Consider the following 107,164-nt stretch of genomic DNA (forward strand, 5'->3'; position numbering starts at 1 on the left):
AGCTTTGCTCCAGCTGCTTGCGCTGGGCGTTGTTGATCATCGAGAAGATCAAGCGGTTGCAGAGGTCCTCGCTGAGGCGCTCCTCGCGCATCGGTTTGAGCGCGCCGCTGAAGCGCCCGTAGGGCGGCTGGCCCGCGGCCAGGTGCAGATCACTGCCACCGGCCTCGACCAGTTCCTCCATCAACTGTTCGATCTGGAGCTCCATGCCGCTGTCGGCGCCGGTGGCTGTCCTCAGTGTGGGAAGCCCGCCAGGGCCTGGCAATGCCGCTGGTTAATGCAGTTGCCGGGGGGTCAGGCAGTAGGGGCACTCCAGCCATTCATCCCGCATTCCTCCTCCGCAGCTGCGGCAGGTGATGGTGTGGAGAGCCTTGGCCCGGCGCTCGGTTTCCAGGCTCGAGTCGGTCAGGATCATCCGCTCGATTTCCTCAAGGGTCGTCTCCCCCTGCCGCACCAGGTCGAGGCCGTAGCCCGGCAGGGTTTTCATGCCGCTCTCGATGGCCAGCTTGCGCAGCCGATCGGTGCTGGCCTCCTGGGCAATGGCACTGGCGAGGGTGTCGTTGACCCGAAGCACCTCGTAGACGCCGACCCGGCCCTTGTCGCCGAGGCCTTGGCAGCTGGGACAGGGGTCGCTGTCGCCCGCCTGCAGGCGCTTGGCCTTGAAAAAGGTGATCGCTTGCTCGTTGCTGGCAAATAGGCCAAAGCGGCCCAGGTCCTGTTCGCTGGGGTGGTACGGCTGGCGGCAGTCCGGACAGACCCGACGCACCAACCGCTGAGAGACGATTCCAATCAGGGAGGCGCTCACCATGAAGGGTTCCACCCCCATTTCCGAGAGGCGGGCGATGGCGCTGGGGGCGTCGTTGCAATGGAGCGTGGTCAACACTAGGTGCCCGGTCAGGGCCGCTTCGATGGCGGTTTTGGCCGTCTCCCGGTCCCGGGTCTCACCCACCAGCAGGACATCGGGGTCTTGCCGCATGAAGGCCCGCAGGGCCATGGCGAAGTCGTAGCCCTTCTCCCGGTTGACCTGGGTCTGGGAAATGCCCTTGAGGGTGTATTAGATCGGGTCCTCAACCGTGGAGATGTTGACCCCCGGGTCGTTGCGTTCCGCCAGGAGGGAATAGAGCGTGGTGCTCTTGCCTGAGCCCGTGGGTCCCGTGACCAGCAGCATTCCAAAGGGTTTGCTGCCCATTTCCCGGACGCTGGCGAGGGCCGTGGGTTCGCTGATCAGCCGATCGAGCCCCAGGTGGGTGGCGCCGCTGTCCAGCAGGCGCATGCAGACCTTCTCGCCGTAGCGGGTGGGCAGGGTGCTGACCCGCAGGTCAAAGAGGCGCCCCTGATAGCGCCGTCTGATCCGGCCGTCCTGGGGGAGCCGGCGCTCGGCGATGTCCAAGTCCGCCATGATTTTCAGGCGGGAAGTCACCGCGGGGGTGAGCGTTTTCGGCAGCTTGTCCAGCTGCTCGAGAACCCCGTCCTGGCGCAGGCGAATCAGCAGGCCATCCTCCTGGGGTTCGAGGTGGATGTCGCTGGCACTGCGCTCCAGCGCTTGCACCAGGATGCGATCCACCAGGCTCACCACCGGTGAGGCGTTGGAGGCCTCCAGGCTGGCCTCGACATCCAGTTCAATCAGGTTGTCGTCAGCGGCCTCCTCGAGCCTCCCCTCAAGGTTCAGCTCATCGACCAAGGACACCCGACTCACCGGCGGGCTTGGTTGAGTTGGCTTGGGCTTACTGGCTGGTGTTGGGGCCGGATCCGCACTCGGGCTTTGCTCTAGCACCGCTTGCAGGTCTCCCTGGAGGGCTAGCCGAAGTTCCAGGGGCGGTCCTTCAGCAGCGGCGTTACAGAGGTTCTCGCGTTGTTCGGCGCTCCAGTGGGTGGGGACGGCTACCACGAGGTGGTTGGGGTTCAGCTGGACGGGAAGACAGCCCAGGGTTTGGCAGTTGGCTTGGCTGAGTTGGGGATGCCAGCTCCAACGTTCCCCTCCTGCGGCTCGCAAATCCGCGCTGCTGAGGACGGCTTCCTTGAGTAGTAATTCGACCTCGAGCCGCTGCTGCTCAGGGGTTTGGGCCTCCGCCACCGGTCGCTTGGGGATGGTGCTGGCGCTTGCTGTCATGAGCCGCTCCGCCGAGGAGGTGCGGGCTTCCGCCGCTTGTGGGGTGGCGCCCCTTCACATCAACATGTCTAGATCAGATCTTCGGTTCGGTCAGCATGAGCGGCGACGCGACTCCGTTTCCCCAGGACTCCGCCCCGGCCCCAGCTGAGGCCGCGGCAGCCCCAGAAGCCAGTGCGGCGGTGGATTCGGCGCCGGCTGAGGTGGCCGCTGAAGCCAGTGCAGACCCCGAGCAGCGCGTCCGGGAGCTCGAGGCCGAACTGACGGCCCTCAAGGCTGAGCACGAGAGCGTCCGCAGTCAGTACATGCGGATTGCGGCGGATTTCGACAACTTCCGCAAGCGCCAGAGCCGGGATCAGGAGGATCAGCGCACCCAGATCGCATGCTCCACCCTGAGCGAAATCCTGCCCGTGGTGGACAACTTCGAGCGGGCCCGTCAGCAGCTGGATCCTCAGGCTGAAGAAGCCCAGGCCATCCACCGCAGCTACCAGGGGCTCTACAAGCAGCTGGTGGACGTGTTCAAGCAGCTCGGCGTTTCACCGATGCGGGTCGAGGGCGAGCCCTTTGATCCCACCCTCCATGAGGCGGTGCTGCGGGAGCCCAGCGACGAGCACGCGGAAGACCTCGTGATCGCTGAATTGCAGCGGGGTTATCACCTCAACGATCGCGTTCTGCGTCACGCCCTGGTGAAGGTTTCGATGGGTCCTGGTCCCAGCGGCGGTGCTGCACCGGCCAGCTCTAGCGACGACGCTGCACCCGCTGAAGAGGCCTGAGCATGGCCGACTTCTACGACCTCCTAGGGGTGAGCCGTGATGCTGACGCGGACACGCTGAAGCGCTCCTATCGCCGTCTGGCGCGTCAGTACCACCCGGATATCAACAAGGACCCCGGGGCCGAAGACAAGTTCAAGGAGATCGGCCGTGCCTATGAGGTGCTGAGCGATCCCCAGACCCGGGCGCGCTACGACCAGTTCGGTGAAGCCGGCCTGGGCGGAGCCGCCGGGATGCCCGACATGGGCGACATGGGCGGCTTCGCTGACCTGTTTGAGACCTTCTTCAGCGGATTCGGTGGCGGCATGGGTGGCCCCTCCGCAGGGGGCGCACGCCGGCGCGGTCCCCGCCAGGGCGATGACCTGCGCTTTGACCTGACCATCAGCTTCAGCGAAGCGGTCTTTGGTCAAGAGAAGGAGATCCAGATTCGGCACCTGGAGACCTGCAATAGCTGCAGCGGCTCAGGCGCCAAGAGCGGCAGTGGCCCCACCAGCTGCGGCACCTGCGGCGGTGCTGGTCAGGTCCGCCGTGCCACCCGCACCCCCTTTGGCAGCTTCACCCAGGTGGCGGCTTGTCCCACCTGCGAAGGCACCGGTCAGGTCATTGCCGATCCCTGCTGCTCCTGCGGTGGCCAGGGCCTGCAGCAGGTGCGCAAGAAGCTGCGCATCAACATCCCCGCGGGTGTCGACACCGGCACGCGGCTGCGGGTCGCGGATGAGGGCAACGCTGGACAACGGGGTGGTCCCGCCGGCGACCTCTACGTCTTCCTGACGGTTCAGTCCCATCCGAACCTGCGCCGCGATGGGATCAACATCCACTCGGAGGTGACGGTCAATTACCTCCAGGCGATTCTCGGCGACATGATTGAGGTGGAGACCGTGGATGGACCGGAACAACTGGAGATTCCCGCCGGCACCCAGCCCGGAGCGCTCCTGACCCTGACCGGTAAGGGCGTGCCGAAATTGGGCAATCCCGTGGCGCGGGGCAACCACCTGATCCAGATCAAGGTGCAGCTTCCGACGAAGGTCAACCGTGAGGAGCGCGAGCTGCTCGAGCAACTCGCGGGTCACCACACGGCCAAGGGACAGAAGCATCCCCACAAGAGCGGTCTCTTCGGCGGTTTGTTTGGCTAGGTCAGTGATGACCCAGCTCGATCTCCGCGGGACCCCCTGCCCGCTCAATTTCATCCGCACCATGCTCGCCCTGGAGAAGCTCTCCGCCGGCGAGTGGCTGCAGGTGGATCTCGATGCGGGCGAGCCCGAGGAGATGGTCGCCAGCGGCTTGCGGGAGGCTGGACATCGCGTTGAGCTGGAGTCCTTGGAGGCTGGGGCGGTGCGCCTGTTGATCTGTCGCTGTGGCTGACGCCCTGGTGATGGCCCTCGAGGCCAACTTTTGCCGGGTGCAACTGGATCGGCCGGGCCCTGGAGGGGTGCAAGAGCTTCTCTGCGTGCGCCGGACGCGGCTGGGCAAGACCGGCCAACAGATTTGTGTGGGTGATCGCGTTGAGGTGGAGGGCATCGACTGGCCCGAAGCCCGCGCCGCGATCGCGGCTGTGGCACCCCGCAGCAGCCTGCTGGAGCGTCCCGCGGTTGCCAACTGCAGCCGCGTCGTGGTGGTGGCGGCCCTGGATCAGCCGGAATTGGACCCGCTGCAACTCACCCGTTTTTTGCTGACCGCTGAGCGCACGGGGGTCGCCGTGGAGCTGGTCCTCACCAAGGCCGATCTGCTGAGCGAGGCCGAGCAGCAGCGCTGGCGTGAGCGACTCATAGCTTGGGGTTACTCCCCTCTCCTCGTCTCCTCCAAGTGCGGCGATGGCCTGGCCGTCCTCGGTGATCGCTTGGCGGCACCAGGGATTTCGGTGCTTTGCGGCCCTTCCGGGGTGGGTAAGAGCAGCCTGATTAATGCCCTGCTGCCGCAGCTGAGCTTGCGGGTGAGTGAGGTTTCCGGTCGTCTACAGCGGGGGCGCCACACCACGCGCCACGTGGAGCTCTTCCCGCTGGCGTCGGGGGCGCTCTTGGCGGATTCTCCCGGCTTTAATCGGCCCTCCTTGCCCGCGGATCCTGCGGAGCTTGGGATGCTCTTCCCCGAGATCCGGCAGCGGCTTGAGGCTGGGGTTTGTCAGTTCAAGAATTGCCTGCACCAGGGCGATCCCGGCTGCGCCGTCGGCAGCGATTGGGATCGCCATGGCTTGTATCTCACATGCCTGGAGTCGGTCCAGCAGCAGGTGGCGCGGCAACCCCGGCTACGCACGGCCGGGTTGAAGCAGCGGGGAGGCAAAGAGGAGCCCTTGCTTGATCAGCGCCTGCGCCAAAGCTCGAGGCGCAGGCTGCGGCAGGTGGAGCCGGATGAGGAGGCCTAGCCCATGCCGGGCAGGTTCAGGTTCAGGCCGCCGGTGAGGTCTTCCATCCGCTCCTTCATCGTCCCGGTGGAGTTGTCGTAGGCCGATTTCAGGGCCTCGAGGGTTGCGTTCTCGGTGCTGGAGGCACCCTCGGCGAGCAGGGCGGGGTCCAGGCGCACCTTTAGGGGCTGCTGGTTGCCTGAGAGCCAAACACTGGCGCGGCCGCAGCTGCTTTGGCCTTCGATTTCCATCGCATCCAGCTCCTCCTGGAGCTTGGCGGCGTCCTGTTGGATTTGTTGGGCCTTTTTGAAGGCCTCGGTGAGCTGGCCGAAATTGGGGAGACCGAAACCGGCCATGCCTTAACTGCTGAGGTTGAGGCAGGCTACGCCGCTAAGGCGATGTCCTCGAAGGGACCGAGCCGTTTTACCTCGGTGCGCAGGGCGATGGCGTGGCGCTGCATCACGCGTTCCTGGACCAGGGCGATCAGCTGGTCAATCTCCCCCGCGCTTGCGGCGCCGGTGTTGACGATGAAGTTGGCGTGGATCGGGGAGACCTGGGCGCCCCCAATAGCGAAGCCCTTGAGGCCGAGTCCTTCGATGAGTTGCCCTGCTTTCTGTGGTTCGGGGTTGCGAAAGACACTGCCGCAGCTGGGTTGCTGGTAGGGCTGGCTGCTGGTTCGGCTGTGGAGATTGGCGCTGGTGCGTTGGCTCACGGTTTTCGGGTCGTGGCCCGGCGAGAGCCGAAAGCGCGCCGAGAGGACCACCAGGGCCTCGTCTTGGAGGCGGCTGTGGCGATAGGCAAAGTCCAGCTCCCGGCCAGGAATGGTGTGGGTTTGGCCGGGCTGGTTGGGGTCCACCACGGTGACGCTTTCGAGGACCTCGGCCGTGCAGCCCCCCTGGGCCCCAGCGTTCATGACGGCCGCTCCACCGACGGTGCCTGGAATGCCGACGGCCCACTCCAGGCCCGCCAGGCCGGCACGCGCCGCCCGCCTCGCCAAGGTGGGGATGGGCTCGCCTGCTTTGGCCTCAATCAGGCCGCTTGCGCTCTCCAGTTCAGCTCCTTGGATGTGGCGGGTGCAGAGGGTGAGCCCCTCGAGGCCTTGATCGCTAATCAGCAGGTTGGAGCCTGCTCCGATGACCCGCTGCCCGCAGCCCTCGGTCTGGGCCCAGCGCAAGAGGGCCAGTAGCTCTTCGGTGGATTCAGGTTCCGCCAAGAACGCCGCGGGCCCTCCCACTTTCCAGGTGGTGTAGTCAGCGAGGGTGACCGAGCGGCGTAGGCCGTCGGGAAGAGATGGGGCCATCGCTAGGCCACAAGGGGAAGGTCGGCAGCGGGGGCACTGCGCCCTTCCAGGCGGCTCCAAAGGCTGTTCACGTCTCCAGCTCCCATGGCGAGGACCAGGTCGCCGCTGTGGCTGCTGTTGCCGATGGCATCGGCCAGGGCGTCCAGCGTGTCAAAGGCGCACACGGGCAGATCGGGGGCCAGTCGCTCGATTTCAGCAGCGAGGGCCGCACTGGAGATCCCCGGTAGCGGCGCTTCACCGGCGGCATAGAGCGGGGCCAGCAGTACGGCGTCGGCCTGGCTCAGGGCCTCGGCAAAGTCCGCTAGGAATTCAGCGGTTCGGCTGTAGCGGTGCGGTTGAAAGACAGCCACCAACCGTTGGGGGGGCTCCGGCAAGGGGCTGCGGCCGCTGCTGACCATCAGCCGCGCCATCGCCAGGGTCGCCTTCACTTCGCTGGGGTGGTGGGCGTAGTCGTCCACCACTTGGCGGCCAAACCACGTGCCGCGGTAGTCGAAGCGGCGTCCAGGGGCTTGCAGTCCCTCCACGGCCCGTTGCAGTTCGTCGAAGGACACGCCGTGGAGGCGGCAGGCCGCCATCGCTGCTGTGGCATTGCTCAGGTTGTGCAGCCCCGGCAGGGGAAGCCGGAATTGCCCCAGGGCCTCGCCGTGTTCATAGAAGGTGGCGACGGTGCTGTCCCCATGCAGCGCATCGGCGATGGCGGCGTAATCCACGCCTTCGCTGGTGCTGATGGACCACCAATGGCTGGCGTCAAAGTGCTCGTGCAGCACGGGACAGTCCCGGTTGGCCAGCAGGTTCTCGCTGCCTTTGGCAAAGCGCTGCAGGGTCGTGATCAGCGAGGCGAGATCGCTGTAGTGGTCGGTGTGATCCAGCTCCAGGTTGGTGATCACCCCCAGCCAGGACTGGAATTTCACCAGGGAGCCATCGGATTCATCGGCCTCGGCCACCAGCAGGGGACCCTTCCCGTTGCGGCCGTTGCTTGCGAAGGCAGGTACGACGCCACCGATGACGGCCGTGGGGTCGTGATTGGTGGCGTGCAGCAGGCTGGCCACCAGGGTGCTGGTTGTGGTTTTGCCGTGGCTGCCGGCCACGGAGATGGAGGGTTGGGCGGCAATCAAGGCCGCGAGGACATCCGAGCGGTGCCAGGTTTGAAGGCCGGCACGTTCGGCTTCCACCAGTTCCGGGTTGCTGGCCGGGACCGCAGAGCTGACGACGACAGCAGGCGGGCAGGAGGTTCCGCTACGAATCGCGTCGATGGTGGCGGCGCTTTGTTCGCGAAAGACCCGGACCCCGCGGCTGCGCAGGTCCTGCAGCACGGCGTTGTCCCGCGGATCGGAGCCGCTGATGCTGTAGCCACGGTCCGCCAGGATCCCGGCGATGGCAGACATGCCGATGCCGCCAACTCCAATGAAATGGAGCGGTTGGTGGCGATCAAGCGTCAGGACCAATGGCGTACCCAAGCCTGGCCAGAAACTAAGCCCGAACGGGTCGCTTGTCCCCTCCTAGCGGCGCATTTGAGCGCTTTCGACAGGTGGGGCAACGATGTCCCCAGATGGGGAGGGGCAGGGAATTTCTGTATGATCGGCGGCCAAATACCCCTTGTAGCGGGCCTGCCCGCGATACGCCATGACGCTGAAGGTTGCGATCAACGGATTCGGCCGCATCGGTCGCAACTTCATGCGTTGCTGGCTGAGCCGCGGAAGCAATACCGGCATCGAGATCGTCGGCATCAACGGTTCCGGTGACACCAACACCAACGCCCACCTGCTGAAGTACGACTCGATGCTTGGCCCCCTGCGTAATGCAGAGGTGACCACCACCGAGAACACGATCGTCATCAACGGCAAGACGATCAAGACCTTCTATGACCGCAACCCCGCCAACCTCCCCTGGAAGGAGTGGGGCGTGGATCTGGTCATCGAATCCACCGGTGTCTTCAACGACGACGTCGGTGCCAGCAAGCACTTCGAGGCCGGCGCCAAAAAAGTGATCCTGACCGCCCCTGGTAAGGGCGACAAAGTCGGCACCTTCGTGGTGGGCGTGAACGCCGATCAGTACCGCCACGAGGACTACGACATCCTCAGCAACGCCAGCTGCACCACCAACTGCATGGCGCCTGTGGTCAAGGTCCTGGATCAGGCCTTCGGCATCGTCAAAGGCACGATGACCACTACCCACAGCTACACCGGTGACCAGCGCATCCTCGATGCCTCCCACCGTGACCTGCGCCGTGCCCGTGCCGCTGCGGTGAACATCGTTCCCACCAGCACCGGTGCTGCCAAGGCTGTCGCCCTGGTCTACCCCGAAGTGAAGGGCAAGCTGAGCGGCATCGCTCTGCGCGTCCCCACCCCCAACGTCTCGGTGGTGGACATGGTTCTGGAGATGAGCCGCGAGACCACCAAGGAAGAGGTCAACGCTGTCCTCAAGGCCGCGTCTGAGAACGGCATGAAGGGCATCATCAAGTACACCGATCTTCCCCTGGTCTCCAGCGACCACGCCGGTACCGACGAGAGCACCATCGTTGACTCTGACCTCACCCTGGTGATGGGCGGCAACATGGTCAAAGTCATCTGCTGGTACGACAACGAGTGGGGCTACAGCCAGCGCGTTGTCGATCTGGCCGAGATCGTCGCCAAGAACTGGAAGTGATCTGAGTCCTGCTCAGCCTTTCCCTTCAGCCGCCCCGAGGGGCGGCTTTTTTGTGCCTGATCCGGCTTGCCTGGATCTAGCTGAAGTGCCGGTAACCCGGGTCGTTGTCGCTTAGGGGCAGACCACTCTCGCTCCAGCTCAGCGCTGGAGAGGCGGCCGCGACTAGCTCGCCGATCACCTGGCATCCCGGCAGCGCGGCGCCGAGGCGTTGGGCCCAGGCCGGCTCCAGCGCCAGCACCAGTTCAAAGTCTTCCCCTCCGTTGAGGCACCAGCGCTCCCCTGAGCTCAGGGCGGCCATCGCTGGGTCGCAGGGCAAGGCGGTGCGCTGGAGCTGGGCCGCGCAGCCACTGGCGTGCGCCAGGTTCAGGACCGCGCGCTGCAGCCCGTCACTGCTGTCCGTGCCGCACACTCGCCATGGAGAGCCCTGGGGCTGGCTCGCTTCAAGGGCGCCGATGGCATCCAGCCGAGGCCTGGGCCGTTGATGGGCCTGGATGGCGCGCTGCCTGAGGTCCGCTGGAACGGGCTCCTCCAGTTGGTTTTGCAGTAGCGCCAGCCCGAGGCGGCTCAGGCCGTGGGGGCCGGTGCTCACCAGCCAATCGCCCGGTTGCCCATCCCCGCGGCGGATCGGGCCAGGTCCAAGGCTCCCCAGGGCTGTGATGGCCAGCAGGCGTTGTTGGCCGCTGCTGCAGTCCCCGCCCAGTAGCCTGCCGCCATAGCGCTGCAGGGCCTCAGAGAGGCCCTGGTAGACGCCCTCCACCCAGTCCCAGGCGGTGTCGCCTGGGGCGACGAGGCCAACGGTGAGCCCAAGGACGTCGCTGCACCCCATCGCCGCCAGGTCGGAGAGGTTGGCGGCCGCCGCGCGCCAGCCCAAGTCCTGGGGGGACATGGTCGCGTCGCTGAAATGCACGGTGTCAACGAGGACATCGGTGTTGACCACCACCGCTCCAGACCGCGACGGGCTCAGGATCGCGGCGTCATCCGCCAGCTGGCCCTCGGGCGCATAGGCCGAGAGCCGTTCAATCAGCTCCCATTCCCCGAGCTGATCAAGCCGCATTTAGGCGTGGGCTTTGAGGTTCTCGCCCCCGTCAATCAGGCGAGCGCGGACGATGCTGTCGTCGATCCCCAGTTCTTCGAGCACGTCAAAGCCGTCGACCACGTAGCCGAAGGCGCTGTAGCGACCATCGACGAGGTTCAGGCCTGCTGGGGTCAGTTCGGCCTCGTAGAGGAAGAAGAAGAACTGGGAGGAGCCATCGGCGAGGGATTCGTCGGAGTGGGCCCAGCCCATGGTGCCCAGGGTCGCGAACGGCAGCACCGGAGTGGCCTCAAAGCGGCCTAGGTCTTCGAAGGTGGCGTTGTAAAAGGGCTCGGCTTCCCCGGGAACCATGATTTCCAGCGGAACCTGGCGCTCAGCCTTCGTTTTCGGGTCGATGTAGCCGGTCTCAGGGCCTTTGGGGTCGCCGGTCTGAAGGACGTAGAAGTCTTCGGCGCGGGTGAAGGGGAGGCCGTCGTAGAAGCCCTGTTTCACCAGGTCCACGAACGCACCCGCGGTGATGGGTGCGTTGTAGCCGTCCACCACAGCCGTGACGGAGCCTTTGGTGGTCTCGATTTCAACGGTTGCGCGCCCCAGCAGCCGGGGCAGCGCATCAAAGTCGCTGGGGATGGCGAACGGGAAATCACCCACCAGCAGGGCCTCCAGGTCCCCGACGGTGCTTAGGGCAGCGCGGCGGTCGTCCAGGAAGCGATCACGGTCTGAACTCTCGCTGCTGGCCACCAGGGTGTCCATCTGGGCCTGCAGGGTGGTGATCAGGCTTTGACCCTCAGATTGTTTGGCCTCAGGCAGGCTCGCCACGATGGCGTCAGCCCGGGTGCTGAGTAGGGCCTGACTGCGTTTGACCGTATTCACCAGAGCGCTCCAGCGCTTGGCCCTGAGGTCGTCGCTGGTGCTCTCCAGCCTGTGCTGCAGCGTTTGCAGATCCGACTGTTCGATCGGCAGAGCGTTGCGAAGGATTGCGGCGGGATCCTTCACGGCATTCCCCGGCGGCAGGGCCGCTTGGACCGGTGTCGCCAGTGGGAAGGCGGCAAAAGCGATTGCGATCAGCAGGGCGGGCACCCAGCGATCCAGCCAGCGCTTCAGATCCATGCTGCAGCCTTGTCTCTGCCGGGACTCTGCCACAGCCGTACAATCCCGCCTGAACCGTGATGCCGGAATGATCTCGAGCAACGACTTTCGTACCGGCACGACGATCGAGATCGACGGACAGGTCTGGCGCGTCGTCGAGTTCCTGCACGTCAAGCCCGGCAAAGGTTCTGCCTTCGTGCGCACCAAGCTCAAGGCCGTCCAGTCCGGCAACGTTGTTGAGAAGACCTTCCGGGCCGGTGAGACCGTGCCCCAGGCGGTTCTCGAGAAAGCGGTGCTTCAGCACACCTACATGGAGGCCGACGACTTCGTCTTCATGGACATGTCCACCTATGAGGAGACGCGCCTGACCGCCAAGCAGATCGGCGACCAGCGCAAGTACCTCAAGGAAGGCATGGAGGTGAACGTCGTCTATTGGAACGGGAAGCCTTTGGAAGTGGAACTCCCGAACTCCGTTGTTCTGGAAATCACCCAAACTGATCCCGGTGTGAAGGGTGATACCGCGACCGGCGGCACCAAGCCCGCCATCGTCGAGACCGGCGCTCAGGTGATGGTTCCGTTGTTCCTCTCGATCGGCGAAAAGATCAAGATCGACACCCGCACCGACAGCTACCTGGGCCGCGAGAACTGATTCCATGCAACTCGATCACAACCAGCTGCGTGAGCTGATCGCCCTGCTTGGTGACAGCGATATCCAAGAGCTCAAGCTCGAAGGGGATGACTTCCGCCTGGAGCTGCGTCGCAACCTGCCCGGCGTCCAGCCCCAGGTGGTGATGCAAGCCGCCGCCCCCGTGGCGGCCCCGGCAGCCCCCGCCCCTGCGGCAGCGGCTCCCTCCGCGGCTCCTCCGGCAGCCCCCGCAGTGCGGAGCGATCTGATTGAGATCACCGCTCCGATGGTGGCCACCTTCTATCGCTCCCCTGCCCCCGGTGAGGCGGCCTTTGTTGAGCTCGGCGCCAAGATCAACGTGGGCCAGACCGTCTGCATCCTCGAGGCGATGAAGCTCATGAATGAGCTCGAGTCCGAGGTGAGCGGCGAAGTCGTTGAGATCCTTGTCGAGAACGGCACCCCCGTTGAGTTCGGTCAAGTGCTGATGCGGGTGAAGCCCGCCTAGCCCAGTTCCTGAGCTGCTTCGAGGGCCGCGATCATGCTTTCGGAGCGCGCCAGGCCTCTCCCGGCAATGTCGAATCCGGTTCCGTGATCCGGTGAGGTCCTGAGGAAGGGCAGCCCCAGGCTGGTGTTCACCGCCTGGTCAAAGGCCAAGAGCTTCACGGGGATGAGCCCTTGGTCGTGATACAGCGCCAAGAAGCCGTCGGGGGCGTCCCCGCCCTGCCGCCAGGCCAGGCCCGCACTGAGCCAGCAGGTGTCAGGGGGCAGTGGCCCCAGGAGTCGCACATCCGGGTTGCGCGCCGCCCAGTCTTGGAGAGCCGCTTCAAGCCAGCTCGCCTCCTCATGGCCCAGGCGCCCGGCTTCCCCCGCATGGGGATTGAGCCCCGCCACCGCCAGGGTTGGATTCGGGCGGAATCGGCGGCAGAAGCCCAACAGGACATCGAGCTTGGCCTGCACCCGTTCCCGGTTGAGGGCCTTGGGCACCTGCTGGAGGGGAATGTGGGTGGTCGCCAGCAGGGTGTTCAGTCTCCAGCCGCTTTGGGGCGAGCGGGCGGTGAACAGCATGGAGGCGTTCTGGACACCCGCCAGTTCAGCCAAGCGTTCCGTTTGCCCGGGGTAGTGGTGGCCAGCGGCGTGCCAGTACTGCTTGGCGATCGGGGCGGTCACCAGGGCCGCGCCCTTGCTCCGCTTGACGAGCGCGACGGCTTCGCTGAGCCAAAGGAAGCTGGCATCACCGCTCCGGGCATTTGGAGCCCCGGCTTGGACGGGGTGCTCGAGCGGGCAATCCAACAGCTCGAGCCCGGCGGGGTCGGCCAGGGGGGCGTCGCTGCAGCGTTTGAGCTGCTGGTAGTTCTCCTCGAGCCAGCGGCGGCAACCGACCAGCAGCGGTGGCTCCGCTTCACTGCTCCAACGCGCCAGGGCCTTGAGCACGACCTCTCCACCGATGCCCGCGGGATCGCCCAGCGAGACGATCAGGCGAGGGCGCTTAGCGTTGCTGTCGCTTGGCGGATCACCCATGTTGCGTTGGCTGTTGCTGATCGGGATGGGCTTTGCCCTGGTGAAAGGGGTGCAGAACGGCTGGGTGGAGTTGCACTGGAACCGTCTCTTCCACGATGCCGGGGTGCCCTTTGTGCCGGACCCAGATCAAGGCCCGGCGGGCTCGGACGCGACGCGCCTCTAGCGTTATTCCATCACTTGGGACGGATCCGCTCCTCATCCCAGCTGGCGGCAAACCCCTCGCGGTAGGTCGGGTAGCGCAGGCGATAGCCCAGCTTCTGGCAGAGCAATGCATTGCTGACCCGTCGGTTGTCCGCCCAGAAACTGAGGGCCATTGGACTCATCGCAGGCTGGGCCTCCTGGAAGGTCCGGACGGCGGGCAATTTGCAACCCAAGAGGTGGGCGGCATAGCCCAGGGTTTCGCTGGAGGGGCAGGGCAGATCGTCGCTGACGTTCAGCACCGTTGGCCTGGCCTCAGCGGGCAAGTCACAGCAGTGCAGCAAGGCGCCAACGATGTCATCGACATGGATCCGGCAGAAGACCTGCTTGGGTTTGTGGATCAGCCGTGCCGTGCCCTGTTCCAGTTGCTGGAAAGGGCAACGGCCCGGGCCGTAGATCGCGGGGAGCCGAAAGCTTTGGAGCGGCAGAGCGCTGTCTAGCCAGCGTTGCTCGCAAGAGAGCCGGGATTGGCTGCGGCGTAGCCCGGGTTGGGTGGGGCTCCCTTCATCGGCCCATTGGCCTTGGGTGTCGCCGTAGACCCCGGTGGTCGAGAGGTAGCCCACCCAATCGAGCGGTTGTTGCTCAAGGGATGCCAGGAGCAGGCTGTAGGCGTCGTCCTCACCGTCCCCATTCGGAGGCAGCGTGATCAGGACATGGCTCAAGGCCTCAGGCAGTTCGGGGATGGCCGCCTCGCCCGCATTGAACCGGAGCCAGTGCGGCTCCTCCTGGGCCGACCGTGAGGTCAGCCAGACCTGGGCTCCCCGTGCCCTTGCCGCGGCAGCAAAGCGCTGACCGGTGTATCCCCCGCCGATGACCAGCACGCGGGAGGAGGGGTTGACACCACGACTCGTCATGAGTACACCTGTATTACTCGCTGGCTGATCGGTGACCGCATCCTGCTTCCCCGCCCCCCTCGCGTCTTCCTTCGTCGCTCAGGCTCCCGTGCGCGTGCGCCCCAAGCGACGTCCGCGGGTGGGCGTGGAGCGCCGTCTGGTCGGCTTTTCGGCTTTGGCGCTGATGCTGGTTTCGGCGCTGTTGCTCGCTCCGGATCAGCCCGAGGCCCAGGCGGAGATCTGTCAGCGCCACAACGGCGCGGCGGCTTGTCGGATTTGGTGACCTAGGCCGCCTGCAGGTACGGCTGCATGGGGTTGAAGCCGGAGTCCGTCGCGGCTGGCTTGGGAATGGCTCCGGGGCTCGCCCACTGCAGCAGGCGCAAGGCCAGGCGCAGATCGCCATCGGTCCAGGCGCGAATGGCCATGGCTCGGCGAGGGTCATAAAACCGCTGCTGCCGGTACCACTCGAAGGCATCGGCGTCACTCTTGCGCCCATTGCAGGCCAGGCAGGCGGGGACGCAGTTCTCGGTCACGCTCAGTCCGCCGCGACTTTGCGGAAAGACGTGATCTATGGATTCAGAAGGTTTGCCGCAGTAAATGCATGTTTTCCCCGTGTAAGTGTGGAGGGATTGTCTCCATCGACGAACGCGAAGTTTGGGGCACAAGTCTTCAAGGAAAACGGCATCCCTACTGTGCATCCGAATAATTCGGTTGCTGCGAGTCTGGCCTGAGTGGCTTGGATGTCAATGTGTCGAACGATGCATTTTGCAAGGCTTATTGCAAGTGTTGCGCCGGCTCTGCGCTTCGCTAAATTATGAGTTGCTGCCCCAGCTGCGACGGCCCAGCAACGCACCGCGCGCTGTCTGATGAGGCTAGGAGCATCGGGCTCCATTGAGTTGATGCTGCCGTTTGATGCGGTGACCCAGGCCCAGCTGCGGGCGGTTCGTCCGCGCGGGTACTGGCGCTCAAGACAAGGCTGTTGGGAATTTCCCCTGGAAGCGGCTCTGGTGTTGCGTCAGCACTTCGGCCAGCGGTTTGCGATGGAGGAGCCGCTGCCCCAGTGGTGCCGCTGGCTGGAGCAGCCGCTGCCCCCGTTGCCCCCCCACCGTGAGCTGATTGCGATCGCTGGACTGGGGGATCCCCTGCCGGATGGACGCGCGCTCTTCGCGCATCAGCGCGCCGCGGTGCGTTGGCTGTTGGCCCGGCGCGGAGCCGTGCTGGCGGATGCCATGGGGCTCGGGAAAACCTTGACCGCCTTGGTTGCCGCACGCGCGATGGTTCGGGCGGCGGATTGCCATGTCGTGGTCATTGCCCCAACGGGCCTGCATCGCCATTGGCGGCAGGAGGCGGCGGCCTTGCAGCTGCAGATCACCTTGCTCAGTTGGGCGGCGTTGCCAGACGATTTGCCTGAGGCGGGCACGGTCTTGATTGCTGATGAGGCCCACTACGCCCAGAACCTGAACGCTGCGCGAACCCAGGCCTTTCTGCGCTTGGCACGCCATCCGCGGCTACGGGTCGCCTGGCTCTTGAGTGGGACGCCGATGAAGAACGGCCGACCGGCCCAGTTGTTTCCTCTGCTGGCCGCCATTGGGCATCCGCTGGCGAAGGATCAACGGGCCTTTGAGGAGCGCTACTGCCTCGGCCATTGGCATGAACGCTCAGGGACACGGCAGTGGAGTGCCACCGGGGCGACCCATCTGCCCGAGCTGCAGCGCTTGGTGCGGCCCCTGCTGTTGCATCGGCGCAAGCAGGATTGCCTCGATCTCCCCCCCAAACGGCGGCAGATGCTGCCCGTCACCCTGAGCGAAGCGGAGGGACAAGGCTTCCAGCACCGCCTGCAGCTCAAGGTCGAGGACTATCGCCGTCGTGCGGCGGCGGGTCTGGTGCGCCGTGATGCGGAGGCCTTGGCCGTGCTGACCGCCCTGCGGCAGATCGGCGCGGAATACAAGCTCCCTGCTGCTGCAGACCTTGTGGCGCAGTTGCAGGCCGAGGGGCAAGCAGTTGTGGTCTTCACCGCCTTTGTGGCGGCGGCCCAATTGCTGCAGCAGCGCCTAGGCGGTGCCCTGCTGACCGGACGTCTGGCGGCGGCCGAGCGGCAAAGCGTGGTGGATCGGTTTCAGGCGGGGGAGGAGCAGCTCTTGATCAGCACCTACGGCGTGGGGGGCCTCGGTTTCACCTTGCATCGCGCCAGGCATGTGGTCCTTCTGGAGCGGCCATGGACCCCCGGGGATGCCGAGCAGGCGGAGGACCGCTGTCACCGCATCGGCATGCAGGGCACCCTTGAGTGCCATTGGCTGCAACTCGGGGTGGCTGATCAGTTGGTGGACTGCCTGATCGCCGACAAGGAGGAGCGGATTGCCCTGTTGCTTAGTCGCGGTCAGGCCCAGTTGGATCGCCAGCCGTTGCCGCGGATGGTGCAGCAGCTGCTCGATCAGTGGTGAGGCGGAGGCAGTTGCGTCTGCGCAGGTCGATTTCATCGCGCATCAGCGCGTCGACCGGGTGCCTACCTTGCTTGACCAGGGCGGCGGCCTTCAGGCTGTCCCGGCAGGCCTCCAGAGGCTTTCCGGCCAACTTAAGCAGCAGGGCCCGTTCGTTGCGCGGTTGCGGATGCTCGGGAAAAGCCTCGACCACGGCGTCGCAGTGCTTCAGCAGGGCGGGCAGACGATCGAGATTGACGCCGCGCAGGCAGTCGTCGACCCGGGTCTGGCTTTCGCCAGGTTCCGGTGGAGCACTGCAGCTGCTAAGGGCGATCCAAAGCAAACCCGCCCCAAGGGATGGCGGTAGCCAAGGGCGGGTGCGGGTTGCCATCGGCCTCAGTAGGCGTAGCGGTTCACGTTGCCGCCACCGGTGTTGCTGGTGCCACTGGTGATCCCCGTGCTGGTGCCGGTGCGGTTGGTGCTGTCGGGATGGGTGGACTGGCTCTTCTCCTCAGTCGTATCGACAGCTTTCACGTAGAGGTCGCCGAGGTAGCGGCCGCAGTCGTTGTACTTGCCAGGATCGGCCACGACGGCTTCCGTGATCATCACGGCCGCGTGCTCAGGGGAGGTCTTGAACACGGACGCGCTCTGCCGCTTGATCACGGCGTAGGCAGCTTTCCAGCTCACCTCATGGTTGTTGCCGCTGCTGCGCATGAAGCAATAAATCTGGGCGCCCTTAGCGCCGGTTTCGTTGCCAGCCAGGGCAGCGCTCGGCAGTGCGGACCAGCCCAGGGCAGCAAGCGGAAGGGCTGCAGCCAGCCGAAGCAGCCGGCCGTTGCGGGACAGGGGGAAGCGCATGCCGAAGCAGGAGAAAGGCATTGGGTGTCCCACCGTATCGATCGTTGCCCTCAGGATCCAGGGGTCGATCAATCAGCTGGCAGGGGGTGGAATGTCCCCGTGGCCCAGCAGCAGCCGCACCGCTAGAGGAAGCACCAACAGCACGGTGATCAGACGGACGGCGTGGAGGGCGGCGACGGCGGCGCCAACGCCAAATTCCGCACCCACCAGGCTCATCCCACTGATGCCCCCTGGTGCTGCCCCGAGGAGGGCGATCAAGGGGTCCATCCCCAGCAGCCGGCTGCACCAGAGCCCCACCACCAGGCCCGTCATGACCAGGGTGAGGGTGATCAAGAGGGCGGGCCGCCAGAGCTGTCTCAACTCGCTGAAGGCCGTCGCGGTCAAGCTGGTGCCGATCACCGTGCCGATGCCGATTTCGAGGGCTGTTCGCGTCCCCAGGGGCCAATCGGCGGCTTCGAGCTTGCCGCTCATGCTGACGAGCCCCGCTCCAAGGAGCGCGCCAGCGAGGGGTGCCGCAGGGATCCCCGTGCGCAGGGCGAGCAAGCCGCCACCGATGCCCGCGAGGAGGTAGGCCAGCAGGTGGAGGCTGGACGGCATGGCTGGGCTGCCAGGGGGTGACCTCAGTCTGCTTGCCGGCTTGGGCTTGAGAACTGCCCACAGCTGTGGTGTCATCGGGCCAGTTGAACCGTGGGCATGGCTGGCGAATCGGTCTCGTTTCGCATCACTCGCACCACCGAGGACCTGGCTCAAACCGTTGCCGCCCTCTCGCAGCGATTGGTGAAGCTCGAACAGCGCCTCAATGCGATGGAGCTACAGCTCGATCAGGTCTCCGTTGGTGAGACGCCCGATCCCGAGGAGCTGAGCCGTCTCGACCATGTGGAGACGCTGTTGGCGGACTGCCGCAGCCTGCTGGAGGACGGTGCAACCGAGGAGGAGGTCCCCGCGTCGCTGAATCCTCACGAGGATGACCTCATGGCTGCATGACCCCTTGCGCTGGGGCCACAATGGAAAGAAAGCGAACCATGGCCTTCTCCAATAGCCATCGCTCTGTTCCCGTTGCCCCTGCCGCTTCGGGTACGCCTGCCTGCAGCAGCCGGTCGTTCGCCGAGGGCGGCCACCAACTTGAGAAACTCGAGTTTGCCCTCGCCGTGGCCATTACCCGCGGGGATGCCTCAAGGGTGATGCAACTGCGTGATCAAATCGCAGCCCTGGGGGGCAATCGCGAGGAGCCCGGTACCTAGTCGACGCTCGCTCTCGAGCGTTCGTTGTGTCAGAGCTGCCCCATTCTTTGGGGCTTGCTCAACGTGGCGACTAATATTTATCCAAGTAAGAGCAAATAAATGCAAGCGAGCCAGCAGGCGCCCGTAGCTGAGCGACGAGACGATTTGATGCGTGAGGCTGCGGCGTTTTCTGCTGCGGCTGAGCAGGCCGCTTCGAGCGGCGAGATTGAACAGTCGGCCCGTGAGATTCTGCGCTCCCTGGATTGTGAGCGTCGGGCCGGAAGTGTTGGCCCCCAAGTGATGCAGTTGATCAAGCCTCGAAGCTGAAGCCTCGGCTGGCGTAGCGATCAGAAAAGAAGCGGATGACCGGGCTCGAACCGGCGACGTTCAGCTTGGGAAGCTGACATTCTACCACTGAATTACATCCGCAAGTTGATAGATAGCGTCCCAAATCAGGGCGGTTTTCTATCTGAAAGAAGCGTAGCAAGGGAGCCCCGTTCACGGAGATCCCTTGTGGTCGGCTGCTTCAGCTGGCCAGGGCGGCGGCGCAAGCGGCGACACCGGCACCTGGGGTGCCTTTGTGCAGGCCAAGCTCCTGGAGGGTGGCTTCGATGGCGGCGACGGCGGTCAGCACGTCGCGATCACAGACGAAGCCCAGGTGGCCGATGCGGAAGACCTTGCCCTTGAGGTGGTCTTGGCCGCCGGCCAGGAGGATGTCAAAGCGATCCTTGACCTTCTTGCGCAGGCTCTCAGCATCGATCCCGTCGGGAGCCACGGCGGTGATGGCCGGGCTGCCGCAGCCTTCGGCCGCATAGAGGGGCAGGCCAATGGCCTTCATGCCCGCTTGGGCGGCGGCCCGATGGCGGGCGTGGCGGGAAAAGATCCCCTCGAGGCCCTCGGCCTGCATCATCTCCAGCGCTGATTCGAGTGCGAAGTAGAGATTGATGGCGGGGGTGAAGGGGTTGCTGTTGGCCTGGGCCGATTTCCGGTACTTGCCGAGATCCAGGTAAAACTTCGGCAGATCCGAGCGGCCGTAGGCCTCCCAGGCCTTGTCGCTCATGGCCACGAAGGCCAGGCCCGGGGGCATCATGTAGCCCTTCTGGGAGCCGGATCCGATGATGTCGATTCCCCAGGCATCCATCGGTACATTGCAGGCCCCGAGGCTGGTGACGCAGTCGGCGATGGTCAGGGCCGTGCCGTGGGCCTTCACGTGCTTGGCGATGGTCTCCAGGTCGTTGATGACCCCGGTGGAGGTTTCCGAGTGGGTCAAGATCACGGCCTTGATGGCCTTGCTGGAGTCCGCCTCCAGGGCGGTGCGGAACGCTTCTGGATCCAGGGGGGAGCCCCACTCGGCCTTAATCACCTCCACCTCCAGGCCATAGGCCTGGGCCACCTTCACCCAGCGCTCGCCAAACTTGCCGTTATCGCCGCAGAGGACCTTGTCCCCTTTGCTCAGCACGTTGATGATTCCGGCTTCCATGGCGGCGGTGCCGCTGCCGGTGATCACCAGCACGTCATTGGTGGTCTGATGCAGCCACTTCAGTTGGGCGGTGGTGCGCTCGACGATCTTTTGGAAGTCCGCGCTGCGGTGGCCAATGGGGTGACGCCCCATCGACTGCAGGACGCTTTCCGGCACCGGTGTGGGGCCGGGGATCATCAGAGTCAGCTTGTCCTGCATGGTGGTTGCCGAGGCGTGGGCGGAAGGCGATCGCTGCCCGTTGGATCGACAGCGCAATCGACCAACATAAAAAACGGACCTCACCCTTCCTTGCTCCATGGCTGAGTGCGGCTACACCCTGCCGGTGTGGGTGGCGGCCGCAGCCGTGGCGGCCGTTCGGGAGCTGCGGGGGCTGCCGTTCGAAGACCAGGTTCAACTGCTCCTCGAGCCCGCTGCGGGCCGTTCAGCGACGGCGATTCCGGTCCAGGCGGCTGCGCGCTTGAGCCCAGAGCGGGCCTTGGCCACCAGTTGCTGTGACCCTGGGGAGGTGTTGGATCTCACCCGAGGTCTGCAGGTTTGGGTGGAAGCCAGCTGGACTAAGCCGGACCCCCAGGGGGATTGGTTGCAGGTGCTGCCCGGGGCTGGTGTGGGGGTCCATGCGGCTTCCGGGGAGGCGTGCCTCTCGGCCTATGCCCGGCAGCTGCTGGAGACCAACCTGCTGCCATTGCTGCTGGGCGGGCGGGGTCTGCGGCTGACGATCACCCTGCCGGAGGGGCGCCAACGGGCAGAGCGCACCAGCAACGCCGCCTTTGGCGTGGTGGATGGCTTGGCCCTCATTGGCACGCAGGCCTTGGTGCAGCGCAGTGCCGCCCCCGATCAACTGGCCCAGGCCCGTGAGGAGTTGGAGCGCCGCAGCCAGGAGCCGCGTTGGCGCGGCGATCTGGTGTTGGTCTTGGGGGAAAACGGTCTGGATCTCGCTCCGCAGCAGGGGCTCCCGCCGGCGCTGTTGTTGAAGGCGGGCAACTGGATTGGACCGTTGCTGGTGGCCGCGGCTGAGCTGGGGGTGAAGCGTCTGCTCTTGTTCGGCTACCAGGGCAAGTTGATCAAGCTGGCTGGAGGCATCTTTCACACCCACCACCATCTGGCGGATGGCCGCCTGGAGATCCTTGCGGCCCAGGCCGTTCACCACGGATGTTCGCTGGAGCAGATCCGATTGTTGCTAGAAGCCGCCAGCGTGGACCAGGCCTTGTCGGCCCTGGCGGCGGACGACGCCGGCCTGGCGACGGGCCTGCAGCAGCGCTTGGCTGCCGTAATTGAGCAGCGCGCCCGCGATTACCTGGCGAAGCATCACCACAACCCTGCGCTGCAGCTGGGTGCGGTGCTGTTTGACCGCAGCCGGAGCATCTGCGCCAGTGGCCCTGTCGGGGCCGAGCTTTTGGAGGGCTTTCGGGCCTGAGATCTAGGGTGATCTGAATGCCTGGGCCACAGCTGCTGGTCGCTCCATGTCAGACGTGACTCCAACCTCGATCGGTGAAACCAATCGCCATCCGGCGATTGTGATTCTTGATTTTGGTTCTCAATATTCCGAGCTGATCGCCCGTCGGGTGAGGGAAACCGAGGTGTATTCCCTGGTGATGGGGTACTCCACCAGCGCGGCTGAATTAAAGGCGCTGAATCCCAAGGGAATCATCCTCAGTGGGGGGCCCAGTTCGGTCTATGCGGACCATGCCCCGAAGTGCGATCCCGAGATTTGGGATCTGGGGATTCCGGTGCTGGGTGTCTGCTACGGCATGCAGCTGATGGTTCAACAGCTGGGTGGCTCTGTGGTGGCCGCGGGCCGCGCTGAGTACGGCAAGGCGCCCCTCTTTGTCGACGACCCCACCGACCTGCTCACGAACGTCGACGAGGGCTCGACGATGTGGATGAGCCATGGCGACTCAGTCGAGCGACTGCCCGAGGGTTTTGTCCGCTTGGCCCACACCGACAACACGCCTGAGGCGGCGGTTGCCGACCACCAGCGCCGTCTGTATGGCGTTCAGTTCCACCCGGAGGTGGTGCATTCCGAGTGCGGAATGGCCCTGATCCGCAACTTCGTCTATCACGTCTCCGGTTGTCTTCCGGATTGGACCACGGCGGCCTTTATCGATGAGGCGGTTGCCGATGTACGCCGTCAGGTCGGGGATAAGCGCGTCCTGCTCGCCCTCTCCGGTGGTGTCGACTCCTCCACCCTCGCCTTCCTGTTGCACAAGGCGATCGGTGATCAGTTGACCTGCATGTTCATCGACCAGGGCTTCATGCGGAAGGGTGAGCCCGAGTTCCTGATGGACTTCTTCGACAAGAAGTTCCACATCCGGGTCGAATACATCAATGCCCGGGAGCGCTTCATCAACAAACTCGCGGGCGTCACCGACCCCGAGGAAAAGCGCAAACTGATTGGCACCGAATTCATTCGGGTCTTCGAAGAAGAGAGCAAGCGCCTTGGCCCCTTCGATTACCTGGCCCAGGGCACGCTCTATCCGGATGTGATCGAGAGCGCTGGCACCAACGTCGATCCCAAGACGGGTGAACGGGTGGCCGTGAAGATCAAGAGCCACCACAACGTGGGCGGCTTGCCCAAGGACCTCCAGTTCAAGTTGGTGGAGCCCCTGCGGCGTCTGTTTAAGGACGAGGTCCGCAAGGTGGGCCGCACCCTGGGACTTCCCGAGGAGATCGTCGGCCGCCATCCCTTCCCCGGTCCTGGCCTGGCGATTCGCATCCTGGGTGAGGTGACCGACGACAGGCTCGACATTCTTAGGGATGCCGATCTGGTGGTGCGCGAGGAAATCAAGGCCGCGGGTCTGTATCACGACATCTGGCAGGCTTTCGCGGTGCTGCTACCGGTCCGCAGTGTTGGCGTGATGGGTGATAACCGCACCTATGCCTTCCCCATTGTTCTGCGCTGTGTCTCCTCGGAAGACGGCATGACGGCCGATTGGTCCCGTCTCCCCTACGACCTGCTGGAGAAGATCTCCAACCGGATCGTCAATGAGGTCAAAGGCGTTAACCGGGTCGTGCTCGACATCACCAGCAAGCCCCCCGGCACGATCGAGTGGGAATAATTCCCGCGCTCTGAACCATGGCCTTGGCCGGGTGACTCCGTTACCCTCGGGACCCCCGGCCCAGGAGCCTTGACCGCCGCCCCTCAGCAGGACATCCAGCTGCAGCGCCGCCTTCAGCAGGACAGCATTCAGCTGGCAGGGAAGGTGGTGTACCTCAATCCCTTCCTCTATTGGCGTCGTTTTGACGCCAATACCGACCGTTGGTTGAGGGAGCCTGGCCAACTGGCGGAAGATCAGATCACGACCAACCGGGTGCGCTTCTATCCCGAGTTGGATTGGGAGCTCCTCAGCGAGAACGACCGAGCCGTCAAGGACGGTGCCGTTGAGATGTTCCTGAAGAGCCTCGAGCTGATCAGCACCTTTAACCCTGAGCTCACCCCCGGCCAGCTGCTGGAGGTCGAGCGGAAGATGGCCGTCACCAAGAAAAAAGCCTTTGAGCGCTGGGTCTCCAAGTCCCTGAAGCGTCGCTTTCAGCAGCAGGCCAGCGAGCGTCGCCGCTTCGATCGGGAACGCTTGGTCCGTGATTGGAGCGAGTGGATGGTGCTGCCGGTCACCCGCCAGGCCCTACTGCCCCTCTCCGCCCTGATGGTGATCGCGGTGGGCACGGGTTGGTGGCTGGGGTCCCAGCAGTTCTGCCGTCAGCAGATCGTCCAGCCCGCCATTTCGCGCAGCGCGCTCTAGGTCAGCCAGATCGCTGATCAGGCGCCAGACTGAGCGCACTCATTGCCTCGCTTCATGGGCTCCGACCCCCTCGACAGCCTGCGCTTGACCCTGATGCAGGACGTCCTTCCCGTGGGGATGGCGGTCGTGGAGCGGGCAAAACGCGGCGGGGCCCGCGATGTGGCGGACGCCTTCTCGAAAGGTCCCGATGGCCTGAGCGCGCTTCGGGAGGAAGGGGAGGACGCCGCCCGTCAGGTCCGTGAGCGGCTCGATCAGATTCAGCCTGGCCTGGGCAACCCGGTGATGAAGGTGCAGGTGAGCGATGTGCCGGTTGAACCGGCCCTGGATGCCGGGGAAGAGGAGTTGCAGCTGGCCTTAGCCCGGATCTCTGAGCGGTTGATGTTGCTCGAGCAACGGCTCACAGAAGGGAGCTGAACCCTTGGCCATCGCCTCCAATCCCCATCGCAGTGCCGGTCTCCAGCGGCAGCCGGCGATCCTCTTGGGGTTGGTGCTCCTCTTCGCGTCGGCGATGGTGCTGCGCCTCGGTTGGTTGCAGCTTCTGCACGGCAGTGAGAACCGTGAGCGGGCCGACGAGAACCGCATCCGTTTGCTGGCCCGGAATCCCGTGCGCGGGCGGATCCTGGATCGCCATGGCCAGGTCCTGGTCTCCAGTCGTCTGATCTACAGCCTCTATCTGCAACCCAAGGATCTTCCGCAGGGGACCTGGCCCGCCTTGCGGGATCGGCTCAGCGGCCTGTTGAACATCCCCCAGAAACAACTGGAGCAGCGCAAGCGTCGGGGGCCCGGCAAGCAGGAATACCGGATTGAGCTGGCCAGTGAACTGACGCCAGAGCAGGTGCTGCGCTTCCGCGAGCAGGCCGGCGACCTCAGGGGGGCACAGGTTGATCTGGACGTGGTGCGCAGCTATCCCCATGGCTCGCTTGGGGCCCACACCTTGGGCTACACCCAGCCGATCACCGAGCAGGAATACAAGGTTCTGGCGAAGCGGGGCTACAAGATTCGCGACCGCATCGGCCGCATCGGAGTGGAGGCCGCCTACGAGAAACACCTGCGCGGCACCTGGGGCGGCCAGATGGTCGAGGTCAACGCCATGGGTGAGATTCAGCGCGTCCTCGGCGATCGACCGTCCAAGGCCGGCAAAGATCTGGTGGTCACCTTGGACCTGCCGCTGCAGCGGGCAGCTGAGGCCGCCCTCAAGGGCAAGCCGGGGGGCGCCATCGTCGCCCTCAATCCCAGAACGGGGGCGATCCTGGCGCTCGCCAGTCGCCCCACGTTCGATCCCAACTTCTTCTCGAAGACCGTCACCACCCAGCGGGAGTACGACGCCCTATTTGCGTCGCCCTCGAAACCGCTCTTCAGCCGGGCCATGAATGCCTACGACCCCGGCAGCACCTGGAAGCCGGTGACCGCCTTCGCTGGGATGGCCTCCGGCAAGTTCCCGCCCAGCACCAAGTTGATGACCCGCGCTTGCATCACCTATGGCGGGCATTGCTTCCCGGACCACAACGGCGCCGGGTTTGGCTTGATCGGCTACGAGGACGCCCTTCGCTTTTCGAGCAACACCTTCTATTACCAAATTGGCGTTGGGGTGGGCTCGATGCCGCTCTATGACGCCGCCGTGAAGTTGGGCTTCACGAAGCCCACCGGTATCGAGATCGGCTACGAGGAAAGCACCGGTCTGGTGGGCAACGAACAGTGGGCCGCGAAGGGGCGGACCTGGGGAAAGCCCGGCACCACCCCCTGGATCCCCGAGGACATGGCGAGCATGTCCATCGGTCAGTCCGTGGTTCAGGTCACCCCCCTGCAGCTGGCTCGGGCCTATGCCGTCTTTGCCAATGGCGGCTATCTGATCACCCCGCATCTTGTTGATCGCGGTCTGGACTGGACGGCGCCTCCGCGGCGCACCAAGGTGGACATCAAGCCTTCCACGCTGGCCACAATCAACCTTGGTTTGCGCAAGGTGGTCCAAGAGGGCACCGGCTATGCCATGAACCAAGCGGCGGAGTTGCCTCCCGTCGCGGGCAAAACGGGCACGGCCGAGGACAGCACGGGAGGACCGGACCACGCCTGGTTTGCCTGCTTTGCCCCCTATCCGAATGGGGAGATCGTCGTGGTTGCCTTCGCCCAGAACACCCCGGGGGGTGGTTCAGTGCACGCGCTGCCGATGGCCCGTCAGGTGCTGCAGGTTTGGGCTCAACAACGCAGCCGCTAGACCAGGCTCTGGGCTGGGGCTTGCAGCACTTGCCGGTAGAAGCCGCGCAGTTGCTCGGTCGCTCCTGCCCAGCCCCAACGCTCGGCTTCCTCTCGGGCATTCCGGCGCAGTTGCTCGCGCTCTCCGGGATCGCCGAGTAGCCGTTGGGTAGCCGCGGTCAGGCTTCCGGCACCGCCATCGGCTCCATCGGGTTCATAGAGACAGCCGTTGACCCCATCGCTGACGATGTCGGGGATGCCGCCCCGGTTGGCGCCCACCACCGGGCAGCCCGCCGCCATGGCCTCGAGCAGGACCAAGCCCAGGGTCTCGGTGCTGCTGGGGAAGAGGAAGGCATCGGCGCTGGCATAGGCACTGGCGAGCTCCTCGCCGGCCAGGTACCCCACGAAATTCGTCGCACTGCCGGCGAACAGGGTCTCGAGCTGTTGGCGGTAGGGGCCATCGCCCACCAGCGCCAAGCGGGCATCGGGCATGGCGTCCAGCACCGGGCGGATGCGCTCGATCTGTTTTTCGGCGGAGAGGCGACCGATGTAGAGCAGCAGCTTGCCGGTGTCGCTCTGACCCGCCAACAGCCGCTCGCGCATGGCCTGGCTGCGGAGCTCCGGGCGGAACAGGTCCGTGTCGACGCCCCGCTGCCAAAGATCGGTGTGTTGGATTCCCTTCTCGCTCAGCTCGGCCACCATCGCCGTGGAGGTGCAGAGGTTCAGCTGCGCCTGGTTGTGGGCCATCTTCAGCAGTTCCCACAGCACCGGCTCAAGCATCCCGAGGCCGTAGTGCTCCAAGTACTTGGGCAGGTGGGTGTGATAGCTGGCTACCAGGGGATAGCCCTTGGTCTTCGCCAACCAGATCCCCCCCAAGCCCAGGACGGCGGGGTTGACCACGTGCACCAAGTCAGGGCCAAAGACCTCGAGTGCGTCGGAGACCGACGGGCGCGGGAGCGCCAGCTTGAGTTCCGGATAGAGGGGCAGGGGCATGGCCGGAACGCCCACCACCTGTGCGCCCATGTAGCTCTCGGGTGCCCCCTCGGGGCAGAAAATCATCACCTCATCACCGGCCGCCACCAGGTGCTGCACCGTTTTGGTGAGTCGGGTGACGATCCCATCAACCTTCGGCAGGAAGGTCTCGGTGAAGAGGGCGATTTTCAAGGCAATCAGGCCGCCTTAATGGCTTGCTCCTGGGTTTTGGTCCAGGCCGAGGTGCAGAGGATGCGGTTGCGGTCGCAGCGGTCCGCGTAGCGGGTGGCGATCTCCACCACTTCCTTCAGCAGACCGTCATCGAGGGTGGTGGGGTTGAGGCCCAGCTCGATGAAGCAGCGGTTGTCGACGATCAGATCGTTCTCCACCGCCTCGTTGCGAGGGTTGGGGAGGTTGTTGACCTGGGCACCGGTCAGGGCGGCGACCTTCTTGGCCAGTTCTCCCACCTGATGGCTCTCGGTCATCTGGTTGAAGATCTTGACCCGCTCGCCCTTGGTGGGGGGGTTCTCCAGGGCCAGCTGGACGCACTTCACCGAGTCACGGATGTGGATGAAGGCGCGGGTTTGGCCGCCCGTGCCGTGCACGGTCAGGGGGTAGCCGATGGCCGCTTGCATCAGGAAGCGGTTCAGAACCGTGCCGTAGTCGCCGTCGTAGTCGAAGCGGTTCGTCAGGCGAGGGTCACGGTCGGTGGCATCGGTGTTGGTGCCCCAGACGATGCCCTGATGCAGGTCGGTGATGCGGACCTGGTCGTTCTTGTTGTAGTAGAGGAAGAGGAGCTGATCCAGCGTCTTGGTCATGTGATAGACGCTGCCCGGGCTCGCCGGGTGGAGGATCTCCTCTTCGAAACGGCTGCCGTCGGGCTGGGGAACCTCAACCTTGAGGTAACCCTCGGGGATCGTGGCGCCTCGGTGGGAGCCATAGCCGTACACGCCCATGGTGCCAAGGTGCACCACGTGGCAATCCAGGCCGCTCTCGACGATGGCCGCCAACAGGTTGTGGGTGCCGTTGACGTTGTTGTCGACGGTGTAGCGCTTGGTGGCGCTGCTCTTCATCGAGTAGGGGGCGGCCCGCTGCTCGGCAAAGTGCACGACCGAGTCAGGGCGCTCAGCGACCAGCAGGTCAACTAACCGCTGATATTCGTGGGCGATGTCCATGTGCACGAAGCGCATGGGCTTGCCGCCGATTTCTTCCCAGGCCTTCAGGCGCTCGCCAATGCTGGAGATGGGAGTCAGGGACTCCACCTCTAAATCAATATCAATCTTGCGGCGGCTCAGGTTGTCGACGATGACCACCTCGTGGCCCTGGTCGGCCAGGTTCACGGCACACGGCCAGCCACAGAAGCCGTCACCGCCGAGAACGAAAACCTTCACCGCTGGACTCCTGCTGAACGAGCACTTGCTCCGTCAGGGCAAGCTACTACAGGGATTCAGCTGATTCCTACCGTAACGGCCATCATCAGGACCACCAGCAGCGCGCCGCCGATTAGGAGCACTTTGCTGTTGGCGCCACGGGCTTCTCCGGCCTCGATCACCTCCATCCGGGGTTCTTTGGCAAAGGCATTCAGCCGGCCGCCGTCCTCTTCTGTGACCTGCATCGCCGTGGCACGTGGTTCAGGCGACAGTAAGGACGAAGTGGCGGATTGAATCGTCGCTGTGCGGAAGCTTTATGTGCCGACGCGTCCGCCCGTCGGGGAACTGGGGCTGGCTTCGCCACGCACGGGGAGACGGCCGGCGTGGAAGGCGGTGCGTCCGGCTTCACAGGCCATGGCCATCGCCCGCGCCATGGCCGCTGGATTCCCTGCCAGGGCGATGGCGCTGTTGATGAGCAGTGCATCGGCACCCATCTCCATGGCCTGGGCGGCTTCGCTGGGGACCCCCAAGCCCGCATCCACAACCACGGGAACGGAGGCGTTCTCAATGATTAGAGCGATGTTGGCCGCATTGCGGATCCCTTGCCCAGAGCCGATGGGGGAGCCCAGGGGCATCACGGTGGCGCAGCCGGCTTCCTCAAGGCGCTTGGCCAGAAGAGGATCGGCATTGATGTAAGGCAGCACGGTGAAGCCTTCTTTCACCAGCTGTTCTGCCGCTTCCAAGGTTCCGATCGGATCGGGCAGGAGGTGCTTCGAATCCGGGATCACCTCGAGTTTCACGAAGGTGTTGTCCTCCTGACCCGCCAATTTCGCCAGTTCGCGCCCCAGCCGGGCGACACGGATGGCTTCTTCTGCTGTGGCGCAGCCAGCGGTGTTGGGCAGCATCCAGATGCGGCTCCAATCCACGGCTTCCATCAGGCCTTCATGGCCTGCGGCCTGGGACTGCACCCGCCGAACCGCCACGGTCACGATCTCGCAGGCACTGGATTCCAGGCTGGCCTGCATCGCTTCCAGGCTGGGATATTTGCCCGTGCCCGTCATCAAGCGGCTGCGGAAGCGTCGACCGCCGATGATCAGGTCGTCAGCGTGCAGCGGCTCTGCAGACAAGGGGATCCGATCAGCTGTGCTGAGACCGTACTGCGCAGCCCTGTCGTTTTCAGCCTTGATCTTTAACGTGGGGCCACTTGATGGCGCCACCGTGATTCCGTTGCTGTTGGCTGCGCTTCCGCTGTCCACCGAGCCTGTCGCTCCCAGCCAGAGCACCCCGCTGCAGGAAAACTTCGGCATGGCGGCCACCGTGCGCCAATTCGATCCCTTGGCGCGTGCGCAGCAACTGGTGCAGGACCTGCCTCGGTCTTGGTCCGGGAGCTACACCCCCTTTGGTCCCGGTGAAGCGGCCAATGTCCGACTGACCCTCTCGTCTCTCAAGGCCCTTGGCCAGATGGTGGATGTACGGGGGGAGATCACCCTCGGATCCACCACGATTCCCGTGCAGGGCAACTTGAACGCCGCCTCCGACCAACTGGATTTGCTGCTGCTGGGCGATTACCCCGGCTCTGATCTTCAGAGCGGCGGCTACTTCAATGGCCTTCAGGGTTTCACGCTGGTTGGCTGGTCGGCTCCTCGACTGACCAACCCCGGTGGACAGCTGGTGATGACTCCCGACACCACCGCAGCTCCGGCGATTCGCGGTTTTTGGTGACCTAGGCGGCGGTGCGTTCCAGACGCTTGAGCCGTCGCTTGGCCGTCTTGTTGGAAGCATCGAGTTCCAGGACCTTCGCGTAGGTCTCCATGGCTTCGTCGCTTTTCTGCTGTTTCTCCAGCGCAAACGCCAGGTTGTTGAGGGCGACGGGGTAGTCCGACTTCGCCCGCAGGGCAGCGCGGTAGTGCTTGATGGCGCCGTTGTAGTTGCTTTGGGCCGCAAGGGCGAAGCCCAGGGCGTTCTCGATTAAGGCCTGGGCCTCGCTTGGCTCACCGCTGGCGCGTTTGGCGGCCAACTTCAAATTTTCAGTGGCCTGGCCATAGAGGCGCTTCCGCAGCTGGACGGAGGCCAGTTCGTAGAGATCGCCGGCACTCTTCTCGCTTCCCTTCGCTTGGGCTTCGAGTCGCGCGAGGGCGGATTCGTCGCGGCGGACCCGCAGGATCTGACGGGCAACCAGGACCGAGGCGGTGCCTAGCAACAACAAAAGCCCGACTAGGTAGGCCTGTGGGAGTGAAACATCCATGGACCGACCGGGTTGGGCTTAGTTGTGATTGAAGGGGCGATCAGCTCTTGGCGGCGCCCACGACAGTGGCGAAGCTGGTGGGATCCAGCACAGCCAGCTGGGCCAGCATCTTGCGGTTCAGCTGCACGTCAGCCTTCTTGAGGCCACCGATCAGACGGCTGTAGCTCACGCCGTTCAGGCGAGCAGCGGCGTTGATACGGGCGATCCAGAGACGACGGAAGTCGCGCTTACGGCGGCGACGGTCGCGGTAGGCGTTGCAGAGCGCCTTCATCACCCGCTGATTGGCGGTCCGGAACAGGGTGCCGTTGCCACCGCGGAAGCCACGCGCCAGGCGAAGGATCTTGTTGCGGCGTTTGCGGGCGACGTTGCCCCTCTTAACGCGGGCCATGAATGGTTCTCAGTAAGTGTTGAAACAGCTAGGGAAGTGAAGCGATCAGCTGTAGGGGAGCATCGCCTTCACATTGTCCGCGTCGCGCTCGTCGACCACGGCCATGGTGCCGAGGAAGCGCTTGCGCTTAGGGCTCTTGTGATCGAGCAGGTGGTTGCGGAAAGCGTGGCGGCGCATGAACTTCCCGCTGCCGGTCGCTTTGAACCGCTTGGCGGCTGCTTTGCGGGTCTTGAGCTTCGGCATTGTCTACGCGCTCGTGCACAAACGATGAGAGTAAGACTTCAGAGTGCCTTCCGCCAACTCCCCCTAGGGTTTGTCCTGGATCAAGCCCGGTCATGCTGCGTTCCCTTACGGCGGCACTCGCCGCGTCCTGTCTGCTGGCCGGATGCCAAGGAACGGATGCCCAGGCCCTGACCCACCGGCCCGTGCCGGCACCGCCGGCCGTTGACGGAGCCCAGCCCGTGCTCTGGGTGGCCCTTGAGGACCATTTGGGGAAAGCACCGCTGCAATTGGTGGCCGCCGGCTCGGCGCTGGAGCTCAGCGATGCGACCGGGACGTTGGGCCGTGCTCAGCGGTTCTCCTTCCGTTGGAGAGCTCAGCCCTTGCCTGAGCCGATGACCGTTCGCCGTCGGGTCTTGGGGCCGTTCTCCAGTTTTGAGACAGCGGAGCAGGCCGCTTTGGCCTGGCGGCGTCTGGGGGCGAATGCTGTCGTGGCTCACCCCGGTGAGTGGGAGGTCTGGGCCGCTCCTGAGAAGCCTGCGCCAGCGGAGTACAGCTCGAAGCTGGAAGAACAGGTCATCAGCGAGGTCTTGTCCTTGCAGGTGCAACGGCCGGAGGGTTGGAGGACGCTCCAGGCACCGGTCCGGATTGAGGCCCCCGGCGGTCTGCGCTGGGAGGGCGGGGTGTTTCAGGGCCCGTTCCGGCTGCAGCCGGATGCCTACGGGAGCTGGACGCTGGTGGAGCAGGTGCCACTCGAGCGCTATCTCCAGGGCGTCGTTCCCCATGAGATTGGGGCGGGCGCGCCGGCGGCGGCCCTGGCGGCCCAAGCGGTCTTGGCCCGCACCTGGGCCCTGGGCAACCAGCACCGCTTTGCCCTGGATGGGTACCACCTCTGCTCTGACACCCAATGTCAGGTCTACAGCGATCCACGCCTGGCTCGCTCAGGGGTCAAAGCGGCGATTCGAGCGACGCAGGGGCAGGTGTTGGCCTGGCAGGGGGAGCCGATCCATGCCGTCTATCACGCCAGCAACGGTGGGGTGAGTGCCAACGAGGACGAAGCCTGGTCCCTGCCAGATCTGCCCTATTTGGAGCCCGCCTTTGACCGGGCGGGGGGAGCGCCGCAGGGGTTGGCCCTACCGCTGAGCCAGCGCCAGCAGGTGCGCGCGGTGTTGGCCGCGACCGCTGGGGTCTATGGCCAGAACCACCCCTACTTCCGTTGGCGGCGGGTCTTGGGGCAAGAGACCTTTGCCCGTGCCCTGGGTTCCGGCGCCGCGGCCGTTGGATCGCCGGTGCAACCGGTTGTGCTGGAACGGGGCCCCAGTGGCCGCGTGGTCCGCTTGGCCCTGCGCGGTCCCTTGGGGGAGCGGGTGCTCGTCCGTGATGCCATTCGCCGCACCCTGCGGCGCTTACCGAGCACCTTGTTTGTGATCGAACCGGCCGGCTCCGGCCTGTGGCGCTTTGAAGGGGGCGGATTTGGCCATGGCGCTGGCCTGTCCCAGGCCGGCGCCATCGATCTCGGGGGGCGCGGTTGGACCGTGCAGCAGATCCTGCGGCACTACTACCCCGGAACGGAGTTGGTTCCGCTGCCGTCCTTAGGGACAACGAAGGGGGGCTCTTAGAGTCCAGTCATCCTTGGGATCGCCATGGCCGCTGGGGGCACAGCCACAGGAGCGCGCCGACTGCAGGCCTCCCTGTTTCTGATCGGTTGCTGTGGGGCTGCAGCAGCACCCCATCGGCTGCCTGCGGCCCAGGCCCTTTGGCCGGCCGCGGCCCTGACGGTCCTGTTGGGGTTGTACGTCCTGCGGGCCGTTTTTCTTCCCGCGTTCCGCGGGGCCCAGGCGGAGAGCGCGACGGAGCTCGAGAGTTGGCCCGCCGTTGACCTGGTGGTGGCGGCCCGTGACGAGGAGGCCGTGATTGGTCGCTTGGTCGAGCGTTTGGCCGCCCTGCGCTATCCGGCGGACCGTTTGACCATCTGGATCGTTGACGACGGCAGTGAGGACCGGACCCCCGAGGTCCTGACGGCTTATCAGGCCCGCTTCCCGCAACTGCAGGTGTTGCGCCGGCCCCGCGATGCCGGCGGCGGAAAGTCCGGGGCCCTCAATGCGGTGCTCCCCAACCTCCAAGGGCGTTGGTTGCTGGTGCTGGATGCCGATGCCCAGCTGCAGCCCGACGTTCTCGAGCGACTGGTGCGTTATGCGGAACAGGGGGGCTGGTCAGCGGTTCAGCTACGCAAGTCCGTGGTGAATCCGGACCTCAACTGGTTGACCCGGGCCCAGGCCATGGAAATGGCCCTGGATGCCGTCATTCAGCAGGGGCGCCTGGCTTCGGGTGGGGTCGTTGAGTTGCGCGGCAACGGTCAGTTGCTCCAGCGCGAGGCCGTGCTCAGTTGCGAGGGCTTCAACGAAGCCACCGTGACTGATGACCTCGATTTGAGTTTCCGCCTGCTGGTCCAGAAGCAACCGGTTGCGTTGCTCTGGGACCCGCCCGTGCAGGAGGAGGCCGTGACCGCTTGGAGTGCCCTCTGGCGCCAGCGTCAGCGCTGGGCCGAGGGAGGCCTCCAACGGTTCTTTGACTATTGGCCCCAGCTCACGGGACCGGAGCTGCCTGCGGCCCGCAAGCTCGATCTCAGCTGCTTTTTCCTGCTCCAATACGCCTTGCCGGTGATGGCGGCTGCCGATGCCTTGACGGCGCTGATCACGCGTACGGCTCCCCTGAGTTGGCCGCTGTCCTTTGTCGCGTTTGGCCTCTCTGGAGGAGCGATCTTGGTGGGTTGCACCCGTCGCTCAGAGGGCCCAGACCTGCCGGCGATGGGGCCGATCAACCTCGCCTGGGGCATCGCCTATCTGGCCCATTGGTTTGTGGTGATCCCGTACACCACCTTGCGCATGGCCCTGCTGCCCAAACGTCTGGTTTGGGCCAAGACGCTGCACGTGGGTGCCGAGCCTGAGCCGGATCAAGCGACGGCTTGATCGTCTCCTAATTCCGGCAGGGGATCCTGCACGTCGACAACTTCACCGTTGAAGAAATCAGCCAGTCGCTTCGCTTGGTCGTCGATCAGGCCATGGGGTTGCCGTACGGGGGCTGGGGCCTCGGCCGCGGGTTTGGGTTCCGGCTCGGGCGCCTGCTGCGGCTGGGGACTGGGCACTGCTGGCGCGGTCTGCGCCGGAACCGGGGGTGATGGGAGCGCGGGTGCAGCGGCAGGCGGCGCGCTCACGGCCGTTGGCGCTGGAGCCTGAACGGGAGTGGGGGCTGGCGTACTGGCTGCCGGCGGCTCAGCAGGTGCTGGTGTTGCGGCCGGGGCGGCGATGGGTGCAGCAGGGGCGGGAGCGTTGCCGGCTTCGAGGACGACCTGGCGAGGGCTGCCCAGGGCGGAGGCGACGGCTTTCTCCAGCAGGGGCAGACGGCTTTGAACCATGGCGGTCCAGTTGCCGGCGACTTGAACCACCGCGCGCTGACTGTCCAGGCGGGCGAGGGAGGCCTGCTGCGAGAGGAGCATCCGGGTGGAGGGCAGCTCCAAGCCCGCCAGGATTTGCTGCCAGAGGGCGGCCAGGTCCGGGGACTCCCCACTGGGCGCGGGCGCAGTAGGGGCAGCAGGCTCGGGTGCCGGGTCTGGTGAAGGAACAGGCGTGACCGGTGCTGCCGCAGTGGGCGGTGCTGCACTGACGGCCGCGGCCGCTCGTTGGGGCGCGGCTGGGGCGGGCGCGCTGGCCTGGATGGCCGGTTCAGCCAGCAGGCCGAGCAGGAGCACTTCGAGCCAGAGGCGGGGTTGAACGCTCTGGCGCAGTTGCTGCTCGCTTCCCTTGAGTTGGGCTTGCCAGCGCAGCAACTTCGCTTTGCCGATGCTGCGGGCTAGGGTCGGCAGCTCGCCGCGGATCTGCGGCGAGAAGCTGGTGAGCTCCAGGCGGTCCGGGGCGACGCCGGCGAGGACGAGGTCCCGCAGCAGGCCCGCCATCCCCTGGAGGACCGCACCCGGCTCACGGCCGCGCTCCAGCAGGTTGCGGATCGCTTCGATGACCCCGAGCGGCTCGCTCCCGGCCAGGGCCTGGGCGAGTTGCAGCAGTTCTTGCTCGGGCACGGCCCCCAGCAGTTCCCAGACCGCCATGGGTTCGACGGGCCCCGGCAGCAAGCTGAGTTGATCGAGGAGGCTCTCGGCATCCCGCAGGCCCCCCTGGGCCCGCTGGGCGACCACATGCAGGGCTTCGGGGGTGATCTGGATCGCCTCTTGCTCAGCGATCCAGCCCAGGTGCCGCTCGAGGGCATCCAGGGGAATGCGCCGGTAGTCAAAGCGCTGACAACGGCTCAGGATCGTGGGCAGAACCCGTTGCGGGTCGGTGGTGGCCAGCACAAAGACCACCCGCGGCGGCGGCTCCTCCAGGGTTTTGAGCAGGGCGTTGAAGGCCGCGGTCGAGAGCATGTGGCACTCGTCCACCACGTAGACCTTCCAGCGGGCCTGAACCGGGGCGAAGCGTGAGCGTTCAATCAGCTCGCGGATGTTGTCGACGCCGGTGTTGGAGGCGGCGTCGATCTCGATGACATCGAGGGCGTTGCCGTTGGCAATCGAGGTGCAGAGCTCGCAGGTGCTGCAGGGCTCAGGCGTCGGGCCCTCTGAGCTCAGGCAATTGAGGGAGCGCGCCAGGATGCGCGCACTGGAGGTTTTCCCGGTGCCGCGGGGGCCGCTGAAGAGATAGGCGGGAGCAATCCGGCCGGAGCGCAGGGCGTTGCCCAGGGTCGCGGCGATCGCCTCTTGCCCCACAAGCTGATCGAACCGCTGCGGGCGGTACTTGTGGTGGAGCGGTTGGTAGGCGGCCGGCATGGCTGGAGGCTACTGGCCCTCGACGCCTCTGTTCGGCTTTGAATCCTGCTGACGATCTGTCAGGAGTTGCTCGAGCTTGGCTTCCATCTCCTCCACTTCACTGAGTTGATCCGCCAGGGCTTGGGCGGCCAGGCGCAGACGTTGGAATTGGGGTTGCGGCTCTCCTTGGCCCCAACGCTCCTCGGCCCGCGCCAGTTCGGTTTCCAATTTGGTTTGCAGCTTGAGGCGTAGGGCATCGAGTTGCTCGAGGCTGCGGCGGATGAGGTCCCGGCCCTGCTCCAGTTGGCTCGGCTCCAGGCGCAGGCCCTGCCGCAGCAGCGCCTTGGTGCCGGTCAGGACGGCCGCCGGCATGAATTGCCCGAGCGCTAACGCCCCCCAGCTACCGGCCTGGAGCACGTCCTCGACTTGGGCGCTGCGGTGGCGCCCGGTCTTGCACCAATGGGCGAAGTGCTCGCAGTTGTTGAAGAGCAGGTTGTAGTTCTGCTCACCTAGGCGCCCCATGGCCCGGCGCAGGGTTTGGCCTGCCGGTAAGCAGTCGCCCGCTGGATAGGCGATCACCGAGAGGGGCTGGCCGCGGCTGAACTCCTCCAGGGGGCTGCGCAGAATCTCCCGGCCCTCGAGGTAGTGGGCGACGCTCCCATCCCCGAGATCGATTCCGTGGTGGTTGAAGAGGCCGTGCTGCCGCGGCACCTGAAGGTGATCGGCAGCAGCCATGGGGCCCTAGGCCGATTCCTGTTGCGCGGGCTCGCTGCCGGGCAGGGGCAGCACTTTGGCTTGGGTGCGCTCTTCCACCAGGGCTCGGGTCAGGGTGAAGGCCTTCGTGGTTTTGTCCGAGGGCAGGTCGTACATCAGGTCGAGCATCAGTTCCTCGACGATCCCGCGCAACGCCCGGGCACCGGTCTTGCGGCGGTGGGCTTCGGCGGCAATGGCTTCCACGGCCCCGGGTTCAAACTCCAGCCGCACGTCATCCATGCTCAGCAGCGTCTGGAACTGCTTGACCAGCGCATCGCGGGGCTCGGTGAGGATGGCCTCGAGGGCATGGCTGTCGAGGGGCTCAAGCAGGGCGTTCACCGGCATGCGGCCAATGAACTCGGGGATGAGGCCGTACTTGACCAGGTCATCGGGCTCCAGGTGGCGGAGCACCTGAGCGGCCTGCTGGTCCTTGCTTTGCCGGCCGCGGCGGCCCCCTTCGGGTACGAAGCCGATGGCATTGCGCCCCATGCGGCGCTGGACGACATCGTCGAGGCCCACGAAGGCACCACCGCAGATGAACAGGATCTGGCTGGTGTCGATCTGGATGCAGTCCTGGTAGGGATGCTTGCGGCCCCCTTGGGGGGGGACGTTGGCCACGGTGCCTTCGAGCAGCTTCAGCAGGGCTTGCTGAACGCCTTCCCCGGAGACATCACGGGTGATGGAGGGGTTTTCGCTCTTGCGCGCGATCTTGTCGATCTCGTCGATGTAGATGATTCCGCGCTGGGCTTGATCGACGTCCAGGTCAGCCTTTTGCAGCAGACGCAGCAGGATGTTTTCGACGTCTTCTCCGACGTAGCCGGCCTCGGTGAGGGTCGTGGCATCGGCCACCGCGAAAGGAACATCGAGCAGCTCGGCCAAGGTCTGAGCGAGCAGGGTTTTGCCGCTTCCGGTGGGGCCGATCAGAAGGATGTTGCTCTTGTGGAGCTTGGTCGCGGTTTCATTGCTCTCGCCCTTGCCGTCCCCTTGCCAGGCCAGGCGTTTGTAGTGGTTGTAGACCGCGACGGAGAGGACCTTCTTGGCCTCTTCTTGACCCACGACCTGGCCATCGAGGTGGGCCTTGATCTCTTGGGGCTTGGGAATTTCGGCCAGCGTTGGGGCTGGCTTGCTGGCTTTTTTGGCGGGTGCTTTGCCCTTGGCTTCTTGGGCTTGGCGGCCAGCACCGGCACCGTCATGGCCTTCCACCAGCTCCTCGTCGAGGATCTCGTTGCAGAGATCGATGCACTCGTCGCAGATGTAGACGCCTGGGCCGGCGATCAATTTGCGCACCTGATCCTGCGACTTCCCGCAGAACGAGCACTTCAGGTGGGCGTCGAACTTGGCCATCGGGCAGGGGCTGTGGCGGCGTTGAGCGGGAGGGCTTCGTGGCGGTGTCCCGAAACTTCAGGATCGGTGCGATCCAGCGCTTCGTCAGCCGTCCTTAAGGATCAAACCGGGGTCGTATCGGTGACGACACGATCGATCAGGCCGTATTGAACCGCTTCTGCCGGGGAAAGGAAGTAGTCGCGGTCGGTGTCTTCCGCGATTTTGTCCAAGGGCTGGCCGGTGTGTTCCGCCATCAGGCCGTTCAAGGTCTCCTTGAGATACAGGATCTCCTTGGCCTGGATCTCGATGTCCACGGCTTGGCCTTGGGCCCCGCCCAGGGGCTGGTGGATCATGATCCGCGCGTTGGGCAGGGCGAGCCGCTTGCCCTTGGTGCCGCCGGAGAGGAGGAAGGCGCCCATGGAGGCAGCCAGGCCGTAGCAGATGGTCACGACGTCAGGTGCGACCTGCTGCATGGTGTCGTAGATCGCCAGACCAGCGGTGACCGAGCCCCCGGGGGAGTTGACGTAGATCTGGATGTCCTTCTCGGGGTCTTCGGCTTCCAGGAAGAGCAGCTGGGCGACCATCGCGTCCGCCACTTGGTCGTCGATGCCGCTGCCCAAGAAGATGATGCGCTCGCGGAGCAGGCGGGAATAAATGTCAAAGGCCCGCTCGCCGCGGCCGGATTGCTCCACCACCGTGGGGAGCACTCCGGGAGCGGCGGACGGGCCAGTCGAAATCGAGGATTGGGGCCCTTGGCCCAGCCAGCGGTTCTGAATTGGATGGGGGGTGCTGGCGTTGATCACGCGGCCGGACTGGGGTCAGTCCGGCCAATCTATGGGGATCAGGCCTCGGTGGTGGCTGCCTCGGCGTCGTCAGCCTTGGCTTTCTTCTTGGCAGCGCTCTTGGCCTTGGCCTTGGGCTTCTCCTCGCCGGCCTCTGCAGCTTTCTCGGTGATGGTGGAGTTGCTCTCCAGCCAGCCCAGGAGCTTCTCGCGCATCAGGTCTTCCTGAACGGCCTGGCGCAGGCGCTCGGGGTCGATGCGGGAGCTGTCGCTAAAGCCGCGGCTGAGTTCCTTGATCTTGGCGTCAATTTCGCTGGCTTCCAATTCCAGCTTCTCGGCGGCGGCCAGGGCCTTGAGGGCCAGGCTGCGCTTCAGGCGCTCCTCGGCTTCGGGGCGAGAGGTCTCGCGCAGGCTTTGGATCAGCTGAGGAGTGAACAGCTTTTTGACGTCCATCCCCTGTTGGGCCAGTTGGCCAGCGGTTTGCTCGAGCAGGGTCACGATCTCCTCTTGAACGAGGGTCTCGGGCAGTTCAACCTCCAGTTGCTCCACCAGGGCCGCCAGCAGGGCGTCATGGCGGTTGGACTGGTGGCGACGCTCGGCGTCCTCCTTGAGGCGGGTCTCCAGATCGCTGCGCAGCTCGGCGAGGGTTTGCTTGTCGCTGGCTTGTTGGGCGAACGCGTCATCCAGGGCGGGCAGTTCACGACCCTTGAGCTCGCTCAGGGTGATGTCGAAGCTGGCTTTCCGGCCGGCAGCGTCTTCCTGGGCGTAGTCCTCGGGGAACTGGCAAGCGATGGTCTTGCTCTCGCCGGCCTTCATGCCGATGACCCCTTCCACAAAGCCGGGGATCATGCGGCCGTCTTCCAGTTCCACTTCCATGGCATCACCGCTGCCGCCTTCGATGGCTTCGCCGGTGTCGCTGTAGGTGCCCTTGAAGCTGAGAACAGCCACATCGCCGGAGGCCGCGGCACGGCCTTCAACCGGTACGAGGGTGGCCATCTGACGGCGGGATTGCTCGATCAGTTCGTCGATGCGGGCGGGATCAAAGCTGACGGACTCGGCTTCGGCCTTGAGGCCTTTGGTGCTCTTGAGCTTCGGAGTGGGCTCCACATCCATCTCCAGGGTCAAGGTCAGCTCTTGACCGGGCTCAAAGCGCTCGAGCAGGGATTCGAAGCCGCCGTCGAGGGCCGGTTGGCCGATGGCGGGGATGTCGGCTTGTTTGAGGGCGTCCTTGAAGACGCTGTCCACCAGGGACTCCAGGGCGGTTGCCCGAATCTGCAGGGGACCGATTTGCTGCATCAGCACCGCGCGGGGCACCTTGCCCTTGCGGAAGCCGGGGAGTTTCACGCTGCGGCTCAGCTTCTCGACGGCCGCGTTGTGGCTCCCTTGGGTGCGCTCCCCAGGAACGGCAATTTCGATCGCCATCCGGCTGCCGGGACGGGCGCTGGTGCTCAGCTTGAGATCTGCCTGTTTGGCAGTGGCTTTGCTGGCGGTGCTAGCGGCAGGGCTCATGGATGCGATCGAGACGTCGGGCCGAACAGTCGGCTAGGGCAGCCCACGATCCTAAGTAGTCACCTGTGACGAGCTCCAACAGGCCTGTTCGTGGTCGGCCTTGGCCACGTATTGTCTTGGGCAAGAACCAGTGACCTGAAGAGCTTTTTGGCGGCGTCCACAAGGACATCGCTCAGTTGTGGTAGGTCGTGCATCCGTCTTTCCCGGGATGCTCCACCGCTCGCTTTCCTCGGTATTGGGTTCGTTGATCGCGCTCTCCGTTGATTTCTCGCTCCATCCCTTCTCTCCTCTGATCTCACTTCCTTAATCGGCGCCCACGGCTCCCGCGTCCGTTTTCTCCCTGTTCTTGCTTGAGCGAATCGGCCTCCAGATGAGGTCCCGCTCGGATTCCCAGTCTTTCCGCCCCACTTCTTCCCTGCACCTCCGTTGACTTCCACTGACGTTCGTTCGCTGCCCAACCGTCCGCTGCATGTCGCCGTCCTGGGAGCGACCGGAGCGGTTGGCCAAGAGCTGCTGACCTTGCTGAAGGAGCGGGCTTTCCCGGTGGGTCAGCTCACCCTGTTGGCCTCACCGCGCTCGGCCGGTCAAACCCTGGAGTGGAACGGTCAGGAGCTGACCATTCAGCCCGTCACGGCTGAGGCCTTTGCCGGCGTGGACGTGGTGCTCGCCTCGGCGGGTGGCTCCGTCTCGAAGCAATGGGCTCCCATCGCTGCCGCCGCTGGGGCGGTCGTGATCGATAACTCCAGTGCGTTTCGGATGGAAGCCGGGGTTCCCCTGGTGGTTCCCGAGGTCAATCCCCACGAGGCTTTCCGCCATCAGGGGGTGATCGCTAACCCCAACTGCACCACGATTTTGATGACCTTGGCTTTGGCGCCCTTGGCGGCTCGCCGTGCCCTGCGTCGGGTGGTGGTCAGCACCTACCAATCAGCGAGTGGTGCGGGTGCCCGTGCGATGGAAGAGTTGAGCGAACTCAGCCGCACGGTCCTCGACGGCGGGACGCCGATGAGCAGTGTTCTGCCGTATTCCCTGGCCTTCAACCTCTTCCTGCACAACTCCCCGTTGCAGGACAACGGCTACTGCGAAGAGGAGCTGAAGATGGTCAATGAAACCCGGAAGATCATGGGTTTGCCCGACCTCCGGGTTTCGGCCACCTGCGTTCGCGTTCCTGTTCTGCGCGCCCACTCCGAGGCGATCAACATCGAGTTCTGCGAACCCTTCCCCGTCGAGGAAGCCCGTGCGCTGCTGCAGGACGCACCCGGCGTTGAACTGATCGAAGACTTCAGCTCTAACCGCTTCCCGATGCCGACGGATGTCACCGGCCGGGATCCCGTGGCCGTCGGCCGCATTCGCCAGGACCTCAGCGAACCCAACGCCCTTGAGCTCTGGCTGTGCGGCGACCAGATCCGTAAGGGGGCAGCCCTGAATGCGATCCAGATCGCTGAGTTGCTGCTCGATCCCGTGGCTGCTGCCGCCGCGGCTCAGGCCCCAGTGGGAGTCTCGGCATGAGTACGGCCTTGACCCCAGGCGCGCCCTCCCCGGCCCCCTTTGGCCGGGTGATCACCGCGATGATCACCCCGTTTTCGGCTGATGGTTCGGTGGATCTCCCGATGGCGGCCAAGTTGGCCAGCCATTTGGTGGATCACGGTTCCGATGGCCTTGTGATTTGCGGCACCACCGGCGAATCGCCCACCCTTAGCTGGGATGAGCAGCACCAACTCTTTTCCGCGGTCAAAGCTGCCGTGGGGGACCGCGCCAAGGTTTTGGCCGGCACCGGCAGCAACTGCACCGCCGAGGCTGTCGAGGCCATTGGTGAGGCGGCCGCGCTCGGCGCTGACGGCGCCTTGGTGGTTGTGCCCTACTACAACAAGCCTCCCCAGGAGGGGCTGGAGGCCCATTTCCGGGCCGTGGCCCAGGCGGCCCCCCAGACGCTGCTGATGCTCTACAACATCCCCGGCCGGACCGGCTGCAGCCTGAATCCAGAGACCGCCGCTCGGTTGATGGACCTCCCGAATGTGGTCAGCTTCAAGGCGGCGAGTGGCACGACCGAAGAGGTGAGCGCGCTGCGCGCGGTCTGCGGTGAACGCCTGGCGATTTATAGCGGTGATGACGCCTTGACCCTGCCGATGATGGCCGTCGGTGCCGTCGGCGTCGTCAGCGTCGCCAGCCATGTCGCTGGCGATCAGATTCAGCGCATGGTGCAGGCCTTCCTCGCCGGTGACTTCAGGGCGGCGTTGGCCGAGCACGAGCAACTGCTTCCCCTCTGCAAAGCCCTGTTCTGCACCACCAATCCCATCCCCGTGAAGGCGGCCTTGGAACTGAGCGGCTGGTCCGTTGGTGCCCCCCGGCTTCCGTTGGTTTCTGCATCAAGCGATGTGCGCGATCGACTCACCTCCGTCCTGGCAGCCCTGCGTCCCACTTGACGCCAAGGCCGACCTGACCTGTTGCTGAGCAACCCCTCTTTCAACGTTTTTCCCCATGCGGCTCTGCCGCGTTCCCCTCTCTGAATGACTTCTCAAACCCCCGGCCGTAACGGCGCCGCCAAGCAGCCCCACCTGCGGGTGATTCCCCTGGGTGGCCTACACGAGATCGGCAAGAACACCTGCGTGTTCGAGTACGGCGACGACATCATGCTCGTGGATGCGGGCCTCGCCTTCCCCAGCGATGGGATGCACGGCGTGAACGTCGTGATGCCCGACACCAGCTACCTCAAGGAGAACCAGAAGCGCATCCGCGGAATGATCGTGACCCACGGTCACGAGGACCACATCGGTGGCATTTCGCACCACCTCAAGAACTTCAATATCCCGGTGATCTATGGCCCCCGGCTGGCCATGTCGATGCTCCAGGGAAAGATGGAGGAGGCCGGTGTCACCGATCGCACCACCATCCAGACCGTGGGTCCGCGGGATGTGGTGAAGGTCGGCCAGCACTTCTCGGTGGAGTTCATTCGGAACACCCACTCGATGGCAGACAGCTTCTCGCTGGCCATCACCACCCCTGTGGGGACGATCATCTTCACGGGTGACTTCAAGTTCGACCACACCCCGGTCGACGGCGAATACTTCGATATGGCCCGCCTCGCCCATTACGGCGAGCAGGGCGTTCTTTGCCTCTTCAGCGATTCCACCAACGCCGAAGTCCCCGGCTTCTGCCCCCCCGAACGTTCGGTCTTCCCGGCCCTGGATCGCCACATCGCCCAGGCCGAAGGCCGGGTGATCGTGACGACCTTTGCGAGCTCGATCCATCGCGTCGCGATGATCCTGGAGCTGGCCATGAAGAACGGCCGCAAAGTCGGCCTCCTCGGCCGCTCGATGCTCAACGTGATCGCCAAGGCCCGTGAGTTGGGCTACATGCGCGCTCCGGATGATCTGTTCGTTCCGATCAAGCAGATTCGCGACCTCCCCGATCGCGAGACCCTGCTGCTCATGACCGGTAGTCAGGGTGAGCCTTTGGCTGCCTTGAGCCGCATCTCTCGCGGTGAGCACCCCCAGGTGCAGGTCAAGTCGAGCGACACGATCATCTTCTCCGCGAGCCCGATCCCCGGGAACACCATCTCGGTGGTGAACACCATTGACCGGCTGATGATGCTGGGCGCCAAGGTGGTCTACGGCAAGGGCGAGGGCATCCACGTCTCTGGCCACGGCTTCCAGGAGGACCAGAAGCTGATGCTGGCCCTCACCCGTCCCAAGTTCTTCGTGCCGGTGCACGGCGAGCACCGCATGCTCGTCTGCCACAGCAAGACCGCCCAGTCCATGGGCGTTCCGGCCGACAACATGTTGATCATCGACAACGGTGACGTCGTCGAGCTGACGGCCGACTCGCTCAAGAAGGGCGAACCCGTGAAGGCGGGCATCGAACTCCTGGATGCGTCCCGCAACGGCATCGTCGATGCCCGCGTGCTCAAAGAGCGTCAGCAGCTCGCCGATGACGGTGTGATCACGATGCTCGCCGTGATCAGCACCGACGGTGTGATGGCGGCTCCTCCGCGGGTCAACCTGCGTGGTGTGGTCACCGCGGCTGATCCCCGCAAGCTCAGCCTCTGGACCGAACGGGAAATTACCTGGGTGCTCGAGAACCGCTGGCAGCAGCTCTCCCGCAACACCGGTGGCAAGGCCCCTGAGGTCGACTGGATGGGCGTGCAGCGGGAAATCGAGGTGGGTCTGCAGCGCCGCCTGCGCCGTGAACTCCAAGTGGAGCCCTTGATCATCTGTTTGGTTCAGCCCGCCCCTGGCGGCACCCCGGCCTACAAGGGCCGTGCTGACGCCGAGCCCGACACCCGTCCGGCCCCCCGTGGCCGCCGTGACGGCAACCGCGATGGCAACCGTGACCGGGATCGCGACCGGGACCGCACCCCTCGCCGTGAGTTGGCTCCCGTGGGCGCGGCACCCTCCTCGGCTCCCGCACCGGTGGCTGCAGCCAAGGCTGCGCCTGTGGCCGCTGCGCCGAAGGCTGAGGAACCTGAAATCGCTGGCCGGACCCGCCGCCGCCGCTCCACCGCGAGTTGAGTCCTGGGGCTGCTTTAGGGCCGCTTCAGCTTGAACAACCGTCTCCAGCTTTGGCCCCGCTCCTGGGGCTGCTGGGGGCGGTTTTCGCTTGGCGGCTTGTCAGGGCTTGGGGCCAGTTCCACCACGAGGTTGCCCAGGCTGTAGTCGGGACCGGGGCTGCTGGAGTCCTGCTCGTCGACCAGCTCCACCTCAGCGGGGAGTGCTGGCTCCTGTTTCGTTTCTGAGGTGTCCTCGTCAGGCCCTTCGGTAATGGAATGGTCTGCAGGTGTCTCCGCTTCTGAGGCGCTGCTGGCCTCGTCTGCTGCTGTGACTGTCCCCCAGGGGGTGGCCGGCGTGCCTTCACCAGGGAGCGGCGTGGCCGCTGGCGGGCTGGCGGGCACCTCGCGCCAAGCTGCCTGAAGAGCGGTGAGAGCCTCCTGGGGTTCGCTGAGCTGGCTCAGCCAAGGGGTGGCGGGCAGGTCGAGCCCCTCGGGCCTGACAGGGCTGGAGTCCTCGCTGTTGGCGGCTGGGGCGGCGCTCGCGGCTGGTTGCTCCTCACACCGCTTCAGACCGGCTTGGGCCAGATCCACCAGGGTTGTGGGCGCGGCGCTGCGGGCCACGGCTTGGTAGTAGGCCAGGGCCTCGTCGGGTTGTCCCAGTCCATAGAGATGGATGTGGCCGGTGAGCAGTTGCAGTCGGCCCAGGACGGCCTGGGTTTCTGCTGTGGCCTCCGGCCCTTGGAGTTCCGTCAGCAGCGCCTCGGTCTGTTCGAGCGCGTCGCTGAACCGCCCTTCTCCGTAGGCCCGTTCGATGGCTCCGTAGCGACCTTCGCTGGCGCTGCTCATGGCATTGCGCTGCTCCTGCCCAGGTTTAGGTCGCTTTGCGCGAACTGGCCGCACTTCCCTCGGGCTCCAGCCAGATCAGCTCGCGGTCCCAGCGCAGGCAGCGCCCGCGGCTGAGGTCCCATTGGCCTGGTCCACATTCGGGCTTGAGGCGATGCAGCAGCTGCTCCAACTGCTCCGCGTTGCCCAGGCTGATGCCCTGAACGTCCAGCCAGCGATGCAGGAGCCGCCGTTGGTTGCTGTGGGCGAGCCCTGTGAAGGACCGGCGGTGCAAGGCCCGCTTCGCTTGGGGGGCGGAACGCTCGAGGCTGGCTAAGGCGAGTTCCTCCAACTGGGCTTGCCCCTCCGCTTCTTGGCTCAGCCGTTCGCTGAGTTGGCTGATGCGCGTGCTCGCGCCGGGGTGCAGCGCCTCCAGCACCGGCAGGACCTCATGGCGCACCCGATTGCGGCTGAAGCGCGGATCGCTGTTGCTGGGGTCCAGCCAAATCGGTAAGCCGAGCTCCTGGCACAGCTGGGCGGTGTCGCTGCGGCAGAACGCCAGCAGGGGACGCACCAGCTCGATCGTGCCGCTGAGGGTGCGCCTCGGCCTGAGGCTGGTGAGGCCGCGGCGATGGCTGCCCCGGGCGAGTTGGAGCAGGACAGTCTCGCTGCGGTCGCTTGCGGTGTGGCCGGTCACCACCCTGCGGCATCCCAGCCGTTGGGCCAGGGCCTCGAGCTGCCCGTAGCGCCAGGCGCGGGCCGAGGCTTCATCTGCCTGGGGGGTGCTCCAGTGGTCGATTGCGATCGGTAGATCCTGCTCCTGGGCCCAGGCCTGGAGTTCGCGGGCCTGCTGCTCGGCTTCGGGGCGCCAGCCGTGGTTGCCATGCCAGAGCTGCAGCGGCCAGTGGTGGAGCCGCCTGAGGTCGCTCAAGAGTCCCACCAGGGCCATGGAGTCCTGGCCGCCGGAGACCGCCAGCAGCAGGGGCTCCCCATCGGGCAGCAGATCGCTCTGCTGCAGCAACTGCTGGTGCAGCCGCCGATGCAGGTCGCTCCAGCGTTCAGCCATCACCCCAGCCTGAATCGCCCTGGCCCAGCGTGTGAGAATCGCAAAACTCCATCTGTACTGGCATGTCCCGCCTCGATCGGCTGCCCGCTTCCCTTCGCACGGCCCTGGCCGAGAAGCGTGCTCTCAAGGTGATTGCTGGCCTCACCAACTTTGACGCCGCCAGCGTTGAGCGCATCAGCCGCGCAGCCGGCCTCGGTGGTGCTGATCTGATCGACTTGGCTTGCGACGCCGAGCTGGTGCAGCTGGCCGCTTCCGTCTCGGGTCTGCCCATCTGCGTGAGCGCCGTCGATCCTGAGCTGTTCCCCGCCGCGGTGGCCGCCGGTGCCGCCATGGTCGAGATCGGTAACTACGACGCCTTCTACCCCCTGGGCCGCATCTTTGATGCCGCTGAGGTGCTCTCCATCACCCGCCGCACCCGCGAACTGCTGCCTGAGGTGGTCCTGAGCGCGACCGTCCCCCACGTGCTGCCCCTGGACCAGCAGGAGCAGCTTGCCGCTGATCTCGTGGCCGCTGGCGCCGACATCATCCAGACCGAGGGTGGCACCAGTGCCAAGCCCTTCAGCGCCGGCAGCCTCGGCCTGATCGAGAAGGCCGCCCCCACCCTGGCCGCTGCCCACAGCATCAGCCGCGCCGTGGCTGTGCCCGTGCTCTGCGCGTCGGGCCTCTCCTCCGTCACCGTGCCGATGGCGATCGCCTCCGGTGCCGCTGGCGTGGGGGTGGGCTCCGCCGTCAACAAGCTCAACGATGAGCTGGCCATGGTCGCCGTGGTTCGCGGCCTGCGCGAAGCCCTGGGGTCCGCCGTTCAGGCCGCCGTCTGAGATTCAGCGCTGCATCGCGTTTGATCTGACCCATGCCCTGCGGGGCATGGGTTTTTTGTCGTCGGGGCATCCACGCCGCCTGGGCGGTTGTCCGAGAATGGCCCGATGCCTAACCCGTTTGAAATCCACGCTCCCTACGAGCCCAAAGGGGATCAGCCCGAGGCGATCAAGGCGCTCGTGGCTGGCGTGGAATCGGGTGAGCGCTATCAGACCCTGCTGGGTGCGACGGGAACCGGTAAGACCTTCACCATCGCCAACGTCATTGCCAAGACCGGCCGGCCGGCTTTGGTCTTGGCTCACAACAAAACCCTGGCGGCCCAGCTCTGTAATGAGCTCCGGGAGTTCTTTCCGAAGAACGCCGTTGAGTACTTCATCTCGTACTACGACTACTACCAACCGGAGGCGTATGTGCCCGTCTCCGATACCTACATCGCCAAGACGGCGTCGATCAACGAAGAGATCGACATGTTGCGGCACTCCGCGACCCGCTCACTCTTTGAGCGCCGCGATGTGATCGTCGTCGCCTCCATCAGTTGTATTTACGGCCTGGGGATTCCGAGTGAATACCTCAAGGCCGCCGTCAAATTTGAGGTGGGAGAAACCCTCAACCTGCGCGGCTCCCTGCGGGAGTTGGTCAACAACCAGTACTCCCGCAACGACCTCGAGATCTCCCGCGGACGCTTCCGGGTGCGGGGTGATGTGCTCGAGATCGGGCCCGCCTATGAAGACCGTCTGGTGCGGATCGAGCTCTTCGGCGATGAGGTCGAGGCCATCCGCTACGTGGACCCCACCACCGGTGAAATCCTCCAGAGCCTGGAGTCCATCAGCATCTATCCGGCCAAGCACTTCGTGACCCCCAAGGAGCGCCTGGAGGACGCGATCAAGGCCATTCGCTCGGAACTGCGGGAGCGCCTCGATGTCCTCAATGAGCAGGGCAAGTTGCTTGAGGCGCAACGTCTGGAGCAGCGCACCACCTACGACCTCGAGATGCTCGAGCAGGTCGGTTACTGCAACGGCGTTGAGAACTATGCGCGCCATCTCGCCGGCCGGGAGGCGGGGACCCCGCCGGAATGTCTGATCGACTATTTCCCCGAGGACTGGTTGCTGGTGGTGGACGAGTCCCACGTCACCTGCTCCCAGCTGCAGGCGATGTACAACGGCGACCAAGCCCGCAAGGGCGTGCTGATTGAGCACGGCTTCCGGCTGCCCAGCGCCGCGGACAACCGCCCGCTCAAGGGCGACGAGTTCTGGGAGAAGGCTCGCCAGAGCATCTTCGTGAGCGCCACCCCGGGGCACTGGGAGCTCAAGCAGAGCGACTCCGAAGTGGTCGAGCAGGTCATCCGTCCCACCGGAGTCCTCGATCCCATCGTCGAGGTGCGGCCGACCGATGGCCAGGTCGATGACCTGCTTGGTGAAATTCGCCTTCGGGCGGAGAAGAAGGAGCGGGTCCTGGTCACGACCCTGACCAAGCGGATGGCGGAAGACCTGACCGACTACCTCGCTGAGAACGGCGTCCGGGTTCGCTATCTCCACTCGGAGATCCACTCGATCGAGCGGATCGAGATCATCCAGGACCTGCGCAACGGCGAGTACGACGTCCTGGTGGGTGTGAACCTGCTGCGGGAGGGCCTGGACCTGCCTGAGGTTTCCTTAGTGGCGATCCTGGATGCGGACAAGGAGGGCTTCCTGCGGGCTGAGCGTTCCTTGATTCAGACCATCGGCCGGGCGGCGCGGCACGTGGAAGGGGTGGCGCTGCTCTACGCCGACAACCTGACCGATTCCATGGCCAAGGCCATCTCGGAAACCGAGCGCCGGCGGGCCATTCAGCAGACCTACAACGAGAAGCACGGCATCACGCCGAGCCCGGCCGGCAAGCGGGGAAGCAATTCGATCCTGGCCTTCTTGGAGATGTCGCGGCGCCTCAATGACGAGCAGTTGGAGCAGGCCACGGAGCAGGCCGAGCACAACGATGTGCCGTTGGATTCCCTGCCGGAGTTGATTCAACAACTCGAGGACAAGATGAAATCAGCGGCCAAAAATCTTGACTTTGAAGAGGCCGCCAACCTGCGCGATCGCATCAAAGGTCTGCGCCAAAAGCTAGTGGGGAAGCACTAAGTCAGCAAAAATGCTGCCGCAGGTTCGATCTGATCTTTCCCTTCTCTTTCGATTTCAGCTCTGGAACCACGGCTAAAGGTGAGCTAATCGCCGAGGAGGCGAATGGGCTACTACCTGCTGCATCTCCATCTGCATGGCCTGTTTCGCGGCCATGGCTTGGAGCTTGGGCGCGATGCGGATACCGGTGGACAGACCACCTACGTGCTGGAGCTGGCGAAGGGACTCGCGGCTCGCCCCGAGGTGGATCGCGTCGACGTCGTCACCCGGTTGATTCAGGACAAGCGGGTCTCCCCCGACTACGCCCAGGCCCATGAGCCGCTGGGCGGCGGGGCCAACATCGTGCGTCTGCCCTGCGGTCCGCGGCGCTATCTGCGCAAGGAATTGCTCTGGCCCTATCTCGATGAGATGGCTGATGCCGTCACGGCGCACATTGCGGCCCAGCCGCAGCGACCGAATTGGATCCATGCCCACTACGCCGATGCCGGCTATGTGGGGGCGCTGGTCTCCCAACGGCTTGGGATCCCCTTGGTGTTCACCGGCCATTCCCTGGGCCGCGAGAAACAGCGGCGCCTGCTCGAGGGTGGGTTGACCCATGAGCAGATTGAGCAGACCTACGCCATCGGCCGCCGCATCGATGCCGAGGAGCGGGCCTTGGCCCAATCGGCCCTGGTGATCACGAGCACGCAACAGGAGGCCCAGCAGCAGTACGCCCGCTACAACCGCTTTGAGGCGGAGCAGGCCGCGGTGGTGCCCCCGGGCGTGGACGCCCAGCGGTTCCATCCCGTGGCGATGCCCGGTGAGGCCTCGGATGTGGAGGCTCTGATGGAGCCCTTCCTGCGGGAACCGAACAAATCACCGCTGCTCACGATCTGCCGGGCGGTGCGGCGCAAGAACGTCCCCGCCCTAGTCGAGGCCTACGGGCGCTCGGCTCTCTTGCAGGAGCGCCACAACCTGGTGCTGGTGCTCGGCTGCCGGGAGGATCCCCGCTCCATGGAGAAGCAGCAGCGGGACCAGTTCCAGCAGATCTTTGAACTCGTCGATCGCTTCGATCTCTACGGCAAGGTCGCCTATCCCAAGCAGCATCGGGGCGAGCAGATTCCGGCCATCTACCGCTGGGCAGCCCAGCGTTGCGGGATTTTCGTCAATCCGGCCCTGACCGAGCCCTTTGGCTTGACCCTGTTGGAGGCGGCCGCCTGTGGCTTGCCCTTGGTGAGCACCGACGACGGTGGACCGCGGGACATCCTTCAGCGTTGCTCCAACGGCCAGTTGGCCGACGTCACCGATTTGGATGTGCTTCAGCAGGCCCTGGAGGAGGCCGGTGCGGATCTGGAGCGTTGGCGCCGCTGGCGCGACAACGGCATCGAGGCGATCAGCCGGAATTACAGCTGGGACGCCCACGTCTGCAGCTACCTCGGGGAAGCGGAGCGCCGTTGCAGCGCCTGGCGTCGTCCTGAGCGGACGGCCGTGGCCCCCGTGCAAGCCCCGCCGGTGCAACGGCTGCTCTTGCTCGACCTCGATGTCTGCCTGCAATCGGCGCAGCCAGCGGGTCTGGAGGATCTCCGCCGCCGCCTCGCTGCCGATCCCAACTGCGGCATTGGCATGTTGAGCGGCCGCAACTTCGCCTCTGCCCGGCTGCGCTTTGCTGAGCTGCATCTGCCCGAGCCCCAGGTTTGGATCTTGGAGGCCGGGGCGGACCTGCGTTTCGGTCCCGAGGGCCGGCCGGATCCCAGTTGGCAGCAACACATTGCCCAGGGATGGCAGCGGCAGAAGGTGGAGCAGGTGCTCGAGGGCCTCAGCCCCCGCCTGACCCTGCAGCCGGCCATGAACCAGGGCAGTTGCAAAGTCAGCTACACCCTGGAGGCGCCCACCGCTGGTGTCCTGGAAATGGTGCGGCAACGGCTGCGCCAGCATCGCTTGGAGGCCCGGGCCCACCTCTTCCATCACTGGTTCTTGGACGTGCTGCCGATGCGGGCGTCCAAGGCTGATGCCATTCGCCACCTCTGCTTGAACTGGGGCTTACCCCTGGATCAAGTCCTGGTGGTGGCCGCCCAGCAGGGGGATGCGGAACTGTTGAACGGCAGCTCCCTCGGTCTGGTGGCAGCGGAGCACGACCACTCCCTTGACCAGCTGCGCCGGCGTCCGAAGGTCTTCTTCGCCTCCAGGCCCCAAGCCTGGGGCGTGTTGGAGGGCTTGGATCACTACCGCTTCCTGACGCGCTAGGGCTGCAGCGCGTCGGGGTCTTGGCTCAGGTAGCTCTGGCGATTGGGGTTGCTGTCGGGCATCCAGTAGCTGATGTCCTGGTGCCAGAAGGGAACCCCTTCGACGCGGCTGGAGGCGAGTTTGGTGGTGGCCATCGCCGTGATCAGCTTGCCCATGTCGATGGGGGAGAGATCCGTGCGCATGTCCTTGCCGGCGATCTCCATCAACTCGGGTAGTCGCGTCGCCATGACCGGGTTGGCCAGTTTGCGGAAGACCTCAGCCAAGACGAGTTTCTGCCGTTCCATGCGGCCGATGTCCCCCAGCTGGTCGTGGCGGAAGCGCAGGAACCCTTCGAGGGCCTCCCCTTTGAGCAGTTGCCGTCCGGGGTAGAGGTCGATGTAGAGCCTTTGGCTGTTGTCGACGTAGGCCATGCGTTTGGGGACGTCGACCTCGACGCCGCCGATGGCGTCGGCGAGACGCTGCACGGCGTTGAGGTTCAGGACGAGATAGCGGTCGACCTTGGCCGAGAGCAGCTTGCTGAGCTCCGCCTTGACCATCTCGGGACCGCCGCTGCTGTAGAGGGCGTTGGCCTTCATCACGCCGTAGCGCTCGGAGTCGATGAAGGTGTCCCTGGGGACCTGGGTGAGCTTGGTGCGGCCCTCGTCGAGGTGCATCGTCAGCATCACGTCGGTGTTCGTGCTGACGTCGTCGGTCCCCAGCACGACGATGCGGCGCTCGCCGGAGGCCACCGGGGCCACCAGCGCGCCGATCAGTTGCTTGGGTTGATCAAAGGCCCCCATCACCAGGGCCGGCAGGCCGTGGAGTGCGTAGCCGAGGCCCAAGCCAGCCACGAAGAGGGGCAGGCGGGGCAGCCCCTGGCGGCGCTTGACGGGTTGGGCCGTTGGCTTGGCCGGTGTCGCGGTTGGGCGCCGACGATCCAGCGGCGTCACGTTGTCGCGGCGGCCGCGGCGTTCAGCAGGTTGGAGATCCGCTTTCCCCCGCCTGGGGTCCCGTTGCGGATTGCGCGGCTGGCGCTTGGGTTGGGCGGGGGACATAACGCTCTCAGATGAGCGCAAGCTACCGCCCGTTATCCCTTGGGGCTAGAGGGGTTTGGGTCTCTAGATCACCTGGATCTTGCCGGCGGCCTGATCCGCTTTTTGGCGGGCGTCGTCCAGGTCGGCGCCGCGGGCCAGGGCGACCCCCAGCCGCCGGTAGGGGCGGGCGTCGGGTTTGCCGAAGAGGAGCACCTGCACATCGGTTTCGGCCAGGGCCTCCTCCAGGCCGCTGAACGCCACGCTCTCGCTTTGGCGCTCGGCCAGGATCACGCGACTCGCGGCCGCTCCCTCGGAGCGGATCTCGGGGATGGGCAGCCCCAGGACGGCCCGGAGGTGCAGCTCGAACTCACTCAGGTTCTGCCCCGCCAGGGTGACCAGGCCGGTGTCATGGGGCCGTGGCGAGAGCTCGGAGAAGACCACTTCACTGCTGCCATCGGGGCGGCGGCAGACGAAAAACTCCACGCCAAAGATCCCGGCGCCGCCGAGGTTGTCCGTGACCTCGCGAGCCATGGTTTGTGCGGCGGCCAGCTGCTCCCACTCCAGTTGGGCGGGTTGCCAGCTGCACTGGTAATCACCCCGCTCTTGGATGTGACCGATGGGCGGGCAGAACAACGTTGGCCCGTTCCACTGTTTGACGGTCAGGAGGGTGATCTCCTGCTCAAAGTGCAGGAACTCCTCGACGATCACCCGGGCTCCGCTGCCTCGGGCTCCAGCCATGGCGGCCTCCCAAGCGGCGGCAATGCCCTCCGGCCCGTCCACCACGCTCTGCCCCTTGCCCGAGGAGCTCATCACGGGTTTCACCACCACGGGCCAACCCAGGGGAGCGGCGGCCTGGGCCAATTCCTCCGCGCTGCTCGCGTAGGCGAACTTGGCGGTGCGCAGCCCGAGATCTGTGGCGGCGAGGTCGCGGATGCGGTCCCGGTTCATGGTCACGGCCGTGGCCCGGGCCGTGGGAATCACGGTGGTGCCTTCCGCCTCCAGCTCCGCCAGGGCATCGACGGCGAGGGCTTCAATTTCAGGGATCAAGACGTCCGGCTGGTGCTGGCGCACCACTGCCTTGAGGGCCTCTGGGTCGGTCATCGGCACGACCTCGGCTACGTCCGCGACCTGCATGGCCGGAGCTCCGGCGTAGCGATCCACCGCGATCACCCGGCACCCCAGGCGCTGGGCCGCGATGGCGACCTCCTTGCCCAATTCACCGCTGCCCAGGAGCATCAGGGTGCGGGGGAAGTTGGTGCTGGCCATGGCCGCCGCGGAGACGAGAGACTTGCGCGATCTTGCATCGCCGCGTGCCCGTGCTGTTGTTCGCCCCGTTCGCTTACGCCACTGCTGGTGATGCAGCGGATGGTCTGCTCAATGGTCTGAGCATTGAGGACCTGCAGCGCTGGACCTTGATCTATCTGGGGATTTCGGCGCTGGCCTTCGTCCTGGTCTGGCTGATTGGTTATCTGCGCCGCGCGGGCTGAGCGCTTAGTCCGGGTCGATCAGGTTCAGTTGCCGCACCGGGGACTGTTCATCGATGAAGCCATAGGCGGCAAAGACGCCGGCATCGCTGTGGGTGATGTGTTGACCATCGCTATGGCGCTCGAGCACAAACCCCTCGGCGGCCATGCGCCGCATCAGGGCGGCGGCTTCTTCAAAGCGGGCTGCCATCGCCTCGAGGCTGGCGCAGTCGCCCGTGAGCCCCGTTTCCTTCCAGGTGAAGTAGGCCATTATTGAAATACTCCGCAATAAGCGTAGTGACTGGAAGGAGTTTGAGGAATTTAGGTTCGGCTGAAAACAGTTGGTATGTGGTTGGTATGCCGACTGTTTTTGGCCTGATCCCTCACTGCTTCAAACATGGCATGGTCCGGTTGCGTGAAACAGATCGCGGTTGGCAGCTGGTCGCCAGCTGAAATCGTTTGATTCTTGTTAGGTCTTCCCACACCAGCTCCGCTGCAGCAGGTCTCAGTGACGGTGGAGAGGTGTCGCTCTGGAGGCTCCTGGTGCTTGGCCTCTGGCGCTGTTACGCAGGGGTAGCTGCCTGGCACTGATGCCATTCACACGCATCGCGCACACGGCGAAGGGTTCAACGATTGATGCTTTGGACGGCAACTGCTTCAGGGTCTGCGACTCCCAGGGTCACTGCCAAACCGTCCAAGGACTGTGGAACGCAGAGGAGGTCATCAGGCGCAGTGAAACAAGCTCCACCAGGAACCGTGCCTGCTTACTGCCCAAGCCGATCAGGCGACCGGTTGGAGAGTGGTGAGCTGGTTGCCTCGTGTTCTCTGATGCGACCGCTCTTGCCGCGGAAATAAAAGAATCCTGAGCACAACTACCGATGCTCTTCAGGATTGAGGTCGGCCATGACTGCTTCGGTGCGCAGTCCACGAGCTTGAGCAGGTTCTTACCGCCTCGCTTGTCCTAGAGGCTGCGCGACCAACCCTTGCAATTCATCCCCGACAGGCCTAAGCCAGGGGTAATCGCTTAGTTGGTATGCCTGTCGTTCTGACGAAGTGCGCTTGCCCCAAATGCAAATGCGAGGTGCCTGAGGTTGGAGGTGTTCAGCGCAACGGCCTCAGCTACTGCTCGGAAGCCTGTGCTTCAGGGCATCCAAACAACGAGCCTTGTCATCCGACCGGCGCTTGCGGATGCGATTGCGGCGGATAGCACTTGCCATAGGGCAGTGCGCTCATCATTTCCCTGAGCAAGTAGCCGCATCTCAGGCGCTGAGCGGCATTTGAGCGCCCGTTGGTATGGATTGGAGGCGCTGCTGGTATGCACACCTCACCAGCTGCCTCAACCCGTCCTGCGGCGGTCCTCAGACCCACACAAAAAGTTCAGCTGGCTACAAACGGCACATCACCGCTGGAACGGCTGCCGTATCATCTCCTCACGACCTTGGGTCGGACTTCGGGAGGGTGAAGGGGTCTTCAACACCCCTTCTTTTTTTGTCTGCCTGAGTGCTGCTGGGTTGCATCAGCAGACGCTGCTGCCATTCCTGCTCCAGCTGGTCCAAGCGGGTGAGCATGGCTGGGTTCATTGGAAGGTCGCCCAGTGACTGGCTAACGCTGGCACCAGCTGTAGTGGTGCCGCCAACTTATGCCAGCAAACCGACACCCCCTATGGGGTAACTGGAGTCCTTGTGGGTACGTGAAGTGGGTTCGGAAATTTTCCCCGAGACGCGCCCACGCCCATGCAGAAGCATTGGTTAATGTTTCTTAACACTTGCTGATCGCGTCTGATGCTGGGGTCTCTCTTCCCTCTCGCTTACTCAGCAATTGCCGTCGTTCTGCTGGTTCAAGCCTTCCGAATGATGCGCCTTGTAGGCGGTTCGGCTGCTTCATCCGCGGGTCGCCAAGCCGACCGCACAGGCTTACGGACGGTGCACCCAGAGCTTTTGAACGAACACGGTGAAGTCACTACAGAGGAGTTGTGGGCAGTGAGCTTCAGCGAGCTTAAAAGCGCGACTTCGCATGAGAGCTGAGCATGACGATTGACTCTCGATGCAAAGAGCAGAGGAATGTTGCGGACATGATGCTGATGAACTTCAAGAACACAGCACCAGGTTCTAAGGAACAAGTCCAAGCCTTAAACACCTTGAGCTTCCTGCTCGGCATGTGGGGTGACTTCTTAGAGGAAGAGGAGCGCCGGATGAAACTTGCTTCTATGCTCAAGTCCACGTCATCATTCTAAGGGAAAGATCTTACACTCTTTGACTAAGTGATAACGATCTAACGGGATTCAGCCAAAGATAAATCTGAGAACATCGATCCGTAACAATGTGAGTCGTTCATCCACGGCTCCGTGACGTTGACGCCATCATCTCGTTAAGACAAAAGGCCAATGCAGAACATCACTCCTGGAAATACTGAAAATGGCCTGTCGCTTGCAGTTATCGGCATTTTCGTAGCGGCAATTCTGTTGCTTGGCTCCGTCTTTGTCGTTCCCGCAGGTCAAGTTGCCGTAATCACTACCCTCGGGAAGGTCAGCAGCCAGCCAAGACTTCCAGGCCTTAATATTAAAATCCCCTTTATCCAGACAACTCATCTCTTTAATGTGCGGACCCAGGTGAAGCCTGAGGCCTTTTCAACGCTCACAAAGGACTTACAGGTCATTGAAGCGACAGCTACGATTAAATATGCAGTTAAGACAGAGGAAGCGCCAAGGATCTATAGCACAATTTCAATCGGCGACGATGGCATTTACTCTCGAATTATTCAGCCGTCTCTACTTAAGGCCCTGAAGTCTGTATTCTCTAAGTACGAGCTTGTTGAGATAGCGACTGACTGGAATACAATTTCCTCCATTGTCGAAGACAGTATCGCTAAAGAGCTCCAGAAGTTTGATTACGTATCTGTCAAAGGCCTCGATCTAACTGGCTTAAAGATTGCCGAAGAGTATCGTTCAGCAATTGAGCAAAAACAAATCGCTGAGCAGCAACTTCTTCGCGCTGAGACTGAAGTGAAGATTGCGGAGCAAGAAGCCATCAAATTCGAGACCCTCAACAAGGGGCTTAACGAAAAGGTGCTTTACAAGCTGTTCCTCGATAAATGGGACGGGCAAACCCAGGTTGTCCCTGGGATTGGCTCAGGTACTCCGCCTGTGATTGTTGGTCGTAGCTGATCCTGGCTCCGTCCAAATCTCGATGGCGCCTTCCGAATCCTGTCCAAGCTTTTCCGAACCTCATCCATCTGCCGCTGAACCTCCTGAGCCTGTGCGTTCTCCTGCTTAAATCTTGTGATCAGCTGGTCCTTTTCCTCAAGGGTTGGTGCTCTTCGTAGTTGTTGAAGTTGGTGGTTGTTGAATTGGGAGAGTAGTGATGGTGATTGGTTGTTCATTTGGCTGATCAATGGTTTGCGGTTGTTGATTGGTTGAATTCAAGTTCAAGTTGAATGGGATCGGTTCGAGTCGGTGAGGTTTGTGGTTCTTCGACCCATCCAACGTGTATGCCACCGTTCTTGCTGATGAGTGTGAGTCGTTGGTTTGGAGCTGTTGTGTGGTTGTCCATTGTGTTCACTTCTTAATGTCGATAATCCACTCGGCTGCCATTGACCTGGCGTCTTTTGCCTGTCCGAAAATCAGCAGAGTGTCGATGCGTTCTTTGGCTGATCCTGAAATCTGCCCAAGCTTCCAGTAGCGGATGTGTGGAAGCTGGTTTGAAGCTTGGTTCTTTTTGTTCATGCGTATGTGTGAGATGCGTATTTCCATTGATCTAGGCATTCGCTGATGTAGCTCAGGGTGTACTCAATCGTGTTGAGAGACTCCATCGCCTCATGGTCATGTTGGATAGATGACCAGTTGATTGTTTGCGCCAGCAGAACAAATTGCTCTATTAGGTCCGTTGTGCTTGGTTCATCGGTGTCCTCTGCTGCTTGGAGTGCAGATAGCTGTTTGGAGGTTGTCTCCAGACTGCTGTTGTCTTCTTCTACCACTTCTATACACTTTGGAAAGACCTGCCTGATCTCTGCCATCCGTTTCACCGACATAGGCAGTTGACCTGCACTGAAGTGAAAGTCTCTGTAGCTGACTTCTTTTTTGACGGCAGCGAAACCCTCGTCAGACATTCGACTCAACTCATAAATATGAGATGGAGTAAGGGTGTCGAACCACTTCTGCTCTTCTTTATCTGTATGTCTGCTGGTCAGCCAATCAGCGGTTGCAACGAGCTTGTGCGCGTTGTTGCGCTTGAACCCGACCGCTTCGACCATTTGCTGAACCTGTTTTCGTAACCGCTTAGACCGCCATCCGTATTGGTTGTCATTGTCGAAGCGGTGATGCTTGTCCAGGTATTTAGCTTCATTGAAGACAGCGATAGCTAGTCGAAGACCGGCGGACGCTGCATTTCTCTGGAGGATTGCTGTTTCAGCTGCAAACTTAAGGAGTTCTTGTGCTGTCTGTTCTCCAATCTCTGCCAGTATTCGGTTCAGGCTGGGACTCATTCGTTGGTCTGGCGTCCCATCGCTATCTACTGGCGCTATTAAGTGGCTTAGGTTGATTTGTGTTGGCATACGAAAACTCCACACGTGTGGATTATTTGTTGATTGTGATCACCACCTGCTGGTTTCTTGTCCTGGTAAATGGTGTGTTTGGTATTCATTTGCAAGTACCCTTCCAGATATTGCGGGTGGTTTTAACGTCTTGAGCCTGATGCAGCAGTTTGTCCTGTATAAGTCAGTGGTTGCCCTCTGTAAGGGTGTGATGTCCTGCTTATAAGGGACGGATCGCCTTCGTCCCTGTTTTAATTGGCGACCGGCTTCGTTTCTGTTTAAGGCAGGGACTTTTCCTCCTGTCTTAGGGTGGGACTGTGGTCTCTCCTGTATTCCTCAGGGACCGGTTTGCTCTTGTCTATAAGGGACGCACCTGTTTTTCTTCTCTTTAAGTGACGGACCGCCTCCCGGTATACATAGCTGATGTATCTGCTGTATTAGGCAGGGACCGCTTGACTCCGGTGTTAGGCCGACACCTCTCGCCGTATAAGGAGCCGCTTGACCCTTATAAGTGTGCTATTGCTCCTTGTACACCCGACACCGCTAGAAGCTGCCTAGAAGGCTCTCCAAGGTATTTTAAGTGGTTGCTCGCTCTTGCTTCATCATCAAGTGGAAGCGCCCTCTGGGGGCATAGAGGAGGCTCTGGCTGGCTTTGATCTCACCAGGCATACTTGTTGAATAGATCTTTCTTCTCCCCAGGCCTTTCCCGCTTCCCGAGAGTGGGCATGGTGAGCTCTCGCCCTTTCTTCCGCAGGTTCAGTCGTGCGTACGTCTTTTGGGTTTCCATGACGGAATGACCGGCCATCTCATCTACTTCATATACAGGCGTCCCCTTCAGTAGGTGATCTTCGATGAAGGTTGAGCGCATCGAGTAAATGGTGTACGGGTGTGGTGAGTAGCGGTGGCCAGTTAGTTTGGATTCGAGAGCGTCTAATACCTCCTTCCATGAGCGTTGGAAGTTGGAGTATCCGTAGCCTTTTAGTTCATTGTTTGGGTTTGAGAAAATGACGGTCTCCCTGTTTGGTGCCACCTTCAGTTCTTTTGAGGCGATGTAATCCTCTTGGAACTGGTTCCACCTAATTAGCTCACGTGCCTGGTTCGCCGGAATCTCTCGAGCTTGTTTGGTCTTGCTCCGAATGGTGTAGATGTACGACACCAGCCACTCTTCGCGTTTTCCGCTGCTGGTGGTTCTGCCTTCATCAACAATCTCAACCTGCTTCCATCGCATCTTCAAAATCTCTTCAGGCGACATGCCTGTGTTCTTCATGAACAAGATGAAGTGCCAGAACAGAGTCCGCCAGTAGTAAATGCGGTGGTTCTGTAGGCGTTTCGCGCTGTCCCTGTATGGACCCCGCACATAGTCAACGATTGTTTTCCAGTCATCGGCGTTGATGGCCGGGTTTTTCATTCGATCCGTTTGTTTGACCCGACTTCGTGAAAGGAAATCTTTGTCCAACAGCAGATCCGCATCAAGCAATCTGTTTTTGACTAAGTAGTTCTTGCAGAAATCCTTGATGTGACCGACCTCGACATTCCTGCTTAGCGGCGTTGCTGTGCTCCTGAAGAGCTCGTAGTCCCTAAACGTTCCAGCATGGATCTGGTTGGTGTACAGGACGCCCTGGGACGCCAGGTACGGCAGCAGGTGTTGCGTGAGTGTGATCCCCTTTTGCTGCATTGTTTTGGCCGTGATCAGTCCTGCAGTGCTTCTGCGCTTTTCCTGCTCTAGGAAGCTCCGTACGGCGTTCTCGATGAGTTGCCGCCGTGGTTGGCGCGTCACCGTCTGCTGCTCGTGGCTGAGCTGTCTCTTGGTGCTTCTGGAGCCTCCGACAAGCTCACTGGCGAGGTCAGGGGTTTCCTGCTCCTCAGCCTGGATTGCGAACGCCACCTCTATCGCCGCCTGGACGGCATCTTCCATTGAGGTGACGTTTGGGATCTTCCGCTGGCGGTAAGACCTGCTGCCCTTGACCAGCTCCCGATAAAAGAACGACCCAGTAGAGGTTCCTGACCCGTAGAGCACTACAAACTCTCTGCCGTTAAGCACCTCACGCTTATCAACGATCCTGGGCATGCTTTTGTTGGTATGACGTGGGTATCGAGGGGTGTGACCCGCTCAGATCCCTGGCATAAGCCCAACGCCTGCATTTCCAGGTGAAGTAGGCCATGCCCCGGCAATGCGCTGATCTGACCGTAAGACCGGCGGAACAAATCCCGTTTGGCCAAGAAAAAAGGGGGTTGCCACACCCCCTCGAGAATCTCCCTTGCCCGACCCGAAGGTCGTGGACAAATGATGCGCTGCGGCAGGGGTTTGAACTGTTGTTCTTGTAACGCTCTGCGGCCTGTGTGGGCTGCCGCTGACAGTGTTGGGTGATCAATGTGACCGTTGCGCCATGACGTCTGCGGGCCGGGCTGTGCGACTGATCGTGCTGTTCCTGTTGCTCGCCTTTGGCGTGGTGATGTGCACCTGGTTGGGGGAAGGCCCCCCTCCGGTGAACAACACCGAGGCCGACGAAGCAATGCCCGTTTTGCAAGCGCAATAGGCCTGGACAACCTCCCGGCCTTGCGTAACGATTAAGGCCGAACTTCTTGGTTTGGCGGCAAAGCAAAGCAATGCCCACTCCAAAGCGTCCGCAAGCGATCTGAGTAGATGGAAATTCTGATCCATCTCCCCGCTGTGATGGTGGCCGGATCCGCGGCGTTCATCGGCTATTCCTATTACTCCGCGGCCGTTCAGCGGGCGGCCAAACGGGAGCGACTGCGCCAGTCTGCCTATCCCAATGTGGTGGGACTCTCCACGCGCACGGTCGAGCCTGATCGCGCCGATTTGGAGCCGGCTCGCGATTGGGACGTGGCTGCATGAGGCCCCGCTGGCCTTGGTTCGTGCTGCTGTTGATGGGGGGCATTGCCGCTGGGGTGGCCTGGTTCTGGGTGGACCACCGCCAGGTCTGTGCCCGTTGGGCCTCCATGCAACTCAGTGATGCCGAGGCGATGCAGCAGTTGCGGCTGAAGCCGGGGCGCTACAACGCCTATTCCACGGTCCTCGGCTACTGCCGCTACTACCGGGTCAGCTCAAGCCAGCAGTAGTAATCCCAGGGCGGCCAGCCCCGCGCTGATCAGCCAGAAGCCGACGACCACTTGTTGTTCTGAGGCGCCACCCAGTTCGAAGTGGTGATGCAGCGGAGCCATGCGGAAGACCCGCCGGCCGACACCATCGGGGCCCTTGGTGGCCTTGAACACCCAGACCTGGACGATCACCGAGAGGGATTCCGCCAGGAAGATCCCGCCCATCAAGAGCAGGGCCCAGAGGCTGTTGCTCAGCAGGGCCACCGCGGCCAGGGCCGCCCCCATGGCCAGGGAACCGGTGTCGCCCATGAACACCCGGGCTGGGTGCCGGTTGAAGAGCAAGAAACCCAGCCAGCAGCCAGCCATGGCCGCGCAGAAGCCGGCGAGGGCGGGGTCCCCCTCGTTGCCACGGAGCATCAGCTGCACCCCCATGCCGCTGAAGACGATCGCTCCGCAGCCGGCCGCCAGACCATCGAGGCCGTCGGTGAGGTTGGTGGCGTTGCTTTCCGCCAGGAAGACAAAGAGCCCCAGGGGCCAGATCAGCAGGCCCAGGGGAAGGATCCAGCCCAGGGGCAGGGCGATCTGGGCGGTGATCAGCTCATGCCAGGCGGCCCAAGCCAGGAATCCAGCGGCGCTGAGACCCTGCAGCAGCAGCTTGCCGCTGGGCGAGAGCCCCGTGTTGTGGCGTTTGGTCAGGCTGCGCCAGTCATCGAATCCGCCGATGGCCATGTAGGCCAGGGTGATCGCCGCGACCCCGGGCAAGCGCAGGTCGCTCGGGGCAATCAGCCCCCCCACCAGCACGCCGACGGGAACGACCAGCAGTCCTCCCATCGTGGGTGTCCCCGCTTTGCTCAGGTGGCTTTGGGGCCCCTCTTGGCGGATGACCTGTCCGAGTTTGAGGTTGCGCAGTCGGGGCACCCCCCAGGTGCAGACCACGGCGCTGATGGTTGCCGCCACGAGCAGCGGAACGCTGAGCTGCGGTGTTCGCGTGAACCAGTCACAGCCTTCGCAGACCCCCAACAGCAATAAACCCAGCAACAGCGCCAGGCGGCGGCTGTTGCTGGGCATCGAGGCGATGAACCTGCTGGTGGAGACCACAGGGGTGGGAGGAATCAGTCCTCCCAGTTTTCCTCGTTTTGCTCGTCGTCGGCCTTGTAGTCCTCTTTCTCGCCCATCAGCGCGGACAGTTCTTCTTCTTCCACGGTGCTGACGTCGCTAGTGGCGGCTTCCTCATCCACCACGAGTCGGCCGCTGGTCTCGAGCCAGCTCAACAGATCGGGCTCCTCGCGCAGGGGCAGCACCGGGGCGGGTTCGCTGCGGCCGTAGCGGGTCAGCGAAGGATTAATGCCATCCAGCTGGGAAAGGCTGGTGCTGAGGTTGCTGCTCATCGCGTGAGGCCCGTCGGACGTCGGTGTACAGGAGTGCTGGGTTCGTAGCTACCCAGCTGGCGCCAATCCGCCATCCTATCCGAGACTCTCCCTGGGGCCGAGATGGCAGCGGCGAAATGGTGGCAGCTGGCGCCCGCATGGGGCGTCGCCCTTGTCGTCAGTGGGCTTTTGGTCTGGGCGGGACGCCACTGGCCAACGCCGTTGTTGGCGCAAGCCTGGGCCCTTGAGCGGCCCGATGTGGCGGTGGTTCTGGCCTTGGCGTTGGTCCTGCTCCCCCCTCTCGGGATGGCCCTTTGGCTGGTGCTCCAGATGGCTCGCTACCGCGACAGTGGAGAATCGATCGATTGCGCGCATGGAGAGCGTTAATGGGCCGGGCCAAGAAGGCTGTGCTGGCGTATTCCGGTGGTGTGGATACCAGCGTCTGTATTCCCTTTCTCAAGAACGAGTGGGGCGTGGAGGAGGTGATCACCTTCGCCGCCGATCTGGGGCAGGGGGATGAGCTCGAGCCCATCCGTCAAAAGGCGCTGGATTCCGGGGCAAGCCAGTCGATCGTTGGTGAACTGATCGAGCCCTTCATCCGCGACTTCGCCTTTCCGGCGATTCGTGCCAACGCGCTCTACGAAGGCCGCTACCCGCTCTCCACGGCCCTGGCGCGTCCCCTGATCGCTCGCCGTCTGGTGGAGATCGCCCGCGAGGTTGGTGCGGATGCCGTGGCCCATGGCTGCACCGGCAAGGGCAACGACCAGGTGCGCTTCGATGTCGCGATTGGTGCTCTGGCACCCGATCTCAAGGTGCTGACCCCGGCCCGGGAATGGGGTATGAGCCGCGAGGAGACGATCGCCTATGGCGAGCGTTGCGGCATCCCTTCCCCGGTGAGCAAGAAGTCGCCTTACTCGATTGACCTCAACCTCTTGGGACGCTCGATTGAGGCGGGTCCCCTGGAGGATCCCAACGTGGAGCCTCCCGAGGAGATCTACGCCCTCACCGTGAGTGTGGATGCGGCTCCCGAGCAGCCCCAGGTTGTGGAAATCGGTTTCGAGAACGGCAATCCCGTCAGCATTGATGGCGAGCGTCTTGACCCCGTCAGCCTGATCCGCCGCGCCAACGCCCTGGCCGGCAGCCACGGCTACGGCCGCCTCGACATGATCGAGAACCGTGTGGTGGGCATCAAGAGCCGTGAGATCTATGAAACCCCCGGCCTGCTGCTGCTGATCAAGGCGCACCAGGAATTGGAGAGCCTGACCCTGGCCGCGGACGTGCTGCGCAGCAAGCGCCAGTTGGAGCAGCAGTGGGCTGACGTGGTCTACCAAGGCCTCTGGTACGGCCCGCTGAAGGACGCCCTGGATGGCTTCATTGACCGCACCCAGCGCACCGTGAACGGCAGCGTCAAGGTGAAGCTGCACAAGGGCAACGCCACCGTTGTCGGCCGCAGCAGCGCCAACAGCCTCTATGTCCCCGACATGGCGACCTACGACTCGGGCGATCAATTCGATCACCGTGCCGCCGAGGGCTTCATTTACGTCTGGGGTCTGCCCACCCGTCTCTGGGCCAACAGCCAGCGCTGAGGCCTAGGCCGCTTCGGGCCAGAGCGGCCTGACCCGAGCACCCCTTTCGGATTGGAGGGGAAGGATCAATGGCTCGTCTCGCTCCAAGGACTGCGGCTTCAGTTGGGGGTGACCCTGCTGGAGCCGTTCGTTTTCTGCGCTCAACAGCCGTTGGCGCTCGAGGATCGGTTCCAGCCGTTGGCTGAACTTCCGTTCGAAGATGCCGGGCAGCTCCGCGAGCAGAGACTCCAGCTCAGCGATCTGCTGCCGCGCGCGCTCAAGCTCCTCTTGGCTTTGGGTCAAGGCCGCCTGCAGGTCCTGGTGCTCCAACAGCCGGCCCATAAAAAACCTCCTGGAACCTAACCAAGGCTCCAGGAGGGAACAAGAGGCGAGAAGCCTTTGGTGATCAGGAAGCGGAGGTCTGCAGGGCAGCTTCGTCGCTGGCGGCCTGGGGTGCAGGGCCGGTGCGGGGAGCAGGCAGGGGGCCGTCCTGCTTGACGGTCAGGTAGCGAATCACGTCTTCGCTGAGGCGCATCGCCTTCTCGAGGGCTGCAACCTGTTGGCCGTCGCCGTTGTGGGCGAGCTGCACGTAGATCCCTTCCTTGTGCTTGGCGATGGTGTAGGCCAGGCGGCGCTTGCCGCGCATCTGGCAATCCAGCACCTCAGCACCGGCTTCGGTGACGAGATCGCGGTACTTGGTGATGTGGGTCTCCACCTCTTCCTCCGGGATGTCCGGACGAAGGATGTACATCGTTTCGTAGTAGGGCTGCGACATGGCTTACGCGATCCGACGTGGACGCCGAAAGGGACGGTGGCTGATGGGGTGGACCGAAGCCCGGTTCATCAGCGGCGGATCGTCCACCCTACAGCTGCATGCGAACCGCCTCAGACAGGCTGGGAATGTCGGCTTCCTTGCCGCGCAGGCACTGGATGATCCCGAAGAGCACCAGCACCAGCATCCCCAAGAAGATGGTGTTGGCCAGGGTCCGAACGGCGAAGTTGCCGCCCAGGGGCGCCAACAGCAGGTTGAACGCCAGGGAGAGCACGATCAGGATGATGTCCAGCAGGATCGCCTGCAGGGCGTTGAAGCGGATGAAATAAGGCACCCGTGGGTTGCGCACGACCCCCAGGAACAGCACCAAGAAGAGGATGAAGCCGCCGAAGGGGATTGCCTGTTCCACCAGCACCAGCGGCAGCGCAGGCAGGCTCAGCCACTGGAGCATCGGGAAGAGGCTCGTCAGGGAGCGTCCGAAGGGAAGGCCGTCGCTCCAGGGCAGGAGATAGGTCAGAAGGGCTAGCAGCCTCTGCCAGCTGGGGATCGTCATCGCGCGCGGTCGCCGTGGACGTGACGTTAGTGGGACCTACTGCAGCTGGTGCAGGGCGGCCTCGTGCATGGCCTCCACGGGCACGTCGCTGTGACCGCTCCAGAGGCGCAGGGAGGCGGCCCCCTGCTCCACGAGCATGCGCAGGCCATCCAGGCTGCGGCATCCATTCGCGGCGGCGTGCTTCAGCAGGGCGGTGGGCCGCGGGGTGTAGATCAAGTCGTACACCCACGCCTGGGACGGAAGCGTTTCCAATTCGGCGTGGCTCAACGGGCAGGCCTGGGCGGCGCTGGCCGCCGGCGCGGAAGCCATTCCCACCGGCGTGGTGTTCACCACCAGGTCCGCGTGCGGCAGGGCTTCGCTGACGGCGTTCTCCCAGGACAGGGTTTTCAGTTGGGGCGCCCAGCCTTGGCAGTCGGCCTGGAAGGCCTGAAGGGCTTCGGCCCGTCGCCCGGCCAGAACGATCTCCGCAAAGCCCAGCTCCACGAGGCCGGCGACGACGGCGCGGGCACTCCCGCCGCAGCCGAGCACCAGGGCCCGCTTGCCCGACCAGCTGGCTTCCCGCAGGGGCGCGCAGAACCCCTCCACATCGGTATTGGTGCCCAGCCAGCCGCCCCCCTGGCGCGGCACCAGGGTGTTCACGGCCCCCAGGCGCTCCGCCAGTGGACTGAGTTCGCTGCAGAGCGCCGCGACCGCTTGCTTGTGGGGGATGGTCACGTTCAGGCCGCGGCAGCCCATCGCTTCCAGGGCGCGCACAACGGTGGCGAGTTCGGCCGCTGGCGCGGGCAGGGCCAGATAGGCCCAGTCCAGACCCATCGCTTCGAGGGCCGCGTTGTGCATCACCGGCGAGAGGGAGTGGCGCACGGGATCGCCCAGCACCCCCACAAGCGCTGTGCTGCCTTGGATGCGGGCCTCGGCGTTCACGGTGGTTCGGGCACTGTTCGGCAACCACACCTAGCCCCACACGGGTGCTGCTGCGGAGGATGCCTGCAGTTCAGAGGTCACCCATGGGCAAGGTTGTCGGTATCGACCTTGGCACCACCAACAGCTGCGTGTCGGTCATGGAGGGCGGCAAGCCCACCGTGATTGCCAATGCTGAGGGCTTCCGCACCACGCCCTCCGTGGTGGCATACACCAAGAACCAGGATCAACTGGTGGGTCAAATCGCCAAGCGCCAGGCGGTGATGAACCCGGAGAACACCTTCTATTCCGTCAAGCGTTTCATTGGACGCCGGGTGGATGAGGTGAACGAAGAGTCCAAGGAAGTGAGCTACGGCGTCGAGAAGGCCGGCTCCAACGTCAAGGTCAAGTGCCCGGTCCTCAGCAAGCAGTTCGCCCCTGAGGAAGTCAGCGCTCAGGTGCTGCGCAAGCTTGCTGAAGACGCCGGCAAGTACCTCGGCGAGACCGTGACCCAGGCGGTGATCACCGTTCCCGCTTACTTCAACGACTCCCAGCGCCAGGCCACCAAGGACGCCGGCAAGATCGCTGGCCTCGAGGTGCTGCGCATCATCAACGAGCCCACCGCGGCGGCCCTGGCCTACGGCCTGGACAAGAAGAGCAACGAGAAAATCCTGGTCTTCGACCTGGGCGGCGGCACCTTCGACGTGTCCGTCCTCGAGGTGGGCGACGGTGTCTTCGAGGTGCTCTCCACCTCCGGTGACACCCACCTGGGTGGTGACGACTTCGACAAGGTGATCGTTGATCACCTGGCCGACACCTTCAAGTCCAACGAAGGCATCGACCTGCGCAGCGACAAGCAGGCCCTGCAGCGTCTGACCGAAGCGGCTGAGAAGGCCAAGATCGAGCTCTCCAGCGCAACCCAGAGCGAGATCAACCTGCCGTTCATCACGGCCACCCCTGAAGGCCCCAAGCACCTCGACCTGACCCTGACCCGGGCCAAGTTCGAAGAGCTGGCCTCCAAGCTGATCGACCGCTGCCGCGTGCCCGTTGAGCAAGCCCTGAAGGACGCCAAGCTGGCCTCCTCGGAGCTGGACGAAGTGGTGATGGTGGGTGGTTCCACCCGCATCCCCGCCGTGCTCGAGCTGGTGAAGCGCGTCACCGGGAAGTCCCCCAACCAAACCGTGAACCCCGACGAGGTGGTGGCCGTGGGCGCCGCCATTCAGGGCGGTGTGCTCGCCGGTGAGGTCAAGGACATCCTTCTGCTGGACGTCACTCCCCTCTCCCTGGGTGTGGAAACCCTGGGCGGTGTGATGACCAAGATGATCCCCCGGAACACCACCATCCCGACCAAGAAGTCGGAGACCTACTCCACCGCCGTGGACGGTCAGACCAACGTGGAAATCCACGTGCTCCAGGGCGAGCGCGAGATGGCCAGCGACAACAAGTCGCTCGGAACCTTCCGCCTCGATGGCATCCCCCCGGCCCCCCGTGGCGTTCCCCAGATCGAAGTCACCTTCGACATCGACGCCAACGGCATCCTGAGCGTCACCGCCAAGGACAAGGGCAGCGGCAAGGAGCAGAGCATCTCCATCACCGGTGCTTCCACCCTCAGTGACAACGAGGTGGAGAAGATGGTGAAGGACGCCGAAGCCAACGCCAGCGCTGACAAGGAGAAGCGCGAGCGGATCGACGTGAAGAACCAGGCCGAAACCCTGGTCTATCAAGCCGAGAAGCAGCTGGGCGAGCTGGGCGACAAGGTCGGCGCTGAGGACAAGGCCAAGGTCGAGTCCTCTTCCGCCAAGCTCAAGGAGGCGATCGAGAAGGACGACTTCGACACGATGAAGTCCGAGCTCGAGACCCTGCAGCAGGCCCTCTACGCCGCCGGTGCCGCTGTCTATCAGCAAGCCGCCGGTGCTGAAGGTGCCGCTGCTGGTGCCCCCGGCGCTGAGGCCGGTGGTTCTGGTGCGGCTGGTGACGACGTCATCGACGCCGAATTCACCGAGTCCAAGTGACGCTCCGCTCACACTGTTGAGCCCAAAGCCCCCGGTTCCAACCGGGGGCTTTTTTGTGCCTCGACCCGCGCAGCCCCAAGCCCCCCTCGAGGGGGGGCTTGGGGCTTGGCCCTTCGCTTATTCGCCGATGCTGGCGACGGCGGCCCGCGCTTTCTGCAGCACGTTGGGGGGCAGGCTCACGTAGCCGAGGGCCGGGGCATTGGCCTGGGCGGCGTCGCTGAGGGTGTAGTTGAAGGCCTCCTGCAGACCCTTGAGCTTGTCGCCGTTGCCGCTCTTGTAGAGCAGGATCCAGGTGAAGGTCACGATCGGGTAGCCCGCCTTGGGATTGGGGTTGCTCCCGGTCAGGTTCGGGCCCAGATCGATGCTGCCCAGGGCTTCGGACGCTTCTTTGGTGGTGGGCTTGGCGTAGCTGCCACCGGCATTTTGCAGGGCAGCGGCCTTCAGATCACCACGGACATAGGAACTCTCGACGTAGCCCAGGGCGCCCTTGATTTGCTGCAGGCTGGCGGCCATGCCCTCGTTGCCCTTGGCACCCAAGCCCGTGGGCCATTTGATCGATTTGCCGCTGCCCGGACCGCTGGCCCAGGCGGGGCTGAAGGCCGAGAGGGACTTGGTGAAGTTGTAGGTCGTACCCGAGCCGTCGGAGCGGTAGACCACCTTGATGGCCTGATCGCCGCAGCCGAGGTCGCTGTAGTTGGTGATCTTGCCTTCGAAGATGCTCACCAGCTGCTGTTGGCTGAGCTTCAGGTCGCAGCCGGGGTTGTTGTAGGCCACGGCGATCGCACCGGCGGTCATCGGTACCTGGACAGCCCCGCGCTTGACGGCGGCGGCATCCGCTTCGCTCAGGGGCTTGTCGCTGGCGGCGAAATCAACGGTGGCGGCGTCGAACTGGCGAATGCCAGCGCCGGAGCCCACCGATTGGTAGTTGACCTTGACGGAGCCCTTGGCGGCCAGGTCCTGGAACCAGCGCAGGTAGATGGGAGCCGGGAAGGTGGCGCCGGCTCCCTGGAGGCGCGCGCCGGAGCTGTCGCCACCGGAGCCGCCGCAGGCGGTCAGGGCGAGGACTCCAAGGAGGCTCAGCGGTGCCAGGGTGCGGGAGCGCAGCATCGTCGGCGGTGGTCGACAAGAGCCCTCAGGCTAGAGATGCACCCCTCCGCGGTCAGCCCTGGTCGGCGTTCTCGATCTGCTCGGCGACCCAGGTCGCGCTGGCGGGAGCCAGCAACACCCCATTGCGGTAGTGCCCACTGGCGAGGAGAAGCCCCGTTTCCAGCTGCTCCAGCAGCGGTGCCGGCCGGCCGAGGGGGCGGGCCCTGAGCCCCTGCCACTGGCGCAGCACCGTGGCCCGCTTGAGCCAGGGCGGCGCCTGTCCGCTGAGCTCCCGCAGGGCCTGCAGCTCCTGGGGCTGCCCCTGGCGTTGATCGATTTCCACGGTGGCCCCCAGCCAGAGGCGGCCCTCGGGCCGCGGCACCAGGTTGATGCCACTCCAGCTCAGGCTTCCCGGCCAGTTGCTCGGGCCCTGATCCTCCTCGGCCAGTTGCAACTCAAGGGCTTGTCCCAGCACGGGATGCTGGGGGCGGTCATGGCCCAAGGACTCCAGCAGCGCTGAACTGCCCAGTCCGGCACTGAGCACGGCCCAGTCAAAGGTCCCCGCGTTTGTGGACCCGCAGCGCACGCGCCAGCGGCCGGCATCGCCCCGCTCCAGTCCGTCCACGCTGGAGGCCTCCAGCGCGAGTCCGAGTCGTTCCCCATCGGCGAGCAAGGCCCGCATGGCGGGGACGGGGTCCAGTTGTCCGTCCTCGGGGGAGAGCAGGCCCCCCAGGCAGGGTTGGGGAATCAGCGGCTTGAGCTGCTCGAGGTTCGCGGCCGCCAGCAAGCGCAGGTCGTCGCGCTGACACGCCAGCTGGGCTTGGGCGTCCCGTTCGGCAGCCGTGGTCGCGAGCTGCAGCAGACCCGGACGGAAGGGCAGGTCATGGCCCCGCTGCTGAAGCGTCTCGCGCCATTGGCGCCAGAGGGTGTGGGACTGCTGCCGCAGCCTCCAGCCCCGGCCACTGCTGCGGCGAAAGACGCGGGCCATCAAGAGGCCGAGGGCTGCGCTGCTGCCGGCTTCCTCGCCCTGGGCCTGCCGCAGTTGGGGGTCAAAGAGCGTGACCTGGTGGCCAATCTGCTGCAGGTGCCAGGCCACGGAAAAGCCCACCACACCGGCTCCGATCACGCAGATCGAGGAGGGCCGGCGGGTGGGCAGGGGGTTCAGCGGATTCAGATCTGCTTTAGGTCGGACTGAACTTGCTCAGGAAGGATCTGGGCGTAACGGCCGAAACCGCTGGCGACCTTGATGTAGGCCTTGCTCAGGTTGTTGGCGTCCTGCAGACGGGCGGCTTCGTCGAGGTCGGCGAGGGCAGCCTTCAGGTCAGTGGCCAGCTTGGTGGCCTCGGCGCGGTCGCCGGGCAGCAGGCGCTGGTTGATGTAGAGCATCTCGCGGCCCACTTCTTGCATGGGGCCGTGGATCAGGTTGCGGGTGAAGACCCAGTTGCGCTCGTTCACAAGGGTGGCCAGCTCGGGCAGGCGGTTGCGGGCGGAGAGGAAGCCTTCGGCCTGGCGCTCGATCACGGTGATGTCATCCGTGCTCAGGGTGGGGGCCTTGGCTTTGTCGCCACCACAGGCGGTCAGGCCAAAGCTGATGACCAGAGCGAGAGCCGCCAGGGCCAGTCGCCGCAGGCCGGAATAGAGCTGTTGAGCCGCCATCGTTGCTGAACTTGATTGCGGGACTTTACCCAGGGCAACAGGTCTCAGAGCACTGCATAACGAGCTGCAACGGCTGGAGCGGCAGAATTCAGGGCTCGACGGGCTTCGACGCCATTCCATGACGGCTGCCACCGCCATCCTTCAGATGATTTGCCCCGATCAGCCGGGGCTTGTGCGGGAGCTCTCCGGTTGGGTGGCGGGCAACGGCGGCAACATCGTCCACGCCGACCACCACAGCGATCAAGGGGCGGGCTTGTTCCTCAGTCGGATTGAGTGGCAGCTCGAGGGCTTCGGTCTGCCCCGGGAAGCGATTGCTCCGGCGGCGGCGTCCCTGGCGGAGCGCCTCGGCGGTGAACAGACGGTAACCTTCTCCGACGAGCGTCCGGCGGTGGCGATCTTCGTCAGCAAGCAGGACCATTGTTTGTTGGATCTGCTCTGGCGTGTGCGCACGGGCGAGTTGCCGATGCGGGTGCCGCTGGTGGTCTCCAACCATCCGGATTTGGGGCCGATCGCCGAGGAGTTTGGGGCCCAGTTCGCCCTCGTGCCGATTAGCAACGCCAACCGCGGCGAGGCGGAGGCCCGCCATCTCGAGCTGCTGGCGGAGCACGGCATCGAGTTGGTGATCCTGGCCAAGTACATGCAGGTCCTCACCCCGAGCTTTCTTGCGGCCTTTGACCCCCCGGATGCATTCCACCGGGTCATCAACATCCACCACTCCTTCCTGCCGGCCTTCATGGGGGCACAGCCCTATCACCGGGCCTGGGAGCGGGGCGTGAAATTGATCGGCGCCACCGGGCACTACGTGACCGACGAGCTGGATGCGGGCCCGATCATTGCCCAGTCCACCGTGAATGTGAGCCACCGCGATGAGGTGGAGGATCTGATCCGCAAAGGCCGCGACACCGAGCGTCTGGCCTTGGCCCGGGCGGTGCGCTTGCATCTGAAACGACAAGTGATGGTCTACCGCGGCCGTACGGCGGTTTTCGAATGACCCAGCTCTGGCGCAGGCCGCTGCACGCCGGTTTGGAGGTGCTGGATGGCGAGCGGCCGGCGGCGGCGACGCTTTGGGGCTGGCGCTGTTTCCAGGTCGCCCTGCTGCTCCTGCCGGCCAGTGCCCTCTTGGCGGGCCTGTTGCTGTTTGTGGCCTTGATCCTGGGAAGCCGTCAGCCGACGGCCTGGCGGGACGACCGGGTCAATTGGTGGCTTGGGGGCATCGGCCTCTGGATGGTGCTGGGTTGCTTGGCAGCCTCCAGCGGTTGGCTGGCCTGGGTCGGTTTGGGCAATTGGCTGCCCTTTTTCTGGGCGTTCTGGGGGTTCCAGCCCTATCTCGCAACGCCCGAGGCCCGGCGCAGGGTGGCCCTGTGGCTCGTGGCGGGGACCGTGCCAGTGCTGGGCACCGGCTTTGGTCAGATGGTGCTCGGCTGGAGCGGCCCCTACGAGTTACTGGGCGGGGCGATTGTGTGGTGGATCCGCGGCGGCGGCAACCCGCCCGGTCGGCTCTCGGGCCTGTTTGATTACGCCAACATCACGGCGGCCTGGCTGGCCTTGAGCTGGCCGCTCGTGCTGGCGGCCTTTCTGAAACACTGCCGCCGCTGGCGCTCCGGCCCCGTGGCCTTGGGGCTCTGGGGCATCAGCTTTGCCCTGGTGGTGACCCAGGTGGCCGAGATTCTGGCCACCGACTCCCGCAATGGCTGGGGGGCCCTGGTCTTGGCGGTCCCGATCGTGCTCGGTCCGGGCCGCTGGATTTGGCTAGTGCCCCTGCTCCTACTTGCGTTGCTTCCCGTCGCCTTGGCCACGCTGCCGGGGGTGCCCGCGGTGATTCAGGCGCCCCTGCGGGAGATCGTGCCCCAGTCGATTTGGGGCCGCTTGAACGATTTCAACTCCCATGGGGAGCGGCCCCTGGCTCTGACCCGCCTCAGTCAGTGGGGCACGGCCGTGGGACTGATCGGCGAGCGCCCTTGGCTGGGTTGGGGGGCGGCGGCCTTCAGCGTGATTTATCCGTTGCGGACGGGGCATTGGCATGGCCACCCCCACAACATCGCCTTGGACCTTGCCTTGAGCCATGGCCTGCCGGTGGCCATTGGCCTGGTGGGCTTGGTGCTCTGGCTCTTGATCCGCGGCGTGAGGCTGGGGATGGCCAGTGGTGCCCTGTTTGAGCGGGCCTGGTGGGCCGCAGCTCTTGTGCTGGTGGTGCTGCACGCCACCGACATCCCGATGTACGACAGCCGCCTGAACATCGCCGGTTGGATTCTCTTGGCGGGTCTGCGCTGCCGCCGCTAGGCCAAGGCTTCGTCGTGGTGCTTGCGCAGGGTGGCCTTGGGCAGTGGACCCTTGAGGTGCTCCCAGGGCAGAACCCGATCAGCCTCCCAGGCGCTGTGGATCACGTCCTCCCAGGGGGGGAGGGGTGTCTCGGCTTCGCGATAGGCCTGCTTCCAGCCGCCGAGTTTTTCGTGGCGGCCGCGCACCGCGGCGATCACGTGGGCCAGGCGCCGGTCGCTGCGGGAGAGGAGCGCCTGGATCACGCTCCAGCCGTAGCTCTCCGGGCGCAGGTCGATGCCCTTGGGCTTGAGCCGCTTGGCCAGCAGCTTGAGTCGTTTCTCGGCTTCCGGGCGGACGCCCTGCCACTGGAAGGGGGTGTGGGCCTTGGGCACAAAGGTGCTGACCCCGAGAGACAGCCGCAGGCCTGGGCTGGCTTTTTTGAGCTGGAGCAAGAGGTCGGCGGTGGCCTCGATGTCGTCTTCGCCCTCCGAGGGCAGGCCGGCCATGCCGTAGAGCTTCAGGCCGCTGAGGCCACCCTCTTTGGCGTAGCGGGCGGCGGCATAGATCTCCTCGGTGGCCAGCTTTTTGTTGACCACCTCGCGCATGCGCTCGCTGCCGCTTTCGATGGCGATCGTCAGGGACTTGCTGCCGCGTTTGGCCAGGATGCGCCCGAGCTCGGGGGTGACGGTGGCGGCCCGCACGGAGCTGACGCTGACGCGGGTGTCCTCAAAGCGGTCCTGATCGAGCCACTGCAGCAGGTCGCCGAATTGCGGGTGCTGGGTCACCGATGCTCCCAGCAAGCCGAGGCGTTGAGTGGCCCCCAGGCCCTTCTCCACGGCCGGGATCAGCCCGTCATCGAGGCTCGGGGTTCGGAAGGGCAGGGTGAGGTAGCTGGCCAGGCAGAAGCGGCAGAGCTCCGGGCAGCTGCGCACGACCTCGACCATGTGAATGGAGGGCCAGGCCGCCTCAGGGGTGATCACCGTGGAGTGGCTCAGGGTGTTGCCGCGCCAGGTCTGTTTCTCGATGGTTTCGGGGATGCCGGCCTCGATCGGTTCGATCGCCAGCAGGTCGCCGCCCTCGCTGTAGCGGGGGGCGTAGAGCGAGGGGACATAGACACCGGGCACCGCCGCCAGGCGCCGCAGGCGTTCGTGGCGCGGGGCGGTTTTGCACGCCTGCAGGGCATCGATGAACGCCGGCAGCAGCAGTTCGCCATCGCCGAGCAGCACTGCATCAAAGAAGGGGGCCAGGGGCTCGGGGTTGGCGGTCAGCACCGGTCCCCCGCCAAAGACGATCGGATCGTTGTCGCCGCGCTCGCTCGCCCAGATCGGGATGCGCTGTTGCTCCAGCAGATCGAGCAGCACTGGCCCGTCGAGTTCCCAACTCAGGGACAGGCCAAAGAGGTCGCAGTGGCGGTGCTGCGGATCACCCTGGTCGGTGAACAGCCGCCGCACATCCACGTCGGCGCGCTGGGCCAAGGTCGCCCAGACCACCTGATAGCCGAGGCTCGTGATCCCCACGGTGTAGGTGCTGGGGAAGGCCAACACCGCCCGAAGGGCACCCTGCTGCGCAGCAGCTGGCTCAAACAGCAGGGTTTCTTGGTTCAGGTCAGAGGAGGATCGCCAGAAAAACTTTAATAGTTGCCGTTGTTGGGTCTTATTTGATGAGACTCAGGACGGGCTGGAATTCTCCGGGAAGCATTATTTGAGGTTCCCCGGTCGCATTATTCGGAACGATTGTCATGCCCGTGTTGGAGACCTTGAACGATACGAGGAGTCCTAGGCAGGCATCTTCAATGACAAATGGGCTGCTTGGAGTGAAGACTCCAACCATTGCTGCTGGACTTGTGCAGTCACTGGCTTTGGAGTAATCGCTGGTTGTCAGATAGGCAATCAGTGATCCGCTGGATACTGACGTGTTGGTCGATGTTGTGCATGTGGTTCCTCCAAAGCTATTGAGAGTTACCAGGGATTCTGCTGCTGTCGATCCGGAAGTGGTGTTCTGAGAAGGTGTGTATGTGCTGGTGGCGGTTGAGTTGGTCGAGAAGTCGGTAGCTGCGCCACCCGAGCTGCCATTGAATGTTGCCGTGATGCCTAGGACGTTTGACATTTTTGCGTAGGCATATGGGTAGGATCCATTCGGTGGTCGTGATGAAGACCCGCCGGTTAAGGCTTGATTGTTGCCGCCCGCGACGTCTACAGTTTGACTTCCCGAGAAAGTGGCGAAGCAGACCTTTTCGTCAAAGCTTTCTCCTGCAAATGGGTCTGAGCTGCAGATTCCCATTTCTGTAATCGTGACGTTGTAACCACTAGGAGTGGCGTAACAGGATGCCGTAAGCACTGCCCCTGATGCGCACTGTGCTTGTTGTGCCTTGCTTGGTGCGGCGGCGACGAGGACGCCAGTGCTGAAAACTGTGAAAAGAGTGGCTGAAAAAAGGCGATTCATGATTCCGTTTGGTTTTGGATTGTGGTCATATCTTGGTTATGTACCGCCTGCTTCATTGGTGAAGTTCTCAGGTTTCCGTACGCGCTCAAGTAGCACCTCATAGCGGCGGCGAACCGGTTGCGTCATCTGCTCCAACAGGTTCTGTTTGGTGTTGTTCTTCGCGTAGGTGACTGGGCGGCCAGTCAGTCGAACGCGCGCGCCAAAGTACGGGCCTGGTTGGTTGTCGATGTCATCGGTCGAATCCACCGGATAGGCGGGGATTTCGTTGGACACCCACAGCTCGAAGTTGGCATGGGGAGTGGCTTGCCAGTTCAGAGATCCCTCGAGTCCACTGTTGTCGTTGTGGTAGCCCGTGTAATCCCAGTTGAAGCCCCGCACGTACATCGCGAGTTGGGGATAGAAGGGCAGGCGATAGCCCAATTCCACATCCCAGCCAGGAACGACGCCTTCTTGGTATTCGATGTCATTAATGACAACGTCTTTCCGTCCCGATCCGTTGATGTACCAGTTGTTGCGCAGCTCAAAGCTTTTCCAGAAGCCCTCGGCGCCAACCCCCCAGCGGGTGTAGGCCACAGGCTGCCCTGCTGTTGTCGAGTAGTTGGTGGTTGCCAGATCCCAGAAGCCGTTCACCCCGACCATCGCCTCATCGCCCAGGCGGTAGCGGCTACCGAGGCCCACGTTGACCTGAGGCTGGGCCGAGGTCTCCAAGGTGACCCGCGCTTGGCCAAACATCAGGCCCATGGGATCACCTTCGCTGTCGTAGCCCAGCGTCTTGAGCCGCATGAAGCTATCGAGGTGGCCCGTCAGGTCGCTACTGGTGGCGGCGTTCAGGCCCAGGGTGGTTTGGGCGAAGAAGGGAATCGTCTTGATTTGTTTGTTGGCGTAGTTCACGCCACTGCTGATCAAGGTGCGGGTGATTTCGGATTGGATCACTCCGCCGAGATCAACACCATTCCCATTGACCAGCGACGAGCCGTACTGGGCGGTGTAACCAGCACCCTTCTGAACAATCCGCTCAAACAGGTTGCGGGGCTGCCGCACTTCGGCCGGACCAAGGCAAGCCTGCGAGCGGGGGGCGACAAACACGTCGCACTTCCAAGGTTGGTGCGTCAGCGGTTTGCCGATCGTGAGTTGGCTTCCCTCCTGGGGCAGTTGGTCGCCACTGATCAGGGGCTTGTCTTTGGTTGTGTCTGGCTCTGGAGTCAGGCCCAGTTCGCTGGCACTCAGTCCATCCAGCTGGGGTGGCAGTTCTTCCGCGTTCGCTCCAGCGCTCAGCATCAGGCTCAGCGGAGCGGCCGCAGCAAAGAAAGCTCGCCGTGGTCGTAATCGACGCCAAATCTCGTTGTTCATCCCCCACACACCAATGGCGTTCGAATGAAATCGCCATTGGTGTATCGCGGCTTACACCTTTGGGCGGTTCGCTGGTTGCCCGGTGTTTGTTCAGCGTGTTACCGATTGGGGACAGAGCTGGCGAATGGTGAAGTTCACCAGGAGTTGATCTTCTGGATTTGGGCCCTCGGGGAAATGCATCGTCCAGGCCTCGGCGATTAGCGCCTCGCTCTCGCCTTCTAGGCGAAGCGCGCAGATCAGCGCCCCGGTTTCCAGGTGCTTGGCCTCGCGCTTCAACGTGCGCACCTCAAAGCCGCTGAAGGGGGTCCGCTGTGCCATGACGGGCAAGCCCAGGCTGAGCCAGAGAAGGACTGAGGCTGTGCGTCTCAAAGGTCCCTCGGGCTCAGCGGTGTGCCCGGCAGTTTCATCTCCCCTTGGGTGCTCGTCGCACTGCTCTGCAGGGCCAGCTGTCGCTGGTAGATCGAGTGCTCGTGGGTGATCCGCGAGATCACGAAGCTGACCACCGCGCAGACAAACAGGGGCTTGAGGATCAGCAGGTCCTTGGTCAGGGCAAAGACCAGGAAGACCGCCGTGATCGGTGTGCGGGAGCAGGCCGCGATGAAGGCCGCCATCCCCGCAAAGACGTAGGTGCTCGGGGCATGGCCCGAGAGGTGTTCGGCGATGCCCGCGGCGGTGAGCCCTAGGGCCCCGCCCAGGGTCAGCATCGGCGCAAACAGACCCCCCGGGGCACCGGTGGCGGCGGCCAGGCCCGTGGCAAAAAACAGCAGCGTGAAGATGCCCACGGCCTTGCTGAGTTCCACGTGGCCATCGACGATGGCGTGCTGCAGCGCCGCGTTGTTGCGGAAGTCAGACGGAAGGGCGGCATAGAGGCAGCCCAAGGCGATGCCCCCCAGCAGCATCCGCACCACGATCTTCCCGGAGAAGAAGCGTTGGCCCAGGGATTGCATCCGCACCACGTAGCGGGTGTAGAGCTCGGCGAGCAGGCCCACCACGATTCCCAAAACGACCAAATAGATCAGGTCCTTCGGCAGAAACTGAATATCCATTTGGTATTCGCTGCTGACCTGGAAGCCCCGCTGGCCCAGGCCGGCGCTTTGTTGGCCGAAGCCTGCCAGACCCATCACATCGGCCCAGAAGCTGCCGGCGAAGGCCGTGCCCAGCACCAGCAACAGCAGGATCGGACCGGATTTCCGCAGCAGCTCCTCAATCGCGTAGAAGAAGCCCCCCAGGGGGGCGTGGAAGACCGCCGCAATGCCCGCGCCGCCGCCGGCCGCCACGATCACCCGCAGCAGGGAGGGGGGCGCCTTGAACCAGCGGGCCATCTGCCAGCCCACGGAACTGCCCATCTGGACTGCTGGACCTTCCGGGCCGAGCGGGAAGCCACTGCCGATGGCCAGGATCCCGGCCAGCAGTTTGACGATGGCCACCTGCAGGTTCATCGGCAGGCTCTGGCGCGAGAGGAAGCGCATCACCTGCGGGATGCCCGAGCCGGCCGCCGTCGGTGCCAGGGTGCTGATCAGCACGGCCGAGAGCAGGCCGCCGATCCCTCCCATCAAGGGCAGGACCAGCCAAGGGCTGGCGGTTTGCAGGAGCCCCAGGCGCCAACTGCCCAGCCAGCCCACACCCGTTTTGAACAGCAGGCCGGCGGCTGCAGCCCCTAGGCCGGTGACGATCAGGGTGAGGACAACGGCAGGCCAGCGCTGCTGGACCATCCGCTCGAGGTTGCGGCTGGTCCTCCAGGACTGCAGTTCCAGTTTCAGGCCGTGGGTCTGCAAGACGCTTAGACCCCTGCCAGTACCTTGGCCTCGTCGTCGGTACTGACCACGCGACCGCTGTCCTCAAAGCCCTCGATCTGATCGAAGTTCAGGTAGCGGTAGAGCTCAGCGCTCTTGGGATCGATCTTGGCCGCGGCGATGGCGAGGTACTGCTCTTTGGTGGGGATCCGGCCCAGCTGGGCGCAGACCGCCGCCAGCTCGGCGCTGCCGAGATACACCTGGGCGCCGTTGCCGAGGCGGTTGTTGAAGTTGCGGGTGCTCGTCGAGAAGACGGTCGTGTTGTCCTCGACGCGGGCCTGGTTGCCCATGCAGAGGGAGCAGCCGGGCATCTCCATGCGGGAGCCGGCCTTCTCGAAGATCCCGTAGTAGCCCTCCTGCTTGAGCATCTCCTCGTCCATCCGCGTGGGGGGGCAGACCCAGAGGCGGGCCGTGTTCTCCCCTTGACCCTCCAGGACGGTCGCGGCGGCGCGGTAGTGGCCGATGTTGGTCATGCAGGAACCGATGAACACCTCATCGATCTGCCCCCCGGCCACGTCGGAGAGGGTTTTGACGTTGTCGGGGTCGTTCGGGCAAGCCAGGATCGGCTCGGTGATCTCATCGAGGTTGATCTCGATCACCGCGGCGTACTCCGCGTCGGCGTCGGCCTCCATCAGGACGGGATTGGCAAGCCACTCCTCCATGGCCTTGATCCGGCGGGCCAGGGTGCGGGCATCGCTGTAGCCCCGGGCAATCATGTTTTTCAGCAGCGCCACGTTGCTGCGCAGGTACTCGCTCACGGTCTCCACTGAGAGCTTGATGGTGCTGCCGGCGCAGGAGCGCTCGGCGGTGGCGTCGGTCAGCTCGAAGGCTTGCTCGAGCTTCAGATCGGGCAGGCCCTCGATCTCCATGATCCGGCCGCTGAAGATGTTCTTCTTGCCGGCCTTCTCCACGGTGAGCAGCCCCTGCTGAATGGCCACGTAGGGAATGGCATTGACCACATCCCGCAGGGTGACGCCCGGCTGCAGGGCGCCGGAGAACTTCACGAGCACCGATTCGGGCATGTCCAGCGGCATGGCGCCGATGGCGGCCGCGAAGGCCACGAGGCCGGAGCCGGCCGGGAAGGAGATGCCAAGGGGGAAGCGAGTGTGGCTGTCACCGCCGGTGCCGACGGTGTCGGGCAGCAGCATCCGGTTCAGCCAGCTGTGGATGATGCCGTCGCCTGGGCGCAGGGCTACGCCACCGCGGGAGCTGATGAAGTCGGGCAGTTCGGCGTGGGTCTTTAGGTCCACCGGCTTGGGGTAGGCCGCGGTGTGGCAGAAGCTCTGCATCACCAGGTCCGCGGAGAAGCCCAGGCAGGCCAGCTCTTTCATCTCATCGCGGGTCATGGGCCCGGTGGTGTCCTGGGAGCCGACGGTGGTCATCAGCGGCTCGCAGCTGGTGCCCGGGCGCACGCCCTGCAGGCCACAGGCCTTGCCGACCATCTTTTGGGCCAGGGTGAAGCCCTTGCCGGTGTCCGCAGGGGCGCTGGGGCGGATGAACAGGTCGCTGGCGGGTAGGCCCAGTTGGGCCCGCACCTTGTCGGTCAGGGCGCGGCCGATCATCAGGGGGATCCGGCCGCCGGCACGGACCTCATCGGTGATCGTGCTCGGCTTGAGTTCAAAGCGAGCCACGATCTCGCCGGCATTGGCTTCACCGGCCGCCCGCTCGATCGTCCCGGCGTAGGGGCGAATCGTGATGACATCGCCGGAGTTGAGGGCGGTCACGTCGCACTCGATCGGCAGGGCGCCGGAGTCTTCCGCGGTGTTGAAGAAAATCGGGGCGATCTTGCCGCCGAGCACCACCCCGCCGCTGCGCTTGTTGGGCACGTGGGGAATGTCGGTGCCGGTGTGCCAGAGCACCGAGTTGATGGCGGATTTGCGGGAGCTGCCGGTGCCGACCACGTCGCCCACGTAGGCCACGGGATGGCCCTTCTGCTTGAGCTCAGCGATCAGGTCAAGCCCGCCGGGCATCCGGGTCTCGAGCATCGCCGTGGCGTGCAGCGGGATGTCCGGGCGGGTGGTGGCGTGGGTCGCGGGGGAGAGGTCATCAGTGTTGGTCTCGCCTTCCACCTTGAAGACCGTGACCGTGATCTCGGCGGGCAGCTCGGGCTTGGCGGTGAACCACTCGGCATTGGCCCAGCTGTCGATCACCCGCTTGGCCTGGGCGTTGCTGGCGGCCAGCTCGAGGACGTCGTTGTAGGCGTCGTAGACGAGCAGGGTGCGGCTGACGCCCGTTGCGGCCGCCTCAGCGATGGCGGCGTCCCCGTGGGAGAGCAGCTCGATGAGGGCGCCGACGTTGTAGCCGCCGATCATCGTGGCCAGCAGCTGGACCGCCTCGACGGGCTGGACCAGGGGGCTGCTGGTTTTGCCCTGGGCCACGGCACTGAGCCAGTCGGCCTTGACGTAGGCCGCTTCATCCACGCCCGGGGGGATGCGCTCGGAGAGGAGATGCACCAGAAACTGTTCTTCACCGGCGGGAGGTGCCTGGAGGAGTTCAGTCAGGGACTGGGTTTCAGCGGCTGTCAGCGGCAGGGCGGGGACCCCTTGGGCTTCTCGCTCCGCAGCGGCGGCGCGGTAGTCGGCAAGGAAGCTGCTGGCAGACATCGGCGCTGGAACCCGGGGGGCTCTCGATCGGTGGACGTCTGACCATTGTTCTTTGCCGCCGGTCCCCCCCGTTGTGACGGACGATGCGACTGGGCTTTTAGGGTGGGTTGCTCCGAGCCCCTTGGATGGTTGCCGGCATGATTCCCACCTCTGATCTCCACGTGGTGGAAACCCGGCCCCTGGTGGCGCCCACCCTCTTGCATGGGGAGCTGCCCCTGAGTGAGGCCGCAGGTCGCACGGTGCGCGAGGCCCGCGAGCGGATCAAGGCCATCCTGCGGGGTGACGATCAGCGCTTGCTGGTGATCGTTGGACCCTGCTCGGTCCATGACGTGGATGCCGCGAAGGAATACGCCAGCGCAATTGCCGAAGAGCACAAGCGCCACCGCGATCAACTCGAGGTGGTGATGCGGGTCTATTTCGAGAAACCCCGCACCACCGTCGGTTGGAAGGGGTTGATCAATGACCCCCACCTCGACGGCAGCTACGACATCAATACCGGTCTGCGTCTTGCCCGCGGTTTGCTGCTGCACCTGGCGGACATGGGCCTGCCGGCGGCCACCGAGCTGCTTGATCCAGTCGTTCCCCAGTACATCGCCGATCTGATCAGCTGGACCGCGATCGGCGCCCGCACGACCGAGAGTCAGACCCACCGGGAGATGGCCTCCGGGTTGTCGATGCCGATCGGTTTCAAGAATGGCACCGATGGCAGTGCGATCACGGCCATCAACGCCATGGAGGCGGCCGCACGGCCCCACCATTTCTTGGGCATTAACAAGGATGGCCAGGCCGCCATCGTCACCACCACCGGGAACCCCGATGGGCACCTGGTGCTGCGGGGCGGTAAGCAGGGCACCAACTACCACCGTGAGGCGATCGAAGAAGCCTCCGCCGCTCTGGTCAAAGACGGGCTGCCGGCGCGGGTGATGGTCGACTGCAGCCACGGCAACTCCAACAAGGACTACCGCCGTCAAGGTGAAGTGGCGGCCCAGGTCGCCGATCAACTGCGGGCGGGCTCCCGCGATGTCATGGGCGTGATGCTCGAGAGCCACCTGGTGGCTGGGAATCAAAAGATCAGCCCCGATCGCGCGGCCTTGACCTACGGCCAGAGCATTACCGATGCCTGCATCGACCTGGACACGACCCGTGAGGTCTTGGCCGGCTTGGCTGATGCGGTGGCCGCGGCGCAGAGCGCTTCTGCCGTTGCGGTTTAGGGCTGGGAATGCATTGAATCAGCACTCGAAGATCGTGAGTGCTAATTGCTATTGAGCTCTGCGAGTGGGGTTGCAAAGTGTTGGTCATGAGCAGAATCTTCTGCTGATCCAATTACTTTGCCGGTAACTGGAAAGCAGGTCTGCCCATGGCCTATCTGTTGCAGTTTTTCGGTCTGTCGGATCCGTTGCAGCTCTTCTATCTGCAGCAGAGCTCCGTTGATGGTGCGGGTCCGGTCTTCACGGGCTTTCGTCCCGTGCAGCTGGATGCCCTGATGGCCTGGGCCCTGGAGACCGCCAGTTGCCGCCAGTGGGATCCTGAGCTCACCCAGCAGAGCGTGATGCAGGCCTGGATGGAGCGTGCTGAGGCGATCCGTCAGTGGCAATTACGCCTGCGCCATGAACCCGGCGAGACCCAGTTGGTGACGGGTCTAGGTAGCCAACGGGATTGGGAGCAGCGCTGTGAGGCGATGCTCAGGGCATAGCGAGTTGCCAGAGGCAAGCCGTGGCTAATGGCACGCTCAAGTTGTCGAGGCCAAAGCCACTCAGTTGTTCCAGCCCGGTGGCGGCGAAGGCGATGACAGCCGCCGCCACCAGGTTGGGTGCAGAGGTCCCCGTTGCCTGGGCGACTCCGATGAGGAGGGCCAGGACCAGCCAGCTGGTGAGGGCCATGGCGGAGGTGCCCACCAGCGATTTGGTTTGCCCGAAGAGACGCCAGCGCGGTGAGTTGATCTGGGGTCCCACCAACCCGGCGAGTCCATCGCCGCAGGCCATGACCAGCACGCCGGCGGCGACGGGCAGCGGTTGCTGGGGCCAGAAGAGGGCCAAGAGAATCGTGATCGAGGCGCCGTAGGCGATCGTCCCGTAGCTCTGGCGTCCGACGTCTTCGACCGCAGGCAGCAGGCGGAAGCGGTGATTGAGGGCTGCGCCAACCGTGACCAGGGCCGCGGCGCCGAGGGCGAAGTCCCGCGGAATCCCAAAGACCCAGGCGAGCAGGACGACGGCGCCGGTGCCGATGTGCACGATCTTGCGGCTCCACTCCTTCTGATGCGGCCAACGCCGGCGAACGGCCAGGGCCGTCAGCAGGACAGCCGCAAGCCATCCCGCGACCGCGGCCACGCCGAGGAGCTGTTGCGTGACCACTGAACTCAGGCGATCCGGCTCAAGCAGCCTGCTGGTAGTTGGTCATCAGGCGCAGCTTGAGGATCGCTTTCGATTCCAACTGACGCACCCGTTCGCGGGAGACATTGATCTGGCGGCCGATTTCCGCCAGGGTCAAGGGTTCCTGGCCGGCTAGGCCGAAGCGCAGTTCGATGATGCGGCGCTCCCGCTCATTCAGCTGCGAGAGCCAAGTGCCGAGGTGTTCCTTCTGCAGGTTGCGATCCATGGAATCCATGGACTCGTTGCTGTTGGGATCGGCGATCAGCTCGCCGAGGGTGCTCCGGTCGTCATCGCCTCGGGCATGGGCGTCGAGGGAGGCGCAGGGAGCACTCTGGGAGATCAGTTCTTCCAGCTCCTGAGGTTGCATGCCCATGGCATGGGCCAACTCCAGGCGATTCGGCTGACGGCCAAAGCGATGGGAGAGCTCGCGGGTGATGCGGCGCATCTTCGAGAGCTTCTCGCTGACGTGGATGGGGAGCCGAATCGTGCGGGCGCTGTTGTCGATGGCCCGGGTCATGCCCTGGCGGATCCACCAGTAGGCGTAGGTCGAGAACTTGTAACCCATGGCTGGGTCGAACTTGTCCACCGCCCGCTCCAGGCCGATGGCGCCTTCTTGAACCAGGTCGAGCAGTTCGAGGCCTTGGTTTTGATACTTCTTGGCGACGCTGACGACGAGCCGCAGGTTGGCGGCCATCATGCGATCGCGGGCGCGGGTGCCCATCCGGATCTGGTGCTTCTGCCGGGCCGTCAGTTCTGCGGCGGGGAGTTCCTGCAGGCGCTTCATGGCCTGCACATGGTGCGCTAATTCAATCTCTTCGGCGGGGGTCAGGAGCGGTACCCGACCGATATTGCTCAGATACCAGCCAATCGAATCAGCACTAAGGCGACCTCCTTGTCGGGATGCGGCGGATCGAGCGGTTGATTTGTTGCTCGAAGGGCCTGAAGCAGCGGGCTTGTTTGCAGGCATGGCAGCTGAGACGCAGGCTTCGGAGGTTGCTTTGGGCTGGCGGTTGTCTCTGCTGGGTAGCAGAGGTGTAGGAAAAGCCGCAAAGCAAATTGATTTGGCCGGAATGTAGCACTTCTGGCCAACGCGAGATGTATGGAATTGGAAGACTTACTGAGGCCTTTTCATTCGTTTTTCTTTCTGTTTGTAGCCCTCGCTACGCCCCCGTCTCCACAGGGATCAGGCCCTTTCTCCAGCCATCGATCAGGTTGGCTTGCACCGCGATGCTCTCGTCCTCGGGGATGCGCCGGCTGAAGCTGCCATCGCTCTGCATGTCCCAGGCGGTGCAGTTGTCATTGAGATAACTGTCGATCAGCCGTGTCAGCCGTTCGTGTAGATCGGGATCTTCCACGGGAACCACGGCTTCGACACGCCTGTCGAGATTGCGACCCATCCAGTCGGCACTGCCGATATACATCTCATGCTCGCCGCCGTTCTCGAACCAGAACAGGCGGGAGTGCTCGAGGAAGCGTCCGATGACGCTGCTCACCCGGATGTTTTCGCTGATGCCGTCGAGGCTCGGTCGCAGGCTGCACATGCCCCGCACCACGAGGTCAATCTGCACGCCGGCCTGGGAGGCCTCGTACAGGAGCGCAATGATTCGGGGATCCACCAGGGCGTTCATCTTGGCCTTGATGGCGGCGGGCTTTCCGGCCTTGGCGTGGTCGATCTCGCGCTGGATCAGCGCTTGCATCTGACGCCTCAGGGTGACGGGGGCGACGAGCAGGCGCCGGAAATCCTGTTGCTTGGAGAAGCCGGTGAGGTAGTTGAACAGCTCGGCGAGGTCCTGTCCCAGTTCCGGCCTCGCCGAGAGCAGACCCAAGTCGGTGTAGAGCGCCGATGTCTTTGAGTTGTAGTTGCCCGTGCCGATGTGGCAGTAGCTGCGCAGCAGATCCTTTTCCTTGCGGACCACCAGCGTGATCTTGGTGTGGGTCTTCAGGCCGATCACGCCATAGACCACGTGGACGCCGGAGCGCTCCAGTTGGCGGGCCCACTGAATGTTGTTGTCTTCGTCGAAGCGGGCCTTGAGCTCGACGAGCACCATCACCTGCTTGCCGTTCTCTGAAGCGCGAATCAGCGCGGCAATGATCGGGGAGTCCTTGGAGACCCGGTAGAGCGTCATCTTGATGGCCAGCACCGATGGGTCATCGGCGGCCTGATTGATGAACTCTTCGACGGACGTGGAGAAGAGGTCAAAGGGGTGGTGCAGGAGCACATCACCGCGGCGCAGCACCGAGAAGATGCTCGTGAATTCCTCGGCCTTGATCGAGCCGTCCTCTAGCAGGCTCTTTTGGGCTCGGGACAGGCTGAGCGCCGTGCGGCCCCGGTGGGGCGCGTCCTTGAGGGCCGGCAGGGGAATCGACAGCAGGCTCATCAGGTCGTCGAGTCCGAGCGGCCCGCCGATGCGATACAGATCCTCTGGATCCACGCCGGTGCCCTCCAGCAGGAGTTCGACGACGGCATCGGGCATCTCGTCGGCGACTTCCAGGCGCACCACTTCCCCGCCCATCCGGCGTTTGCGCAGCCCCTGCTGCAGGGCCTCCATCAAGTCGTCGGCTTCCAGGTCCCTCAACTCCAGGTCCGCATCCCGGGTCACACGGAAGAAGTAGTGCCCCTCCACCTCCATGCCAGGGAAGAGCAGTTGCAGGTTGAAGGCCACCACCTGCTCGAGCGGAACGGCGGTGAAGACCGGTTGGGGCTCGGTGGTGCTCAGCTCAGCGGGCAGTTCCACAAACCGCGGCAGGTTTTTTTGCGGGACCTTGACCCGGGCGAACTGTTGAACGCCGCTGTCGGGATCGCGGATCAAGGCCGCGATGTTCAAGCTGAGGTTGCTGATGAAGGGGAAGGGGTGTGCAGGGTCCACCGCCAGCGGGGTGAGCACCGGGAAGATGGCGCGCTGGAAGTAGTCGTTGACCCAGGCCTTCTGCTTTTTGTTCAGCAGCCGGTAGTCCAGTAGGTGCACGCCGGCTTCGGCCAGCTGGTGCTTCAGGTAATGGCGGTAGTGGGCCTGTTGCTGGTGCAGCAGCGGTGCGAGTTCCTTGCGCACCAGGGCCAACTGTTGGCTGGGGGTGAGGCCGTCGTCGCTGAGTTTTTGAACGTCCGCTTCCACCTGTGACTTCAGGGAAGCCACCCGGACCATGAAAAATTCGTCGAGGTTATTGCTGAAAATCGCGCTGAACTTGGCCTGCTCCAGCAGCGGCGTGTGCTCGCTCAGGGCCTGGGCCAGCACTCTCTGGTTGAAGGCGAGCCAGCTCAGCTCCCGGTTGATGTAGAGCTCGGGAGCCACCACTGGATCAGCCATGGAGGACCCGTCAACTTCTGGGCTTCAACGTAGCAATCAGAAGGGATCTGGAGCGTGTTCGCCGCGACGGGGGAGGCCGCCGGCCACGAGGGCCGCGACCCCGGCCAGGACCGTGATGCCGAGCCAAAAGGGACTGCGCTGACCAACGACGTCGTAGGCCAGACCCGCCAAGGGGGGACCGATGAAACTGCCCAGGCTCTGCAGACCTTGCAGGCTGCCCAGGGCGGCGCCTTGGCCGGAGTCATCGAGGCGTCTCGAGACCAGGGCCCGCAGGCAGGGCGTGACCAGGCCTGTGCCCAGGGCCAGGATCGCCACGGCGGGGAAGACGACGCGGGTGGCGTTCTCGGCGGTGGCCATCGGCACGAGCAGGCAGCCGGCGATCACAAAGCCCAGGCCCGCCAGGGTCAGGCGCCATTCGCCAAAGCGTTTCACCAGGGGCCCGATCAAGCCGCCCTGGACGACGGTGGCGACAACGCCCACCACCAGGAAGGCATTGGCGGCCAGACCCGGACCCCAATCGAAGGCCTGCTTGAAATAGAGGACCAGAACGGCGGTGAAGCCGTTGAAGGCCAGAAAGAACAGGAAGAAGGCTCCGCACAGCCGGCGCACCTGCGGATTGGTGAACACCTTCTGCAGGGCGATCAAGGGATTGAGATCCCGTTTGCGGGGCATGGCCAGCCGTGCCTCCGGCGGATGGGTTTCCGGTAGGAGCAGCAGCACCAGCAGCAGGTTGATCAGGGCAAAGGCCGCAGCGGCCCAGACCGGAAGGGTGACGTTGGTCTGGGAGAGCAAGCCGCCGAAGGCGGGGCCGAGGATGAAGCCCAAGCCAAAGGCCACGCCAATGAGACCGAAGGCCTTCGCCCGGTTTTCGGGGGTGGAGATATCGGCCAACACCGCCCCAGCGGTGGCGGCGGTGCCGCCGCTCACGCCATCAATGAGGCGGGCGGCGAACAGCAGCACGAGCGGAAGGCTGGTGCCGGCGGCCCAGGGGATGGCTTGCCAATCGATGCTGACCGTGACGGCAAACAGGCTCAAGCCCACCACCGAACCCGCCACGCAAATCCCGATCACGGGACGGCGGCCGAAGCGATCACTCAGCGAGCCGATCAGCGGCGTGACCGCAAATTGGGCGATCGCATAACTCCCCGCCAGCAGGCCCAGGGTGCGCCCGTTGTCCGTGAAGCTCGCCAGCAGGAAGGGCAGCAGCGGAAAAACGATGCTCTCTCCGAGCCGATCGTTCAGCAGCGTCAGGAACGCGCAGAGGGAGGTGGAGGGGCGTTTCCAGCTCACAGGGAGGCACCCAGTGTTTGCCACACCATCCCACGGGAGGATGCTGCAACAGGCCGATGAGCGTTTCCCCGTGACTGCCACTCCCCCTGAGCTGAGTCACCTCAATGCCAGCGGCGAGGCCCACATGGTGGATGTCGGTGGGCGGGCCGTGAGTGATCGCGTGGCTGTGGCCGAAGGGTTCATTGAGCTCTCGCCCGAGGCCTTGGCCCTGGTGGTGGAGGGCCGTGCCGCTAAAGGGGATGTGCTCGCCGTCGCGCGGGTCGCGGCGATTCAAGGGGCGAAGCGGACCTGGGAATTGATTCCCCTCTGTCATCCCCTGCCCCTCACCGGTGTTTCGGTGGTGATCGAGCCGGTGGCCGATGGCCTGCGCATCGAGGCTTCGGCCCGCACCACCGGGGTGACCGGCGTGGAGATGGAAGCCCTGACCGCCGTGCAGGTGGGTCTGCTCACCACGTACGACATGGTCAAAGCGGTCGATCCGGCCATGACGATCGGACCCGTGCGGCTCTTGAGCAAGACCGGTGGGCGTCGCGGCGATTGGCAGCGCGATGACTGAGCCCTACCCCAAAGAAGGTTTGCCCCTGGATCAGGCCCGAGCGCTGATCCTCCAAGCCCTCGCGCCTCTCGCGCTCTCGGAGTCCTTGCCTCTGCCTGAGTGCTTGGGACGCACCGTGGCGGAAGCGGTTCACGCGCCAGAGGCGGTGCCTGGATTCCGGGCGTCGATCATGGATGGCTACGCCCTTGCCGGCTCGGAGCAGCCGGCGTTGGGTGACGCCTGGCAGTTGGTCGGTCGCTCCGCGGCAGGGGCCCCGTTCCTTGGAACCCTGCAGCCTGGTCAGGCGGTGCGCGTGCTCACGGGTGCGCTGGTCCCCGAGGGCAGCGGCCGGGTTGTGCCCCAGGAATTGGTGGAAGCCAGCGCTCAGGAGCTGCGCTTGATCAAGGCCTGCGGGGCCAATCCCTGGATTCGCTCCGTCGATGAAGAGACCGCCGCTGGTGGCGTGCTTGCTGAGTCCGGCCTGCGTTTGGGGGTGGCGGAGGTGGCCCGCTTGGCCAGCTGCGGCATTCAGCACTGCCGGGTCTTCTCCAAACCCCGGGTTGGTCTTCTGATCAGTGGGGATGAATTGCTTCCCCCGGGCCAGCCCCGGCAGTTGGGGGAGATTTGGGAGAGCAACTCCACCTTGCTGCGCGGTCTGCTGGAGCGCCTGGGTTACGAGGTTGCCGTGCAACGGGTGGTTGGCGATCAACCGGAGCCATTGCGTCAGGCCTTGCTCGCATTGGCCGAGGACTGCGACGTGGTGGTGAGTACCGGCGGGGTCTCCGCCGGCGATACCGACTGGATCCGTCCCTTGGTGGCGGAACTGGGGGAGGTGCGGTTTTGGAAGTTGTTCCTTAAACCTGGACGCCCCTTGGCCTGGGGGACGGTGGCCGGTACGCCCTTTTTTGGTTTGCCGGGCAATCCCGTCGCCGCCGCTGTGACGGCCTTGCAGCTGCTCTGGCCGGCCCTGCAACGGCTGGAGGGTGCCCAGGTTCAGCTGCTGCCGCGTCTACGGGTGGCCTTGGAGCAGCCCCTGCGGCGGGGCGCCGGCCGCCCGGAGTTGGCGCGTGCCTCCTTGGTGGTGGCCGAGGACGGTCGCCTCTTGGCGCGGGTCGCGGGCTCCCAGGCGTCGTCCCGCATTGGCTCCCTGGCGGGGGCGGACCTGCTCTTGGAGATCCCCGCTGAGCTGGGGAGCCTGGAGGCGGGGGCGGAGTTGTGGGCTCAGCTGCTGCGGCTGCCCATCTTTTAAAGGGGGGTGTTGCCCTCGATCCACTGGCTGGATCCATCGGCGTTCCATTCCCGCTTCCAAAAGGGGGCGTTGTGTTTGAGCTCTTCGAGCAGCTCCTGGCAGCAGCGCTGGGCTGGACCGCGCCGGTCGGCCCAGACCGCGACGCAAACGATGGCCTCGTCCACGGCGATGCGGCCCACCCGATGCTCGATCAGGCAGGCCAGGGCGCCATGGCGTTGGCTGACGGAGGTGGCGATGCGCTGCAGTTCCGCTTCCGTCATCCCCGGGTAATGCTCGAGCTCGAGTGCCACTACGCCATCGCCTGCGCGCACGCGCCCGATGAAGGAGCTCGTGGCCGCCGCCCGCGGGAGGCCGGCCTCCAGGAGTCCCTCCTCCCAGTGCTGCAGCACCTCCAGGGGATCGAACCGCTCTGGATGCAAACGAATCAAGGTCGGGATCGGCCTGTCCATCAGCCCCCACTGATCGGCGGCAGGAAGGCCAGCTCGTCTCCGCTCTCGAGCGGCGTGTCGGCGCTGGCAAAGCGTTGGTTGATGGCCACTCGCACCCCATCGAGGGATCGGGCGAGGCCCAGTTCAGCCCACAGCTGTTTCGCGGTTGTCGGTTCGGCGAGGGGCCAGTCCCGCTCCCCCCAGCCGGCTTGCTCCCTGAGGCTGGCGAAGAGGCGGACGCGGATTGAGCCTGGTGCGCTGGAGCCCATGCTTCAGACGCTACCCAGCGGGGCGGCAAGGTTTGGCAGCATCAAGGCATTGCTTGCATCCCGCGCTTGGGCCTTTCGATTGCGCTGTTGACCGTCTCTGACACGCGGACCCTCGCTGAGGATCGCTCGGGGGCTGCGCTGCAGCAGCGGCTTGAGGGGTCAGGCCATCAACTGTATGAGCGCCGTTTGGTGCCGGACAACCGCTACCAAATCCGCTCCGAACTGAGCCGTTGGATTGCCGATGAGGCGGTGCAGGTGGTCATCAGCAGTGGCGGCACCGGTTTGACCGGACGCGACGGGACGCCGGAGGCCGTCGAGCCGCTCCTGGACAAGACCATCGAGGGCTTCGGCGAGCTGTTTCGGGTGCTCTCCTTCGAGACCATCGGCACCAGCAGCCTCCAGAGCCGTTGCCTGGCCGGCGTGGCCAATGGGACGGTCGTCTTTGTGTTGCCGGGGTCCCTCGACGCGGTGGAAACCGCCTGGGATCGTCTGATCGCAGCCCAGCTCGACGCCACGACCCGTCCCTGCAACTTGGTGCAGCTGTTCCCCCGGTTGCGCGAAGCGCCGTGACGGGCTTGGAGCCCGGGCTGCTGCTCGCCCTGGGGCTAATTGCCTTCCACTATGCCTGCGTCGGCCATGCCGGTGCCTCCGGCTACATCGCCAGCCTGGCCCTCTTCGCGGTGCAGCTGGAGTGGATCCGGCCCATGGCCCTGGTCATGAACCTGGTGGTGGCGAGCCTGGCGAGTTGGCGTTTTTACCGCGATGGCCACCTGCCGGTCGTCGTTCAGCGGCGCCTGCTGTTGCCGCTGCTCTCCTGCTCCATTCCGGCGGCCCTGCTCGGCGGCAGCTTGCGCTTGCCCGGTGAGGGCTTGAGCCTCTTCTTGGCGATCGTCTTGCTCTTTTCTGCCCTGCGGCTTTGCTGGTCTCCCTCAGAGCGCACGGGCGGGGCCGTGGCCTTGCCGCCATGGCCTGTGGTCTTGCTGACGGGCGCGGTGCTGGGCCTGCTGGCCGGGTTGAGCGGGACCGGTGGCGGCATCTTTTTGACGCCGCTGGTGCTGCTCGCGGGTTGGCTTCCGATCCGCCTGGCGGCCGGGGTCTCCTCGGCTTTTATCTGGTGCAATTCCTTGGCGGGGCTCAGTGGTTGGCTGCTGAGCTACGGCGCGTCAGCCCTGCCTCCAGCCCCGCTTTTGCTGGCCCCCTTGCCGCTGGTGGCCCTGGCGGGAGCCCTGGGGAGTTGGTGCGGCAGTCGCCGTTTTCAAGAGGTCTGGATTCGCCGCCTGTTGGCGCTGGTCTTGCTGCTGGCCAGCCTGAAGTTGTCCGGCCTCTTGCCCTTGCCCTAGCCCCCCAGGTAGGCCATCTCCGCTTTGGGCTGCCCCGCGCTGGACGTGCGCTCTTCGCTGTAGCGGTCCTGGCGCTGGTGCCAGAGCTGGCCCATCGCGCGGCGGAGCTGACTTGGGCTCTGCAGCCAAGGCTTGAGGTCTTGGCCTTCGGAGGCGAACAGGCAGGTGTAGGCCATGCCATTGGCGGTGACCCGCAGCCGGTTGCAATCGCCGCAGAAGGGTTGGCTGATCGAGGCCACCACGGCGACCGCGCCGTGGCCATCGCGGTAACGCCAGCGGCTGGCGGTGCCATGGGCGGCACGCCCAAGGGGCTCCAGGGGCCAGTGGTGGCTGAGGCGCTGGAGCATTTCGGCGGCGGGGACGACGTCCTCGGGGGACCAGCCATTGCGGTTGCCCACATCCATCGTTTCGATCAGCCGCAACTCCAGGCCCTGCTCCCGGGCGAGGGCCGCGAGGGGGAGCAGTTGATCGTCGTTGCGGCCGCGTTGGATCACGCTGTTGAGCTTCAGCTCCCCAGCGGCCGGATCAAATCCAGCGGCTTTGGCCGCGGCGATGGCCGCCAGGACCTGCTCCAAGAGCTGCTTCCCCTGCTGCGGCCGGCCACTCATCTCCCCCACCAGCGCGGGGTCGACGGCATCGAGGCTGATGGTCAGGCGTTGCAACCCGGCTTGCCGCAGCCGCAGCGCGCGGGCTGGGCTGAGCAGGACGCCATTGGTCGTCAGCGCGATGTCTCTCAGGGCGCTGAGGGGGCTGCCCGCTGCCCGGCGTCCCTGGTCGATCGCCTCGAGCAGGTCGTCGAGATCGGGGGCCAAGAGGGGTTCTCCGCCGGTGAGGCGCAGGCTGCCGACCCCCAGGCTGCAGGCCGCTTCGATCACCCGCAGCCGCTGCTGCGTGCTCAGCCGGTCGGCGGGCTCCTGCCCGTCGGGTTGGCAGTAGGGGCACGCCAGGTTGCAGCGCGCCGTCAGGGAAAGCCGCAGGACTCCGAGGGGACGCTGGAGTTGATCGGTTGCGGTGCCTGCGCTCATGCCATCAGCCTGGCGCGCTCGGCCGGGGTGTTCGCATTGATCAGCGGCTGGGCGGGGAGCACTACAGCTTGATGGGGGATGGTGGCGAGCCAGGCCTGCCAGCGCCGCTCTCCGCTGGCCAGGACCTCGGCCAGACCGATGCGTTGCTCGGCTCCACCGGGATAGATCCCCAGCAGGGGCTGCAACCGCTCGCCGTCATGGGCCACGGCGGCCTGGCTGGGGGAGTGCTTCCACTGCGCGATCAATGCATCCAGTGCGCTTCGGGTGAGCTGGGGCATGTCCACTGGTGCCACTAGAAGGGCGCTGTCGCTACCCCTGGGAAGGACCAGCTGCAGGGCGTGGAGGGGGCCTTGGGCTGGTGTGGGCTCGAGGGCCAATGCAACCCGCTCAAGTTCGGCGATGAGGTCGGCATGGCTGCTGTGTTGGCTGCAGACCGCCACGGAGGGGCAGACCTGGCTCAAGAGTTCAGCCGCATGGGACAGCCAGCTCCCGCCGTTGGGGTGGGGGAGGGCTGCCTTGTCCTGGCCCATCCGCCGGCTGGCGCCGCCGCAGAGCACTGCTCCCTCGAGCCGCATCGGAGTCATCGCGGCACGATGGTTCCCCGGGAACCCCTTGAAGCGTCGCTGTTGCTACAAAACGGACCTGAACTGTGGCCGTAGCGACAACTGATAAGCGCCATTAATTCCTGTCATTAGAGCCTGCTCTGCTTTGCGCTCGAGTTGTTCTTTGGTAGCTGTCGTTACCCGAGTCTGTGGGTGGCGAGTGGTCCAATCTCTTCAGCGCTTGATGCGCTGTCCCCCTGGTCGCTGCTTTTTTTGAAGGCCTGGGCTCATCCCACTGTCCCTGTCCTCCATGCTTAGCGATCTTTGGTCGCTCCAGGGGAGATATCGCACTCTTCATCTCACCTGGTTCGCGTTCTTCCTGACGTTCGTCGTCTGGTTCAACCTTGCTCCTCTAGCGACAACCGTTAAGGCCGATCTTGGTCTTGATCTTGGTCAAATTCGTACCGTTGCGATCTGCAACGTCGCTCTCACGATTCCCGCCCGCGTGCTGATTGGCATGCTGCTGGACAAGTTCGGTCCCCGTAAGACCTACTCGGGCATTCTTGTCTTCTCGGTCATCCCCTGTCTGCTGTTTGCATCGGCGCAGGACTTCAACCAGCTGGTGGTCGCTCGCCTGCTGCTCTCCATCGTTGGTGCCGGCTTCGTGATCGGCATCCGTATGGTGGCGGAGTGGTTCCCGCCCAAACAAATCGGCCTTGCTGAAGGCATCTACGGCGGTTGGGGCAACTTTGGCTCCGCCTTCTCCGCGCTGACTCTGGTTGCCCTGGCTGGCTTCCTCTCCTTCTCCGGCGGCTTCGAGCTGCCCACTGGCGCCATCTTGAATTGGCGTGGAGCGATTGCTCTGACCGGCATCATTTCGGCCGTCTACGGGGTGATCTACTTCTTTAACGTCACCGACACTCCTCCCGGGAAGACCTACCAAAAGCCAGCCAAGTCTGCCGGTCTTGAAGTCACCTCCATGCGGGACTTCTGGGGTCTGCTGGGCATGAATGTTCCCTTCGCGGCCATTCTCTGCGTGCTCTGCTGGCGCCTGCAAAAGGTTGGTTTCCTGAACGCCGGCACCTATCCCCTGGCGCTCCTCGCTGTTCTGGTTTGGTTTGGCTTCCAGACCTGGGGCATTATTCGCACCAACCGCGACCTGATCAACGGCGTTAAGCAGTACCCCAAGGAGGACCGCTACGAGTTCAAGCAGGTCGCCATTCTGGAGCTCACCTACATCGTGAACTTCGGATCTGAGCTGGCCGTTGTCTCCATGCTGCCCACGTTCTTCGAGACCACGTTTGATCTGCCGAAGGCCACCGCCGGCATCTTGGCGTCCTGTTTTGCCTTCGTGAATTTGGTGGCTCGCCCTGGTGGCGGCCTGATTTCCGACAAGCTCGGCAGCCGCAAAAACACCATGGCCTTCCTCACCGGTGGCCTGGGCATTGGTTACTTGATCATGAGCATGATCAAGCCGGGCACTTTCTCCGGTGGCCTGGGCATCACCGTCGCGGTGTTGATCACGATGCTCGCCTCGTTCTTCGTTCAGGCGGGTGAAGGCGCCACCTTCGCGATGGTGCCCCTGGTCAAGAAGCGCGTCACCGGTCAGATCGCAGGTCTGGTCGGCGCCTACGGCAACGTTGGTGCAGTGGCTTACCTGACGATCTTCAGCCTCCTGCCGATGTGGATGGGTGGCGGCAAGGATCCTTCTGCCGAGATCGTTGCCTCCTCCAACAGCGCCTTCTTCCAGATCCTCGGGATTGCCGGACTGATCGTCGCTTTCCTCTGCTTCTTCTTTCTCAAGGAGCCCGAGGGTTCCTTCTCTGAAGAGCACGCTGACGAGAAGCTGCTCGTCAACGCTTGATCCACCCCATTACAGGGGTCTGTTCGGGGCGGCCATGCTGAGCCGCCCCTTTTTTCTTTTGACGCTGTTTCGGTTGTGGTGATGGCCTCCGGCAACGTGCGCAGCCAATGCCCCTACTGCGGTGTGGGCTGTGGTCTTGAACTGATTCCACCGGCCTTGCCCGGCCAGGCGGTCAAGCGTGATGCCGAGGGCAATCCCATGTGGACGGCTCGGGGTGACCGCCAGCACCCTTCGAGCCTGGGCCAGGTCTGCATCAAGGGCGCGACCGTTGGCGAGACCTTGGGTCGTGGTCGGCTTCGCGAGCCCCTCTACCGCGCCAGCCTGGACGAACCGTTCCAACCCATCACTTGGGAGCAGGCGATGGACCTGCTGGTGGGCCGCATCCGCAGCACCTTGGCCACCAAGGGGCCCGATGCGATTGCGATGTATGGATCGGGCCAGTTCCACACCGAGGACTACTACCTGGCCCAGAAGCTGCTGAAAGGTGCCCTGGGCACGAACAACTTCGATGCCAACTCCCGCCTGTGCATGAGCTCCGCGGTGGCGGGCTACACCCGCAGCCTGGGCTCCGATGGTCCGCCCGCCTGTTACGAGGATTTGGACCACTGCACGGTGGCCTTCCTGATCGGGACCAACACCGCGGAATGCCACCCGGTGCTGTTTCAGCGCCTCTTGAAACGCAAAAAGCGCCATCCCGGCAGCGTGAAGATCGTCGTCGTCGATCCCCGCTTCACGGAGACCGCGAAGGCTGCGGATGTGCATCTGCCGATTGCGCCTGGTACGGACTTGGCGTTGCTCCACGGCCTGGCCCATTTGGTTCTCCGCGAGAACGGTCAGGACCCGGCCTTCATTGACGATCACACCGAGAACTACAAGGCCTTCTTTGATTTGGCGGCCCGCTGGACGCCGCGCAAGGTTGCTCGGTTCTGCAACATTCCAGAAAAGCGGCTGCGGGAGGTGGCGGAGCTCTTCCACCGCCGTGAGCGGGTGCTCAGCCTGTGGTCGATGGGGGTCAACCAGCGGCGCGAAGGCACCGCGGTGGTGGGTGGTCTGATCAACCTGCATCTGTTGACCGCTCAGATCGGTAAGGAGGGTGCGGGTCCCTTCTCCCTGACCGGCCAGCCCAATGCCATGGGTGGACGCGAGGCCGGGGGCTTGGCCCATCTCCTGCCGGGCTATCGCGTTGTGACCAACCTTGAGCACCGCCAGGAGGTGGAACAGGCGTGGCAGTTCCCGGCCGGACGCATCGCGGCGACCCCCGGCTTGGCGGCCTGGCAACAGGTGGAGGCGATGGAGCGCGGTGAGCTGGATCTGTGGTGGGTGGCCGCCACCAACCCGTTGGTGAGCATGCCGGACCTCGATCGGGTCAAGGCCGCGATGCGGCGCTGCCCGTTGGTGGTGGTCAGCGACGCCTACGCCGATACCGAGACCTCCCACTACGCGCACCTGTTGTTGCCCGCGGCCCAGTGGAGTGAAAAGGCCGGGGCGATGACCAATTCGGAGCGTCGGGTGACCTACTGCCCGGCCTACCGCCCCCGCCATGGGGAGAGCCGTCCGGATTGGGAGGTGTTCGCCGAGGTGGGCCGGCGTTTGGGTTTTGAGGAGCAATTCAGCTACGCCTCGGCTGCGGAGGTGTATGCGGAATTCAGTCAGCTCACTGCGGGCCGACTCTGTGATGTCTCCGGCCTCAGTCACGCCTTGTTGGAGGCGGCGGGCCCGCAGCAGTGGCCCTTCCCCGCGGGGGCATCAGCCAGCGGCGAGGCGAAGCGGCTTTACAGCGACCATCATTTCACAACGCCTTCGGGCCGTGCCCGCTTCTGCACGGATCAACCCATGGGTCTGGCGGAGCCCCCCTGTGAGACCTACCCGTTGGTGCTCACCGTTGGCCGGTATCTGGGGCAGTGGCACACGATGACCCGCACGGGGAAGGTCGAGCGGTTGCAGACCATGCACCCCAAACCCCTGTTGGAGGTGCATCCGCAAGATGCCTTGGAGCTGCAGTTAAAGGATGGGGAGCTGGCCGCCGTGAGCTCCCGCCGCGGACACATCACGGCGACGGTGAAGCTCACCGAATGTATCCGCCGGGGCTCGGTGTTTCTTCCGATGCATTGGGGGTTCACCCAGGAGAACGCCTGTGAGGCCAACACCTTGATGCACGATCAGGCCTGCCCGGTGTCTAAGCAGCCGGAACTCAAGGCCTGCGCCGTGATCGTTGCTCCAGCGGTGTCGGTGGTGAAGCCGCTCGAGCAGGAGGCTGGACGGCTCGAGGCGCTGCGCCGTTGGTTTACGCCAGCACTTCGCTGAAGGCCGCCTCCAGGTTGTGGTGGTCATGCCCCGGCCGCGCGAGCTTGCAGAGGGCGAAGCGCTCGAGCTCGTTGAGGGCGGACCACTGCTCAAGCCGGAGGCTGATGCCGCGGGTCTCGGCGGCGGCTGTGAGGAGCTCGGGAATCTCGATGGGGTTCTGCCAGGCCTCCCCCGTTGCGATCGGCAGTGTTTTGGCCTGACCGTCGGCCATGGACTCGGTGCACGCCAGCAGGTGTTGGCGGAGGTGATCGAGGCCCTCCGGCGTGTCCTCCCAGTCGACGAGGCTCTGCCGTTGCGTTTGGTTCAGGGCCAGCCAGTGGTTGAGTTTGAGCTTCACGCCACAGAGATCCAGCTTGCGGCGCACGCAGAGGGGAATGCAGCGCCAATTGCCGATGAAATCGCTCTCGAAGTCAAAGCAATGGCTTGCCGAGGGGGCCTCAGAGGTCACGGCCAGACGGGGTTCTGGTAGTGATTTTGACGCTTCTGGGGATTGCCGGCAGTGGGGTGAACGGTTTGGTGTCAACGGCTCCCAAATGCGTCCGTTGATCTCTGCAAACTCCTTTCAATTCACCGCTCCGCCATGCGTCTCGCCGTTGCTCTTGGGGTTCTGCTCGGTGGTTCCCATGGCTGGCTGAGCAGCGATCGTCTGTTGGCCGGCGCAGCCGCTTGGTCCATCGCGCCAGTGGCTTCCACAACGTTTTGGACCGGTTCAGCTGGCGATGGCTGGCTGGCGTCTCCATAGTGGTTGGGTCGAATCCTTTCTGCCGTCATGGCAACCAAAACTGGTATTGCGGCTCAGGGCCGCCATCCCCTGACCATCGCCACGGGCTTTCTCGGCGCCTTTGTCGTGGCGTCCTTGGGCGTTCAGCTCATCCGTAGCGCTTCTGTCTCGACCGCTGCACCGGCGTCCGTGCAGCCCGTGATTGCTGGTCAAGCCGCGATGTGGCAAGTCCTCGGCGAGCGCTGAGTTCGCTGCTCAACCCATCTCCTGGCGGAGCCGTTGGAGATGGGTCATGACGGCCCCTGAGCGGAGCAGTTCCCGGCTCCGCTCAAGTCCGTTGGCGTGGGTGCTTTCGAGCCCCGTCTGCCAGAGGTAGGTGCCGGCATTCCAGACCAGGGCGGTCGCGAGCTCCCCTTGTCCGCCGAGGGCGGCCGCGGCTTGGCTGCTCCAGGTCTCCAGTCCTTCCCACAGGGGATCAGCCCCGTAGCAGCCGTTGTCCCTGGGGTGGAGGATTTGGCGTCCCTCGTCCCCCGGGCGAGGCCTGCCGGTGACGCATGCCCGGCTGATGGGCAGATCGGTGCTTCCTTCGAGGCCTTTGACGGTGAGCACGTTGGTTTCGCCGGCCAGCTCGAGTGCTTTCCAGGCCCGCGCTTCGGTGGGTGGGTGCACAAAGCCACTGACCAGGAGATGCTCGCCTTGGTGCGCAGTCCAGAGCAGTTCCAGGCTCGCGAGGGGTGGTCGCTTGCCGAGGTCCTCCCGATAGGGAATCAGGGATTCGGCGTCGGGCAGGTGATCGGGTTGATGCACCAGGGCGAGATCGCAGCGCTGGAGTTTCTCTTGCACCCACGCAACGCTGCGGCCGGCAAGTTGGAGGCCCAGGGCCGCGAAGAGCTCCATGGCGGTGATGCCGTACTTCACCGGAATCCGGCCCGCCCCTTGCAGGACCACGGGCAGTCCGGCGCTGGAGAGCACCAGGGCGGTCAGGGGATAAATGGGGGCCGTTCGGGTTCGCCCGTCGAAGGGCATGCCGAAGCTGATGGCCGGCTTCTCGGTCCTGAGTTGAGGGCCGCGCTGGCGGTAAACATCAAGCATCCCGGTGAGTTCCTGGGGCTCGGGCCTGCGTATGCGGTGCGCGATTAGGAAGGCGCCGATTTGGGCCGGACTGGCCGCTCCGTCGAGCATCAGCTCAAGGGCATGGGCAGCCTCTTCCCGGCTCAGACCACTGCTGGTGTGCTCGCCACTGCCCACTTTCTGCAGATAGGCCTTGAAGGTTGCTCGGCCTTGGGAGCTGCTGTCGGCGACGGGTGCGGCGATGGTCATGCCGACGAGGGAACAGTGATTTGATTTTCTGCCTCGACAGGGCCCGTTCCGGTAACAGCGGCTACCAAGTGGTTCCTGGCTCCGTAGCAACGGCTGCGCAGCGTGTGCGCAACTGCGGCGATTCTTGTTGCTGAACGGATGGTTAATCGCACTCCATTCTGTTCACTCCTCTCATCGCTATTGGCCTGTCTCCATGACGGTTACACCCGTATCCATGCCCTCGTTGGCTGCCCCTTCTGCGGCCACCATCACCGCCACATTGATGGCAGCCAAGAAGGCCAAAGGCCTGAGCTTTTCCGATCTGGAATCCGCGCTGGGTCGTGACGAAGTCTGGATCGCTTCATTGTTCTACGGTCAGTCGACTGCATCGCCTGAAGAAGCTCAAAAGCTTGCCGAACTGTTGAGCCTGGATCACGCCATTACTGAGGCCCTGCAGGCGTTCCCGACCAAGGGTGGCCTCGATCCCGTGATCCCCACCGATCCTCTGATCTATCGCTTCTACGAGATCATGCAGGTCTACGGGATGCCCCTGAAGGACGTCATTCAGGAGAAGTTTGGCGATGGAATCATGAGTGCCATCGACTTCACCCTGGACGTCGACAAAGTGGAAGATCCTGCCGGTGACCGAGTCAAAGTGACGATGTGCGGCAAATTCCTTCCCTATAAAAAGTGGTGAGTTGACCTCCCCACGCAAAAGCCCCCGAAAGGGGGCTTTTTTAATGGTTTCACTTGCGAGCCTGAAGCGCTATTCGCCCAGCGTTTGCTCAATCCAGGCTCGATGTCTGATTTGGGCCTTCAGCTGCCGCTCCAGCGCTTCCTCGAGCCGGGTGCCGGCGAATTGGCTTCTGAGGGCAATCAAGTGCTGGCAGCTCTCGAGGCTGCCAATGCAGCCCAGGGCTTGCAGGGCTGTTTCGGCGACGCCTGGCAGGGCATCGAGGCTGATGCAGCGGCGAATCGCTTCGAGAACTGTGGGCTCATTGCGGCGCTGCAGCAGCTTGAGCGTCGCAATGACGATCTCGGCGCGGAAATCTTGGAGTAAGGGGGCCGTCAGCCGAAGCATCGCGCTGGCGTCGAGGCTGCGGTTGCGGAAGGTCAGCAGCGTGAGTCCGGCGAGGCGATGGCTTTGGCCGGGGGCATGCAAGGCGGATTCGATGATCTCGAAATCGATCAGGTTTCCCCAGCAGCCCAGAGCCTCGAGCACCTCGGGTTCCAGGTCGCCAGCATTCGGCAGCCAAGACAGGAGTTGCTCGCAGGCTTGGGGGTGGTGACAGATGCCAAGGGCGCGGATCAGCGGTCTCGTGATGCCCTGCGATTGGCAGAGGGGAAGAATCCACGCAATGGCCTCGGGTCCGGCCATCCCCAAGCGCTCAGCGAGGCTGAGGGCCAGGGATGGATCACAGACCCGAGGCAGGAGTTCACTGAGTTCCTCCAGGGACAGGGGCTGTCGCCGCCAGCGTCCTAGCCGCTCGCTTAAATCCGCTTCTTCCTGGGGTGACAGAAGGGTGGAGACAGGGGCGACAGCAGTGGCCATGGATCAGCGAGCACCCAGTTCGGCAGCCAATTCGCGTTCCAGCTTCTCGTCGTGCTCAGTCGGCAGGACGTTGCTCACCTTGGTGCGATGGGTGCTGTAGAAGAGCATTCCGATGAACACCATTCCGCCCACGATGTTGCCGAGGGTGACGGGCAGGAAGTTCCAGAAGATCACCTTGGTGTAAGGAACGCCTGAGCCAAGGATGGGGCCTGCGGTGTGCAGGAATTGATTCACAACGATGTGCTCCATGCCCATCGATTGGAAAGCCGTGATGGGGAGCCAGCAAGCCAGGATTTTGCCTGGGACGCTCTTGCTCACCAGGGCCATGGTCACGCCGAGGCAGACCAGCCAGTTCGCGACCAGGCCGCGCAGGAAGGCGAGGAAGAAGCCCATGCTTCCAAGAGCCTCGTACTTCTTTTCAACGTTGATCACGTTGAGGGCCATGATTTTTTGTGCAACCGCATCCCAGATCGGAGGTCCGACGTTGTCAGCTGCGCCATTCATGGTGCCGCTGGTGAGGCTGATCGCCATGATCACGGCCACAACGGCGGTTCCGAGCCAGTTGCCAACCCACACCCAGGCCCAGTTCCGGAAGGTGGAGCCCCAGGTGCTTTTGCCAGCCCAGGTCGCCATCGGTAGCAGGGCGAAGTTGCCCGTCACCAGTTCCATGCCGAACAGCACGATGCTGGCGAAACCGAAGGGGAAGAGCAGTGAGCCAACGAAGGGTGCCTTCACGGTGATGCCCACCGTGAGAGCCAAGATCACTGCCAAGCCAAGGATGGCGCCGGAATAAAAGCCACGGATCAGCAGGTTTTTAACGCTGACGGTTGATTTCTTGCCGCCGGCGGCAATCATGCCGTCGACGAGCTCATTGGGAAGGACGTAATCCATTGAGTTGGTTACGCACTCGAAGTGCGCTCAGGGGATGCAGGTGGATGGTGTGATTAACCGCTGATGCGGTTCATCAAACGGGAGACGATGTCTGGACTGCCGTTGGGCCGATTGACCGGAGCTTTGTCGTCGCCGCTGTTGCTGATCCAATTGACAAAGCGAGAGAAGAGGTCGCTTTTGCGTTGGGGTGTTGCTGAAGTCACTTTGGGAATCAAGATGTCATCAATGGAGGTCAGGCTTCAAAAGAAAAGAGCACCTGAGATCGTCAAGATGATGGCTTTCTTGTGATTGCAACTCCCGTTATTTACTACCGGGGCTTCGCACCGAACTGTTCAATCAGAACCTCCTTGAGAACCGCTTGGATCTCACTGGCTGGAATGCCTTTGCGATGCAGTTCGCCGACCTGTGGGTTGGCACCTTGTGAACCGCCAATGGTGAGGTTGTAGCCCTCGCCCATGCCGCCGTCTGGCTGTTTGGTTTTGGTCCCGGTGAGGCCAATCGCACCCATGTAGGCCTGGCCGCAGGTGTTCGGGCAGCCCGTCCAGTGGATCTTGAGCTCCTCAGGTAGAACCAATTCGCGATCGAGGGCCTCAGCGGCTGCGAGGGCTTGATCTTTGGTGTTGGTGAGGGCAAAGCTGCAGTAGGTGTTGCCAGTGCAGCTCACGGTTCCAGCTGCGATGTGGCTGGGCTGGAGACTGAAGCGTTGCAGGAGCGGCTCGGCCTCAAAGGCCTGGACTTGGGCGCTTGCGATGCCGGTGAAGATCACGTTCTGATCTTCCGTGAGCCGGACTGAACCATCGCCATGGCGCTCGGCAATGGCTGCGATGTCTTGGAAGTCCTCAGCACGTAGGCGGCCGACGGGCACGTGGACGCCGGCGTAGTGCAGGTCCTCTTGTTTCTGATTGTGGATGCCGTAATGGGAGCGGGGTTCGGCGTTGAAGACGGAGCCCGGATCGGGGGTGAGGGGTCCGAAGCGCTCTTCAACCATGGCCCGGAACGTCTCCAGCCCCACCTCATCGAGATAAAGGCGGAAGCGGCCCTTGGGACGCTTGTCCCGTTCGCCGTTGTCGCGCCAGATCTTGATGACGGCCTCGGTGATCGCGCAGATTTGATCCGGCTTGACCCAGGCGTTCAGGGGGATGGCATAGGCGTTCATCTGGGAGGAGAGGATGCCGCCAATCCAGACGCCAAAGCCCATTTCGCCGTTGTTCTCAACGGGGTGGAAGGCGATGTCGTTGTGGAGCAGGAAGTTGTCGCGGGCGCCGGCAACGGCCGTATTCCATTTCCGCGGCAGGTTGGAGAACTCGGGGTTGCCCTGGTGGTTGCTGGTGAGGAAGTTCTCGAGCTCCTGGGTGTAGGGCCGAGTGTCCACAATTTCCAGGGGATCGATACCGGCGATCGGGTTGCCGGTGACGTTCCGCGGATTGTCGAAGGCCGACTGAATCGTGGTCAGGCCGACTGCTTTGAGTTGGCCCAGGATCTCGGGCAGGTCCTCGAGGAGGATGCCGCGCATCTGAATGTTCTGGCGCGTCGTGATGTCAGCGCTGCCGTTGCTGCCGTAGCGGGCAACGACATTGCCGACGACCCGAAGCTGCTCGGCGGAGATCACCCCGTTGGGGACCCGCAGGCGCATCATGAACAGCCCCGGGGTTTTGGGCCTCCAGAACATGCCGTACCACTTCAGGCGCAACTGAAGGTCGGTCTCGTCAACGTTTTCCCAACCGAGTTGGGCGAATTTCTCAATCTCACTGCCAACAAGGAGGCCATCTTTGGCTGCTTTGTTTTGCTCGATCTTGTTGAGCTTCTTGCCTTCGAGCCAGCTGGGTAGTGCGCTGGTTGTTTCAGTGGTGTTGGACACAGTTGGCGTGGCCACCATGGGAAATCGGTTCAGATGAAGTCAGCAACTGAGCCGTTTCCAAAGAAATGAACGACTAGTGGGGTGAATGAAACCACTCGCCCTGTTCCCTCTTGTGTCGCCGTTGCTACGGATCGAGGTTGTTCCTTGCCAGAGAGAAAAAGGGTGTCAACGGATACCTAAAGGGGGCCCGTCTTCCGGGTTGATGGTGTCGCTTTCCGCTTCTGGCCACTCAGTATTGGCGTCCGATTTCGCCCAGCATCCGGGTCGCACCGTTGCGAATCATTTGCCAGACCTTGCCCATGGCGGCGAGGTCGGCGTCCAGCTCGCGTCGCCAGTGCGGGGTGGACTGCATCGGCCGGGTGCGGGGCCTGTCGTAGTCGGCTCGTCCATAGACGGGCCGCTCGTAAGTCGGACGCCGGCGGGAGCTCGGCAGGGGGCGAGTGGATGGCATGGTGAAGCGATGAATCCGATGGGCGTGACTCCATCAGCAGGACCGGGGTGCTGGCGGTGGCCGTTGCTACCGAAGCCCGTTGCTGGCGAGCGCTCCCCCCTGCTCTTGGTCGTCCATGGCCATGCCGGTGGTCAGATTCCAGAGGTTCTGGTGGATCTGGTTTCCGAGTTGGTCCGGGGCCGTCAGGCTCCCGTCTGGATGCAGGCCCTGACCGCGGATCCCCTGGACCTGCCTCAAGGCCTGCCGCTGGTCTTGGTTCCGCTGCTGTTGACTCCAGGCAGTCACGTTCGCTCGGACGTCCCGGCCATTCGTCAGCGCCTGCGTGACCAGGGACATCGCGTCCAGGTCCTTCCTTTCCTGGGCGCTTGGGGGCCCTGGCTGGAGCATCTGCGCGGCTTGGCCGCCCCCGCGGTTCTGCACCATCCGCTTCGGCCAGGGGTGGCGGATCGCTATCTCGCGGCCTTAAGCGCGTACGTCGGTGTGCCCTGCTTAAGTGCAGATCGCAGTGGTGAAGGCGATGCGGCGGCATTGCCCTTGGCCCTGGCCCCCAACCGGATGACGGCCCACCTGCAGACCGAAGCGTCCCCCTGTTTGGCGCTGCTGGAGCGCCCCGCTACCCGTCAGTTTTTGCTCAACCTCCTCCTTGATCTGCCATGACCGCTGACGTTGCCAGCAAGGTCTATTTGGTGGGGGCGGGGCCTGGGGATCCCGACTTGCTGACCGTGAAGGCCCATCGCCTGCTGAGCCAGTGCGATGCCCTCGTGTACGACTCCCTGGTGCCTCGGGAGGTGCTGGCCTTGGTGCCGGAGGGCGCCGAGCAGCACTTTGTAGGCAAGCGCCGGGGGCACCACTCCGTGCCCCAGCCCAGCACCAATGCGGTGCTCGTGGAGATGGCCAAGCGTCATCGCTGTGTCGTGCGCTTAAAGGGTGGTGACCCCTTTTTGTTTGGCCGGGGCGGTGAGGAGGCGGCCCATCTGGAGCGCCATGGCGTCGCGGTGGAGGTCGTGCCTGGTGTGACCGCTGGCATTGCCGCACCGGCCTACGTCGGGATTCCCGTGACCCATCGCCGGGCGGGCAGTTCCGTCACCTTTGTCACGGGCCACGAGGAGATCGATAAGCGCCGGCCGGGCGTCGATTGGCGCGGCTTGGCCCGCAGCAGTGACGGCCTGGTGATCTATATGGGCCTCCACAACCTTCCGCACATTTGCGAGGAGTTGATGGCCGG

The 107,164-nt window shown here is 64.1% G+C and carries 115 protein-coding genes, 1 tRNA gene and 1 pseudogene (2 of these 117 cut by a window edge); 52 read left to right on the forward strand and 65 right to left on the reverse strand.

What is annotated here, in order from left to right; genetic code table 11:
- Positions 1–205, reverse strand: the beginning of a protein-coding gene (locus H0O22_RS10360) for a type IV pilus twitching motility protein PilT (RefSeq protein ID WP_185186579.1). The gene continues 857 nt to the left of window position 1, outside the view; only the first 205 of its 1,062 coding nucleotides appear in the window; it begins with the start codon at positions 203–205; its stop codon lies beyond the left edge, outside the window.
- Positions 206–271: 66 nt separating this feature from the next.
- Positions 272–2,107: pseudogene (locus H0O22_RS10365) on the reverse strand (GspE/PulE family protein).
- 95 nt (positions 2,108–2,202) lie between these two features.
- Between H0O22_RS10365 and grpE the strand changes: the two are divergent.
- The 4 genes from grpE to rsgA are packed head-to-tail and all read left to right on the forward strand — an operon-like array spanning position 2,203 to position 5,233.
- Positions 2,203–2,877, forward strand: coding sequence for a nucleotide exchange factor GrpE (gene grpE / locus H0O22_RS10370; RefSeq protein WP_185186580.1), 675 nt, complete (start codon positions 2,203–2,205; stop codon positions 2,875–2,877).
- Positions 2,878–2,879: 2 nt separating this feature from the next.
- A complete protein-coding gene (dnaJ, locus tag H0O22_RS10375; protein WP_185186581.1) occupies positions 2,880–4,007 on the forward strand; it encodes a molecular chaperone DnaJ in 1,128 nt (375 codons plus the stop codon).
- 7 nt (positions 4,008–4,014) lie between these two features.
- The gene (locus H0O22_RS10380; RefSeq protein WP_185186582.1) at positions 4,015–4,236 is read left to right on the forward strand and encodes a sulfurtransferase TusA family protein; all 222 of its coding nucleotides are present in this window, start codon (positions 4,015–4,017) and stop codon (positions 4,234–4,236) included.
- Positions 4,229–5,233: a ribosome small subunit-dependent GTPase A gene (gene rsgA, locus H0O22_RS10385; RefSeq protein WP_255439286.1), complete on the forward strand. Its 1,005-nt coding sequence runs from the start codon at positions 4,229–4,231 to the stop codon at positions 5,231–5,233. The genes H0O22_RS10380 and rsgA overlap by 8 nt, the downstream gene beginning before the upstream one ends.
- On the opposite strand, the gene H0O22_RS10390 is transcribed toward rsgA, so the two are convergent.
- Genes H0O22_RS10390 through murC form a run of 3 tightly spaced genes read right to left on the reverse strand, consistent with a single transcriptional unit; the run spans position 5,230 to position 7,897 of the window.
- Positions 5,230–5,568 carry a YbaB/EbfC family nucleoid-associated protein gene (locus H0O22_RS10390; protein ID WP_185186583.1) on the reverse strand — a complete coding sequence of 113 codons (339 nt, stop codon included), beginning with the start codon at positions 5,566–5,568 and terminating at the stop codon, positions 5,230–5,232. The two genes, rsgA and H0O22_RS10390, sit on opposite strands and share 4 nt — an antisense overlap.
- A gap of 26 nt (positions 5,569–5,594) precedes the next feature.
- Complete coding sequence (murB, locus tag H0O22_RS10395; RefSeq protein WP_185186584.1) at positions 5,595–6,512, reverse strand: UDP-N-acetylmuramate dehydrogenase; 918 nt, start codon at positions 6,510–6,512, stop codon at positions 5,595–5,597.
- A 2-nt stretch (positions 6,513–6,514) separates the two neighbouring features.
- Positions 6,515–7,897, reverse strand: coding sequence for a UDP-N-acetylmuramate--L-alanine ligase (gene murC / locus H0O22_RS10400; RefSeq protein ID WP_370521444.1), 1,383 nt, complete (start codon positions 7,895–7,897; stop codon positions 6,515–6,517).
- A 238-nt stretch (positions 7,898–8,135) separates the two neighbouring features.
- Between murC and gap the strand changes: the two genes are divergently transcribed.
- On the forward strand, positions 8,136–9,158 hold the full coding sequence (gap, locus tag H0O22_RS10405) for a type I glyceraldehyde-3-phosphate dehydrogenase (RefSeq protein ID WP_010313976.1): 1,023 nt from the start codon (positions 8,136–8,138) through the stop codon (positions 9,156–9,158).
- Positions 9,159–9,234: 76 nt separating this feature from the next.
- Here gap and thiL read toward each other — a convergent pair whose 3' ends face one another.
- Together thiL and H0O22_RS10415 are read right to left on the reverse strand one after the other, a co-directional pair.
- Positions 9,235–10,212 carry a thiamine-phosphate kinase gene (gene thiL, locus H0O22_RS10410; protein WP_185186586.1) on the reverse strand — a complete coding sequence of 326 codons (978 nt, stop codon included), beginning with the start codon at positions 10,210–10,212 and terminating at the stop codon, positions 9,235–9,237.
- Positions 10,213–11,298, reverse strand: coding sequence for a peptidylprolyl isomerase (locus tag H0O22_RS10415; RefSeq protein ID WP_185186587.1), 1,086 nt, complete (start codon positions 11,296–11,298; stop codon positions 10,213–10,215). It abuts the gene before it with no gap.
- 67 nt (positions 11,299–11,365) lie between these two features.
- Here H0O22_RS10415 and efp point away from each other — a divergent pair, with 67 nt between their 5' ends.
- Both efp and accB read left to right on the forward strand, forming a co-directional pair.
- Entirely contained in the window at positions 11,366–11,926 is a 561-nt protein-coding gene (efp, locus tag H0O22_RS10420; RefSeq protein ID WP_010313969.1) for an elongation factor P, read from the forward strand.
- A 4-nt stretch (positions 11,927–11,930) separates the two neighbouring features.
- Complete coding sequence (gene accB / locus H0O22_RS10425) at positions 11,931–12,407, forward strand: acetyl-CoA carboxylase biotin carboxyl carrier protein (RefSeq protein WP_185186588.1); 477 nt, start codon at positions 11,931–11,933, stop codon at positions 12,405–12,407.
- Here the strand turns inward: accB and pdxA are convergent.
- On the reverse strand, positions 12,404–13,420 hold the full coding sequence (gene pdxA, locus H0O22_RS10430) for a 4-hydroxythreonine-4-phosphate dehydrogenase PdxA (protein ID WP_185186589.1): 1,017 nt from the start codon (positions 13,418–13,420) through the stop codon (positions 12,404–12,406). The genes accB and pdxA overlap by 4 nt on opposite strands.
- Here pdxA and H0O22_RS10435 point away from each other — a divergent pair.
- A complete protein-coding gene (locus H0O22_RS10435) occupies positions 13,419–13,583 on the forward strand; it encodes a hypothetical protein (protein WP_185186590.1) in 165 nt (54 codons plus the stop codon). The two genes, pdxA and H0O22_RS10435, sit on opposite strands and share 2 nt — an antisense overlap.
- 10 nt (positions 13,584–13,593) lie before the next feature.
- Here the strand turns inward: H0O22_RS10435 and H0O22_RS10440 are convergent, their stop codons facing one another.
- Positions 13,594–14,472: an SDR family NAD(P)-dependent oxidoreductase gene (locus H0O22_RS10440; RefSeq protein WP_185186591.1), complete on the reverse strand. Its 879-nt coding sequence runs from the start codon at positions 14,470–14,472 to the stop codon at positions 13,594–13,596.
- Positions 14,473–14,503: 31 nt separating this feature from the next.
- Between H0O22_RS10440 and H0O22_RS10445 the strand changes: the two genes are divergently transcribed.
- Complete coding sequence (locus H0O22_RS10445) at positions 14,504–14,734, forward strand: hypothetical protein (RefSeq protein ID WP_185188459.1); 231 nt, start codon at positions 14,504–14,506, stop codon at positions 14,732–14,734.
- 1 nt (position 14,735) lies between these two features.
- Here H0O22_RS10445 and H0O22_RS10450 read toward each other — a convergent pair whose 3' ends face one another.
- Positions 14,736–15,149, reverse strand: coding sequence for an HNH endonuclease (locus H0O22_RS10450; RefSeq protein WP_185186592.1), 414 nt, complete (start codon positions 15,147–15,149; stop codon positions 14,736–14,738).
- Between the two features lie 168 nt (positions 15,150–15,317).
- Between H0O22_RS10450 and H0O22_RS10455 the strand changes: the two genes are divergently transcribed.
- Positions 15,318–16,892: a DEAD/DEAH box helicase gene (locus tag H0O22_RS10455; RefSeq protein WP_185186593.1), complete on the forward strand. Its 1,575-nt coding sequence runs from the start codon at positions 15,318–15,320 to the stop codon at positions 16,890–16,892.
- On the opposite strand, the gene H0O22_RS10460 is transcribed toward H0O22_RS10455, so the two are convergent.
- From H0O22_RS10460 to H0O22_RS10470, 3 genes are all read right to left on the reverse strand, one after another.
- Positions 16,819–17,259 carry a hypothetical protein gene (locus H0O22_RS10460; protein WP_185186594.1) on the reverse strand — a complete coding sequence of 147 codons (441 nt, stop codon included), beginning with the start codon at positions 17,257–17,259 and terminating at the stop codon, positions 16,819–16,821. The genes H0O22_RS10455 and H0O22_RS10460 overlap by 74 nt on opposite strands.
- 5 nt (positions 17,260–17,264) lie before the next feature.
- Positions 17,265–17,726 carry a DUF6554 family protein gene (locus tag H0O22_RS10465; protein WP_185186595.1) on the reverse strand — a complete coding sequence of 154 codons (462 nt, stop codon included), beginning with the start codon at positions 17,724–17,726 and terminating at the stop codon, positions 17,265–17,267.
- A 72-nt stretch (positions 17,727–17,798) separates the two neighbouring features.
- Positions 17,799–18,323 (reverse strand): AbrB family transcriptional regulator, encoded by a 525-nt coding sequence (locus H0O22_RS10470; protein ID WP_185186596.1) that lies wholly within the window; start codon positions 18,321–18,323, stop codon positions 17,799–17,801.
- A gap of 96 nt (positions 18,324–18,419) precedes the next feature.
- Here H0O22_RS10470 and H0O22_RS10475 point away from each other — a divergent pair, with 96 nt between their 5' ends.
- A complete protein-coding gene (locus H0O22_RS10475; protein WP_185186597.1) occupies positions 18,420–18,710 on the forward strand; it encodes a hypothetical protein in 291 nt (96 codons plus the stop codon).
- Positions 18,711–18,748: 38 nt separating this feature from the next.
- On the forward strand, positions 18,749–18,967 hold the full coding sequence (locus H0O22_RS10480; RefSeq protein ID WP_185186598.1) for a hypothetical protein: 219 nt from the start codon (positions 18,749–18,751) through the stop codon (positions 18,965–18,967).
- A gap of 336 nt (positions 18,968–19,303) precedes the next feature.
- On the opposite strand, the gene H0O22_RS10485 is transcribed toward H0O22_RS10480, so the two are convergent.
- A tRNA-Gly gene (locus H0O22_RS10485) sits at positions 19,304–19,375 on the reverse strand.
- A 97-nt stretch (positions 19,376–19,472) separates the two neighbouring features.
- A complete protein-coding gene (locus H0O22_RS10490; RefSeq protein WP_185186599.1) occupies positions 19,473–20,624 on the reverse strand; it encodes an alanine--glyoxylate aminotransferase family protein in 1,152 nt (383 codons plus the stop codon).
- Positions 20,625–20,721: 97 nt separating this feature from the next.
- On the opposite strand from H0O22_RS10490, the gene cbiD reads away from it, so the two are divergent.
- From cbiD to mrdA, 5 genes are all read left to right on the forward strand, one after another.
- A complete protein-coding gene (cbiD, locus tag H0O22_RS10495) occupies positions 20,722–21,840 on the forward strand; it encodes a cobalt-precorrin-5B (C(1))-methyltransferase CbiD (protein ID WP_185186600.1) in 1,119 nt (372 codons plus the stop codon).
- Positions 21,841–21,886: 46 nt separating this feature from the next.
- Positions 21,887–23,482, forward strand: coding sequence for a glutamine-hydrolyzing GMP synthase (gene guaA / locus H0O22_RS10500; protein ID WP_185186601.1), 1,596 nt, complete (start codon positions 21,887–21,889; stop codon positions 23,480–23,482).
- Positions 23,483–23,551: 69 nt separating this feature from the next.
- Positions 23,552–24,163, forward strand: coding sequence for a hypothetical protein (locus tag H0O22_RS10505; protein ID WP_185186602.1), 612 nt, complete (start codon positions 23,552–23,554; stop codon positions 24,161–24,163).
- A gap of 54 nt (positions 24,164–24,217) precedes the next feature.
- Positions 24,218–24,577, forward strand: coding sequence for a hypothetical protein (locus H0O22_RS10510; RefSeq protein WP_185186603.1), 360 nt, complete (start codon positions 24,218–24,220; stop codon positions 24,575–24,577).
- A gap of 4 nt (positions 24,578–24,581) precedes the next feature.
- Positions 24,582–26,375 (forward strand): penicillin-binding protein 2, encoded by a 1,794-nt coding sequence (mrdA, locus tag H0O22_RS10515; RefSeq protein ID WP_185186604.1) that lies wholly within the window; start codon positions 24,582–24,584, stop codon positions 26,373–26,375.
- On the opposite strand, the gene H0O22_RS10520 is transcribed toward mrdA, so the two are convergent.
- The 4 genes from H0O22_RS10520 to H0O22_RS10535 form a co-directional block, all read right to left on the reverse strand.
- Positions 26,372–27,517: a glycosyltransferase family 1 protein gene (locus tag H0O22_RS10520; protein ID WP_185186605.1), complete on the reverse strand. Its 1,146-nt coding sequence runs from the start codon at positions 27,515–27,517 to the stop codon at positions 26,372–26,374. The two genes, mrdA and H0O22_RS10520, sit on opposite strands and share 4 nt — an antisense overlap.
- A gap of 5 nt (positions 27,518–27,522) precedes the next feature.
- Positions 27,523–28,716, reverse strand: a complete 1,194-nt coding sequence (locus H0O22_RS10525; protein ID WP_185186606.1) for an NAD-dependent epimerase/dehydratase family protein — start codon at positions 28,714–28,716, stop codon at positions 27,523–27,525.
- Positions 28,717–28,772: 56 nt separating this feature from the next.
- Complete coding sequence (psb34, locus tag H0O22_RS10530; RefSeq protein WP_185186607.1) at positions 28,773–28,940, reverse strand: photosystem II assembly protein Psb34; 168 nt, start codon at positions 28,938–28,940, stop codon at positions 28,773–28,775.
- 69 nt (positions 28,941–29,009) lie between these two features.
- Positions 29,010–29,756, reverse strand: a complete 747-nt coding sequence (locus H0O22_RS10535) for a thiazole synthase (RefSeq protein WP_255439581.1) — start codon at positions 29,754–29,756, stop codon at positions 29,010–29,012.
- 133 nt (positions 29,757–29,889) lie between these two features.
- Between H0O22_RS10535 and H0O22_RS10540 the strand changes: the two genes are divergently transcribed.
- Positions 29,890–30,417, forward strand: a complete 528-nt coding sequence (locus tag H0O22_RS10540; RefSeq protein WP_255439289.1) for a hypothetical protein — start codon at positions 29,890–29,892, stop codon at positions 30,415–30,417.
- 1 nt (position 30,418) lies between these two features.
- On the opposite strand, the gene H0O22_RS10545 is transcribed toward H0O22_RS10540, so the two are convergent.
- The 3 genes from H0O22_RS10545 to rpmI are packed head-to-tail and all read right to left on the reverse strand — an operon-like array spanning position 30,419 to position 31,571.
- Positions 30,419–30,940, reverse strand: a complete 522-nt coding sequence (locus tag H0O22_RS10545; protein ID WP_185186608.1) for a tetratricopeptide repeat protein — start codon at positions 30,938–30,940, stop codon at positions 30,419–30,421.
- 40 nt (positions 30,941–30,980) lie between these two features.
- A complete protein-coding gene (rplT, locus tag H0O22_RS10550) occupies positions 30,981–31,328 on the reverse strand; it encodes a 50S ribosomal protein L20 (RefSeq protein ID WP_185186609.1) in 348 nt (115 codons plus the stop codon).
- Between the two features lie 45 nt (positions 31,329–31,373).
- On the reverse strand, positions 31,374–31,571 hold the full coding sequence (gene rpmI / locus H0O22_RS10555) for a 50S ribosomal protein L35 (protein ID WP_185186610.1): 198 nt from the start codon (positions 31,569–31,571) through the stop codon (positions 31,374–31,376).
- A gap of 92 nt (positions 31,572–31,663) precedes the next feature.
- Between rpmI and H0O22_RS10560 the strand changes: the two genes are divergently transcribed.
- Positions 31,664–33,166, forward strand: coding sequence for a SpoIID/LytB domain-containing protein (locus H0O22_RS10560; RefSeq protein ID WP_185186611.1), 1,503 nt, complete (start codon positions 31,664–31,666; stop codon positions 33,164–33,166).
- 24 nt (positions 33,167–33,190) lie between these two features.
- The gene (locus H0O22_RS10565; protein WP_185186612.1) at positions 33,191–34,516 is read left to right on the forward strand and encodes a glycosyltransferase family 2 protein; all 1,326 of its coding nucleotides are present in this window, start codon (positions 33,191–33,193) and stop codon (positions 34,514–34,516) included.
- Here H0O22_RS10565 and H0O22_RS10570 read toward each other — a convergent pair.
- The 5 genes from H0O22_RS10570 to tig all read right to left on the reverse strand — a co-directional run bounded on the left by H0O22_RS10570 (position 34,501) and on the right by tig (position 40,705).
- Positions 34,501–36,360 carry a DNA polymerase III subunit gamma/tau gene (locus tag H0O22_RS10570; protein ID WP_185186613.1) on the reverse strand — a complete coding sequence of 620 codons (1,860 nt, stop codon included), beginning with the start codon at positions 36,358–36,360 and terminating at the stop codon, positions 34,501–34,503. The two genes, H0O22_RS10565 and H0O22_RS10570, sit on opposite strands and share 16 nt — an antisense overlap.
- A 9-nt stretch (positions 36,361–36,369) precedes the next feature.
- Positions 36,370–37,074, reverse strand: coding sequence for a lecithin retinol acyltransferase family protein (locus tag H0O22_RS10575; protein WP_185186614.1), 705 nt, complete (start codon positions 37,072–37,074; stop codon positions 36,370–36,372).
- Positions 37,075–37,080: 6 nt separating this feature from the next.
- Complete coding sequence (clpX, locus tag H0O22_RS10580) at positions 37,081–38,436, reverse strand: ATP-dependent protease ATP-binding subunit ClpX (protein WP_185186615.1); 1,356 nt, start codon at positions 38,434–38,436, stop codon at positions 37,081–37,083.
- A 101-nt stretch (positions 38,437–38,537) separates the two neighbouring features.
- Complete coding sequence (gene clpP / locus H0O22_RS10585; protein ID WP_185186616.1) at positions 38,538–39,218, reverse strand: ATP-dependent Clp endopeptidase proteolytic subunit ClpP; 681 nt, start codon at positions 39,216–39,218, stop codon at positions 38,538–38,540.
- Positions 39,219–39,256: 38 nt separating this feature from the next.
- The gene (gene tig / locus H0O22_RS10590; protein ID WP_185186617.1) at positions 39,257–40,705 is read right to left on the reverse strand and encodes a trigger factor; all 1,449 of its coding nucleotides are present in this window, start codon (positions 40,703–40,705) and stop codon (positions 39,257–39,259) included.
- 426 nt (positions 40,706–41,131) lie between these two features.
- Here tig and H0O22_RS10595 point away from each other — a divergent pair, with 426 nt between their 5' ends.
- The 3 genes from H0O22_RS10595 to H0O22_RS10605 all read left to right on the forward strand — a co-directional run bounded on the left by H0O22_RS10595 (position 41,132) and on the right by H0O22_RS10605 (position 45,210).
- The gene (locus tag H0O22_RS10595) at positions 41,132–42,211 is read left to right on the forward strand and encodes an aspartate-semialdehyde dehydrogenase (protein WP_185186618.1); all 1,080 of its coding nucleotides are present in this window, start codon (positions 41,132–41,134) and stop codon (positions 42,209–42,211) included.
- Positions 42,208–43,125, forward strand: coding sequence for a 4-hydroxy-tetrahydrodipicolinate synthase (gene dapA / locus H0O22_RS10600; protein WP_185186619.1), 918 nt, complete (start codon positions 42,208–42,210; stop codon positions 43,123–43,125). Before H0O22_RS10595 ends, dapA begins: the two co-directional genes overlap by 4 nt.
- An 84-nt stretch (positions 43,126–43,209) precedes the next feature.
- Positions 43,210–45,210, forward strand: a complete 2,001-nt coding sequence (locus tag H0O22_RS10605) for a ribonuclease J (RefSeq protein ID WP_185186620.1) — start codon at positions 43,210–43,212, stop codon at positions 45,208–45,210.
- Between the two features lie 14 nt (positions 45,211–45,224).
- Here H0O22_RS10605 and H0O22_RS10610 read toward each other — a convergent pair whose 3' ends face one another.
- Both H0O22_RS10610 and tilS read right to left on the reverse strand, forming a co-directional pair.
- Entirely contained in the window at positions 45,225–46,034 is an 810-nt protein-coding gene (locus tag H0O22_RS10610; RefSeq protein ID WP_185186621.1) for a hypothetical protein, read from the reverse strand.
- Positions 46,035–46,059: 25 nt separating this feature from the next.
- Positions 46,060–47,076, reverse strand: coding sequence for a tRNA lysidine(34) synthetase TilS (tilS, locus tag H0O22_RS10615; RefSeq protein WP_185186622.1), 1,017 nt, complete (start codon positions 47,074–47,076; stop codon positions 46,060–46,062).
- 62 nt (positions 47,077–47,138) lie between these two features.
- On the opposite strand from tilS, the gene H0O22_RS10620 reads away from it, so the two are divergent.
- The 3 genes from H0O22_RS10620 (at position 47,139) to H0O22_RS10630 (ending at position 52,229) form a co-directional block, all read left to right on the forward strand.
- A complete protein-coding gene (locus H0O22_RS10620) occupies positions 47,139–47,894 on the forward strand; it encodes a DUF561 domain-containing protein (protein ID WP_185186623.1) in 756 nt (251 codons plus the stop codon).
- Between the two features lie 105 nt (positions 47,895–47,999).
- Positions 48,000–50,009, forward strand: a complete 2,010-nt coding sequence (gene uvrB / locus H0O22_RS10625; RefSeq protein WP_185186624.1) for an excinuclease ABC subunit UvrB — start codon at positions 48,000–48,002, stop codon at positions 50,007–50,009.
- Between the two features lie 102 nt (positions 50,010–50,111).
- The gene (locus tag H0O22_RS10630) at positions 50,112–52,229 is read left to right on the forward strand and encodes an HAD family hydrolase (protein WP_185186625.1); all 2,118 of its coding nucleotides are present in this window, start codon (positions 50,112–50,114) and stop codon (positions 52,227–52,229) included.
- On the opposite strand, the gene H0O22_RS10635 is transcribed toward H0O22_RS10630, so the two are convergent.
- Together H0O22_RS10635 and purT are read right to left on the reverse strand one after the other, a co-directional pair.
- On the reverse strand, positions 52,226–53,263 hold the full coding sequence (locus H0O22_RS10635) for an LCP family protein (protein ID WP_185186626.1): 1,038 nt from the start codon (positions 53,261–53,263) through the stop codon (positions 52,226–52,228). The two genes, H0O22_RS10630 and H0O22_RS10635, sit on opposite strands and share 4 nt — an antisense overlap.
- Before the next feature lie 63 nt (positions 53,264–53,326).
- Positions 53,327–54,508, reverse strand: a complete 1,182-nt coding sequence (gene purT, locus H0O22_RS10640; RefSeq protein WP_185186627.1) for a formate-dependent phosphoribosylglycinamide formyltransferase — start codon at positions 54,506–54,508, stop codon at positions 53,327–53,329.
- A 44-nt stretch (positions 54,509–54,552) separates the two neighbouring features.
- Between purT and H0O22_RS10645 the strand changes: the two genes are divergently transcribed.
- Positions 54,553–54,729: a cytochrome B6 gene (locus H0O22_RS10645; protein WP_185186628.1), complete on the forward strand. Its 177-nt coding sequence runs from the start codon at positions 54,553–54,555 to the stop codon at positions 54,727–54,729.
- Between the two features lie 4 nt (positions 54,730–54,733).
- On the opposite strand, the gene H0O22_RS10650 is transcribed toward H0O22_RS10645, so the two are convergent.
- Positions 54,734–54,976 (reverse strand): hypothetical protein, encoded by a 243-nt coding sequence (locus tag H0O22_RS10650; RefSeq protein WP_185186629.1) that lies wholly within the window; start codon positions 54,974–54,976, stop codon positions 54,734–54,736.
- A 762-nt stretch (positions 54,977–55,738) separates the two neighbouring features.
- Between H0O22_RS10650 and H0O22_RS10655 the strand changes: the two genes are divergently transcribed.
- The 4 genes from H0O22_RS10655 to H0O22_RS10670 all read left to right on the forward strand — a co-directional run bounded on the left by H0O22_RS10655 (position 55,739) and on the right by H0O22_RS10670 (position 57,868).
- Complete coding sequence (locus H0O22_RS10655) at positions 55,739–55,912, forward strand: conjugal transfer protein TrbI (RefSeq protein WP_185186630.1); 174 nt, start codon at positions 55,739–55,741, stop codon at positions 55,910–55,912.
- A gap of 646 nt (positions 55,913–56,558) precedes the next feature.
- Positions 56,559–56,729 (forward strand): DUF2973 domain-containing protein, encoded by a 171-nt coding sequence (locus tag H0O22_RS10660; RefSeq protein WP_370521520.1) that lies wholly within the window; start codon positions 56,559–56,561, stop codon positions 56,727–56,729.
- A gap of 2 nt (positions 56,730–56,731) precedes the next feature.
- Positions 56,732–56,938, forward strand: coding sequence for a hypothetical protein (locus H0O22_RS10665; RefSeq protein ID WP_185186632.1), 207 nt, complete (start codon positions 56,732–56,734; stop codon positions 56,936–56,938).
- Between the two features lie 150 nt (positions 56,939–57,088).
- Entirely contained in the window at positions 57,089–57,868 is a 780-nt protein-coding gene (locus H0O22_RS10670; protein ID WP_185186633.1) for a prohibitin family protein, read from the forward strand.
- Between the two features lie 390 nt (positions 57,869–58,258).
- Here H0O22_RS10670 and H0O22_RS10675 read toward each other — a convergent pair whose 3' ends face one another.
- The 3 genes from H0O22_RS10675 to H0O22_RS10685 form a co-directional block, all read right to left on the reverse strand.
- Complete coding sequence (locus H0O22_RS10675) at positions 58,259–58,426, reverse strand: hypothetical protein (protein ID WP_185186634.1); 168 nt, start codon at positions 58,424–58,426, stop codon at positions 58,259–58,261.
- Positions 58,423–59,184, reverse strand: a complete 762-nt coding sequence (locus H0O22_RS10680; protein ID WP_185186635.1) for a hypothetical protein — start codon at positions 59,182–59,184, stop codon at positions 58,423–58,425. Before H0O22_RS10680 ends, H0O22_RS10675 begins: the two co-directional genes overlap by 4 nt.
- Positions 59,185–59,890: 706 nt before the next feature.
- Entirely contained in the window at positions 59,891–61,300 is a 1,410-nt protein-coding gene (locus H0O22_RS10685) for a tyrosine-type recombinase/integrase (protein ID WP_185186636.1), read from the reverse strand.
- 319 nt (positions 61,301–61,619) lie between these two features.
- On the opposite strand from H0O22_RS10685, the gene H0O22_RS10690 reads away from it, so the two are divergent.
- From H0O22_RS10690 to H0O22_RS10700, 3 genes are all read left to right on the forward strand, one after another.
- On the forward strand, positions 61,620–61,769 hold the full coding sequence (locus H0O22_RS10690) for a hypothetical protein (protein ID WP_185186637.1): 150 nt from the start codon (positions 61,620–61,622) through the stop codon (positions 61,767–61,769).
- Positions 61,770–61,876: 107 nt separating this feature from the next.
- Complete coding sequence (locus H0O22_RS10695) at positions 61,877–62,089, forward strand: hypothetical protein (RefSeq protein WP_185186638.1); 213 nt, start codon at positions 61,877–61,879, stop codon at positions 62,087–62,089.
- Positions 62,086–62,313, forward strand: coding sequence for a hypothetical protein (locus tag H0O22_RS10700; protein ID WP_185186639.1), 228 nt, complete (start codon positions 62,086–62,088; stop codon positions 62,311–62,313). Before H0O22_RS10695 ends, H0O22_RS10700 begins: the two co-directional genes overlap by 4 nt.
- On the opposite strand, the gene mraY is transcribed toward H0O22_RS10700, so the two are convergent.
- Together mraY and H0O22_RS10710 are read right to left on the reverse strand one after the other, a co-directional pair.
- Entirely contained in the window at positions 62,299–63,360 is a 1,062-nt protein-coding gene (mraY, locus tag H0O22_RS10705; RefSeq protein WP_185186640.1) for a phospho-N-acetylmuramoyl-pentapeptide-transferase, read from the reverse strand. The genes H0O22_RS10700 and mraY overlap by 15 nt on opposite strands.
- 44 nt (positions 63,361–63,404) lie before the next feature.
- Positions 63,405–63,680, reverse strand: coding sequence for a DUF3134 domain-containing protein (locus H0O22_RS10710; RefSeq protein ID WP_010313850.1), 276 nt, complete (start codon positions 63,678–63,680; stop codon positions 63,405–63,407).
- 102 nt (positions 63,681–63,782) lie between these two features.
- On the opposite strand from H0O22_RS10710, the gene H0O22_RS10715 reads away from it, so the two are divergent.
- Both H0O22_RS10715 and H0O22_RS10720 read left to right on the forward strand, forming a co-directional pair.
- Positions 63,783–64,046, forward strand: a complete 264-nt coding sequence (locus H0O22_RS10715; RefSeq protein WP_185186641.1) for a hypothetical protein — start codon at positions 63,783–63,785, stop codon at positions 64,044–64,046.
- On the forward strand, positions 64,046–65,245 hold the full coding sequence (locus tag H0O22_RS10720) for an argininosuccinate synthase (RefSeq protein ID WP_185186642.1): 1,200 nt from the start codon (positions 64,046–64,048) through the stop codon (positions 65,243–65,245). The genes H0O22_RS10715 and H0O22_RS10720 overlap by 1 nt, the downstream gene beginning before the upstream one ends.
- A gap of 3 nt (positions 65,246–65,248) precedes the next feature.
- Here the strand turns inward: H0O22_RS10720 and H0O22_RS10725 are convergent, their stop codons facing one another.
- The 4 genes from H0O22_RS10725 to H0O22_RS10740 all read right to left on the reverse strand — a co-directional run bounded on the left by H0O22_RS10725 (position 65,249) and on the right by H0O22_RS10740 (position 67,470).
- Positions 65,249–65,566: a hypothetical protein gene (locus H0O22_RS10725; RefSeq protein ID WP_185186643.1), complete on the reverse strand. Its 318-nt coding sequence runs from the start codon at positions 65,564–65,566 to the stop codon at positions 65,249–65,251.
- A gap of 64 nt (positions 65,567–65,630) precedes the next feature.
- Positions 65,631–65,999, reverse strand: a complete 369-nt coding sequence (gene rpsF, locus H0O22_RS10730; protein ID WP_185186644.1) for a 30S ribosomal protein S6 — start codon at positions 65,997–65,999, stop codon at positions 65,631–65,633.
- Between the two features lie 88 nt (positions 66,000–66,087).
- Positions 66,088–66,549 carry a Tic20 family protein gene (locus tag H0O22_RS10735; protein ID WP_185186645.1) on the reverse strand — a complete coding sequence of 154 codons (462 nt, stop codon included), beginning with the start codon at positions 66,547–66,549 and terminating at the stop codon, positions 66,088–66,090.
- A gap of 36 nt (positions 66,550–66,585) precedes the next feature.
- Positions 66,586–67,470 (reverse strand): shikimate dehydrogenase, encoded by an 885-nt coding sequence (locus H0O22_RS10740; RefSeq protein ID WP_255439292.1) that lies wholly within the window; start codon positions 67,468–67,470, stop codon positions 66,586–66,588.
- Between the two features lie 83 nt (positions 67,471–67,553).
- On the opposite strand from H0O22_RS10740, the gene dnaK reads away from it, so the two are divergent.
- Positions 67,554–69,458, forward strand: a complete 1,905-nt coding sequence (gene dnaK / locus H0O22_RS10745; RefSeq protein WP_185186647.1) for a molecular chaperone DnaK — start codon at positions 67,554–67,556, stop codon at positions 69,456–69,458.
- A 117-nt stretch (positions 69,459–69,575) separates the two neighbouring features.
- Here dnaK and pstS read toward each other — a convergent pair whose 3' ends face one another.
- From pstS to psbQ, 3 genes are read right to left on the reverse strand one after another with little or no spacing between them, the layout of a single operon-like run.
- The gene (pstS, locus tag H0O22_RS10750; protein WP_185186648.1) at positions 69,576–70,565 is read right to left on the reverse strand and encodes a phosphate ABC transporter substrate-binding protein PstS; all 990 of its coding nucleotides are present in this window, start codon (positions 70,563–70,565) and stop codon (positions 69,576–69,578) included.
- Positions 70,566–70,617: 52 nt separating this feature from the next.
- The gene (locus H0O22_RS10755) at positions 70,618–71,670 is read right to left on the reverse strand and encodes an FAD-binding oxidoreductase (RefSeq protein WP_185186649.1); all 1,053 of its coding nucleotides are present in this window, start codon (positions 71,668–71,670) and stop codon (positions 70,618–70,620) included.
- A 44-nt stretch (positions 71,671–71,714) separates the two neighbouring features.
- Positions 71,715–72,200, reverse strand: a complete 486-nt coding sequence (gene psbQ / locus H0O22_RS10760) for a photosystem II protein PsbQ (protein ID WP_185186650.1) — start codon at positions 72,198–72,200, stop codon at positions 71,715–71,717.
- 118 nt (positions 72,201–72,318) lie between these two features.
- Between psbQ and purU the strand changes: the two genes are divergently transcribed.
- Together purU and H0O22_RS10770 are read left to right on the forward strand one after the other, a co-directional pair.
- Complete coding sequence (gene purU, locus H0O22_RS10765) at positions 72,319–73,191, forward strand: formyltetrahydrofolate deformylase (RefSeq protein WP_185186651.1); 873 nt, start codon at positions 72,319–72,321, stop codon at positions 73,189–73,191.
- Positions 73,188–74,480 (forward strand): O-antigen ligase, encoded by a 1,293-nt coding sequence (locus H0O22_RS10770; protein WP_185186652.1) that lies wholly within the window; start codon positions 73,188–73,190, stop codon positions 74,478–74,480. Before purU ends, H0O22_RS10770 begins: the two co-directional genes overlap by 4 nt.
- On the opposite strand, the gene H0O22_RS10775 is transcribed toward H0O22_RS10770, so the two are convergent.
- The 6 genes from H0O22_RS10775 to acnB all read right to left on the reverse strand — a co-directional run bounded on the left by H0O22_RS10775 (position 74,477) and on the right by acnB (position 82,647).
- A complete protein-coding gene (locus tag H0O22_RS10775) occupies positions 74,477–76,003 on the reverse strand; it encodes a radical SAM protein (protein ID WP_185186653.1) in 1,527 nt (508 codons plus the stop codon). The two genes, H0O22_RS10770 and H0O22_RS10775, sit on opposite strands and share 4 nt — an antisense overlap.
- A gap of 109 nt (positions 76,004–76,112) precedes the next feature.
- The gene (locus H0O22_RS10780) at positions 76,113–76,901 is read right to left on the reverse strand and encodes a hypothetical protein (protein WP_185186654.1); all 789 of its coding nucleotides are present in this window, start codon (positions 76,899–76,901) and stop codon (positions 76,113–76,115) included.
- A gap of 36 nt (positions 76,902–76,937) precedes the next feature.
- On the reverse strand, positions 76,938–78,179 hold the full coding sequence (locus tag H0O22_RS10785) for an inverse autotransporter beta domain-containing protein (RefSeq protein WP_185186655.1): 1,242 nt from the start codon (positions 78,177–78,179) through the stop codon (positions 76,938–76,940).
- 162 nt (positions 78,180–78,341) lie between these two features.
- Positions 78,342–78,620 (reverse strand): hypothetical protein, encoded by a 279-nt coding sequence (locus tag H0O22_RS10790; protein ID WP_185186656.1) that lies wholly within the window; start codon positions 78,618–78,620, stop codon positions 78,342–78,344.
- Positions 78,617–80,026 carry a ClC family H(+)/Cl(-) exchange transporter gene (locus H0O22_RS10795; protein ID WP_185186657.1) on the reverse strand — a complete coding sequence of 470 codons (1,410 nt, stop codon included), beginning with the start codon at positions 80,024–80,026 and terminating at the stop codon, positions 78,617–78,619. Before H0O22_RS10795 ends, H0O22_RS10790 begins: the two co-directional genes overlap by 4 nt.
- A gap of 5 nt (positions 80,027–80,031) precedes the next feature.
- Positions 80,032–82,647: a bifunctional aconitate hydratase 2/2-methylisocitrate dehydratase gene (acnB, locus tag H0O22_RS10800; protein WP_185186658.1), complete on the reverse strand. Its 2,616-nt coding sequence runs from the start codon at positions 82,645–82,647 to the stop codon at positions 80,032–80,034.
- Between the two features lie 137 nt (positions 82,648–82,784).
- Here acnB and H0O22_RS10805 point away from each other — a divergent pair, with 137 nt between their 5' ends.
- The gene (locus H0O22_RS10805) at positions 82,785–83,858 is read left to right on the forward strand and encodes a 3-deoxy-7-phosphoheptulonate synthase (protein WP_185188402.1); all 1,074 of its coding nucleotides are present in this window, start codon (positions 82,785–82,787) and stop codon (positions 83,856–83,858) included.
- Between the two features lie 146 nt (positions 83,859–84,004).
- The gene (locus H0O22_RS10810) at positions 84,005–84,340 is read left to right on the forward strand and encodes a hypothetical protein (RefSeq protein ID WP_185186659.1); all 336 of its coding nucleotides are present in this window, start codon (positions 84,005–84,007) and stop codon (positions 84,338–84,340) included.
- Here the strand turns inward: H0O22_RS10810 and H0O22_RS10815 are convergent.
- The 4 genes from H0O22_RS10815 to H0O22_RS10830 all read right to left on the reverse strand — a co-directional run bounded on the left by H0O22_RS10815 (position 84,330) and on the right by H0O22_RS10830 (position 89,611).
- On the reverse strand, positions 84,330–84,998 hold the full coding sequence (locus H0O22_RS10815) for a diacylglycerol/polyprenol kinase family protein (protein ID WP_185186660.1): 669 nt from the start codon (positions 84,996–84,998) through the stop codon (positions 84,330–84,332). The genes H0O22_RS10810 and H0O22_RS10815 overlap by 11 nt on opposite strands.
- A gap of 19 nt (positions 84,999–85,017) precedes the next feature.
- Complete coding sequence (locus tag H0O22_RS10820) at positions 85,018–85,983, reverse strand: RpoD/SigA family RNA polymerase sigma factor (RefSeq protein WP_185186661.1); 966 nt, start codon at positions 85,981–85,983, stop codon at positions 85,018–85,020.
- A gap of 193 nt (positions 85,984–86,176) precedes the next feature.
- Complete coding sequence (gene ppk1 / locus H0O22_RS10825; RefSeq protein WP_185186662.1) at positions 86,177–88,321, reverse strand: polyphosphate kinase 1; 2,145 nt, start codon at positions 88,319–88,321, stop codon at positions 86,177–86,179.
- A gap of 36 nt (positions 88,322–88,357) precedes the next feature.
- Complete coding sequence (locus H0O22_RS10830; RefSeq protein ID WP_185186663.1) at positions 88,358–89,611, reverse strand: MFS transporter; 1,254 nt, start codon at positions 89,609–89,611, stop codon at positions 88,358–88,360.
- Positions 89,612–89,651: 40 nt separating this feature from the next.
- Between H0O22_RS10830 and moaC the strand changes: the two genes are divergently transcribed.
- Both moaC and H0O22_RS10840 read left to right on the forward strand, forming a co-directional pair.
- On the forward strand, positions 89,652–90,167 hold the full coding sequence (gene moaC, locus H0O22_RS10835) for a cyclic pyranopterin monophosphate synthase MoaC (RefSeq protein WP_185186664.1): 516 nt from the start codon (positions 89,652–89,654) through the stop codon (positions 90,165–90,167).
- Positions 90,160–91,395 (forward strand): molybdopterin molybdotransferase MoeA, encoded by a 1,236-nt coding sequence (locus H0O22_RS10840; protein WP_185188403.1) that lies wholly within the window; start codon positions 90,160–90,162, stop codon positions 91,393–91,395. The genes moaC and H0O22_RS10840 overlap by 8 nt, the downstream gene beginning before the upstream one ends.
- Here H0O22_RS10840 and H0O22_RS10845 read toward each other — a convergent pair.
- Positions 91,392–91,844 (reverse strand): molybdenum cofactor biosynthesis protein MoaE, encoded by a 453-nt coding sequence (locus tag H0O22_RS10845; protein ID WP_185186665.1) that lies wholly within the window; start codon positions 91,842–91,844, stop codon positions 91,392–91,394. The two genes, H0O22_RS10840 and H0O22_RS10845, sit on opposite strands and share 4 nt — an antisense overlap.
- A complete protein-coding gene (locus H0O22_RS10850) occupies positions 91,844–92,092 on the reverse strand; it encodes a MoaD/ThiS family protein (protein ID WP_185186666.1) in 249 nt (82 codons plus the stop codon). The genes H0O22_RS10845 and H0O22_RS10850 overlap by 1 nt, the downstream gene beginning before the upstream one ends.
- Positions 92,093–92,158: 66 nt before the next feature.
- Between H0O22_RS10850 and moaB the strand changes: the two genes are divergently transcribed.
- A complete protein-coding gene (gene moaB / locus H0O22_RS10855; protein WP_185186667.1) occupies positions 92,159–92,662 on the forward strand; it encodes a molybdenum cofactor biosynthesis protein B in 504 nt (167 codons plus the stop codon).
- Entirely contained in the window at positions 92,659–93,432 is a 774-nt protein-coding gene (locus H0O22_RS10860; RefSeq protein WP_255439294.1) for a sulfite exporter TauE/SafE family protein, read from the forward strand. The genes moaB and H0O22_RS10860 overlap by 4 nt, the downstream gene beginning before the upstream one ends.
- Here the strand turns inward: H0O22_RS10860 and moaA are convergent.
- Positions 93,429–94,457, reverse strand: a complete 1,029-nt coding sequence (moaA, locus tag H0O22_RS10865) for a GTP 3',8-cyclase MoaA (protein ID WP_185186668.1) — start codon at positions 94,455–94,457, stop codon at positions 93,429–93,431. The genes H0O22_RS10860 and moaA overlap by 4 nt on opposite strands.
- The gene (locus H0O22_RS10870) at positions 94,454–95,041 is read right to left on the reverse strand and encodes a molybdenum cofactor guanylyltransferase (RefSeq protein ID WP_255439295.1); all 588 of its coding nucleotides are present in this window, start codon (positions 95,039–95,041) and stop codon (positions 94,454–94,456) included. The genes moaA and H0O22_RS10870 overlap by 4 nt, the downstream gene beginning before the upstream one ends.
- 268 nt (positions 95,042–95,309) lie before the next feature.
- Here H0O22_RS10870 and H0O22_RS10875 point away from each other — a divergent pair, with 268 nt between their 5' ends.
- The gene (locus H0O22_RS10875) at positions 95,310–96,863 is read left to right on the forward strand and encodes a NarK family nitrate/nitrite MFS transporter (RefSeq protein WP_185186669.1); all 1,554 of its coding nucleotides are present in this window, start codon (positions 95,310–95,312) and stop codon (positions 96,861–96,863) included.
- Positions 96,864–96,944: 81 nt separating this feature from the next.
- The gene (locus H0O22_RS10880) at positions 96,945–99,167 is read left to right on the forward strand and encodes a nitrate reductase (protein WP_185186670.1); all 2,223 of its coding nucleotides are present in this window, start codon (positions 96,945–96,947) and stop codon (positions 99,165–99,167) included.
- On the opposite strand, the gene H0O22_RS10885 is transcribed toward H0O22_RS10880, so the two are convergent.
- Positions 99,148–99,615 carry a nitrate reductase associated protein gene (locus H0O22_RS10885; RefSeq protein ID WP_185186671.1) on the reverse strand — a complete coding sequence of 156 codons (468 nt, stop codon included), beginning with the start codon at positions 99,613–99,615 and terminating at the stop codon, positions 99,148–99,150. The genes H0O22_RS10880 and H0O22_RS10885 overlap by 20 nt on opposite strands.
- 132 nt (positions 99,616–99,747) lie before the next feature.
- Here H0O22_RS10885 and H0O22_RS10890 point away from each other — a divergent pair, with 132 nt between their 5' ends.
- On the forward strand, positions 99,748–99,909 hold the full coding sequence (locus tag H0O22_RS10890; protein WP_185186672.1) for a hypothetical protein: 162 nt from the start codon (positions 99,748–99,750) through the stop codon (positions 99,907–99,909).
- 27 nt (positions 99,910–99,936) lie between these two features.
- Positions 99,937–100,134, forward strand: a complete 198-nt coding sequence (locus H0O22_RS10895; RefSeq protein ID WP_185186673.1) for a hypothetical protein — start codon at positions 99,937–99,939, stop codon at positions 100,132–100,134.
- Positions 100,135–100,143: 9 nt separating this feature from the next.
- On the opposite strand, the gene H0O22_RS10900 is transcribed toward H0O22_RS10895, so the two are convergent.
- Positions 100,144–101,208: an anthranilate phosphoribosyltransferase family protein gene (locus H0O22_RS10900; RefSeq protein ID WP_185186674.1), complete on the reverse strand. Its 1,065-nt coding sequence runs from the start codon at positions 101,206–101,208 to the stop codon at positions 100,144–100,146.
- Positions 101,209–101,431: 223 nt separating this feature from the next.
- On the opposite strand from H0O22_RS10900, the gene cynS reads away from it, so the two are divergent.
- A complete protein-coding gene (cynS, locus tag H0O22_RS10905) occupies positions 101,432–101,884 on the forward strand; it encodes a cyanase (RefSeq protein WP_370521521.1) in 453 nt (150 codons plus the stop codon).
- Between the two features lie 69 nt (positions 101,885–101,953).
- Here the strand turns inward: cynS and H0O22_RS10910 are convergent, their stop codons facing one another.
- From H0O22_RS10910 to H0O22_RS10930, 5 genes are all read right to left on the reverse strand, one after another.
- Positions 101,954–102,739 carry a hypothetical protein gene (locus H0O22_RS10910; protein WP_185186675.1) on the reverse strand — a complete coding sequence of 262 codons (786 nt, stop codon included), beginning with the start codon at positions 102,737–102,739 and terminating at the stop codon, positions 101,954–101,956.
- Positions 102,740–102,742: 3 nt separating this feature from the next.
- A complete protein-coding gene (locus tag H0O22_RS10915; protein ID WP_185186676.1) occupies positions 102,743–103,630 on the reverse strand; it encodes a formate/nitrite transporter family protein in 888 nt (295 codons plus the stop codon).
- A gap of 53 nt (positions 103,631–103,683) precedes the next feature.
- The gene (locus H0O22_RS10920) at positions 103,684–103,833 is read right to left on the reverse strand and encodes a ferredoxin--nitrite reductase (RefSeq protein WP_185186677.1); all 150 of its coding nucleotides are present in this window, start codon (positions 103,831–103,833) and stop codon (positions 103,684–103,686) included.
- 104 nt (positions 103,834–103,937) lie between these two features.
- The gene (locus H0O22_RS10925) at positions 103,938–105,506 is read right to left on the reverse strand and encodes a ferredoxin--nitrite reductase (RefSeq protein ID WP_185186678.1); all 1,569 of its coding nucleotides are present in this window, start codon (positions 105,504–105,506) and stop codon (positions 103,938–103,940) included.
- A 211-nt stretch (positions 105,507–105,717) separates the two neighbouring features.
- A complete protein-coding gene (locus H0O22_RS10930; protein ID WP_185186679.1) occupies positions 105,718–105,939 on the reverse strand; it encodes a hypothetical protein in 222 nt (73 codons plus the stop codon).
- A gap of 24 nt (positions 105,940–105,963) precedes the next feature.
- Here H0O22_RS10930 and H0O22_RS10935 point away from each other — a divergent pair, with 24 nt between their 5' ends.
- Both H0O22_RS10935 and cobA read left to right on the forward strand, forming a co-directional pair.
- Positions 105,964–106,596, forward strand: a complete 633-nt coding sequence (locus H0O22_RS10935; protein ID WP_370521445.1) for a hypothetical protein — start codon at positions 105,964–105,966, stop codon at positions 106,594–106,596.
- A protein-coding gene (gene cobA / locus H0O22_RS10940; RefSeq protein ID WP_185186680.1) for a uroporphyrinogen-III C-methyltransferase crosses the window boundary here: on the forward strand, positions 106,593–107,164 show its 5' portion. It continues 223 nt past the right edge of the window; 572 of the gene's 795 nt are visible here — the first part of the coding sequence; the start codon lies at positions 106,593–106,595; the stop codon falls past the right edge of the window. The genes H0O22_RS10935 and cobA overlap by 4 nt, the downstream gene beginning before the upstream one ends.

This window comes from Synechococcus sp. LTW-R, assembly GCF_014217875.1.
GTDB lineage: Bacteria > Cyanobacteriota > Cyanobacteriia > PCC-6307 > Cyanobiaceae > Vulcanococcus.

What these genes read in the sequence shown, in the direction of transcription:
- grpE (WP_185186580.1), top strand. Translation starts at nt 2,203, where the DNA reads ATGAGCGGCGACGCGACTCCGTTTCCCCAGGACTCCGCCCCGGCCCCA.
- dnaJ (WP_185186581.1), top strand. Translation starts at nt 2,880, where the DNA reads ATGGCCGACTTCTACGACCTCCTAGGGGTGAGCCGTGATGCTGACGCG.
- H0O22_RS10380 (WP_185186582.1), top strand. Translation starts at nt 4,015, where the DNA reads ATGACCCAGCTCGATCTCCGCGGGACCCCCTGCCCGCTCAATTTCATC.
- H0O22_RS10390 (WP_185186583.1), bottom strand. Translation starts at nt 5,568, where the DNA reads ATGGCCGGTTTCGGTCTCCCCAATTTCGGCCAGCTCACCGAGGCCTTC.
- murB (WP_185186584.1), bottom strand. Translation starts at nt 6,512, where the DNA reads ATGGCCCCATCTCTTCCCGACGGCCTACGCCGCTCGGTCACCCTCGCT.
- murC (WP_370521444.1), bottom strand. Translation starts at nt 7,897, where the DNA reads ATGTCTGCCATCGCCGGGATCCTGGCGGACCGTGGCTACAGCATCAGC.
- gap (WP_010313976.1), top strand. Translation starts at nt 8,136, where the DNA reads ATGACGCTGAAGGTTGCGATCAACGGATTCGGCCGCATCGGTCGCAAC.
- thiL (WP_185186586.1), bottom strand. Translation starts at nt 10,212, where the DNA reads ATGCGGCTTGATCAGCTCGGGGAATGGGAGCTGATTGAACGGCTCTCG.
- H0O22_RS10415 (WP_185186587.1), bottom strand. Translation starts at nt 11,298, where the DNA reads ATGGATCTGAAGCGCTGGCTGGATCGCTGGGTGCCCGCCCTGCTGATC.
- efp (WP_010313969.1), top strand. Translation starts at nt 11,366, where the DNA reads ATGATCTCGAGCAACGACTTTCGTACCGGCACGACGATCGAGATCGAC.
- accB (WP_185186588.1), top strand. Translation starts at nt 11,931, where the DNA reads ATGCAACTCGATCACAACCAGCTGCGTGAGCTGATCGCCCTGCTTGGT.
- H0O22_RS10435 (WP_185186590.1), top strand. Translation starts at nt 13,419, where the DNA reads ATGTTGCGTTGGCTGTTGCTGATCGGGATGGGCTTTGCCCTGGTGAAA.
- pdxA (WP_185186589.1), bottom strand. Translation starts at nt 13,420, where the DNA reads ATGGGTGATCCGCCAAGCGACAGCAACGCTAAGCGCCCTCGCCTGATC.
- H0O22_RS10440 (WP_185186591.1), bottom strand. Translation starts at nt 14,472, where the DNA reads ATGACGAGTCGTGGTGTCAACCCCTCCTCCCGCGTGCTGGTCATCGGC.
- H0O22_RS10450 (WP_185186592.1), bottom strand. Translation starts at nt 15,149, where the DNA reads ATGCACAGTAGGGATGCCGTTTTCCTTGAAGACTTGTGCCCCAAACTT.
- H0O22_RS10455 (WP_185186593.1), top strand. Translation starts at nt 15,318, where the DNA reads ATGAGGCTAGGAGCATCGGGCTCCATTGAGTTGATGCTGCCGTTTGAT.
- H0O22_RS10460 (WP_185186594.1), bottom strand. Translation starts at nt 17,259, where the DNA reads ATGGCAACCCGCACCCGCCCTTGGCTACCGCCATCCCTTGGGGCGGGT.
- H0O22_RS10465 (WP_185186595.1), bottom strand. Translation starts at nt 17,726, where the DNA reads ATGCGCTTCCCCCTGTCCCGCAACGGCCGGCTGCTTCGGCTGGCTGCA.
- H0O22_RS10470 (WP_185186596.1), bottom strand. Translation starts at nt 18,323, where the DNA reads ATGCCGTCCAGCCTCCACCTGCTGGCCTACCTCCTCGCGGGCATCGGT.
- H0O22_RS10475 (WP_185186597.1), top strand. Translation starts at nt 18,420, where the DNA reads ATGGCTGGCGAATCGGTCTCGTTTCGCATCACTCGCACCACCGAGGAC.
- H0O22_RS10480 (WP_185186598.1), top strand. Translation starts at nt 18,749, where the DNA reads ATGGCCTTCTCCAATAGCCATCGCTCTGTTCCCGTTGCCCCTGCCGCT.
- H0O22_RS10490 (WP_185186599.1), bottom strand. Translation starts at nt 20,624, where the DNA reads ATGCAGGACAAGCTGACTCTGATGATCCCCGGCCCCACACCGGTGCCG.
- cbiD (WP_185186600.1), top strand. Translation starts at nt 20,722, where the DNA reads ATGGCTGAGTGCGGCTACACCCTGCCGGTGTGGGTGGCGGCCGCAGCC.
- guaA (WP_185186601.1), top strand. Translation starts at nt 21,887, where the DNA reads ATGTCAGACGTGACTCCAACCTCGATCGGTGAAACCAATCGCCATCCG.
- H0O22_RS10510 (WP_185186603.1), top strand. Translation starts at nt 24,218, where the DNA reads ATGGGCTCCGACCCCCTCGACAGCCTGCGCTTGACCCTGATGCAGGAC.
- psb34 (WP_185186607.1), bottom strand. Translation starts at nt 28,940, where the DNA reads ATGCAGGTCACAGAAGAGGACGGCGGCCGGCTGAATGCCTTTGCCAAA.
- H0O22_RS10535 (WP_255439581.1), bottom strand. Translation starts at nt 29,756, where the DNA reads ATGACGGGCACGGGCAAATATCCCAGCCTGGAAGCGATGCAGGCCAGC.
- H0O22_RS10545 (WP_185186608.1), bottom strand. Translation starts at nt 30,940, where the DNA reads ATGGATGTTTCACTCCCACAGGCCTACCTAGTCGGGCTTTTGTTGTTG.
- rplT (WP_185186609.1), bottom strand. Translation starts at nt 31,328, where the DNA reads ATGGCCCGCGTTAAGAGGGGCAACGTCGCCCGCAAACGCCGCAACAAG.
- rpmI (WP_185186610.1), bottom strand. Translation starts at nt 31,571, where the DNA reads ATGCCGAAGCTCAAGACCCGCAAAGCAGCCGCCAAGCGGTTCAAAGCG.
- H0O22_RS10560 (WP_185186611.1), top strand. Translation starts at nt 31,664, where the DNA reads ATGCTGCGTTCCCTTACGGCGGCACTCGCCGCGTCCTGTCTGCTGGCC.
- H0O22_RS10565 (WP_185186612.1), top strand. Translation starts at nt 33,191, where the DNA reads ATGGCCGCTGGGGGCACAGCCACAGGAGCGCGCCGACTGCAGGCCTCC.
- H0O22_RS10570 (WP_185186613.1), bottom strand. Translation starts at nt 36,360, where the DNA reads ATGCCGGCCGCCTACCAACCGCTCCACCACAAGTACCGCCCGCAGCGG.
- H0O22_RS10575 (WP_185186614.1), bottom strand. Translation starts at nt 37,074, where the DNA reads ATGGCTGCTGCCGATCACCTTCAGGTGCCGCGGCAGCACGGCCTCTTC.
- clpX (WP_185186615.1), bottom strand. Translation starts at nt 38,436, where the DNA reads ATGGCCAAGTTCGACGCCCACCTGAAGTGCTCGTTCTGCGGGAAGTCG.
- tig (WP_185186617.1), bottom strand. Translation starts at nt 40,705, where the DNA reads ATGAGCCCTGCCGCTAGCACCGCCAGCAAAGCCACTGCCAAACAGGCA.
- dapA (WP_185186619.1), top strand. Translation starts at nt 42,208, where the DNA reads ATGAGTACGGCCTTGACCCCAGGCGCGCCCTCCCCGGCCCCCTTTGGC.
- H0O22_RS10605 (WP_185186620.1), top strand. Translation starts at nt 43,210, where the DNA reads ATGACTTCTCAAACCCCCGGCCGTAACGGCGCCGCCAAGCAGCCCCAC.
- H0O22_RS10610 (WP_185186621.1), bottom strand. Translation starts at nt 46,034, where the DNA reads ATGAGCAGCGCCAGCGAAGGTCGCTACGGAGCCATCGAACGGGCCTAC.
- tilS (WP_185186622.1), bottom strand. Translation starts at nt 47,076, where the DNA reads ATGGCTGAACGCTGGAGCGACCTGCATCGGCGGCTGCACCAGCAGTTG.
- H0O22_RS10620 (WP_185186623.1), top strand. Translation starts at nt 47,139, where the DNA reads ATGTCCCGCCTCGATCGGCTGCCCGCTTCCCTTCGCACGGCCCTGGCC.
- uvrB (WP_185186624.1), top strand. Translation starts at nt 48,000, where the DNA reads ATGCCTAACCCGTTTGAAATCCACGCTCCCTACGAGCCCAAAGGGGAT.
- H0O22_RS10630 (WP_185186625.1), top strand. Translation starts at nt 50,112, where the DNA reads ATGGGCTACTACCTGCTGCATCTCCATCTGCATGGCCTGTTTCGCGGC.
- H0O22_RS10635 (WP_185186626.1), bottom strand. Translation starts at nt 53,263, where the DNA reads ATGTCCCCCGCCCAACCCAAGCGCCAGCCGCGCAATCCGCAACGGGAC.
- purT (WP_185186627.1), bottom strand. Translation starts at nt 54,508, where the DNA reads ATGGCCAGCACCAACTTCCCCCGCACCCTGATGCTCCTGGGCAGCGGT.
- H0O22_RS10650 (WP_185186629.1), bottom strand. Translation starts at nt 54,976, where the DNA reads ATGGCCTACTTCACCTGGAAGGAAACGGGGCTCACGGGCGACTGCGCC.
- H0O22_RS10655 (WP_185186630.1), top strand. Translation starts at nt 55,739, where the DNA reads ATGCCTGTCGTTCTGACGAAGTGCGCTTGCCCCAAATGCAAATGCGAG.
- H0O22_RS10660 (WP_370521520.1), top strand. Translation starts at nt 56,559, where the DNA reads ATGCGCCTTGTAGGCGGTTCGGCTGCTTCATCCGCGGGTCGCCAAGCC.
- H0O22_RS10665 (WP_185186632.1), top strand. Translation starts at nt 56,732, where the DNA reads ATGACGATTGACTCTCGATGCAAAGAGCAGAGGAATGTTGCGGACATG.
- H0O22_RS10670 (WP_185186633.1), top strand. Translation starts at nt 57,089, where the DNA reads ATGCAGAACATCACTCCTGGAAATACTGAAAATGGCCTGTCGCTTGCA.
- H0O22_RS10675 (WP_185186634.1), bottom strand. Translation starts at nt 58,426, where the DNA reads ATGAACAAAAAGAACCAAGCTTCAAACCAGCTTCCACACATCCGCTAC.
- H0O22_RS10680 (WP_185186635.1), bottom strand. Translation starts at nt 59,184, where the DNA reads ATGAGTCCCAGCCTGAACCGAATACTGGCAGAGATTGGAGAACAGACA.
- H0O22_RS10685 (WP_185186636.1), bottom strand. Translation starts at nt 61,300, where the DNA reads ATGCCCAGGATCGTTGATAAGCGTGAGGTGCTTAACGGCAGAGAGTTT.
- H0O22_RS10690 (WP_185186637.1), top strand. Translation starts at nt 61,620, where the DNA reads ATGACGTCTGCGGGCCGGGCTGTGCGACTGATCGTGCTGTTCCTGTTG.
- H0O22_RS10695 (WP_185186638.1), top strand. Translation starts at nt 61,877, where the DNA reads ATGGAAATTCTGATCCATCTCCCCGCTGTGATGGTGGCCGGATCCGCG.
- H0O22_RS10700 (WP_185186639.1), top strand. Translation starts at nt 62,086, where the DNA reads ATGAGGCCCCGCTGGCCTTGGTTCGTGCTGCTGTTGATGGGGGGCATT.
- mraY (WP_185186640.1), bottom strand. Translation starts at nt 63,360, where the DNA reads ATGCCCAGCAACAGCCGCCGCCTGGCGCTGTTGCTGGGTTTATTGCTG.
- H0O22_RS10710 (WP_010313850.1), bottom strand. Translation starts at nt 63,680, where the DNA reads ATGAGCAGCAACCTCAGCACCAGCCTTTCCCAGCTGGATGGCATTAAT.
- H0O22_RS10715 (WP_185186641.1), top strand. Translation starts at nt 63,783, where the DNA reads ATGGCAGCGGCGAAATGGTGGCAGCTGGCGCCCGCATGGGGCGTCGCC.
- H0O22_RS10720 (WP_185186642.1), top strand. Translation starts at nt 64,046, where the DNA reads ATGGGCCGGGCCAAGAAGGCTGTGCTGGCGTATTCCGGTGGTGTGGAT.
- H0O22_RS10725 (WP_185186643.1), bottom strand. Translation starts at nt 65,566, where the DNA reads ATGGGCCGGCTGTTGGAGCACCAGGACCTGCAGGCGGCCTTGACCCAA.
- rpsF (WP_185186644.1), bottom strand. Translation starts at nt 65,999, where the DNA reads ATGTCGCAGCCCTACTACGAAACGATGTACATCCTTCGTCCGGACATC.
- H0O22_RS10735 (WP_185186645.1), bottom strand. Translation starts at nt 66,549, where the DNA reads ATGACGATCCCCAGCTGGCAGAGGCTGCTAGCCCTTCTGACCTATCTC.
- dnaK (WP_185186647.1), top strand. Translation starts at nt 67,554, where the DNA reads ATGGGCAAGGTTGTCGGTATCGACCTTGGCACCACCAACAGCTGCGTG.
- pstS (WP_185186648.1), bottom strand. Translation starts at nt 70,565, where the DNA reads ATGCTGCGCTCCCGCACCCTGGCACCGCTGAGCCTCCTTGGAGTCCTC.
- psbQ (WP_185186650.1), bottom strand. Translation starts at nt 72,200, where the DNA reads ATGGCGGCTCAACAGCTCTATTCCGGCCTGCGGCGACTGGCCCTGGCG.
- purU (WP_185186651.1), top strand. Translation starts at nt 72,319, where the DNA reads ATGACGGCTGCCACCGCCATCCTTCAGATGATTTGCCCCGATCAGCCG.
- H0O22_RS10770 (WP_185186652.1), top strand. Translation starts at nt 73,188, where the DNA reads ATGACCCAGCTCTGGCGCAGGCCGCTGCACGCCGGTTTGGAGGTGCTG.
- H0O22_RS10780 (WP_185186654.1), bottom strand. Translation starts at nt 76,901, where the DNA reads ATGAATCGCCTTTTTTCAGCCACTCTTTTCACAGTTTTCAGCACTGGC.
- H0O22_RS10785 (WP_185186655.1), bottom strand. Translation starts at nt 78,179, where the DNA reads ATGCTGAGCGCTGGAGCGAACGCGGAAGAACTGCCACCCCAGCTGGAT.
- acnB (WP_185186658.1), bottom strand. Translation starts at nt 82,647, where the DNA reads ATGTCTGCCAGCAGCTTCCTTGCCGACTACCGCGCCGCCGCTGCGGAG.
- H0O22_RS10805 (WP_185188402.1), top strand. Translation starts at nt 82,785, where the DNA reads ATGATTCCCACCTCTGATCTCCACGTGGTGGAAACCCGGCCCCTGGTG.
- H0O22_RS10810 (WP_185186659.1), top strand. Translation starts at nt 84,005, where the DNA reads ATGGCCTATCTGTTGCAGTTTTTCGGTCTGTCGGATCCGTTGCAGCTC.
- H0O22_RS10820 (WP_185186661.1), bottom strand. Translation starts at nt 85,983, where the DNA reads ATGCCTGCAAACAAGCCCGCTGCTTCAGGCCCTTCGAGCAACAAATCA.
- ppk1 (WP_185186662.1), bottom strand. Translation starts at nt 88,321, where the DNA reads ATGGCTGATCCAGTGGTGGCTCCCGAGCTCTACATCAACCGGGAGCTG.
- moaC (WP_185186664.1), top strand. Translation starts at nt 89,652, where the DNA reads ATGCTGCAACAGGCCGATGAGCGTTTCCCCGTGACTGCCACTCCCCCT.
- H0O22_RS10840 (WP_185188403.1), top strand. Translation starts at nt 90,160, where the DNA reads ATGACTGAGCCCTACCCCAAAGAAGGTTTGCCCCTGGATCAGGCCCGA.
- H0O22_RS10845 (WP_185186665.1), bottom strand. Translation starts at nt 91,844, where the DNA reads ATGGACAGGCCGATCCCGACCTTGATTCGTTTGCATCCAGAGCGGTTC.
- H0O22_RS10850 (WP_185186666.1), bottom strand. Translation starts at nt 92,092, where the DNA reads ATGGGCTCCAGCGCACCAGGCTCAATCCGCGTCCGCCTCTTCGCCAGC.
- moaA (WP_185186668.1), bottom strand. Translation starts at nt 94,457, where the DNA reads ATGAGCGCAGGCACCGCAACCGATCAACTCCAGCGTCCCCTCGGAGTC.
- H0O22_RS10870 (WP_255439295.1), bottom strand. Translation starts at nt 95,041, where the DNA reads ATGACTCCGATGCGGCTCGAGGGAGCAGTGCTCTGCGGCGGCGCCAGC.
- H0O22_RS10875 (WP_185186669.1), top strand. Translation starts at nt 95,310, where the DNA reads ATGCTTAGCGATCTTTGGTCGCTCCAGGGGAGATATCGCACTCTTCAT.
- H0O22_RS10880 (WP_185186670.1), top strand. Translation starts at nt 96,945, where the DNA reads ATGGCCTCCGGCAACGTGCGCAGCCAATGCCCCTACTGCGGTGTGGGC.
- H0O22_RS10890 (WP_185186672.1), top strand. Translation starts at nt 99,748, where the DNA reads ATGCGTCTCGCCGTTGCTCTTGGGGTTCTGCTCGGTGGTTCCCATGGC.
- H0O22_RS10895 (WP_185186673.1), top strand. Translation starts at nt 99,937, where the DNA reads ATGGCAACCAAAACTGGTATTGCGGCTCAGGGCCGCCATCCCCTGACC.
- H0O22_RS10900 (WP_185186674.1), bottom strand. Translation starts at nt 101,208, where the DNA reads ATGACCATCGCCGCACCCGTCGCCGACAGCAGCTCCCAAGGCCGAGCA.
- H0O22_RS10910 (WP_185186675.1), bottom strand. Translation starts at nt 102,739, where the DNA reads ATGGCCACTGCTGTCGCCCCTGTCTCCACCCTTCTGTCACCCCAGGAA.
- H0O22_RS10915 (WP_185186676.1), bottom strand. Translation starts at nt 103,630, where the DNA reads ATGGATTACGTCCTTCCCAATGAGCTCGTCGACGGCATGATTGCCGCC.
- H0O22_RS10925 (WP_185186678.1), bottom strand. Translation starts at nt 105,506, where the DNA reads ATGGTGGCCACGCCAACTGTGTCCAACACCACTGAAACAACCAGCGCA.
- H0O22_RS10930 (WP_185186679.1), bottom strand. Translation starts at nt 105,939, where the DNA reads ATGCCATCCACTCGCCCCCTGCCGAGCTCCCGCCGGCGTCCGACTTAC.